This window comes from Burkholderia latens, from assembly GCF_902499045.1.
In the GTDB taxonomy this organism is placed as follows: Bacteria; Pseudomonadota; Gammaproteobacteria; order Burkholderiales; family Burkholderiaceae; genus Burkholderia; species Burkholderia latens.
On the sequence record NZ_CABVPL010000025.1, the window covers coordinates 1 to 88,747 of the forward strand.

The window sequence follows — 88,747 nt, forward strand, 5'->3', positions numbered from 1 at the left end:
CCCCCGGAAGTACCGCCCCCGGAAGTACCGCCCCCGGAAGTACCGCCCCCGGAAGTACCGCCCCCGGAAGTACCGCCACCGGAAGTGCCGCCCCCGGAAGTGCCGCCGCCGGAAGTACCGCCACCGGAAGTACCGCCACCGGAAGTACCGCCACCGGAAGTACCGCCCCCGGAAGTACCGCCACCGGAAGTACCGCCACCGGAAGTGCCGCCCCCGGAAGTACCGCCCCCGGAAGTACCACCGCCCGAAGTACCACCGCCCGAAGTGCCGCCGCCCGAAGTGCCGCCGCCCGAAGTACCACCCCCAGAACTACCCCCACCTGACCCCCCGTTGCCGGAGGCATTGCCGCCGCGGCCTGTCCCGCTGGAGCCACCGGAGCCGCTCGTTCCGCCGGTCGTTCCGCCGACGCCAGCGGGCCCAACGGCGCCGTTGCCGTTGTTACCTCCATTGCCGCTGCCGCTGCCGCTTCCGCCGGCACCGTTGCCGACACCCCTGCCGGCATACGCATGCACTGCACAAGCGGCCGGATTCGCTGCACACATCGCGGCGTTCTCGGCCAGCATCATTACGGCGTCCGCGCCGCTGTCCGCAGCGGCCGCGGCATCGGGCGCCTGGGTGGATGGGATAGTGGGACTGCTGTCACCCGGCAGTACAGCCACGGGAACGACGGCTGTCGTGTCCTGGGCGCTGGCATACGAGCAGCAGCACGCAATTGCGGCTGCGGCCAGCAGGGTCGTGCGGTAGCACCGTCCCGTCACGCGGGACAGTTGTTTCGTTCTGCTCATCATTGGCCTCCCGATACGCGCGATGCCTCGTCACGCGCGTCCATCAACGTGTGATGCAGGGGACCAGCAACGATGCGTTGTCGTTTCGGCAGCCGATGCGTGTCGGACCGGCGCAGAAGGCCAGCCGCGAACACGAGTCGGCACGCGGGCCCGCCGTGCGAATCCCTAACTGCGAGATCCGTGCCATCGGCCCGTTATGCCCGTGGCGCAAGGCGCGCCCGAAGGTGTGACAGCGTGTGAAACGCCGCCGTGCGGTTTTTGTTTCTGAAATGAAACGTCTGACTACGGTCAGCGTGCCGTCGCATCGGCAGCGCGCAGCCACCGGTGGCACAGGATCGACGCGATCCAGCCGACGAGAAACAGCGCGACGATGCCGTAGCCGATGGTGCCGAAATGTTCGCCGAGCGTGTCGAGTGCATCGCGGAGGGGGCCCGTCAGCGACAGCTTGTCCGCGAGCAGGCCGGCCGCCTCGATTCCGCCGACCGCGAGCGCGACCGCTGCGGACACGAGCGTGATGCTCGCGTTGTAGAGCAGCTTGCGTTGCGGATCGTCCATCGCCCAGCCGTATGCATGAATCATCAGCACGTTGTCGGTCGAGTCGATCAGCGTCATGCCGGCGGCGAACAGCGCCGGAAACAGCATGATCGTATAGACCGGCAGTGCGTGGCTCGCCTGAGCGGCCGCGATCGCGAGCAGCGTGATTTCGGTTGCAGTATCGAAACCAAGGCCGAAAAGCACGCCGACGGGATACATGTGCCAGCTCCTCGACACGAACCGGAACAGCGGACGCAGCAGCCGCGCCACCACGCCGGTCGCGCGATGCGCGTGCGCGTGCGCGGTGCCGTGCGCATGGTCCGGCCCGCCGCGATAGCGCCGCCACACGTCGCGCAGGATCGCGAGGTTCATGAACGCGAGCACCAGCAGGAAGGTCGCCGACACCACCGTGCCGATCGTGCCGCCGATCGCGCGGAACGCGTCGAAGCGCTCGCGCAGCGCGAACGCGGTCAGCGCGATGCCGAGCGTCGCGGCGATCACGATCGTCGAGTGGCCGAGCGAGAAGAACAGGCCGACGGTCACGGGGCGCTGGCCGTGCTGCATCAGCTTGCGCGTCGCGACGTCGATCGCGGCGATGTGATCGGCGTCGACCGCGTGACGCAGCCCGAGGCCGTACGCGATGGCCGCCGTGCCGAGCAGCAGCGGATGGTCGCGCAGCACCGCGAGCGCCCACAGCCAGACGGCGGCGTTCGCGGCGATCAGGCTGGCATACAGCATCAGCAGGCGGCGCAGGGCAGGGGTGGTCGGCATCGGGGCGTTTCCATCGGACGAATGTCGATGGATTGTGTCATGCGAAAAAAATTGCCGCCGTGCCGATCAAAAAGGCGCGACGTGCGCGATGTGCGGCGTGACGAAAAAAAGCCCGTCCGAATCGGACGGGCTTCGATGGGCAGCGGGCAGCAGGCACTGCCCGGCGCTTACTTGGCCTTCGCGTTGATCACGGCTTCCGATACGTTCGTCGGCGTTTCCGCGTAGTGCTTGAACTCCATCGTGTAAGTCGCGCGCCCCTGCGTCGCGGAGCGCAGCGACGTCGAATAGCCGAACATCTCGGCGAGCGGCACCTCGGCGCGCACCAGCTTGCCGCCGCCGCCGGCGATGTCGTCCATCCCCTGCACGATGCCGCGCCGGCTCGACAAGTCGCCCATCACGTTGCCCATGAAGTCCTCGGGCGTTTCGACCTCGACGGCCATCATCGGCTCGAGCAGCACCGGCTTCGCCTTGCGCATCGCTTCCTTGAACGCCATCGAGCCTGCCATCCGGAATGCGTTTTCGTTCGAGTCGACGTCGTGGTACGAACCGAACGTCAGGTGCACCTTCACGTCGACGACCGGGTAGCCCGCGAGCACGCCCGACTTCAGCGTGTCCTGGATACCCTTGTCGACCGCCGGGATGTATTCGCGCGGGATCACGCCGCCCTTGATCTCGTCGAGGAACTCATAGCCCTTGCCGGGGTTCGGCTCGAGCGTGATCACCGCGTGACCGTACTGGCCGCGACCGCCCGACTGCTTGACGAACTTGCCTTCGACGTCGGCGGCCGTCGTGCGCACCGTTTCGCGATACGCGACCTGCGGCTTGCCGACCGTCGCCTCGACGCCGAACTCGCGCTTCATCCGGTCGACCAGGATTTCGAGGTGCAGCTCGCCCATCCCCGAAATGATCGTCTGGCCGGATTCCTCGTCGGTCTGCACGCGGAACGACGGGTCTTCCTGCGCGAGGCGGTTCAGCGCGAGGCCCATCTTTTCCTGGTCGGCCTTCGTCTTCGGCTCGACGGCCTGCGAGATCACGGGCTCCGGGAATTCCATCTTCTCGAGGATGATCGGCTTCGCCGGATCGCACAGCGTGTCGCCCGTCGTCGCTTCCTTCAGGCCGACCGCCGCTGCGATGTCGCCCGCGCGCACTTCCTTGATTTCCTTGCGCTCGTTCGCGTGCATCTGCAGGATCCGGCCGAGCCGCTCCTTCTTGTCCTTCGTCGCGTTCAGCACCGTGTCGCCCGACTCGACGACGCCCGAATACACGCGGAAGAAGATCAGCTGGCCGACGAACGGGTCGGTCATGATCTTGAACGCGAGCGACGAGAACGGCTCGTCGTCGCTCGGATGACGTTCCGCCGGCTTCTCCGGGTCGGCGAAGTCGTGGCCCAGAATCGCGGGCACGTCGACCGGCGACGGCAGATAGTCGATCACCGCGTCGAGCATCGCCTGCACGCCCTTGTTCTTGAACGCGCTGCCGCACAGCATCGGCACGATCTCGTTGGCGATCGTGCGCTGGCGCAGCGCGGCCTTGATCTCGTCCTCGGTCAGCGATTCATGGTCGTGCAGATACTTCTCGAGCAGTTCCTCGCTCGCTTCGGCGGCCGCTTCGACCATCTTCTCGCGCCATTCGTGCGCGAGTTCGACGAGATTCGCCGGGATGTCTTCGTACGTGAACTTCACGCCCTGGCTTTCGTCGTCCCACACGATCGCCTTCATCTTCACGAGGTCGACTACGCCCTGGAAATGATCTTCCGCGCCGATCGGAATCTGGATCGGCACGGCGACGCCCTTCAGGCGCTCGCCGATCTGCTTCTGCACGCGGAAGAAGTCGGCGCCGACGCGGTCCATCTTGTTGACGAACGCGATGCGCGGCACCTTGTACTTGTTCGCCTGGCGCCACACGGTTTCGGACTGCGGCTGCACGCCGCCGACCGAGTCGTAGACCATGCACGCGCCGTCGAGCACGCGCATCGAGCGCTCGACCTCGATCGTGAAGTCGACGTGCCCGGGGGTGTCGATGATGTTGATCCGGTGTTCCGGATAGTTGCCGGCCATGCCCTTCCAGAAGGCCGTGGTCGCAGCCGACGTGATCGTGATGCCGCGTTCCTGCTCCTGCTCCATCCAGTCCATCGTGGCCGCGCCGTCGTGCACTTCACCGATCTTGTGGCTCACGCCGGTGTAAAACAGGATGCGCTCGGTCGTCGTGGTCTTGCCGGCATCGATGTGAGCGCTGATCCCGATGTTGCGATAGCGCTCGATGGGAGTTTTGCGGGGCACGTGAACCTCCTGGTGGTTCGGATCGTAAGCGGGCCGGCTGATTGGGTGCCGGCCCGGACTGGAACAAGCGAGATTTAAAGGATAGCGCTTGTCGGTGGCTTTTGCAGATGCGGGCGCCATCGGCCGAATCAAGGCGGCCGCCGCCGGCGGGCAAAAAAAAGCCGGCGCGCTGCAAGCGGCCGGCTCCGGTCGACGCGCGGGCGGGGCCGCCGCGCATTCGCCGTTACTGGGGCTTGGGCAGCCCTTCGAGCTTCATCCCCGGCTTGATGCCCTTCGCCGCGAACCAGCCCTTGCTCATTTCGAGCGCATAGACGCCGTTGTTGCGCGGGCAGTGGTTGTCGGTCGTCTCGGCCTTCATCTCGTCGATGTCGGTGATCGTGCCGTCCGCGCGAATGAACGCGATCGACAGCGGGATCAGCGTGTTCTTCATCCAGAAGCAGTGCACGGCGTTCTCGTTGAACACGAACAGCATGCCTTCGTTCGGCGCGAGCTGCGACCGGTACATCAGCCCCTGTTCGCGGTCGGCGTCGTTCGCGGCGACGGCCGCGTCGATCACGTACATGCCGGCACGCAGCTTCACGCGCGGGAACTCGCTCGGCTGCTTGGCGCCGGGCGGGATCTGCGCGTGCGCGGTCTGCATGCCGAGTGCGAGGACGGCGAGCGCGGCGGGAAACAGGGCGGCGCGCACAAGGCGGCCGAGCGACGAGCGCAGGGAGGATCGCACAGCAGGGCTCCTATCGGAAAAACGAGACCCGCATGGTACGCGAAGCGCGCCGGCGGGCACAAAAAAGAAAAAGGCAGATCGCCTTGCGGTGATCTGCCTTTCAACGCCGTAAGAACGGCAAGACTGCGTGTTCTTGACTGCGTTATTACAACCAGCTTGCTTAGTTCGAAGCAGCTGCCGGAGCTTCGGCTTCGCTAGCTGCCTTCTTGGCTGCGTGGTGCTTCTTTGCGTGGTGCTTCTTGGCAGCCTTGTGCTTTGCCGGTGCCGAAGCAGCTGCCGGAGCAGCAGCCGAAGCAGCTTCCGGAGCCGAAGCTTGTGCGAAAGCAGCCGTTGCGAAGAGACCAGCGACCAGAGCAGCGATCAGTTTGTTCATGTTGTGTTCCTCAGCTTTAGTTAATTAACCAAATGACCCGGCAATAGGAGTCATGTCGTCTAACGGTGCCATCCACCTTTCGGTTGACAGACGCTTCGAGAAATTTCTCTTTGCGCTGCGGGCGCCGAATCGTATTCGAAGAAAGCGTCGCTTTCGTGACGCAAACGCGCAAATACCGGTTCGGCTGCCAATGCCGGATAGCTAAGGGTGGCATCTGGCTGGTTTAACGCGCGATGTTCGCCGGCGGTTGACGAAAAAAATCACGAAAAAAGCGCCCGCCGCCGATGCGGTCATTCGGCGCGCGCGAAACCGTCCCACGGCGCGCGCGGCGGCAGTTGAATTGTTTCGCCTGGCGCAATGCCGAGCGCGAATATATCGAGGGCGCCGATGCCGACGCGCACGAGACGCAACGTCGGGAAGCCGACCGCAGCCGTCATCCGGCGCACCTGACGGTTCTTGCCTTCGGTGATCGCCAGCTCGATCCATGTGGTCGGGATCGCCGCGCGGTAGCGGATCGGCGGGTTGCGCGGCCACAGCGCGTCGGGCGGTTCGATGAATTCGGCGCGGCACGGACGCGTCACGTAGTCGCCGAGATCGACGCCGCGCGCGAGCGCTTTCAGGTCGGTCGGGCCCGGTGCGCCGTCGACCTGCGCCCAGTAGCGCTTCACGAGCTTGTGGCGCGGCTCCGCGATGCGTGCCTGCAGCGCGCCGTCGTCGGTGAGCAGCAGCAGGCCTTCGCTGTCCGCGTCGAGCCGGCCTGCCGGGTAGACGCCGGGCGTTTTTACCCAGTCGCCGAGAGAAGGCCGCGTCTCGTGCGCGGAAAACTGGCAAATCGTGCCGAACGGCTTGTTGAGGGCGATCAGGGTCATGGCGGGGCGCCGGCCCGCGAGCCCGGGAGGGCCGCGCGGACGGTCTATGGCAAATGGCGGAATCTTAATGCATAATACGGAACGGCAAGTCCTCTGTCTTATATAAGACATAAGGGAAGACTTGATACGCAGCGTCGCGCTTCGTGCCGCCGGGCCCGGTTGGGGCGCTAGAATAGCGGCTCGCTGTTGCCGTCACGAGGGGGGCAAGGCCACCCCGCCGCGCGCGCAGTTTCGACCAGCATCACCTGCTCAGCCACGTCACTGGAGTCGATCATGCCGTATCAGCACATCAAGGTTCCGGAGGGCGGTGACAAGATCACCGTCAACAAGGACTTCTCGCTCAACGTTTCCGATCAACCGATCATTCCCTATATCGAAGGCGACGGCACGGGCTTCGATATCACGCCGGTCATGATCAAGGTGGTCGACGCGGCGGTCGCGCACGCGTACAAGGGCAAGCGCAAGATCCACTGGATGGAGATCTTCGCGGGCGAGAAGGCGACGAAGGTGTACGGTCCGGACGTGTGGCTGCCGGACGAAACGCTGCAGGTGCTGAAGGAATACGTGGTGTCGATCAAGGGGCCGCTCACGACGCCGGTCGGCGGCGGCATCCGTTCGCTGAACGTCGCGCTGCGCCAGGAACTCGACCTGTACGTGTGCCTGCGCCCGGTCCAGTATTTCAAGGGCGTGCCGTCGCCGGTGCGCGAGCCGCAGAAGATCGACATGGTGATCTTCCGCGAGAACTCGGAAGACATCTACGCGGGCATCGAATGGGCCGCGGGCTCCGAGCAGGCGAAGAAGGTCATCAAGTTCCTGCAGGACGAGATGGGCGTGAAGAAGATCCGCTTCCCGGAAACCTCCGGGATCGGCGTGAAGCCCGTGTCGACCGAAGGCACCGAGCGTCTCGTGCGCAAGGCGATCCAGTACGCGATCGACAACGACCGCAAGTCGGTCACGCTGGTGCACAAGGGCAACATCATGAAGTTCACGGAAGGCCTGTTCCGTGACGCCGGCTACGCGCTCGCGCAGAAGGAATTCGGCGGCGAGCTGATCGACGGCGGCCCGTGGATGCGCGTGAAGAACCCGAAGACGGGCAGCGAAATCGTGATCAAGGATTCGATCGCCGACGCGTTCCTGCAGCAGATCCTGCTGCGTCCGGCCGAATACGACGTGATCGCGACGCTGAACCTGAACGGCGACTACATCTCCGACGCGCTGGCCGCGCAGGTCGGCGGCATCGGGATCGCGCCGGGCGCGAACCTGTCGGATTCGGTCGCGATGTTCGAGGCGACCCACGGCACGGCGCCGAAGTACGCGGGCAAGGATTACGTGAACCCCGGTTCCGAGATCCTGTCGGCGGAAATGATGCTGCGCCACCTCGGCTGGACGGAAGCGGCCGACACGATCATCGCCGCGATGGAAAAGTCGATCCTGCAGAAGCGTGTCACGTACGACTTCGCGCGCCTGATGGAAGGCGCGACGCAGGTGTCGTGCTCCGGCTTCGGCGAAGTGCTGATCGAGAACATGTAAGTCCCCTTCCGGGGTAGGCCGGCGCGGAGCCGGCCGCCCCGGCGCCTGCTGCCGGGCGCCGGGGCGTTTCGTGAACGGCAGGTTTGTTGGCGGGGCGGTCCGGCACGCGGGCCACGGCGCTGCGATGCGGCCCGGATGTCCTGCAAGGTAGAACATGACGGCCCTCGCAACACCACCGCCCGGCTGAGCCGGCGCGCCCCTTTCGCGACCGACCCGGTCGCTCCCCGCCGGTTATCGCCGGTGCTCTTCAGTCAAAAATTTTCACGTAGCAACGCATCGACCATGTCCACTTCGCCCAAGATCATCTACACCCTCACCGACGAAGCGCCCGCGCTCGCGACCTATTCGCTGCTGCCGATCGTCAAGGCCTTCACGCGCTCGTCGGGCGTCGCCGTCGAAACGCGCGACATCTCGCTTGCCGGCCGTATCATCGCGGCATTCGCCGACGTCCTGCCGCCGGAGCAGAAGGGTTCCGACGATCTCGCGGAACTGGGCCAGCTCACGCTGAAGCCGGAAGCGAACATCATCAAGCTGCCGAACATCAGCGCATCGGTGCCGCAGCTGAAGGCCGCGATCGCCGAACTGCAGGCGCAGGGCTACAAGCTGCCGGCGTATCCGGAAGAGCCGGCGACCGACGAAGAGAAGGCCATCAAGGCCCGCTACGACAAGATCAAGGGCAGCGCGGTGAACCCGGTGCTGCGCGAAGGCAACTCGGACCGCCGCGCGCCGCTGTCGGTCAAGAACTACGCGCGCAAGCACCCGCACAAGATGGGCGCATGGAAGCCGACGTCGAAGGCGCACGTCGCGCACATGAGCGAAGGCGACTTCTACGGCAGCGAGAAGTCGGCGCTGATCGCCGACGCCGGCAGCGTGAAGATCGAACTCACGACGGCCGACGGCGCGAAGAAGGTGCTGAAGGAAAAGACGGCCGTGAAGGCTGGTGAAATCATCGACGCGTCGGTGATGAGCCGCAAGGCGCTGCGCAGCTTCATCGAAGCGCAGATCGCCGACGCGAAGGCGCAGGACGTGCTGTTCTCGGTGCACCTGAAGGCGACCATGATGAAGGTCTCCGACCCGATCCTGTTCGGTCACTTCGTGTCGGTGTTCTACCGCGACGCGCTCGCCAAGCACGCTGACGTTCTCGCGCAGGCCGGCTTCAACCCGAACAACGGGATCGGCGATCTGTACGCGCGCCTGAAGGACCTGCCGGCCGATACGCGCGAAGCGATCGAAGCCGACGTGAAGGCCGAGTACGCGGTGCGTCCGCGCCTCGCGATGGTCAACTCGGACAAGGGCATCACGAACCTGCACGTGCCGAGCGACGTGATCGTCGACGCGTCGATGCCGGCGATGATCCGCGAGTCGGGCTGCATGTGGGGCCCGGACGGCGAACTGCACGACGCGAAGGCCGTGATTCCGGACCGCTGCTACGCGGGCGTCTACCAGGCCGTGATCGACGACTGCAAGCAGCATGGCGCATTCGACCCGGTCACGATGGGCAGCGTGCCGAACGTCGGCCTGATGGCGCAGGCGGCCGAGGAATACGGTTCGCACGACAAGACGTTCCTGATCCCCGCTGACGGCGTCGTGCGCGTCATCGACGAAGCCGGCAACGTGCTGCTCGAGCACGCGGTCGAGTCGGGCGATATCTGGCGCATGTGCCAGACCAAGGACGCACCGGTGCAGGACTGGGTGAAGCTCGCGGTGAACCGCGCGCGCGCGACCGGCGCGCCGGCCGTGTTCTGGCTCGATCCGGCACGTGCGCACGATGCGCAGATCATCGCGAAGGTCGAACGCTACCTGAAGGACCACGACACGAGCGGCCTCGACATCCGCATCATGACGCCGGTCGACGCGACGCGTTTCTCGCTCGAGCGGATCCGCGCGGGCAAGGACACGATCTCGGTCACGGGCAACGTGCTGCGCGACTACCTGACCGACCTGTTCCCGATCATGGAGCTCGGCACGAGCGCGAAGATGCTGTCGATCGTGCCGCTGATGGCTGGCGGCGGGATGTTCGAAACGGGTGCGGGCGGCTCGGCACCGAAGCATGTGCAGCAGTTCGTCGAGGAAGGCTTCCTGCGCTGGGATTCGCTCGGTGAATTCCTCGCGCTGGCCGCGTCGCTCGAACATCTCGGCCACGCTTACCAGAACCCGAAGGCGCTCGTGCTCGCGAAGACGCTCGATCAGGCAACCGGCAAGTTCCTGGACGAGAACAAGTCGCCCGCGCGCAAGGTCGGCGGTCTCGACAACCGCGGCAGCCACTTCTACCTGTGCCTGTACTGGGCGCAGGCGCTCGCCGAGCAGACCGAGGACACGGCGCTGAAGGCGCAGTTCGAAGGTGTTGCGAAAGCGCTGTCCGACAACGAAGCGCGCATTCTGGAAGAGCTGTCGGCCGCGCAGGGCAGCGCGCAGGCGATCGGCGGCTACTACCGTCCGAACGTCGAACTGACGAGCCGCGCGATGCGCCCGAGCGCCACGCTGAACGGCATCGTCGACGCCGTCGCCTGACGCCGGCTGCGCCACCGCGCGCGCCAAGTCGACGGTGTCACCCGACACGGCAGGCTTTCCGGCCTGCCGTTGCACCGAACACGAAAACGCCCCGGTCGTCCGGGGCGTTTTTTGTTGCAGGCGTGCCATTCAGACGTGAACGATTTCCCATTCGGCGATTTCGTCCGGCACTTCGAGCGTGGCCGTGTCCAGTTCGGACAGTTGCGCACAGTCGCCGCGGGAGATGCGGTCGGCCGCGACTTCCGGACACGAGAACGCGCCGAGCGAAGCATTGCCGAACGTCGCTTCCCAGCCGCCGTTTGCCGGCAGGATGTAGAACGACCCGAGCGCTGAACCAAAGCGAAATCCCTTCATTTCCGTTCTCCCTTTTCTGATCACAAGCGATTCTGGTGTGGCGCCCGCCGACTCGTCCGGCTGTGGCCCGACCGGTTGGCTGTGCCGCGTTCCGTATCGAACGTCGTGGCGAAGCGTCAGTGCATGGAACAAAGTCTACGTCCGGGGTCGCTGGCGATGGTGCGCGTAGAACGCTTTCTCGAAACAAAAATTGTCGTGTAAAAACAAGGATATATTTCGATCATTTTGTATTGCGGAACGTTTTTCGGCATCGCGAAACAGCGAATTTGTGCCGTGCACCACGAATTTTTATAAAGCAGAGACTTGTTCCGCATCATGAAAAATCGACGCTTTCACGTTCGAGTGGAGCGTGACGTGGAGATGGCGGTGTGAGGGGGCGCGAAAAATGGCATCGAGCGCGCACGGCCCAATCATCGGACTGCGCGGAGCGATCGCCGGTGCGGACGAACGCGGCGCTCGTCGCCGTCGCCCGATCGTCGAAAGCGCGGCGGCGCGGCGGTAACGGCGTGCGAGCCGTCGTGCCCGGCCAGCACTGCGACGAATCGACGCTCGTCCAGTGCCGCGGCGCTTCGCCCGGAGGCTGCGGTTATGATGACGCGGGCATTGGCCTTGGCGTCGCGCACGGGCGCCTGCCCGGTGCCGGCTGGCGCGGCTGTCGCGACGGCCGCGCGACGCAGCACGAATCACGAGGAACGATTGATGATACGGAGAACCTTCCTGTCGCGCGCCATCGGCGTCGCGGCCGCATCGCTGTTTGCGCGTACCGCGTGGGCGCAGCACGCCGGTCACGCGGGCATGGCCGGCATGGACCAGATGGACGACATGCCGGGCATGTCGGGAATGGCCGGTCGCAAGCAGCACGCGAAACCGGCGCCGGCCGCGCTCGCGGCCACGGATGCGCTGCCGGCCGGCGCGCCGCTCGCATCGCTGCGCACGCTCGTGAACGAAAGCCGCGAGCCCGGCACATTCCGGGCGACGCTGGTCGCGCAGCCGGTTGCGCGTCCGCTGCTTCACGGTGCGCGTCCGACGACGTTCTGGCAGTTCGGCACCGGCACGCAGGGGCCGGTCGTCGGCCCGCTGATCGACGTGCGCGAGGGCGATACGGTCGAGATCCGTTTCGTGAACAAGCTGCCGCAACCGTCGACGATCCACTGGCACGGCCTGCCGGTGCCGCCCGATCAGGACGGCAACCCGTCCGATCCGGTCGCGCCGGGCGCGTCGCGCGTGTACCGCTTCACACTGCCGAAGGGCAGTGCCGGCACCTACTGGTATCACCCGCATCCGCACATGATGACGGCCGAGCAGGTGTTCCGCGGGTTGGCCGGCCCGTTCGTCGTGCGTGCGGCCGACGATCCGCTCGCCGGCTGGCCGGAGCGCAACCTGTTCGTGTCCGACCTGAAGCTCGCACGCGACGGCACGATCCCGCCGAACGACATGATGGACTGGATGAACGGCCGCGAAGGGCAGTTCGTGCTGGTCAACGGCGCGCGCCGGCCGAGAATCGACGTCGCGGGCGACGAGCGCTGGCGCGTGTGGAACGCGTGCAGCGCACGCTACCTGCGCGTTGCATTCGACGACGGCCGGGCATTCGAGCACGCCGGCACCGACGGCGGCCTGTTCGATGTGCCGCGCCGCGTGACGTCGCTGCTGCTCGCGCCCGGCGAGCGCGCGGAACTGCTCGTGCGCGCCGGCGACCGTCCGTCACGCGCGGTGCTGCAAGCGGCCGAGTACGATCGCCGCAAGATGGCGATGTCGCACGACGACGGTCATGGCAGCCTGCCGCCCGATCCGGCAGTGCCGCTGGCCGACGTCGCGTTCGCGCCGGCCGCCGCGCGAGCGCTGCCCGCGGTCCTGCGTACGGTGCCCGAACTCGGCAAGCCGGTTGCGGACAAGACGGTGGCATTCGGCGAGGAAATGGACATGGACGCGATGATGGCCGGGCCCGCGCATGGTCGTCCGGCGGGAATGCGTTTCACGGTCAACGGCGACGTGTATGCCGCACATCGGGCGACATTGACGAGCCGCGCGGGCGACGTCGAGCGCTGGACGATCCGCAACGACACCGACATGGATCATCCGTTTCATCTGCACGGCACGCAATTCCAGGTGATCGAGCGCGCATCCGGCGCAACGCGCACGCCGGAGCCGTTCCGCGCATGGAGAGATACCGTGAACGTGCGCAGCGGCGAGCGTGTGACGATTCTCACGTCGCAGAGCGAGCCGGGCGAGCGCATGTTTCACTGCCACATTCTCGAGCATGAGGATCTTGGGATGATGGGGACGCTGAGGGTCGTCTGATTCGCGGGCGGCGCACGGATATCTCCTGTGCCGCCGACAGTCGAAACCGGGTCCAGCCGACAAGCCGCGCATCGTATTCGGTGCGCGGCTTTTTTGTATTCCGGCCAGCCCGACTGTGTGTTTTATAACGGCCATGCATACGAACCGGCGCGTGATTTAAAGGATCTCCTAGCGCCGGAACGCAAAATAGAACTTGTCCTATTTTCCGCGACGTCCGTGCTTCCTATACTGATCCGCGATCACCTCGGAAGGTGACACGCTCGAATTGCCGGCGCGATGGAAGGGCGATATTTCCGGGATACCGGATGCATCATCGCCCCCCGATGTTTCGGCAAAACGCGCAAGTGCGGCGCGAACAATATTGAGATTTGGTGGGTGAAGTTTCACGCCGGTATTTTTGATGTGGATTTAGTTAGGAATCTTATGAAAACAATTAGTGATCCGAATGGAATGCGGAAAATGAAGGGCGGGCGCTCTGCTTCGGATACCGCACGCGGGCTGGCCAAGCGTGCGATCGCGGCCGGTGTGACGGGCATGCTGGGATTGATGCTCGTGGATGCGAACGCGCAAACGATCAACGACCGCGTGGACTCGCTTGAAAGCAGCGTGTCGACGATCAACGGCAGGCTGTCGGGCCTGCAGAGCGATGTCTCGAATCTGAAGAATCGCATCGAAGGCTCGCTGCCGTCCCCCGGCACCGGCAAGGATAGTGTCGCGGTGGGGAAGAATTCGAATGCATCCGGGGCAGGGAGTACGGCAGTCGGCGTGAACGCGTCGGCGACGGGTGGTTCGAGCACGGCGAACGGCGCGCGCTCGAAGGCAACGGGCGATTCCAGCACGGCGACCGGAGCGGACTCCGAGGCGTCGGGTACGGACAGCACGGCCAACGGTGCGCGCTCGAAGGCAACCGGAGCGTCGAGCACGGCGACCGGTGCAGATTCGGAGGCGTCGGGTACGGATAGCACGGCCAACGGTGCGCGCTCGAAGGCAACCGGCGATTCGAGTACGGCGACGGGTGCGGATTCGGAGGCATCGGGCGAGGACAGCACGGCCAACGGTGCGCGCTCGAAGGCGACCGGCGATTCCAGTACGGCGAATGGTGCGGATTCGGAGGCATCGGGCACAGACAGCACGGCCAGCGGTGCGCGTTCGACGGCGACTGGCGATTCGAGTACGGCGAACGGGGCCGATTCGGAGGCATCGGGCAAGGACAGCACGGCCAACGGTGCGCGCTCGAAGGCAACGGGCGAATCGAGCACGGCGGCAGGTGCAGATTCGGCGGCGTCGGGTACGGACAGCACGGCCAACGGCGCGCGTTCGAAGGCGACGGGTGAATCGAGCACGGCGGCAGGTGCAGACTCGGCGGCGTCGGGTACGGACAGCACGGCCAACGGTGCGCGCTCGAAGGCAACGGGCGAATCGAGCACGGCGGCAGGTGCAGACTCGGCGGCGTCGGGTACGGACAGCACGGCCAACGGCGCACGTTCGAAGGCGATGGGTGAATCGAGCACGGCGGCAGGTGCAGATTCGGCGGCATCGGGTACGGACAGCACGGCCAACGGCGCGCGCTCGCAGGCGACCGGCGATTCGAGCACGGCGGCAGGTGCGGACTCGTCGGCGTCGGGTACGGACAGCACGGCCAACGGCGCGCGCTCGCACGCGACCGGCGAATCGAGCACGGCGGCAGGTGCAGACTCGGCGGCGTCCGGTACGGACAGCACGGCCAACGGCGCACGTTCGAAGGCGACGGGCGAATCGAGCACGGCGGCAGGTGCGGACTCGGCGGCGTCGGGTACGAACAGCACGGCCAACGGCGCGCGCTCGCAGGCAACCGGCGAATCGAGCACAGCCGCAGGCGCCGACTCGCAAGCATCCGGCAAGAACAGCACGGCAAACGGCGCGCGTGCGTGGGCGAGCGGCAGCGACTCGACGGCAATGGGCGTGAACGCGAAGGCGATCGGCGACGGCAGCTCGAGTTTCGGCGCCGGGGCATCCTCGTCAGGCACGAACAGTACGGCGCTCGGCGCGGACGCCGTCGCGACCGGCCGGAATTCGGTGGCGCTGGGCCACGGCTCGATTGCCGATCGTGACGACACCGTGTCGATCGGGACACCGGGCCATGAGCGCAAGCTCGCGAACGTCGCCGACGCAGTTCTGCCTTACGACGCGGTCAACCTGAAACAGTTGAACGCCGTAGCACGGCGCGCGTACAGCGGTGTGGCAGCGGCGACCGCATTGTCGATGATTCCGGATGTCGACCTCGGCAAGACGATCGCGGTGGGCGTCGGCATGGGCAGCTATCTCGGCTACCAGGCGGTCGCGCTGGGTGCGTCGGTGCGGATCGGCGAAAACCTGAAGGTGCGCGCCGGGGCCGGGATCAGTTCGGCTGCGACGACATGGGGTGCGGGCGCGTCGTACAGCTGGTAAGCCACGCGCGGGGCAGGCGCGGTTCGATGGCAGCGGCCAGCCGGCAAGCTTTCGATGACGCAGTTCACCGTGTGCAAGCGTTTACGATCTGTATTCCTGCCCCGACAATCGCGCCGCTTTTACCGTAATTGTGCGAATTAACACGCCAATCGAACAAGGAATCGATTCTCAATTACAAAACCAAACGCGCAAAAAAAGAAACCCGGCGCAGTGCCGGGTTTCTTCGTCTGATATCCGGTGCCTTTATGCGGCCTGGATGTTCGACGCTTGCTTGCCCTTCGGGCCTTGGACGACCTCGAAGCTCACCTTCTGGCCTTCCTTCAGGGTCTTGAAGCCCTGCATGTTGATGGCCGAGAAGTGCGCAAACAGATCTTCACCGCCCTCGTCGGGAGTGATGAAGCCGAAGCCCTTCGCGTCGTTGAACCACTTAACGATACCAGTTGCCATTTCCTACTTCCCCTGTCACACAGTCGCTGCTACTTACCACGAGCACGCTCGAAAAGCTAAACGACCGGAAAATACAGCCGTTCCCCCCTCACAAGCTCACCTTCGGCCTCTTTCATTTCGCCGTCAGACGAATTGAAAAAAGTGCCAGCTTGATTGTTGGCGCTCTTTATTTGAGTGTCAAGCGGAATTTTTAGACGGTTGCAGGGCCGTTGTAAAGAACCCATTTTCAGGGTTTTTCCGGCTTTGCTTTGCAGCATGCCGCCAAGCGCGCAGACTTGAAAAGTCGCATAATCGGCTCATATACCAGGCTCGAGTGACACGCGATCGAGTCGTCCCGGCTTGTGGGATACTGGATACGGATGCGACGGTCCGGTGCGGTTTCCCCCTGACGGTTCGTGTTCCGCGCCACGCGTGAAAGCCGGCACCGCAGCCGGCTTTCGTATGGCACGAAGACGATCGCGCATCGTCGGGAACCAGGGAGGGCGCCGGCCGGTCGGTCGGGTAACGGCAGGATTGCGGGCCTGTCCGAGTTGTTTAGAATGGGTGTATGGCGATTATCCCGGACAAGCAGGACAGTACCGTCCTGGAACGCAAGCAGCAGAAGCTCAAGCCGCCTTCGATGTACAAGGTGGTGCTGCTCAACGACGACTTCACGCCGATGGAGTTCGTCGTGATGGTCGTACAGGAGTATTTCAAGAAGGATCGCGAGACGGCCACGCAGATCATGCTGAAGGTCCATCGCGAAGGGCGAGGGGTATGTGGGGTCTATACGCGGGACATCGCGTCGACCAAGGTTGAGCAAGTCGTTACCCATGCGCGGCAGGCCGGGCATCCGCTGCAGTGCGTGATGGAGGAAGCATGATTGCCCAGGAATTGGAAGTCAGCCTGCACATGGCGTTCATGGAAGCACGTCAGGCGCGCCATGAGTTCATTACGGTCGAGCATCTGCTGCTGGCCCTGCTGGATAATCCGACGGCAGCCGAGGTGTTGCGCGCGTGCGCGGCAAACATCGAGGATCTGCGTCAGAACCTGCGCAATTTCATCCACGACAACACACCAACCGTCCCGGGCACCGACGATGTCGATACCCAGCCGACGCTCGGTTTCCAGCGCGTGATCCAGCGCGCGATCATGCACGTCCAGTCGACGTCGAACGGCAAGAAGGAAGTCACCGGCGCGAACGTGCTGGTCGCGATCTTCGGCGAGAAGGATTCGCACGCGGTGTACTACCTGCAGCAGCAGGGCGTCACGCGCCTCGACGTCGTGAACTTCATCTCGCACGGCATCGCGAAGACGAACGGCGGCGAAGCCGCGAAGTCGTCCGACGCGAACGCGGAAAGCGAAGACGCGAATGCGCAGAAGGAAACCCCGCTCGCGCAGTTCACGCAGAATCTGAACCAGATGGCGAAGGACGGCCGGATCGATCCGCTGATCGGGCGCGAGCCGGAAGTCGAGCGCGTCGTGCAGGTGCTGTGCCGCCGCCGCAAGAACAATCCGCTGCTCGTCGGCGAGGCCGGCGTCGGCAAGACCGCGATCGCGGAAGGGCTCGCCTATCGGATCACGCGCGGCGAAGTGCCCGACATCCTCGCGAACGCGCAGGTGTATTCGCTCGACATGGGCGCGCTGCTCGCGGGCACCAAGTATCGCGGCGACTTCGAGCAGCGTCTGAAGACGGTGCTGAAGGAGCTGAAGGAGCGTCCGCACGCGATCCTGTTCATCGACGAGATCCACACGCTGATCGGCGCCGGCGCCGCATCGGGCGGCACGCTCGACGCATCGAACCTGCTGAAGCCGGCGTTGTCGTCGGGCACGCTGAAGTGCATCGGCGCGACCACGTTCACCGAATATCGCGGCATCTTCGAAAAGGACGCGGCGCTGTCGCGGCGCTTCCAGAAGGTCGACGTGACGGAGCCGACCGTCGAGCAGACGGTTGCGATCCTGCGCGGGCTGAAGTCGCGCTTCGAGGAGCACCACGGCGTCAAGTATTCGTCGGGCGCGCTGTCGGCCGCGGCCGAGCTGTCGGCGCGCTTCATCACCGACCGGCACCTGCCGGACAAGGCGATCGACGTGATCGACGAGGCAGGCGCCGCGCAGCGCATCCTGCCGAAGTCGAAGCAGAAGAAGACGATCGGCAAGAGCGAGATCGAGGAAATCATCTCGAAGATCGCGCGCGTGCCGGCGCAAAGCGTGTCGCAGGACGACCGCAGCAAGCTGCAGACGCTCGATCGTGACCTGAAGAGCGTCGTGTTCGGTCAGGATCCGGCGATCGACGCGCTCGCCGCGTCGATCAAGATGGCGCGCGCCGGCCTCGGCAAGATGGACAAGCCGATCGGCGCGTTCCTGTTCTCCGGCCCGACCGGCGTCGGCAAGACCGAAGTGGCGCGCCAGCTCGCGTTCACGCTCGGCATCGAGCTGATCCGCTTCGACATGTCGGAATACATGGAGCGTCACGCGGTGAGCCGGCTGATCGGCGCGCCGCCGGGCTACGTCGGGTTCGACCAGGGCGGCCTCTTGACCGAAGCCGTCACGAAGAAGCCGCATTGCGTGCTGCTGCTCGACGAAATCGAGAAGGCGCATCCGGACATCTTCAACGTGCTGCTGCAGGTGATGGACCACGGCACGCTGACGGACAACAACGGCCGCAAGGCGGATTTCCGCAACGTCATCATCATCATGACGACGAACGCGGGCGCCGAGTCGATGCAGAAGGCGACGATCGGCTTCACGACGCGCCGCGAAACCGGCGACGAGATGACCGACATCAAGCGCCTGTTCACGCCGGAGTTCCGCAACCGTCTGGACGCGATCATCAGCTTCCGCTCGCTCGATGAGGAAATCATCATGCGCGTGGTCGACAAGTTCCTGATCCAGCTCGAGGAGCAGTTGCACGAGAAGAAGGTCGACGCGCTCTTCACCGACGCGTTGCGCAAGCATCTCGCGAAGCACGGCTTCGACCCGCTGATGGGTGCGCGGCCGATGCAGCGGCTGATCCAGGACACGATCCGCCGTGCGCTGGCCGACGAACTGCTGTTCGGCAAGCTGCTGAACGGCGGTCACGTGACGGTCGACGTCGACGAAAGCGACAAGGTGCAGTTGTCGTTCGACAAGCTGGCGAATCCGCCGCACAAGCCGAACGAAGAGACGGTCGAGGTCGAGTAAGCGATAATTCGTTGTTCATGCGAACGGCGCGGGAAGTTCTCCGCGCCGTTTCGTTTTATCTGGCGCCGGCGGCGCGATGGTGGTGCAGGGGAGTGGTAACGCAGTGACACGACAACAACGGTCGTTCGACAATATCGTCGAGCGCGAACAAGGGTTGCGCCATGCGCTGACGTCCGGGCAGATGGCGATGATCGCGATCGGCGGCGCGATCGGTACGGGGCTGTTCCTCGGCAGCGGGTTCGCGATCGGGCTCGCAGGCCCGAGCGTGCTCGTTTCGTATGCGATCGGCGCGCTGATCGCGCTGCTGCTGATGGGCTCGCTGGCCGAAATGACGGTCGCGCATCCGACGGCCGGCTCGTTCGGCGCGTATGCGGAGCACTACGTCGGTCCGCTCGCGGGCTTTCTGGTGCGTTATGCGTACTGGTTCGCGGTGGTGTTCGCGATCGGCACCGAGATCAGCGCGATCGCCGTATTCATGAAGTACTGGTTCCCGGCCGTGCCCGGCTGGTACTGGGTGATCGGCTTCTCGGCGCTGCTGATCGCGGTGAACCTCGCGAGCGTCACGCTGTACGGCATGGTCGAATATGCGTTCTCGCTGCTGAAGATCGCGGCGATCGTCGTGTTCATCGTGCTCGGCGCGTATCTCGTGTGGTCCGCGCCTGCGGATTCCGGCATCGGCTTCGCAAACTACACCGCGCACGACGGCTTCATGCCGAAAGGCCCGTGGGGCACGTGGGTCGCGGTGATCGTCGCGATTTTCAGCTACATGAGCATCGAGGCGGTCGCGATCGCGGCCGGCGAGGCGCGCGATCCGCAGCACGCGGTCACGCGCGCGTTCCGCTCGACGGTATTCCGGCTCGTGCTGTTCTACCTGCTGACGCTCGCACTGATGCTCGCGATCGTCCCGTGGACGCAGGCGGGCACCGACGAAAGCCCGTTCGTGAAGGTGATGGCTGCGACGCACGTGCCGTATGCGGCCGGCGTGATCAACTTCGTGCTGTTGATCGCGGCGCTGTCGGCGATGAACAGCCAGCTCTACGTGACGACGCGGATGATGTTCAGTCTGTCGCGCGCGCGGCTCGCGCCGGCGGTATTCGGCCGGCTCGGCAACAACGGTGTGCCGCGTGCGGCATTGTGGATCTCGACGAGCGGCGTCGCGGTCGCGGCCGTGCTGGTCGCGCTCGCGCCGGACACAGCGTTCACCGTGATGATGGCGATCGCGATGTTCGGCGCGCTGTTCACGTGGCTGATGATCTTCGTCACGCATCTGCGGTTCCGCGCGCGCTACAGCGGCCCGGCGCTCGCGTTCCGGATGTGGGGGCACCCGTTCGGCAGCGTGCTCGGCGCCGCGCTCGTCGCGTCGATCCTGCTCACCACCGCGTTCACGCGCGAATTCCGGATGACGATGGTGGTCGGCGTCGTATTCGTCGTGCTATTGACGCTCGCGTACGCGCTGCATTACAGGCACCAGCACGCGCGCTGATCGCCGGGTCCCGAAATCACGCTTGCGTTCCGGATCGTGAAGAGCCGAGCGGCGCGCCGGGCTGCTCGCGAGGTCGTTCATGCGAGCATCGCGCTGGCGCGGCGTCGCGAACCGGCGCCTGCGAGAGTTGCAACCGGACGGCAGGCGGCGCACAAACAAAAAAAGGGGCCGCGGCCCCTTTTTTTGTTCTGCGTGCCTCACTGACGGCCAGTGCTGCCGAAACCGCCTTCGCCGCGATCGCTCTGTGCGAAGTCATCGACGATGTTGAACTGCGCCTGCACGACCGGCACGATCACGAGTTGTGCGAGGCGCTCGAACGGGTTCAGCACGAACTCGGTCTGGCCGCGGTTCCACGTCGACACCATCAACTGCCCCTGGTAGTCGGAATCGATCAGGCCGACGAGGTTGCCGAGCACGATCCCGTGCTTGTGGCCGAGGCCGGAGCGCGGAAGGATCAGCGCCGCATAGCCGGGGTCGGCCAGGTGGATCGCGAGGCCCGTCGGCACCAGCGTCGTTTCACCAGGCCGGAGCGTGACGGGTGCGTCGAGGCATGCGCGCAGGTCGAGGCCGGCGCTGCCGGTGGTCGCGTAGGCAGGCAGGTAGTCGCGCATGCGCGCGTCGAGAATCTTCAGGTCGAGTTTCATGCGGGTCGTCGAATCGGTCGGGAAGGGCGCGGCGGCGCGGCCGCCGCGCAACGGATCAGATCAGGCGGTTGTCGGGCAGGCGCTTCGCGATTTCGGCCACGAGCGCATGCGCGAGTTCGTCCTTCGGCGCGCGCGGCAGGCGCGTGAGGCCGGCCGCTTCGAACAGCACGACTTCGTTGTCGTCGCGGCCGAACGTCAGCGGGCCGAGATTGCCGACGAGCAGCGGCACGTTCTTGCGCTTGCGCTTTTCGTCGCCGTGCACGTCGAGGTCGCCGCTTTCGGCCGCGAAGCCGACGCAGAACGGCGCGGCGGGCAGCGCCGCGACCGACGCGAGGATGTCCGGGTTCTCGACGAATGCGAGCGCCGGCATCTTGCGGTCGGCCGTCTTCTTCATCTTGTGCTCGGCCGGCTGCTCGACGCGCCAGTCGGCGACGGCGGCGACCGCGATGAAGATGTCCGCATCGGACACCGCTTGCATCACCGCGTCGTACATCTGCTGCGCGGTCTGCACGTCCTGGCGGTACACGCCCCACGGCGTGTCGAGCGCGACCGGGCCGGCCACGAGATGCACGTCGGCGCCGGCCTGTTGCGCGGCGCGCGCGAGCGCGAAGCCCATCTTGCCGCTCGAACGGTTCGTGAGGCCGCGCACCGGGTCGAGCGGCTCGAACGTCGGGCCGGCCGTGATCAGCACGCGGCGGTGCGCGAGCACCTTCGGCGCGAAGTGCGCGACGATCGCTTCATAGATCGCCTCGGGCTCGAGCATGCGGCCGTCGCCGACTTCGCCGCACGCCTGCGCGCCGGAGTCGGGCCCGAGCACCGACACGCCGTCCGCGCGCAATTGCGCGGCGTTGCGTTGCGTGGCCGGGTTCTGCCACATCTGACGGTTCATCGCCGGCACGACGAGCAGCGGGCAATCGCGTGCGACGCACAGCGTCGACAGCAGGTCGTCGGCGAACCCATGCGCGAGCTTCGCGAGGAAATCGGTCGACGCGGGTGCGATCACGATCGCGTCGGCTTCGCGCGACAGGTCGATGTGCGCCATGTTGTTGTCGACGCGTGCGTCCCACTGGCTCGTATAGACGGGCCGCCCGGACAGCGCCTGCATCGTGACGGGCGTGATGAACTGCGTGGCGGCGTCGGTCATCGCGACCTGCACGGTCGCGCCGGCCTTCACGAGCAGCCGCGTGAGTTCGGCGATCTTGTAGCAGGCGATGCCGCCCGTCAGGCCGAGAACGAGATGTTTTCCTGCGAGTTCTGCGTGTGCCAACTCAGGCCTCCTGGGGTCAAACGGAACGGCCGGCACGAAGCCGGCCGTCGACGCCGAGTATGCGCGCTCAGCGCGAGCCGCGCACGCGACGCAGTTCGTCGTAGATCAGCAGCACCGCGCCGATCGTGATCGCGGAATCGGCGAGGTTGAACGCCGGGAAGTGCCACGCGCCGAGGTGGAAATCGAGAAAGTCGATCACGTGGCCGTAGACGAGCCGGTCGATCACGTTGCCGAGCGCACCGCCGAGGATCAGCGCGAGCGACAGGCTGAACAGCCGCTGCTGGCCATGACGGCGCAGCAGGTAGCAGATCACGAGGGTCGCGCCGATGCCGAGCGCGGTGAACGCCCAACGCTGCCAGCCGCTCGCGGTCGACAGGAAGCCGAACGCGGCGCCCCGGTTGTACACCAGCACGAGGTTGAAGAACGACGTCAGCGCATGCTGCGCGCCGTACGCGAAGGTTTTGAGGATCGCGATCTTCGACAGCTGGTCGAACAGGATCACGATCAGCGAAATGCCGAGCCAGGGCGCGAGCGCGCCGCTGGCCGGTTTCGACAGGGTTTTCGCCATGGTCAAGCAGCGCTCCGGATTTCGCCGTTTTCAAACAGGTTCGAGAAGCAGCGGCCGCACAGCGTCGGGTGATCGGCATGCGCGCCGACATCCTCGCGGTAGTGCCAGCAGCGTTCGCACTTCTGGTACTTCGACGCGGCCACGTCGACGCTTTCGTGCGCTTCGTCGTCGACCTTCACGACGGTTGCCGCCGACGTGATCAGCACGAACTTCAGGTCGTCGCCCAGGCTCGCCAGCGCGTCGTAGCGCGCGCCGCTCGCATGCACGGCCACTTCGGCCTGCAGCGACGAACCGATGCGGTTCGCGGTGCGCGCTTCCTCGAGCGCCTTCGTCACGTTGCCGCGGACTTCGCGCAGCAGCGCCCACTTGTCGATCAGCGCGGCCGAGCCCGCGACTTCCGGATACGCGTAGTAGGTTTCCGTGAACACGGTGTCGCTGGCCGGCTGGAACACCTTCCACGCTTCTTCCGCGGTGAACGACAGGAACGGCGCGAGCACGCGCAGCAGCCCTTGCGTCAGGTGGTACAGCGCGGTTTGCGCGGAGCGGCGCGCGCGCGAATCGGGCGCGCTCGTGTACAGGCGGTCCTTCAGCACGTCGAGATAGAAGCCGCCGAGATCTTCCGAGCAGTACGTCTGCAGCTTCGCGACGACCGGGTGGAACTCGTACTTTTCGTAGTGGCCGAGCAGTTCCGTCTGCAGTTGCGCGGAGAACGCGACCGCGTAACGATCGATCTCGAGCCATTCGTCGACCGGCACCGCGTGCTGCGCGAAGTCGAAGTCCGACAGGTTCGCGAGCAGGAAGCGCAACGTGTTGCGGATGCGGCGATAGCCTTCCGTCACGCGCTTCAGGATTTCCTCGGAGATCGCGAGTTCGCCCGAATAGTCGGTCGACGCGATCCACAGGCGGATGATTTCCGCGCCGAGGCGGTTCGCGACTTCATGCGGGTCGATGCCGTTGCCGAGCGACTTGCTCATCTTGCGGCCTTCGCCGTCGACCGTGAAGCCGTGCGTGAGCAGGCCCTTGTACGGCGCGCGGCCGTCGAGCATCGATGCGGTGAGCAGCGACGAGTGGAACCACCCGCGGTGCTGGTCCGAGCCTTCGAGGTACAGGTCGGCCGGGAACTGCAGCTGATCCTTGTGCGAGCCGCGCAGCACGTGCCAGTGCGTCGTGCCCGAGTCGAACCACACGTCGAGCGTGTCGCGGTTCTTTTCGTACAGGTTCGCGTCGTCGCCGATCAGCTCACGCGGGTCGAGCGACTGCCACGCCTCGATGCCGGACTGCTCGACGCGCTTCGCGACTTCCTCGAGCAGCTCGAGCGTGCGCGGGTGCAGCTCGCCGGTTTCCTTGTGCACGAAGAACGCCATCGGCACGCCCCACTGGCGCTGGCGCGACAGCGTCCAGTCCGGACGGTTCGCGATCATGCTGAACAGGCGCTGCTTGCCCCACGACGGGTAGAACGCGGTTGCGTCGACGCCCTCGAGCGCCGTTTCGCGCAGCGTCTTGCCGCCGTCGCGCGGCGTCACGTCCATGCCGGCGAACCACTGCGACGTCGCGCGGTAGATGATCGGCGTCTTGTGGCGCCAGCAGTGCATGTAGCTGTGCGTGTACTTCTCGCTGCGCAGCAGCGAGCCGGCCGCGTCCAGCGCGTCGACGATCTTCGGGTTCGCATCCCAGATCGACAGGCCGCCGAACAGCGGCAGCGATTCGATGTAGCGGCCGTCGCCCATCACCGGATTGATGATGTCCGAGTCGGTCATCCCGTGCGCCTTGCAGGACATGAAGTCTTCGATACCGTACGCGGGCGACGAGTGCACGACGCCGGTACCGGTGTCGGTCGTCACGTAGTCGCCGAGATAGACGGGCGCGGTGCGCTGGAAGCCGGGGTGGGCCGATGCGAGCGGATGGTGGAAGCGCAGGTTCGCGAGCTTCACGCCCGGCGCGGTCGCGACGACGCGGCCGGTCAGCTTGAAGTCGGCCATGCACGCTTCGACGCGTTCTTCCGCGATGATCAGCAGCCCGCGCTCGGTGTCGACCAGCGCGTACACGATTTCCGGGTGGAGGTTCAGCGCCTGGTTGGCGGGAATCGTCCACGGCGTGGTGGTCCAGATCACGATGCCGCCGTCGGCGCGCGGCAGCGCCGGCAGGCCGAACGCCTGTGCGGTCTTTTCCGGCTCCGCGAACGCGAACATCACGTCGATCGTCGGGTCGGTGCGGTCCTTGTACTCGACTTCCGCCTCGGCCAGCGCCGAGCCGCAGTCGAAGCACCAGTTCACCGGCTTCAGCCCGCGATACACGTAGCCCTTCTCGATGATCTTGCCGAGCGCGCGGATCTCTTCCGCCTCGTTCACGAAGTTCATCGTCTTGTACGGGTTCGCCCAGTCGCCGAGCACGCCGAGGCGCTTGAAGCCGACCTTCTGCTTCTCGATCTGCTCGGTCGCGTACGCGCGCGCCTTGCTCATCACTTCGGCGGCCGGCAGCGACTTGCCGAACTGCTTCTCGATCTGGATCTCGATCGGCATCCCGTGGCAATCCCAGCCCGGCACGTACGGCGCGTCGAAGCCGGCCATGTTGCGCGACTTGACGACGATGTCCTTCAGGATCTTGTTGACCGCGTGACCGAGGTGGATGTCGCCGTTCGCATACGGCGGGCCGTCGTGCAGGATGAACTTCGGCCGGCCCTTGCTGGCCGCGCGGATCTTTTCGTAGATGCCGCGCTCTTCCCACTCCTTCACCCACTGCGGCTCGCGCTTGGGCAGGTCGCCGCGCATCGGGAACGGCGTGTCGAGCAGGTTGACCGGATACTTCGCCTGCGGTTTCGAATCGGCTTTCTTGTTGCTCATGATGGGATCGCTATCTAAATCGGGGGACGCTCGTGCGTCGTGAATCGGGGATGCGCGCGCGTCGGCGGCGCGAGGGGGCGGCGCGGCGCGGCGCCGGCCGGATCAGCTAATTCGGTCGGTTGCCGACGTCGCGAAGCCGGTCGCGCGGCTGCCCGGCGCGCGGTCGCGCTCGGCGAAGTACGCGCGCGCATTCGCGACGTCGAGCGCGATCGCGCGCGACAGCGCCTCGAGATCGTCGAACTTCGCCTCGTCGCGCAGCTTCTTCAGGAATTCGACGCGGATCAGCTTGCCGTATGCGTCGCCGTGCCAGTCGAGCAGGTGGACTTCGAGCAGCACACGGCCGGAATCGTCGACGGTCGGGCGCAGCCCGAGGCTTGCGACGCCGGGCAGCGGCGCGGGCCCGAGGCCGTGCACCTGCACGACGAAGATGCCCGCGAGCGCCGGCCGCTTGTGCGCGATCGGCAGGTTCAGCGTCGGAAAACCGAGGTCGCGGCCGAGCTTGAGCCCGTGCGCGACGTGGCCGCTGATCAGGTAGCCGTGGCCGAGCGCCTGCGCGGCCGCGTCGAGATCGCCCGCGGCGAGCGACGCGCGCACGCCGGAGCTCGAAATGCGCGTGCCGTCGCTGCCGGCGACCGTGCCCATCTGCTCGACTTCGAAGCCGTACTGTTCGCCGGCCGCCTTCAGCGTGTCGAACGTGCCCGCGCGCTTCGCGCCGTAGCAGAAATCGTCGCCGACCATCATCCAGCGCGTGTGCAGCCCGTTCACCAGCGTGCGTTCGACGAACGCCTGCGGCGACTGGCTCGCGAACGTGTGGTTGAAGTGCTCGACGACGACGCGATCGACGCCGTGGTCGCGCAGTGCCTCGAGCTTGTCGCGCAGCATCGCGATCCGCGGCGGTGCGCCGGCCGGGTTGAAGAATTCGCGCGGGTGCGGCTCGAACGTCATCACGCACACGGGCAGGCCGCGTGCGTCCGCTGCCGCGCGCACGCGCGCGAGCAGGGCCTGGTGGCCGCGATGGACACCGTCGAAGTTGCCGATCGTCAGCGCGCACGGCGCGCGGCTCTCGGCGTTGGGCAGGCCGCGGAAGACTTTCACGATAGCGGATGCAGCGTCGGGGGAATGGGCGGTGGGATGCCGCAAAGCAGAAGATTATAAACGTTCGGGCGGCCCGGCGGCCGAGAAGGCGGGAAACGCGGGGGCGAATGGTAAAATTCGCGGATGAAAAAACTCGTGATCCTGATTTCCGGTCGCGGCAGCAACATGGAGGCCATCGTCCGCGCGTGCGCGCAGGAACGCTGGCCGGCCGAGGTCGCCGCCGTGATCGCCAACCGGCCGGACGCGGCCGGCCTGGCTTTTGCCGCGTCGCACGGGGTGGCGACCGCGGTGGTCGACCATCGCGCGTTCGATGGCCGCGACAGCTTCGACGCGGCGCTCGCTGCCGAGATCGACCGCTTCGCGCCCGACCTCGTCGTGCTCGCCGGCTTCATGCGCATCCTCACGCCCGAATTCGTCAGACGATATGAGGGCCGGTTGCTGAACATCCACCCGTCGCTGCTGCCGAGCTTCAAGGGCATCCACACGCACCAGCAGGCGCTGGATGCCGGCGTCGCGCTGCATGGTGCGAGCGTGCATTTCGTGATCCCCGAACTCGACAGCGGCGCGATCGTCGCGCAGGGCGCGGTGCCCGTGTGCGCGGGCGACGACGCGGCCGCGCTCGCGCGGCGCGTGCTGACGGTCGAGCACGTGCTGTATCCGCGTGCGGTGCGCTGGTTCGTCGAAGGGCGTCTGCGCCTCGAGAACGGCCGCGCAGTGGTCGCGCCGGAAGAGGCGCGCTGGATTTTCGCGGATCAACCGCAAACCGAAACGAACGAGGGCGTATGAAGCTGCACGGATTCCTGATTGGCCAGACCGAAACCCTGCTCGCCGAGGTGCTGAAGTTCGCCGGCCCCGCCGACGCGACGACGAGCCGGTTCTTCCGCGCGCATCCGAAGCTGGGCCACGCGGAGCGCGGCGTGATCGCCGAGGCGGTGTTCGCGGTGCTGCGCAGGAAGATGGAGTTTTCGCACCTCGCGGAGAGCGGCACGGGCAGCCCCGCGCGGCGCCTGACGCTGCTCGGGCTGATGCAGACGGTCGGCCGCAACGCGCTGAAGCCGTTCGTCTCCGATACCGAAGCCGCGTGGCTCGAGCACGTGTCGAAGATCGATCCGGCGAGCCTGCCGGTGCGCGTGCGCACGAACCTGCCCGACTGGATCTACCAGGCGCTGTCGGCCCGGTTCGACGCCGAGGAGCTCGCGCAGCTCGCCGCCGCGCTGAACTATCCGGCGCCGCTCGATCTGCGCGCGAACGTGCAGAAGGCGACGCGCGACCAGGTGATCGACGCGCTGCGCGCCAACGGCATCGACGCGGGCGAGACGCCGTTCGCGCCGAACGGCGTGCGCGTGGTCGGCAAGCCGGCGCTCACGCGCCTGAAGCTGTTCGAGGAAGGCCAGATCGAGGTGCAGGACGAGGGCAGCCAGCTGCTGTGCTCGCTGGTCGCGCCGCGCCGCGGCGAGATGGTCGTCGATTTCTGCGCGGGCGCCGGCGGCAAGACGCTCGCGCTCGGCGCGATGATGCGCTCGACCGGGCGCCTGTACGCGTTCGACGTCTCCGAAAAGCGGCTCGCGAAGCTCAAGCCGCGCTTGGCGCGCAGCGGGCTGTCGAACGTGAACCCGGTGCTGATCGACAGCGAGCACGACGCGAAGATCAAGCGGCTCGCCGGCAAGATCGACCGCGTGCTGGTCGACGCGCCGTGCAGCGGCCTCGGCACGCTGCGCCGCAACCCCGACCTGAAGTGGCGCCAGACGCGCACGTCGATCGACGAGCTCGCGCCGAAGCAGGCGTCGATCCTCGCGAGCGCCGCGCGGCTCGTGAAGAAGGGCGGCCGGCTCGTGTACGCGACCTGCAGCGTGCTCGACGCGGAGAACGAGGCGATCGTCGCGCAGTTCCTCGCCGATCACCCGGACTTCGTGCTGGTGCCCGCGCAGAAAGTGCTGGCCGACCAGCGCATCGAACTCGAGACCGGCGACTACCTGTCGCTGTGGCCGCACCGTCACGCAACCGACGGCTTCTTCGCCGCGGTGCTCGAGCGGCGCGCGCAGTAACGGCAGTCGGGACGGACGATGGAGAATCTGCAGAGCCGCCTGCTGTCGCACCGGCTGGCATCGGTGATCCGCGATTTCCACCAGCCGGTGATGATCTGGCAGGCGGCGATCCTCGTCGGCGCGCTGGGCATCGCATGGGTGGTCGCGCGCTTCGTCCATGGCCGCATCGACGCGCGCCGCCGGGCGGCCGGCCGCGCGCCCGGCGCGGGTGCGCAAAGCCTGAAGCGCGCATTGTTTCCGCTGTTCGGCGGCGTCTTCGTCGGGATCGCGCAGCTCGCGTTCGAGCCGTTCATGTCGACGTCGCTGCTGCTGCTCGCGCTCGTGCCGTTGTTCGGCATCGGGCTGATCTACGTGCTGTTCTTCTTTGCGCGGCGCGTATTCGCGCGCGACGGGCACACGCACGCGTGGCTGTCGATCGTCGAGAAGATCGTGTCGACCGTCGTGTGGGTTGCGATGGTGCTGACCGTGCTCGGCATCCAGCGCGACGTGCTCGGCTGGCTCGACAGCGTGCAGTTTCGCGTCGCCAATGCGCACCTGACGCTGCTGTCGGTGATTTCCGGCGCATTGTGGGTGTGCGTGACGCTGATGGTCGCGATGTGGCTCGGCTCGGTGCTCGAAGAGCGCCTGACGCGCGCCACCACGCTCGACGCGAACCTGAAGGTCGTGCTGTCGCGCGTTGGCCGCGCGTTGCTGGTGTTCGCGGCGATCCTGATCGGACTGTCGCTCGTCGGCATCGACGTGACGGTGCTCGGCGTGTTCGGCGGCGCGGTAGGCGTCGGCCTCGGGTTCGGGCTGCAGAAGATCGCGAGCAACTACGTGTCGGGCTTCATCATCCTGCTCGACCGCTCGCTGCGGCTCGGCGACGCGATCAGCGTCGGCGGGCTGCAGGGCGTCGTCACGCAGATTCGCACGCGCTACACGGTCGTGCGCGGCCTCGACGGCAACGAGACGCTGATTCCGAACGAGAAGCTGATCACCGACGTCGTGCAGAACCAGTCGTCGTACCTGACGCGCGGCTACGCGAAGGCCGCGGTGCAGGTCGCCTATACCAGCGACGTCGAGCAGGCACTCGCATTGCTTGCGCAGGCTGCGAACGGCGTGCCGCGCGTGCTGGAGGACCCGGCGCCGACGCCGTACCTCGTCGGTTTCGGCGCGGACGGCATCGACCTCGAACTGGGTTTCTGGATCGAGGACGCGGCGAAGGGCACGTCGGGCGTGCGCTCGGCGGTGAACCGCAACATCTGGCGCCTTTTCAGCGAGCACGGGATCTCGATCCCGTTCCCGCAGCGCGAAGTGCGCGTGGTCGGCTTGCCGGAGGGTTTCGCCGCGACCGGCGTGGTGGCCGACGGCGTGCCGGTGGCCGGCGACGGCGGCGACGGCGGCGACGTGGCGGGTCGGGCATCGGCCGCGTAGCGGCGGCGGTGCCGGCGCGAGCGGTTCGGCGGGTCGAGCGGTCAAACTGTGCGGCATTGGGCGGGCACGCGCGGATCTGGAGCCTTTCCCGGTCCGCGGATGGACTCGCCGCGTTGCGTCAAGACAAGGAAATATTCATTTTTTACAAAGACTTGGAACGGTTGAAGTAAAATTGCGGTCTACACGCGGTATGCTTTCATTTTTATGACGTCGGCCTGCGCCGGCGTCGCTCTCACCACAGGTAACTGCCTTGTTGAATTCTCTGCTCGATTTTCTTTCCCACGGGCTTCTGCGTTTTTCGTGGTGGCAGGTCGCGCTGTTCGCGCTGGCCGTCACGCACGTCACGATCATCGGCGTGACGGTCTATCTGCACCGCTGCCAGGCGCACCGCGCGCTGGAGCTGCATCCGATCGCGAGCCACTTCTTCCGTGCATGGCTGTGGATGACGACCGGCATGCTCACCGGCCAGTGGGCCGCGATCCATCGCAAGCACCACGCGAAGTGCGAGACCGAGGAAGATCCGCACAGCCCGCAGACGCGCGGCATCTGGAAGGTGTTCCTCGAAGGCGCCGAGCTGTATCGCGCGGAAGCGAAAAACGAGGAAACGATGCGCAAGTTCAGCCACGGCACGCCGAATGACTGGATCGAGCGCAACGTGTACTCGAAGTACCCGATTCTCGGCGTCAGCCTGATGATGGTGATCGACGTCGCGCTGTTCGGCGTGCTCGGCCTCACCGTGTGGGCCGTGCAGATGGTCTGGATTCCGTTCTGGGCCGCGGGTGTCGTGAACGGTTTCGGCCACTTCTGGGGCTACCGCAACTTCAACTCGGCCGATGCGAGCACGAACCTGTTCCCGTGGGGCATCGTGATCGGCGGCGAAGAGCTGCACAACAATCACCACACGTTCGCGACGTCCGCGAAGCTGTCGAACAAGTGGTACGAGTTCGATATCGGCTGGATGTATATCCGCATCATGTCGGCGTTCGGCCTTGCGAAGGTGAAGAAGGTTGCACCGACGCCGCGTCTGAACAAGCCGAAGACGGTGCTCGACCAGGAAACGCTGCAGGCCGTGCTGTCGAACCGCTACGAAGTGATGGCGCGCTACGGCAAGGCCGTGAAGCGTGCGTACCGCCAGGAGCTCGCGCATCTGAAGGAGCTCGGTTCGAGCGAGAAGTACCAGCTGATGCGCAGCGCGCGCAAGTGGTTCCACAAGGATGCCGACGGCCTCGACGAGCCGCAGAAGAAGCTGCTGCCCGAGATCTTCGCGAACAGCCAGAAGCTCCATACGTACTTCCAGCTGCGCCAGGATCTGGCCGCGATCTGGGATCGTTCGACCGCGTCGCGCGAACAGCTGCTCGCGCAATTGCAGGATTGGTGCCATCGCGCGGAACAAAGCGGCATCAAGGCGTTGCAGGAATTTGCGATGCGCCTGCGCCGCTACGCCTGATTCGAAATCGATTAGAATCTGAGGACGTCAAAAACCCCGCGTTGGCGGGGTTTTTTTCATTTGGGCGACCGGTTTTTGCATGATGACTGGTGGCGCCGGAACTCGTATGAGGCTTGGGGCGGTGCGGACGTAGCGCGCTCCGGGCGAGCGATGGGGTGGGGCCGGAGTGAGGAGTAACGCACTCACACGGGGCCGACCGCGAAGCATGGGGCCCAAGTAAGCGCTAAAGCGCTAACTCGGGCCGACAGGAGATATGGAGATGCAATCGACGATCAAATCCGTCGAGTACGACCGGCCGCTTTCGGCAGGAACCGTCTGTGGCGTCGGGCAAGCATGGGCCAAGGTGCCCGATGCACCGTCCGCCGAAGAACGCGCCGCGCTGAAGGCGCGCATCAAGGCACTGCTCGCACGTGAGAAAGCCGTGCTCGTCGCCCACTACTACGTGGATGCCGAGCTGCAGGAACTCGCGGACGAAACCGGCGGCTGTGTCGCCGACTCGCTCGAGATGGCCCGCTTCGGCCGCGACCACGACGCGCAGACGCTCGTCGTCGCCGGCGTACGCTTCATGGGCGAAACCGCGAAGATCCTCAGCCCCGGCAAACGCGTGCTGATGCCCGATCTCGATGCAACCTGCTCGCTCGATCTCGGCTGCCCGGCCGACGAATTCTCCGCGTTCTGCGATGCGCATCCGGACCGTACCGTCGTCGTCTACGCGAACACCAGCGCCGCCGTGAAGGCGCGCGCGGACTGGATGGTCACGTCGTCGATCGGCCTCGAGATCGTCGCCGACCTGCACGCACGCGGCGAGAAGATCATCTGGGCACCCGATCGCCATCTCGGCAGCTATATCCAGAAGAAAACCGGCGCGGACATGCTGCTGTGGCAAGGCTCGTGTCTCGTCCACGACGAATTCAAGGGCATCGAGCTCGACCTGCTGCGCGCCGAATACCCGCACGCGAAGGTACTCGTGCACCCCGAGTCGCCGGAAAGCGTCGTCGCGCAGGCCGACGTCGTCGGCTCGACCACGCAGCTGATCGATGCGGCCGTGAAGTTCGACGCGACGCATTTCATCGTCGCGACCGACCTCGGCATCCTGCACAAGATGCAACTCGCGGCCCCCGGCAAGACCTTCATCGCCGCGCCGACCGCCGGCAACAGCGCGACCTGCAAGAGCTGCGCGCACTGCCCGTGGATGGCGATGAACGGCCTCGCGAATCTCGCGGACGTGCTCGAGCGCGGCCACAACGAGATCTTCGTCGATCCCGCGATCGGCGTGCGTGCGCGCGTGCCGATCGACCGGATGCTCGATTTCGCGGCGGCGCACAAGACGCGCGTGCAGGCGAGCGGCGACCTGCAGCGCGACCAGCAACTGTTCGCGAACGTGGGGGCTGCATGACCAGCGCGGTTTCTCCGCTGTTCGAAGCCGTTCGCGCACAATACGGCGACGCATTCGACGAAGCGATCGCACGCAACGTCGCCGACGCGATCGCCGAAGACGTCGGCACCGGCGACCAGACCGGGCGCCTCGTGCCGGCCGGCGAGCGGCGCCGTGCGCGCATCATCGTGCGCGAGGAAGCGGTGCTGTGCGGCGTGCCGTGGTTCGAAGCCGTGATTGCGCGGATCGATCCGTCGATCGTCGTGCAATGGCGCTATCGGGAAGGCGACCGGATGACGGCGAACTCGACCGTCTGCGAGCTCGAAGGGCCGGCGCGTGCATTGTTGACGGCCGAGCGCAACGGGCTGAATTTCCTGCAGCTGCTGTCCGGCGTCGCGAGCGCGACGCGCCGTTACGTTGACCGCGTCGAAGGCACGCGCGCGAAGATTCTCGATACGCGCAAGACGCTGCCGGGGCTGCGGCTCGCGCAGAAGTACGCGGTGCGCGTCGGCGGCGGCGAGAATCAGCGTCTCGCGCTGTACGACGGCATCCTGATCAAGGAAAACCACATCGCGGCAGCAGGCGGCGTCGGGGAAGCGCTCGATGCCGCATTCGCGCTCGAAGCGGGCGTGCCCGTACAGATCGAAGTCGAGACGCTCGCGCAGCTCGACACGGCGCTCGAACATGGCGCGCAGTCGGTGCTGCTCGACAACTTCACGCTGGACATGATGCGCGAAGCGGTGCGCATCGCGGCCGGCAAGGCCGTGCTCGAAGTGTCGGGCGGTGTCAATTTCGATACGGTGCGCACGTTCGCGGAGACGGGCGTCGACCGGATTTCCGTCGGCGCACTGACGAAGGACGTGCGCGCAACCGACTATTCGATGCGGATCGTCGACTGATCGTCCGCCGTATCGCGTATCGTCCGACGAAAAAAGCCGCTGGCGTGCAAACGCCAGCGGCTTTTTTCATGCGACGGCGGCGGGCGGCGCCGCGAACGGCAGGCCGATCAGCGGCGCGAGCGCGGCGTGAGCACGCTCGGCAGCGCCTTCGGGAGCGTGTGCGGCCAGTCGCGGCTGTAGTGCAGCCCGCGGCTTTCGCGGCGCGAGTACGCGCTCTTCACGATCAGCGTCGCGACGTCGACGAGATTGCGCAGTTCCAGCAGGTCGCGCGTCACGCGGAAGTTCGCGTAGTACTCGTGGATCTCGTCGCGCAACAGCGACAGCCGGTGCTTCGCGCGTTCGAGACGCTTGTCGGTGCGCACGATGCCGACGTAGTTCCACATCAGCCGGCGCAGCTCGTCCCAGTTGTGCGCGACGACGACTTCCTCGTCCGCATCCGACACGCGGCTTTCATCCCATGCAGGCAGCGCCGCCGGCGTTTCGGCGTCGAAGCCGGCCGCCTCGATCGCCTCGGCAGCCGCGCGGCCAATCACCAGACACTCGAGCAGCGAATTGCTCGCGAGCCGGTTCGCGCCATGCAGCCCGGTGTACGACGTTTCGCCGACCGCATACAGGCCCGCGAGGTCGGTGCGCCCGGCGAGATCGGTGACGACGCCGCCGCACGTGTAATGCGCGGCCGGCACGACCGGAATCGGCTGCTTCGCGATGTCGATGCCGAATTCGAGGCAGCGCGCGTGGATCGTCGGGAAGTGTTCGCGCAGGAACGCTTCCGGCTGATGGCTGATGTCGAGATACACGCAGTCGATCCCGCGCTTCTTGATCTCGAAGTCGATCGCGCGTGCGACGATGTCACGCGGCGCCAGTTCCGCGCGCGGGTCGTGCGCGGGCATGAAGCGCGTGCCGTCCGGCAGCTTCAGCAAACCGCCTTCGCCGCGCACGGCCTCCGAAATCAGGAACGATTTCGCATACGGATGGAACAGGCAGGTCGGGTGGAACTGGATGAATTCCATGTTCGACACACGGCAGCCCGCGCGCCACGCCATCGCGATGCCGTCGCCGGTCGCGGTGTCGGGGTTCGTCGTGTACAGGTACACCTTGCCGGCGCCGCCGGTCGCGAGCACCGTGTGCGGCGCCTCGATCGTGATCGTGCGATCGTTGTCGACGTCGAGCGCATACAGTCCGTGACAGCGGCGTCCGGGCAGCCCGAGCCGGTCCGACGTGATCAGGTCGATCGCATGGTGATTCTCGAAGAACGTGATGTTCGGATGCTGGCGCGCGCGATCGGACAGCGTCGCGAGCACGGCGTGGCCGGTCGCATCGGCCGCATGGATGATCCGGCGGTGGCTGTGGCCGCCTTCGCGCGTCAGATGGAAGCCGAGTTCGGCGGCATCGTCCTTCGTGAACGGCACGCCTTGCGAGATCAGCCATTCGATTGCTTCGCGGCCGTGTTCGACGATGTAGCGCGTCGCGCCTTCGTCGCACAGGCCGCCGCCGGCGACCAGCGTGTCGTCGACGTGGTTCTCGATGCTGTCCGCCGAGTCGAGGACGGCCGCGATGCCGCCCTGCGCGTTATCGCTCGCTCCCTCCATCATCGTACGTTTCGCGATCAGCGCGACACGTCGCGTGCTGGCCAGGTTGAGTGCGACCGACAGCCCTGCGAGGCCGCTGCCGACGATCGCCACGTCGAATTTCATGCTGCATCTCCATCGTTACGCTTTTTGATTTCGCGTTCCGTCGGCTGTCGCCGCGGAAAGGGGAGAGCATACCGCGTCGGGGGCGCGCGCGTGCGCGCAAAACAAAAAGCCCCGCATGTGCGGGGCTTTTCGGTCGCCGTCAGGCTCGCAGAAACCGGAGATTACTTGATCTTGGTTTCTTTGTATTCGACATGCTTGCGGACGACGGGATCGAACTTCTTGATCGCCATCTTTTCCGGCATGTTGCGCTTGTTCTTCGTGGTCGTGTAGAAGTGACCCGTACCAGCAGTCGACTCGAGCTTGATCTTGTCGCGTGCGCCTTTTGCCATGATTGTGCTCCTTGGGCTTAGGCTTCGCCGCGTGCGCGCAGGTCAGCGAGCACGGAATCGATGCCGTTCTTGTCGATCAGGCGCAGGCCGGCGTTCGAGACGCGCAGACGCACCCAGCGGTTTTCGCTCTCCACCCAGAACCGGCGGTTTTGCAGGTTCGGCAGGAAGCGGCGCTTCGTCTTGTTGTTGGCGTGGGAAACGTTGTTGCCGCTCATCGGCGCTTTCCCAGTTACTTGGCATACGCGTGCCATGAGAGCACTCCTAATACGCTAAATTCGGGGTTCGATCGCCGATGAAGGTTCCATCGTACCGCCACGTGATCCATGGCTGCACTCAGAACGCCGAAGCCTATACAGACAAGGCCCTTCGATGGCTAGAACTGGTTGGAAAAAAGACAGACGACGATTCTAGCAGAAAAAGCTCAGGAAAATCAAACCCAATTTCGCTTCGTCGTTGCGGCGCCCTTTGAGGCGCCGGGCCACAGTCTACAGCCACCCGGCGCGCGCGAACGAAAATGTATCGGCGGTACCGACGACGACGTGATCGAGCAGCTTCGCGTCGACGAGCGTGAGCGCCTCGCGCAGCACGCGCGTGAGCCGGCGGTCTTCCGCGCTCGGCTGCACGGCGCCCGACGGATGGTTGTGCGCGATGATCAGCGACGCGGCATTGAGCATCAGCGCCCGCCGCACGATCTCGCGCGGATACACGGCCATCCGCGTGAGCGAGCCGCGCGCGCTTTCCTCCACGTCGATCAGACCGTGGCGCGCGTCCAGGTACAGCGTGACGAACACTTCGTACGGACGCGTGCCGATCCGCAGCCGCAGATAGTCCTCCACCGCGCCCGGCGAATCGATCTGCATCCGTTCGCGCGCCTTCTCGACCAGCGCGCGCCGCACGATCTCGGTGACGGCGATCAGCACCGCCGAGCGCGCGGCGCCGATGCCGGGGTGCGTCGCGAAGACGCCGGGCTCCGCATCGAGCATGTCGCGCAGCGAGTCGCCGAAGCGTGCAAGCAGCGCGCGGGCGCTCGCGAACACGTCGCGGCCGCCGCCGCCGGTGCCGAGCAGCAGCGCGACGAGCTCGGCGTCGGTCAGTGCGGCCGGCCCGCGTTCCAGCAGCCGTTCGCGCGGCAGATGCGAATTCCAGTTCCGCGGGCGCCGCTTGTGCGGCCACGCGGCGCCGGCCCGGCGTGCGGGAGCGGCCGCGGTGTCGGCAACGTCGCGACATTCGGCCGCCGGTGCGGTGCAGATTGACAGCATGATCGAAACTCCATTGGCGGCGCGCCTGCGCGCGACGTCGTCGCACTTTCAGCCTTGCGCGCTCAGGTGACTTACAATATTGGCTTTGCGCCGGGCCTTTCGGCTCCTCGGGCGCCGACGAACACGAGTCATTCATGAGCATCATCGATCTATCCGAAGTGAAGCCCGGTTCCCATGTGACGCTGCATTACCGGCTTGCACTGGCCGACGGCGCCGACATCGTCAACACCTTCTCCGACAAGCCCGCCACGCTGCTGCTCGGCGCCGGGCAGCTGGCGCCGTCGCTGGAACAGATTCTGCTCGGGCTGCGGGTCGGCGACCATTCGACTTTTCAGCTAACGCCCGAACAGGGGTTCGGTCCCCGGAATCCCGACATGCTCCAGCGCGTGACGCTGTCGACGTTGCGCGAGAACGGGATGGTCGGCGACGACTTTACGCCCGGCGAGCTGATCGAGTTCAACGCGCCGGACGGCGGCCGCTATGCAGGCGTGCTGAAGGAAGTCGGCGAAACCTCGGCGCTGTTCGACTTCAATCATCCGCTCGCGGGCCAAGCGCTCACGTTCGAAGTGAAAATCATCGGAATCCTGTAATCATGAGCACCACCGATACGCTGTCCGGACAGACCGTCGCCGCCGATGCCGAAATCCTGCTGGCCCAGCCGCGCGGCTTCTGCGCGGGCGTCGATCGCGCGATCGAGATCGTCGAGCGCGCAATCGCGATGCACGGCGCGCCGATCTACGTCCGTCACGAGATCGTCCACAACAAGTACGTGGTCGAGGATCTGAAGAAGAAGGGCGCGATCTTCGTCGAAGAACTCGAGGAAGTGCCGGCCGGCAATACCGTGATCTTCAGCGCGCACGGCGTGTCGAAGGCCGTGCGCGACGAGGCCGACGTGCGCGGGCTGCGCATTTACGACGCGACCTGCCCGCTCGTCACGAAGGTGCACGTCGAAGTGGCGAAGATGCGCCAGGACGGCGTCGACATCGTGATGATCGGCCACAAGGGCCACCCGGAAGTCGAAGGCACGATGGGCCAGGTCGAGCGCGGCATGCATCTCGTCGAAAGCGTCGAGGACGTGCAGAAGCTCGAGCTCGCCGATCCGGAGCGCATCGCGCTCGTCACGCAGACGACGCTGTCCGTCGACGACGCGGCCGAGATCATCGGCGCGCTGAAGGCGAAATACCCGAAGATCCGCGAGCCGAAGAAGCAGGACATCTGCTACGCGACGCAGAACCGCCAGGACGCGGTGAAGTTCATGGCGCCGCAGTGCGACGTCGTGATCGTCGTCGGCAGCCCGAACAGCTCGAATTCGAGCCGGCTGCGCGAAGTGGCGGAGAAGCGCGGCGTGGCCGCGTACATGGTCGACGCGCCCGATCAGATCGATCCGGCATGGGTTGCCGGCAAGCGCCGTATCGGCGTGACGGCCGGCGCATCGGCGCCGGAAGTGCTCGCCCAGGCCGTGATCGCGCGGCTGCGCGAGCTCGGCGTGCGCAACGTCCGCGCGCTCGACGGCATCGAGGAAAACGTGTCGTTTCCGCTGCCGCGCGGGCTGAACCTGCCGCCCGCGGCCTGATCGCCGCGTCGCACCCGCGGTACCCCCGAAGCGCGCCTGCCGGCGCGCTTTTTTTTTGCGCTGCGAAAATACGGGCGCAACCATTGTTCGGATTAATGTTGCAACCCGGTTGCTATATCCGCGCCCAGCCGTTTCTCAAAATTGGTTGCAATGCAGGAAAACCCCATCGAATCAGGATTATTGGCGGCCTGTAAATGGAGTTACAATGCGCCCGTTTTCAGGCCGGAATGGCTTTGAAATCGGGTTCTGGCAAGGCGCGGGAGACCTATTCGATGCATGTGAAGTTGGCTTACGCCAGGTACGTCGCCGCACCGGTTGCAATGTTGGCCGGTGACGGGAAAACGAGCGACGACACGGCGGGCAGGGAGGCTGCGGCGCACGCGGTACCGGTTGCCAGCGACATGCGCGCTGCCGGAGCCGGGCGTGCGGCGCCGTCGGCGTGCCGCATTGCGCAATCGGACAGTGACAACGACAACGGGGCACGTTTGACGATCGACGCATTCAACGCGCAGGGCTCGAAGATCGGCATGCATTCGACACGGCACGCGGCGCGGGCCGGCGGTGTGGCGATCGACCGCGCGACGGGCACACTGGTTGCCCGACAACGAGCCGCTGGACGTCCGGCGGCGGCAGCGCGCGTCGAGCGACGGGCGCTCGGGTTTCGGGGCAACGCAGGCAACGTGCAGATGTCACCGATCCCTTCTCATTTCGATTCGACGAAACGGCATGTCGCCGCGGCTTGCCACAGCGCGGCAGGCGGTCTGCTTCGTTTCACGAATTCCGATGCAGTCCTGACGACGGTCGGGCGCCACCTTCGCGTTGCCCGTTCAGGCGCGGCGCGGGCGGCGGCGAACGGCATCGGAGCGCAAACCCTTGGCGGCAACGGCATGTGCGCCGTCAAGGTGGTCGAGCCCGCGGGCGACGCGGTGCAAAACCTGATCTGCCCGGTGGCGCGGTTCGCCGCGGCCCGGACGGAAAAAGGCTCGGAAGCCGGGAAACCGGACGCCGGCCGTTTCGGCACGCTGCCCTACGACTTCAAGGAGGCCAAGACCACCGTCCTCGATGTCGTGACGATTTAGCGACGGGACTCATGATGGCACCGGAACAGTGCGGTGCCGTTTTTGTATCCGCTCCGGCGGCAGGTCCGGCCGTACAGGCCGGGCGACGCGCGCCGGGACGATCCACCCTTACCGGTATCGACTAGTACCCGCAGTGTCGCCGAGAAGGCGCGATTCCTCGCTTACCCGCGGGGCGCAACGTCCTCCGGCAGCACGGGCCAAGGAGCTTTAAATGGATATTTTCATCCAGCAGATCCTCAACGGGCTGGTGCTCGGCAGTGTGTACGCCATCATCGCGTTGGGTTACACGATGGTGTACGGCATTCTCGGCATCATCAACTTCGCGCACGGCGACGTGCTGATGATCGGCGCGATGGTCGCCCTGTCGGCGATCACCGTGCTGCAGAACCACTTTCCGCAACTCGGCAACGTCGCGACGCTGACGATCGGTCTCGGCATCGCCGCGGTCGTCTGCGCGTTCGTCGGCTTCACGATCGAACGCGTCGCGTACCGGCCGCTGCGCCGCGCGCCGCGTCTCGCGCCGCTGATCACCGCGATCGGCGTGTCGATCCTGCTGCAGACGGCCGCGATGATCATCTGGTCGCGCAACCCGCTGCCGTTCCCGCAATTGCTGCCGACCGATCCGATCAACGTGATCAAGGCGACCGACACGACGCCCGGCGCCGTGATCTCGGTTACTGAAATCGTGATCATCGCGGTCGCGTTCATCGTGATGGGCGGCCTGCTGCTGCTCGTGCACAAGACCAAGCTCGGCCGCGCGATGCGCGCGATCGCCGAAAGCCCGAACACGGCGAGCCTGATGGGCGTGAACCCGAACTTCGTGATCTCCGCGACGTTCATGATCGGCTCCGCGCTCGCCGCGCTGGCCGGCGTGATGATCGCGTCCGAATACGGCAACGTGCACTTCTACATGGGCTTCATCCCCGGCATGAAGGCGTTCACGGCCGCGGTGCTCGGCGGGATCGGCAACCTCGGCGGCGCGATGGTCGGCGGCGTGCTGCTGGGCCTGATCGAGCAGCTCGGCGCGGGCTACATCGGCAACCTCACGGGTGGCGTATTCGGCAGTAACTACCAGGACGTGTTCGCATTCATCGTGCTGATCATCGTGCTGGTGTTCCGTCCGTCGGGCCTGCTGGGCGAACGTGTCGCGGACCGCGCGTAACGGAAGGGGAGCAAACAACATGACATCCATTCAACCGATCGAATCGTCGACGTCGCTCGTCGAAGAGCGCAACACCGCCAAGACCGTCATCATCGGCATCCTGACCGCAGCCTTCGTGATCGCCGCGCCGATCATCATCGGCTCGGCCGGCGGCAATTACTGGGTTCGCGTGCTCGACTTCGCGATGCTGTACGTGATGCTCGCGCTGGGGCTGAACGTCGTGGTCGGCTTCGCCGGCCTGCTCGACCTCGGCTACATCGCGTTCTACGCCGTGGGTGCGTACACGGCGGCGCTCTTGAGCTCGCCGCACCTGACGTCGCAGTTCGAGTGGATCGCGGCGCTCGCGCCGAACGGGCTGCACGTGCCGTTCCTGATCATCGTGCCGATCGCGATGGCGTTGGCGGCGACCTTCGGGATCCTGCTCGGCGCGCCGACGCTGCGCCTGCGCGGCGACTACCTGGCGATCGTCACGCTGGGCTTCGGTGAAATCGTCCGGATCTTCATGAACAACCTCGACCGCCCGGTGAACATCACCAACGGCCCGAAGGGGATCACGGGCATCGATCCGGTGCACGTCGGCGGCTTCAACCTGTCGCAGACGCACACGATCTTCGGCTTCCAGCTGCCGTCGGTCTACATGTACTACTACCTGTTCGTGCTGTGCGCGCTGCTGGTGATCTGGGTGTGTACGCGTCTGCAGCACTCGCGTATCGGCCGCGCATGGGCGGCAATCCGCGAAGACGAAATCGCCGCGAAGGCGATGGGCATCAACACCCGCAACGTGAAGCTGCTCGCGTTCGCGATGGGCGCGTCGTTCGGCGGCCTGTCGGGCGCGATGTTCGGTGCGTTCCAGGGCTTCGTGTCGCCCGAGTCGTTCACGTTCTGGGAATCGATCGTCGTGCTGGCCTGCGTGGTGCTCGGCGGCATGGGCCACATTCCGGGCGTGATCCTCGGCGCGGTGCTGCTCGCGATCTTCCCGGAATTCCTGCGCTCGACGATGAGCCCGCTGCAGCACGCGCTGTTCGGTCACGACATCGTCGACACCGAAGTGATCCGTCAGGCGCTGTACGGCCTCGCGATGGTCATCATCATGCTGTACCGCTCGGAAGGCCTGTGGCCCGCGCCGAAGCATGAGGACAAGATCGCGAAACTGGCGAAGCGCAACAGCAAGAAGCCGGTGCGCGCTTAACCAACGGACAAGGGGATAACCACATGAGCGACAAGCAAATCCGACTGTCCGTCACGGGCGTGAACAAGCGTTTCGGCGGGCTGCAGGCGCTGTCCGACGTCGGCCTGCAAATCAAGGAAGGCGAGATCTACGGGCTGATCGGCCCGAACGGCGCGGGCAAGACCACGTTCTTCAACGTGATCACCGGCCTCTACACGCCGGACTCCGGCGACTTCAAGCTGGACGGCCAGAACTACACGCCGACGGCCGTGCATCAGGTCGCGAAGGCCGGCATCGCGCGCACGTTCCAGAACATTCGCCTGTTCGGCGGGATGACGGCGCTCGAGAACGTGATGGTGGGCCGCCACGTGCGCACCAAGCACGGTCTGCTGGGCGCGGTGTTCCAGACGCCGGCCGAACGCCAGGAAGAGCGCGAGATCAAGGAGCGCGCGATCGAGCTGCTCGAATACGTCGGCGTGCTGCAGTACGCGGACTACACGTCGCGCAACCTGTCGTACGGCCACCAGCGCCGTCTCGAGATCGCGCGCGCGCTCGCGACCGACCCGAAGCTGCTCGCGCTCGACGAGCCGGCGGCCGGGATGAACGCGACCGAGAAGGTCGAACTCACGCGCCTGCTCGACAAGATCCGTTCGGACGGCCGCACGATTCTCCTGATCGAGCACGACGTGAAGCTCGTGATGGGATTGTGCAACCGGATGACGGTGCTCGATTACGGCAAGGTGATCGCCGAGGGTCTGCCGCAGGACGTGCAGAAGGATCCGAAGGTGATTGAGGCATATCTCGGCGCAGGGGTGCACTGATGGCAGCGGCAATGTTGAAAATCAAGGGCTTGCAGGTCAACTACGGCGGCATCCAGGCCGTCAAGGGCGTTGACATGGAAGTCCGTCAGGGCGAGCTGGTGACGCTGATCGGCGCGAACGGTGCAGGCAAGACCACGACGATGAAGGCGATCACGGGCCTGAAGCCGTACTCGGCCGGCGACATCGAATACGACGGCAAGTCGATCAAGGGCATCCCGCCGCACGAGCTGCTCAAGCGCGGCCTCGCGATGGTGCCGGAAGGGCGCGGGATCTTCGCGCGGATGTCGATCATCGAGAACATGCAGATGGGCGCGTACCTGCGCAACGACAACGAGCAGATCAAGAAGGACGTCGACCGCATGTTCGGCTTCTTCCCGCGCCTGAAGGAGCGGGCGACGCAGCTCGCGGGTACGCTGTCGGGCGGCGAGCAGCAGATGCTCGCGATGTCGCGCGCGATTCTGAGCAAGCCGAAGCTGTTGCTGCTCGACGAGCCGTCGATGGGGCTGTCGCCGATCATGGTCGAGAAGATCTTCGAAGTGGTGCGGGAAATCTCGAAGGAGGGCATCACGGTGCTGCTGGTCGAGCAGAACGCGCGCCTCGCGCTGCAGGCTGCGGACCGCGGCTATGTGATGGATTCGGGCACGGTCACGATGGAAGGCGACGCGAAGCAGATGCTCGACGATCCGAAGGTGCGCGCCGCGTATCTGGGCGAATGAACGAGCCCGGTGCGGCGCGGCGGCGGATGCCGGACGTGCCGCGCGGGTGCTTTCGAAAGGCTGTCACGGGGTGCCGTGGCAGCCTTTTTTGCATCTTGCGCGCCCGGCGGCGACGCCATTCGTTCGGCGTTGATGCGGCCGTGCGGCGCGCAGCGAGGTGGCGTGAACATCCGTGCGCGACCGCGCGTTCGCCAAACCGACACGCGGAGCGCGTACCATGAGCGATCCATCGTGACACGGAGCGCGCGCATGAGTCTCGACTACGGTTTCGTGAAGGCGAAGGTCACGTCGGTGGCGCGGCTGAAAGGTTCGCCGCACGGCAGTGAAACCCAGTATCACATCCACCTGACGCTCGCGTTGCCGACCGGCGACTGGGACGTCGCGATCAACGTCGGCACCAACGACGCGGACGATCTGCTGAACTACAAGCTCGTCTACGATTTCCATCACCCGGTCACGGCGACGCTCGCGGCCGCCGTCGAAGGCTATACCGACCTGACCGGGCACACTGCGCTGCCGGCGCTCGACTACCTGCGCAGCGACATCCTGAACGAGACGGGCACATGGCGCGCGAGCGCGGTGATGGACGGCACCGAGCACGCGGAGCCGATCCCGTCGCTGCTGCGGCTCGTCAACGCCGCGCAGTCGCACGGGCTCGACGTCGTCGTGTTCGGCCGCAGATATTCGGACGGCAGCGGCATCCACGACACGCACATGAACCAGGGCTCGACGGGCGCGCATTACCTGCATCGCGCCGGCGACGACCACAACGATCACAACGACGTGTGGCAGGACGGCGCGCTGATCGTGCGCGTGAGCGACACGCAGTGGGCCGCATATTTCGCGGCATTCGAGCAGCAGGCCGTGCCGACCGACGCGCTCGGCAATCCGCTGCCGGACGCGGGGCCGATCACGCGCTGACGGCGACGGCCGGCGCGGTCACGCGGCCGGCAGCGTCTTGCCGAACGAGATGCGCTCCTCGACGCGATAGCCGAGCGCCGCATAGAAGCGGCACGCATCGTCGTTGCCGGGCAGCACCTGCAGATTGACCTTCAGGCAGCCGCGCGCGGCGAGCGCGCGTTCCGCATGCGCGAGCAGCGCGCGGCCGATGCCGAGCCGACGGGCGTCGTTCGATACGCCGAACGAGTAGAGCCAGCCGCGATGTCCGTCGAAACCGGCCATCAGCGTGCCGACGACCCGCGCGCCGCAGGTTGCGACGAAGAACAATTCCGGCTGCGTCGCGAGCTTCAGCTCGATCGACCGCAGCGGATCGCGGTGCGGCGGCGCGCCGGCTTCGCCGTAATGCGGGAACGCGTCGCGCCAGACGGCCAGCACCGCATCGGTGTCGGCGCGCTCGAACGGGCGGATCACGACGGCATCGGCATCCATCGCGGCGCGCTCGTTACAGCGTGTCGAGGATCGACCGAAGCATCGCCATCATCTGGTCGATCTCGTCGGTCGTCACGTTCAGCGCCGGCATGAAGCGCAGCAGGTTCGGGCGTGCCGCGTTCAGCAGCAGGCCGTCGGGCTGCATGTCGCGCGCCTTCTCGACGATCTGCGGGCCGATGTCCTTGCCGAGCAGCAGCGCGCGCAGCAGGCCTTCGCCGCGTTCGCCGTCGAAGCCGCGCTCTTCCGACAGCTCGAGCAGCTTGCGCTTCAGGTACTCGCCGCGCGCCCGCACGCCTTCGAGGAAGCCGGGCGCGACGAGTTGCGAGATCACCGAATAGCCGACCGCCGTCATCAGCGGGTTGCCGTTGTACGTGCCGCCCTGGTCGCCGGCCTCGAACACCGCGACGTCGGCTTTCGACAGCAGCGCGCCGAGCGGTGCGCCGCCGCCGATGCCCTTCGCGAGCGTCATGACGTCCGGCTCGATGCCCGACAGCTCGTACGCGAACAGCGTGCCCGCGCGGCCGCAGCCGCTCTGCACTTCGTCGACGATCAGCAGCAGGTTGTGCTGCTTCGTCAGCGCGCGCAGCGCCTGCATGAATTCGCGCGTCGCCGGGATCACGCCGCCTTCGCCCTGGATCGGCTCGAGCATCACGGCGACGGTCTTGTCGGTGATCAGCTTCTCGACCGAGTTGATGTTGTTGAGTTCGGCCTTCGGGAAGCCCGGCACCTGCGGTGCGTAGATCGTGTCCCAGCCCGGCTTGCCGCTCGCCGACATCGTCGCGAGCGTGCGGCCGTGGAAGCTGTGGTCGAACGTGATGATCTCGTATGCGCCGTTCTTGAACTTGCGGCCCCACTTGCGCGCGAGCTTGATCGCGCCTTCGTTCGCTTCCGCGCCGCTGTTCGTGAAGAACACCTTGTCGAACACGCTGTGCTGCGTGAGCAGGCCCGCGAGTTTCGCCATCGGCTCGTTGTAGAACGCCGGCGACGGGTTCAGCAGCTTTTCGGCCTGCGTCTTCAGCGCTTCGACGATCCCGTCGTTGCAGTGGCCGAGGCTGTTGACGGCCCAGCCCTGGATGAAGTCGAGATAGCGCTTGCCCGTGTGATCGTAGAGCCACGAACCCTTGCCGTGCGTGAACACGATGTCGGGGCGGTTCGTGATGTACATCAGCGAGTCGATCGGGTAATCGTTCAGGGGCATGGCAGCAGACTCCAGCGGACGTTGAAAGGGGAACGGGCAATAAAAAAGCCACGGAAAGCCGTGGCTGGTGGATCGAACAGCTTGTGCGTAACCGGTGAAGCGGAGGAGGGTTACGCGCGAGTCCGTGACGAGCCGGCGGCATCCGGGCGGAGCGGCGAGCGGCGACGTCGGAGAGCGGACAGGAAGCGGTTCATGTGCGCAAGCATAAGGCATCCCGCGCCCCACTGTAAACCGCCGCGATGCCATGGATGTGACACGGCGGCGCGCAGCGGGGCGCGCTCATGCGCCCGGTGCTCAGACCGGATGCGCGAGATCGGCGGCGCTCGTGAACGAGTCCGCGTAGAACTCGTCGGCCGGCAGCGCATGGTGCTGCGTGAAGTCGCGCTGCGCGGATTCGACCATCACCGGCGCGCCGCACGCATACACCTGATGACCGGACAGATCGGGCAGGTCCTCGATCACCGCGCGGTGGACGAAGCCGGTGCGGCCGGTCCACTGATCGGCGTCGTCCGGCTCGGACAGCACCGGCACGTACTTGAAGTTCGGGATTTCGCGCACCCATTGCTCGGCGAGCTCGCCGAGGTAGATGTCCTTTTTGCGGCGGGCGCCCCAGTAGAGCGTCATCGGGCGCGTGATGCCCGTGTGCTTCACGTGCTCGATGATCGCCTTGATCGGCGCGAAGCCGGTGCCCGACGCGAGCAGCACGATTGGCTTGTCGGATTCCTCGCGCAGGAAGAACGTGCCCAGCGGGCCTTCGAAACGCAGGATGTCGCGCTCCTTCATCGCGCCGAACACGTGATCGGTGAACTTGCCGCCCGGCATGTGGCGGATGTGCAGCTCGATCGGGCCTTCCTCGTGCGGCGCGTTCGCCATCGAGTAGCTGCGGCGCGAGCCGTCCTTCAGGATGAATTCGACGTACTGGCCGGCGAGGTATTGCAGGCGTTCGTTGGCCGGCAGCTGCAGCTTCACGACCATCACGTCGTCCGCCTTGCGTTCGAGCGCGGCGATCCGGCACGGCAGCTTCTTCACCTGCACGCCGTCGACGCCGGCGATTTCACGCACGTCGATCTCGAGGTCGCATTGCGCCTTCGAGCAGCACAGCAGCGCGAGGCCGCGCGTGCGTTCGTCGTTGGACAGTGCCGATGCGGCATGCGGGCCCTGTTCGATCTGGCCCGACACGATCTGGCCCTTGCAGGAGCCGCACGCGCCGTTCTTGCACCCGTACGGCAGATGGACGTTCTGGCGCAGCGCGGCCGCCAGCACGGTTTCGTCCGACTCGACCTGGAACTGCCGGCCGCTTTGCTTGAGAGTAACGTTGAATGCCATAGAACCAAATAGAACAAAATGTGGGGACCGTGCATCTCACGCACGGCGGCTACAATGCAAGCCCGTTGCGCGCCGCGCAACATGGCAACTGATTTCGCAACCAACATGATCGCGACTCGAATCCTGCGCCGGCCGCGCGCATTGATCGTCGGCTGCGGCGACGTCGGCCTGCGCTGCGTCGCGCAATGGCGCGAAGCGCGCCCCGACCTGCGCATCGTCGCGCTGACGAGCCATGCGGACCGCCGCGACGAATTGCGCGCGGCCGGCGCCGCGCCGATCGTCGGCAACCTCGATCGCCGCGCGACGCTGCGGCGGATCGCCGGGCTCGCCCGCACGATCCTGCATCTCGCGCCCCCGCAATCCGAGGGCCGCGACGACCGTCGCACGCGTGCGCTGATCGCCGCATTGTCCGTGCCCGCACGGCGCGCTTCCGCACCGGCCGTCGCGGCGGCCGGGCGGCTGCGCACGCTGCGCGCCGCGACGCGGCAAGCCGGCGGCCCGGCGCGGCGAGCGCGTATTGTACCCGACGCCTTTCGCGCGCCCACGCTCGTCTACGCGAGCACGACCGGCGTTTACGGCGATTGCGGCGGTGCGCGAATCGACGAAACGCAGCCGCTGCGCCCCGCGAATCCGCGCGCGTTCCGGCGCGTGTCGGCCGAGCGTCAGCTGCGGGCGGCGACGGTGCGCGGCGTGCTGTCCGCGCGCATCGTGCGGATTCCCGGCATCTATGCGGAGAACCGGCTGCCGCTCGCGCGGCTCGAGCGCGGCACACCCGCGCTCGACGCGGCCGACGACGTCTACACGAACCACATTCACGCGGACGATCTCGCGGCGATCCTGCGCCGCGCGGCCGTGCGCGGCAAACCGGCGCGCGCCGTCCACGCGTCGGACGACAGCGAACTGCGGATGGGAGAGTATTTCGACCGGGTCGCGCGGGCGTTCGGCCTGCCGCCGCCGCCGCGCATCAGCCGCGTGGACGCTGAGCGCCAGCTCGAGCCGACGCTGCTGTCGTTCATGCGCGAGTCGCGGCGCCTGTCGAATGCGCGGCTCAAGGCCGAATTGTGCGTGACGCTGCGCTACCCGACCGTAGACGAATTCCTTCAAACGCTCGCGCCGGGCGGCACGTCAGGTCAGCGCCGGTAGCGCCTCGATCAGCAGGAAGCACAACAGCGCGCCGATCATCGCGCCGATCAGATTCGGATGATATTTGTGCTTCATGTGCATCGCGGCGAGCAGCGCGCCGATCAGGATGGCGCCCACGACCGCGAACGCGATCATCACGTACGACAGTTCGAAAGAATGGTTGATGTTCATGATGTCTCCCCTGCATCGCTGCTCGTACAGCTTGTGATTTCAGTATAGCGGGGGAACGTGCGGCCGCGATGCGGCCGGGCACCGAACGATCGTGCGGATTTTCCCTTACAGGGTTTCGACGGGATTGCGCAGCGCGGAAAGTTCGCTGTCGTCGAGCCAGCGCCACGCGCCGGGCGCGAGATCGTCCGGCAGCGTGAAGCCGCCGATGCTTTCGCGGTGCAGCGCGTCGACGCGGTTGCTGGCGGCGGCCACCATGCGTTTCACTTGATGATATTTGCCTTCGAGAACGGTCAGCACGAGCGTGTGCGGGCCGCGCGCGCCGGCGGCGACCGCCGCGATCGGCTTCGGCTCGCCGTGCAGCTGCACGCCCGTGCGCAGCGCGTTCAGCTGCGCATCGTCGAGCGGGTGGCGCACGGTCGCGACGTACGTCTTCGGCACCTTGCGCTTCGGCGACGTGTACGCGTGCACGAACTGGCCGTCGTCGGACAGCAGCAGCAGCCCGGTCGTGTCCTGGTCGAGGCGGCCGACGCACTGCACGCCGCGCGCAACGAGCGGCGCCGGTAGCAGGCTGAACACGCTCGCGTGGTGTTGCGGCTCGCGCGAACATTCGTAGCCGGCCGGCTTGTTCAGCGCGAGATACGCACGCGGGTGGAACGGCCACGCGACGCCGTCGACCGTGAACACGAGGCCGTCGGTGTCGAAGATCGCGTCGGGGTCGGTTGCGTGTGCGCCCGCGACGGTGACGCGGCCCGTTTCGATCAGGCCGCGGCACTGGCGGCGCGAGCCGAAGCCCTGCGTGTAGAGAATGCTTTCGAGATCCATAGCGCGCGCATTCTATCAAGCGGCGTGCCGGCATCGGCACGAACCCGGCCGCGCTGGTAAGCTGCCGAAGCGCCGCGCGCGACGCGGCACACCAACCGCAAGCGGATCAACGTGCCGCTGACCGCGCCCGCCGCGGGCGTCGATGCGGTCAGATGGGGGCCGTCGCGGCCGACGGATGTCGCGCGCAACGCGCGTACGGCTTCAGCGTGAAGTGACGGCAACACAGCGACGGCGGCGGGCCCGGGCCAGGGCCGCCACATTTTCATTCGACATGGAGCAAGCCGCATGAACCCGACGACGCTCGACGCACTCGCCGATTTTCCCCGCCAGCTCGAAGCCCATTTCGCGGCCGTGCCCGATGGCTATGCACGCTGGACGCCCGACGACTGGAGCGGGATTCCGAGCGAGCACTTCTCGCCGCTCGGGCAGCTCTGTCACGTGCGCGACATCGAGATCGACGGCTACCACGTGCGGCTACGGCGGATGCTCGACGAGGATCACCCGCTGCTCGTGTCGGTCGACGGCGATGCGCTCGCGCTCGAGCGCCGCTACGACGCCGCGTATGCGTCCGACGTGCTCGCGGCCATTCGGGACGCGCGGCGCGAAACACTCGAGCTCGTGTCGCGCCTGACGCCGGAGCAGTTCGCGCGCACCGGCGAATTCGACGGCTACGGCGTGCTCACCGTGCGCGGCCTGCTTCATTACCTGTGCAGCCACGACCAGCAGCATCTGGCCGGCATGCAGTGGCTGCTCGGCAAGATCGACGCGGCGCTGCACGCACGGTGAGCCGCACGGCCCATGAGCACGGGCCGCGCGGATTTCGGTGTGAGCGTCGGTGCGGCATCCCACCATTCCTGCCCGCCGATTGGCTCGCTTTTCTGGATAATCCATCCAGCCGCACCCGGCTGACCGGCACGGCGCGCGTGCCTACACTCCTAGCTCCATTCAACGCAAAAAGGAGTCAACCGTGGCCACTCACACGCTCGCAGACAAGGTCGTCCTGATCGCAGGCGGCGCCAAGAATCTCGGCGGCCTGATCGCCCGGGACCTGGCCGGCCACGGCGCGAAGGCGGTGGCGATTCACTACAACAGCGCGGCGTCGCAGGCGCAGGCCGAGGAGACGGCCGCCGCCGTGCGTGCCGCCGGCGCCGAAGCCGCGACGTTCCAGGGCGACCTGACGACCGCCGCCGCGGTCGAGCAGCTGTTCGGCGACGCGAAGCAGCGCTTCGGCAAGATCGACATCGCGATCAACACCGTCGGCAAGGTGCTGAAGAAGCCGATTACCGAAATTTCGGAGGCCGAATACGACGAGATGTTCGCGGTCAACAGCAAGTCGGCGTTCTTCTTCATCAAGGAAGCGGGGCGGCACCTCGAGGATCACGGCAAGCTCGTCACGTTGGTGACGTCGCTGCTCGGCGCGTTCACGCCGTTTTATGCGGCGTACGAAGGATCGAAGGCGCCGGTCGAGCACTTCACGCGCGCCGCGTCGAAGGAGTACGGCGCGCGCGGGATCTCGGTGACGGCGGTCGGCCCGGGCCCGATGGACACGCCGTTCTTCTATCCGGCCGAAGGCGCCGACGCGGTCGCGTATCACAAGACGGCGGCCGCGCTGTCGCCGTTCAGCAAGACTGGCCTCACGGACATCGAGGATGTCGTGCCGTTCATCCGCCATCTGGTGACGGACGGCTGGTGGATCACCGGCCAGACGATCCTGATCAACGGCGGCTATACGACCAAGTAACGGGGCGCGCCGGCGGCCGCGGCGCGCCGCAATGGACCATTTGCATGGACAATGGACGGGCGCGCGGACACCCGACCGCGCGCCCGTTTCTTTTGTGTCGCCGCAGCGGCCCGCATGGGCTGCAACACGCGGCGCTTGCCGGTGACGGCCGTCCGAACCTACGTTTTCCGCTGCCGATGGACAAGCTGGACCAGGTCAGAATCTTCCTGCAGGTTGCCGAATTGGGCAGCTTCATCAAGGCCGCGGGTGCGCTCGACGTGCCGCGCGCAACCGTGTCCGCGGCTGTCCAGCAGCTCGAGTCGGCGCTCGGCACGCGCCTGCTGCACCGCACGACGCGGCAGGTCCAGCTGACGGCCGACGGCGCGCTGCTGCTCGAGCGCGGCCGGCGGCTGCTCGCGGAAGCCGACGAACTCGACCGGCTGTTCCGGCGCCGCGATCGCGACGTGATCGGGCGGCTGAACGTCGACGCGCCGAGCCGGATCGCGCGTCGCGTGATCGCGCCCGCGCTGCCGTCGCTGTTTTGCCGCTACCCGAAGCTGCAGCTGTCGCTCGGCTCGACGGACCGCTCGATCGATCTCGTGCAGGAGGGCGTCGATTGCGCGATCCGCGTCGGGCGGCTCGCGGACAGCAGCCTCGTGGTGCGGCCGCTCGGCCAGTTCGCGCTGATCAATTGCGCGAGCCCCGGCTATCTGCGCGAATGCGGCGTGCCCGAGCGCCCGGATGCGCTCGCGCACGGACACTGGGCGATCGGTTATGCGTCGCCGACGACCGGCCGCGAGCTTGAATGGGAATACTGCGCGGACGGCGGCCGGCATGCGCTGACGCTGCCGAGCCGCGTGATCGTCAACAATGCCGAAACTTATATCGCGAGCTGCATCGCCGGAATGGGGCTGATCCAGATTCCGCGCTTCGACGTCGTGCATCTGCTCGACAGCGGCGCGCTCGTCGAGGTGATGCCCGGCCATCGCGCCGCGCCGATGGACGTGTCGGCTGTCTATCCGCATCGGCGGCATCGGTCGAGGCGGCTCAATGCGTTCGTCGAGTGGTTCGGCGAGTTGATGAAGGATGCATTGAACGACACGGGCGCGGCCGGCAGCGGCGACTGACAGCGGCGTCGTGCCCGCGCCGGCAAGCCTTCGCCGTTCGTCAGCCGGCGACGCCGATCGCTCGGCGTCGGCGCGAGGCGGCATGTACGGTACGTTCGGTAACGCAGTACGTGCGGCCATCGCGCTGCGTCTACTCAAGCGGCGAACTGCCGCGTGCGTCCGGTCCGCTGCACCGCGTCGATCAGCGCGGCGCAGGCGCCGTCGGGTTTCGACGCGAATGCGTAGAAGCGCGCGGCCGGCAGCGCCGGCAGGCCGTCGTGCACCGCGCATTCGCGCAGGCCGTCGCGCAACTGGCTGCGTGCGAGCGCCGTGACCGCGAAGCCGGCAAGCGCGGCCGACACGCAGCCGGCCATGCTCGCGCTTTCGAACAAAACCCGAAACGGCCGCAGCGCGGCCGCGAGCGCGGACACCGCGGCTTCCCGATACACGCACGGCTCCGGAAACAGCGCGAGCGGCACGCCGTCGTCGGCGTCGAGCGCCGTATCCGCCGCGAACGCCCATACGAGCGGTTCGTCCCACAGCAGTTCGCCGGGCGTGTCGACCTGCCGGCATTGCTTGCCGAACACGACGTCCAGCCGGCCCAGCGATTGCTCGCGCAGCAGCGACGCGGTGATGCCGACCTTCAGCTCGATCGACGTGCGCGGATGGCTGTCGCGGAACGTGCGCAGCACCTGCGGCAGCCACGTGCCGGCGAAGTCCTCCGACGCGCCGACGCGCAGCGGGCCGTGCGCCGGCGCGCCGCGCAGCCGGGCGCGCACTTCGCGCTCCATGTCGACGATGTTGCGCGCGTACGCATACAGCGTGTCGCCGGCCGGCGTGAGCGCGACGCGGCGCGTGGTGCGCGCGAGCAGCACCGTGCCGGCGGCCTGTTCGAGCCGCTTGATGTGGCCGCTGACCGCCGACGGCGTCAGCGCGAGACGTTCGGCGGCCGGCGCGAAGCCGTGGCGATCGACGACTTCGAGGAAGGTGCGCAGCAGCGTGATGTCGAGCGCGCTCGACGCAGGATCGGTCAGCGGTTCCATTGATTTATTCAACGTGATACTCGAAGAATGGATCATGATACTCCGCGAATCATGATGAGATGCGGATCTACCATCGATGTCCGGACTGAACACAGGAGGGCACGATGACTGCTTATCGACATGTAACGACGGCGTCGCTCGACATCGCCTATCTCGAATGGAATCCGCGCGGCGAGCGCGTGGCCGTGCTGCTGCACGGCTGGCCCGACAGCCCGGCCGGCTGGGAAGCGGTGGCGCAAATGCTGAGCCTGCACGGCTTTCGTGTGCTCGCGCCGGCATTGCGCGGCTTTGCGCCGACCCGCTTTCGCGATCCGGCGACGCCGCGCAGCGGCCGCCTCGCGGCGCTCGGCCGCGACCTGCTCGAGTTCGTCGACGCGCTCGGCATCGAGCGGCCGGTCCTCGCCGGGCACGACTGGGGCGCCCGCGCGGTGGCGAACGCGTGCGGGTTGCGCGACGGCGCCGCGTCGCATCTGGTGATGCTGTCGGTCGGATACGGCACGAACGACCCGGCCCAGCCGCTGTCGCTGCAGCAGGCGCGCAACTACTGGTACCACTGGTATATGGCGACGCCGCGCGGCGAGCAGGCGCTGCGCGACGATCGCCGCGCGTTCGCGCGCCTGATGTGGGATACATGGTCGCCGGCCGGCTGGTACGACGAACGCGACTTCGATGCGGCAGCCGCCGCGTTCGACGGGCCGGACTGGATCGACGTGGTGCTGCACTCGTACCGTTATCGCTGGGGGTTCGTCGACGGCGGAGCGGCGTACGCGCACGACGACGCGCAACTGACGCCCGCGCCGGTGCTGTCGGTGCCGACGCTCGTGTTGCACGGCGCCGCGGACGCGTGCAACGGGCCGGAGACGTCCGCCGGACGCGAGGGGTTCTTCACCGGCCGCTACGTGCGCACCGTGCTCGACGGCGTCGGCCACTTTCCGCAGCGCGAGGCGCCTTCGGTCGTCGCGGACGCGATTCTGCGGTTCTGCGAGCGCGGTTGACGCGCCGGCCGGCGCCGCGCGTGGCGGCGATCGACCTTGCACGACTGGCGACGCACGGTGCGAACAGGCCGGCGCGCCCGGTGTTCCTGCACGTTTCGCAGCGGCTGCGATTGCCGACGCGGAACGCTTCGTCGGCGCCGTCCTGCGGCGGGGCGACGAATGCGCGGTACGGGCGCTTGCCGGCCGGGCGCGGCGACGCGCTCGACAATCGCCGTCACGACCGCGCCGGCTCCGCTGGTTCGGGCGCGGCGACGCCGCTCACCGCCCGATCTCGTGCCGCAAGGTGCGCCAACTGCGAGCGCTCCGTCAGCACATGCCGCCGTTCGCGCGCAGGATCTGACCGTTGATCCACGCGCCGTCCGGCCCGGCGAGGAATGCGACGACGCGCGCGATGTCGTCGGGCTGGCCGAGCCGCTCGAGCGGGTTCAGCTTCGCGAGCCGATCAATCAGTTCGGGGCTCTTGCCCTGCAGGAACAACTCGGTCGCGACCGGTCCCGGCGCAACGGCGTTCACGCGGACGCCGCGCCCGCGCATTTCCTGCGCGAGCACCTGCGTGAGGCTTTCGACCGCCGCCTTGCTTGCGACGTACACGCCGTAAGTCGGCATGCGCATGCCGATCACGCTGGTCGACAGGTTGATGATGCGTCCACCGTCGCGCACTCGCTTTGCCGCTTCGCGGCATACGTTGAACGTGCCTTTCACGTTGATGGCGATCGTTTCGTCGAAGAGCGCATCGTCGCAGCCGGCGATCGTCGCCAGCTTCATCACGCCCGCGGAATTGACCACCACGTCGAGGCCGCCGAATGCATCGCGGGCAGCGTCGAACAGCGCGGCGACGGCCGCCGGGTCGGCGACGTTCGCCTGCACCGCGACGGCGCGACCGCCGTCGGCGACGATCGCATCGACCACTTCGCGAGCGGGGCCCGCGCTGCCCGCATAGTTGACGACGACCCGGAAGCCGTCCCGGGCGAGTTGGCGCGCGATTTCCGCGCCGATACCGCGCGACGAACCCGTGACGAGGGCGACCTGTTCCGCTGTGCTCATGTCCTGCTCCTATTGAGGTTGAATGCCGTTCGAGGCGGCGACAGGACTACTGTAGGCTTCCTCGCAGAATAAAAATAATGAATAATGATCAGTAAATAAATGACTGAAAGTATGTCTTATGGCGTTCGACAGCAGATTGCTCAGCGGTATCGGCGTGCTTTCCGCGGTGATCGAGGCCGGCACCTTCGCGCGGGCGGGCGAGGCGATGGGGCTGACTCAACCGGCGGTCAGCCGTGCCGTCGCGCGGCTGGAAGAGCGGGTCGGCATCCGGATCTTCAACCGGACGGCGCGCGCGATCACGTTGACCGACGAAGGACGGCGCTTCTACGAGGCGGTCGCGCCGCTGCTGGCCGGCATCGAGGAGGCGGCGCTCGACGCCGGCCAGTCGAAGGCGCGCGTGAGGGGGCGGCTGCGGGTCAACGTGGACGGCACGTTCGGTCACTACGTGCTCGCGCCGCGGATGGCGGAGTTCCTCGATCGCTTTCCCGATCTGTCGGTCGAGGTCAGCGTGCGGGACCGGATGGGCGACCTCGTCGCGGACGGCTTCGACGTGGCGGTGCGCTTCGGCATCCCGGAGCCGTCGTCATATCGCGCGCGGCTGCTGGTCGAGACGCGCGTGCTGACCTGCGCATCGGCCGCGTACGTCGCGCGTCATGGCGAACCGCGCCACCCTCGGGATCTTGCGCACGGTCATCGGTGCGTGCTGATGCGCGACCCGGTGACGGGACGACCGTACCAATGGGAGTTTCATCGCGGCAAGGAAGTTGTGCCGGTGGACGCCACCGGCAGGCTGACGGTCAACGATACGGGCGGGCTGCTCGGCGCGTGCCTGGGCGGTGTCGGCATTGCGCAACTGCTCGAGCTCTATGCGCAGGACGTGCTGGCCGACGGGCGGTTGGTGCAGTTGTTGCCCGAGTGGGCGGACGAGACGTTCCCGCTGTATGCGTACCATCACGCGTCGAATCTCGTTTCGGCGAAGGTCCGCGTGTTTCTGGACTTCGTGCGTGAATTGACTGGCTGAGCCGAGGTGGCGCAATGCGGTGGGCGTGCGGGGAGACGCGTTCGGCGACAACCAGGCCACGCGATCTGGCCAGGCTCGATTATCGGGACGGAGGACCGAAGCGGGGCAGCGAGTGGCGTCGATTGCATTGACGCCGCTCGCCCCGCTTCCGTTTCCCGCTGCGTCAATAGGCGAGATCGCGGAGAACGATGTTTTGCTGGTTCTGGTAGGCAGGGCCGACTTGATTGAATGCGACCAGGACGGGCGCGCCCGTCGTGCGGGCCGCGCATAAAATCGCCACGATGCCGGCGTCGATGCTGGCATTCGTCACTTGATACGCGACGCCATCGGATACGTCGGTCAACGTTGCGCCGAACTTGTCGACGAAGTTCACGCCAGTGACCGTGACGAAGGCCAACGAAGCCGAACTGTCGCGAGACGCGAGTGCCTGGAATCGCGCATCGTTCTTGAATGATTCTCTGTTCATTGCGTTTTCCTTGGACAAGAGTGCCGAGCAAATTTTCTTGAAGCGAAGTGGCGATCGGCGGAAGCAGCTCGCGCGGCCTGAGCGGGCGGCACGAGACGCCGCTTCCCGATCGCTAAATCGGGGTCACGATGAAACCCTGCGATCCGTCGCTTCCGACGATGACATCGTTTTCGCCGGTGCGATTCAGGAAGGCATTCGTCAGGCCGTTGACAATGACCGGAAATCCGTCGATGTTCGGGCCAACCTGAGAAAGCCGCGCGGCGTCATTTGCGTCCGGAAGCATCAAAAAGGGATTGCCGGACGCCGGAATGGGAGGGCAGCTGAGATACCGTTTGTCGAAGGTATTCCCGGGGGAATCCAGCTGCAGCGTCACATTCTCGAATTCGTCGCTTGTGACGGGTTTGTCGGTGTTCCATATCGACGGATTGTCGCTGAACGCCAACCGTCCCTTGCTGTCGACGGACAAATATAGTGAACGATTCGCTGAATATTTGAGCGTAATGGCCGTCATTTTCGTGTCCTGGAGGGTTGTCTATTTGAACGGACCAGGGCGCCGCCGAAGTGACGCCCTGATTTCTCCGGGCTGGCATCGGGAGTGATGCGCGCCGGTGAAGTAATGCCGTACTTCGGGTTTCAGCCTTGCGTGAACATGCCGGTTCCGGCTCCCGTGAACTCGCCGTTGATACTTCCCCAGGGTCCCGATACCAAAACGGCCAGCACGCGCGTTCCTTCCAATAGGGTCATCGAAACGGCGCCGGCATTAATCGACAGCTCCAATGTAAGCAGAACGCCGATCAGATTCTCCGTGTCGGGAACCGTGCCCTGCATGTAGATATTGGAAAGGTCGATATTCGTTCCCGTCCCGGTCGCTTGCCCGACGAACTTCACCCGAGTGCCTTGATTGGGTTGCGGCCCAATGACGGCCAGTGATGAACTGATATAAACCGTTTCGTTATGCGGCCCGCAGCCGCAGCCGCAGCCTTCGAAGCCGAAATATCCGCAGATATATTGCTGGCATCCGCAGCCGCACAGGGATTGCGGTTGAACACTCTGGTCGAAAGCGGCCTTCAGGTCGGGCTTCTTGGCGACCAGCACTTCCCTGCTCTTGATCGCCGCGTCATAGGCCGCCCGGGATTTCTTGTCGAGTTCGGCGGTTTGCTCCGGCGTCACATCTTTAAGCGATTCACTCATTTTAAGGCCCTCTATGATTTTCGTGTCGTGATGAAGGTATTGCGCCTCGCTCGGTCGGCGGTATTTTTTCGTTGATGGCGCAATGTCTCCAAGCTGGGTGGAAATTGCCGACCTGGCGAACTCGTATGTAAGTGTTCTGCAAGAGTGCATCGCTTTGCCCGAAAGGTGCCTCGACCACCTTCGAGAGGGTTCGAATGGAATCCGATGCGAAAAATAAATGTATCCGGTTCTATTTGTTTCTATGTGACGTGCCGAATAAGTAGCGTGATTTGAGTTTATGGCTTGGCATCAATTCGGCCAACTGACAAATCCTACAGGATCGTGGTGAATATTCTTAAAATGATGCGCTGACGGATATTTGATATTTTTTATTTGGATGCTCTATAAAACAAGATATACGGTGCATCAAACATCCGGGTTGTGTGTTTGTGGTAATTGCGGGCCGGGTGGAGGTGGTCGGTCGGCGAAATTGTTCGTATCCGATTGCGGCGCTATAAATCCATTGTTTTATATTGCGGCGCAATTATATATCTGGAATAGATATTTGCAATTATGCGAAGTATGCTCGGTGCGGTTCATCGGCGCTGCTGCACGCCGCCCGTCCATTCTTCCAGGCGAGTATGCAGGTGCGACGCTCGGGCAGTCGGTGCGCGGCACGTACCGGGGTAGTCCAACACGAACGAGAGCCGGCCCGCCGGGCCCGCTGTCGGCGACGGGGAGAGGCGCGAAAGAAAAAGCCCCGGTCATCGCTGACACGGGGCTCTGTTCCGGCACACTCTTCGGCGCGTCGTGTCGCTCGGAAGGTGTTCGCCGCTTCGGTCTTCTACCGCCTTCCTCGGAAGGCGCTGCGCAAGGTCACTTGGATGCTCTTGCGTTTGTCTATTGGTGCCCAGGGCCGGAATCGAACCGGCACGCCTTGCGGCGGGGGATTTTGAGTCCCCTGCGTCTACCAATTTCACCACCTGGGCTTGAACCTGGCCGCAACCGATGACGCAGATCGTGCGCGGCGAAACGCGGATTATGGCGGAAAACGGGGCACCGGGCAAGCAGTCCGGCGACCGGCCTCGTACTACTGGCTCAGGTACACGAACTGGCCATGCTTGACGATCCCCATCACGCTCGCGCGCTGGTCGAGCCCCACGTGATCCGTGTCGCTCGTATTGACGACGCCGTTCGGCACGACGAGCTCGTGCGCGCGCTCGAGTTCGCGCCGCAACGCAGCCCGGAAGGCCGGCGTGCCGGGCTGCGCGGCCTTCAGCGCACGGCCGACCGCGTCCGCGAGGCGCGGATACACGCCCGCCGCATCGCCCGCGAACTGCGTGACCGTACCGGCGCCATACTTGGCCTCGTACGCATCGACGAACGCGAGCGCGGCCTTGCGCGCCGGATGGTCGGCAGGCAGCGTGCGCGCGACGACGACCGGCTGGGTCGGGAACAGCGTCCCGTCGACGTCCTTGCCGCCGAGCTTGATGAATTCCGGCGTCGCGATCCCGTGCGTCTGGTAGATCGCGCCCTTGTAGCCGCGCTCGATCAGCGTGCGCTGCGGCAGCACGGCCGGCGTGCCCGAGCCCGCGATCAGGATCGCGTCGGGGTTCGCCGCGATCAGCTTCAGCGCCTGGCCCGTGACACTCGCGTCGGTGCGGTTGAAGCGCTCGGTCGCGATCACGCGGATCTTGCGCAGTTGCGCGAAGCGCGTGAACTCGTTCAGCCAGCTGTCGCCGTAGCTGTCCGCGAACCCGATGAAACCGACCGTCTTCACGCCGTGGTTGGCCATGTAGCGCGTCATCACGTCGGCCATCGCGCGGTCGCTCTGCGCCATCTTGAACGCCCAGGTCCGCGCGCCTTCCTGCGGCTCGACGATCGCGCCCGACCCGACCAGCGTGATCATCGGCGTCTGCGCGGCCGCCACCGCGTCGAGCGCCGCGAGCGCGGCCGGCGTGATGTTGGGCCCGACCACGACGTCGACGCGGTCCTCGTCGACCAGCTTCCGGATGTTGCGCACGGCGGTGCCCGGATCGGACGCGTCGTCGAGCACCGTCACCTGCACCGGCTGCCCGGCGATCGTCTTCGGCCACATCAGGATCGCGTTCTTGCTGGTGATGCCGATCGCGGCGGCCGGGCCGGTCGACGACAGGTCGACGCCGACCTTCAGGTCGGCATGTGCGGCCGCGCAGGCAAGCACGAGGGCGGCACCGGCGGCGCGGCGCAACAGGGCGGGAAAGCGCAACGGGGCGGGAAGCGTCATGCGGGAATCTCCATCTGCGTCGGGCCACAAAAAGGGGCGCGATGTGCGCCCCTGCGTTTATACCTGTCCGTCAAAGCTCGTACGATTCGGATTCGCCCTTGAGCGCCTGCTCGATCAGCTTGCGGTTCAGCGTCGGCGACAGCAGCTCGACGAGCGTATACACATAGCTGCGCAGGTAGGCGCCCTGCTTGAGCGCGACGCGCGTCACGTTGCTGCCGAACAGATGGCCGACCGGAATCAGCCGCAGGCTGCGGTCGCGCTCGGGGTTGAACGCGATGTCGGCCATGATCCCGACCCCGAGACCGAGCTCGACATAGGTCTTGATCACGTCGGCGTCGATCGCCTCGAGCACGATGTCCGGCGACAGCCCGCGCAGCGCGAACGCGTGGTTGATCTTCTTGCGGCCGGCGAACGCGTCGTCGTACGTGATCAGCGGGTACTGCGCGAGATCGTCGAGCGTGACCGGCTTGCGCTCGAGCAGCGGGTGATCGGCCGGCACGACGGCCGCGTGATGCCACTGGAAGCAGGGCAGCGACACAAGTTCCTTGTAGTCGGCGATCGCCTCGGTCGCGATCGCGAGATCGGCCTGATCGTGGATCACCATCTCGGCGACCTGCGTCGGGCTGCCTTGCAGGATCGACAGGTGCACCTTCGGAAAGCGCTTCTTGAACTCGGCGATCGCGGCAGGCAGCGAGTAGCGCGCCTGCGTGTGCGTCGCGGCGATCGTCAGGTTGCCCTGATCCTGTGCCGCATAGTCTTTTCCGACCCTTTTCAGGCTTTCGACCTCCTGCAGGATCCGCTCGACCGACGCGAGGATGATCCTGCCCGGCTCGGTCAGCGAGCGCACGCGCTTGCCGTGCCGCGTGAAGATCTCCACGCCGAGTTCGTCCTCGAGTTCGATGATCGCCTTCGACACCCCCGGCTGCGACGTATACAGCGCCTTGGCGGCCTCGGTGAGGTTGAAATTCTGCCGGACGGCCTCGCGCACGAAGCGAAATTGGTGCAGGTTCATTTATAACCCTTCCGCATATCAACAGAATTTTTTAGTCGTTTGAAATATAAGGCGAGTTTATTACGATTCACCCGAGTTTTTCAAATATGGATATCTGTTTTCGTCATTAGCAATCCAGCCGGGCAGCGGAAGGCCGGCTAGGGCGGCGGAACGGAGATTCGGGCGCGACGTGGCTAGGACGTCGCGCAGTCACCACGAAAACCCTGGGGTCCCCGAATGTATCAGTACGACCAGTACGACCAGACGATCGTCGACGAGCGAGTCGCGCAGTACCGCGATCAGGTGCGCCGCCGCCTGTCGGGCGAGTTGAGCGAAGACGAGTTCCGTCCGCTGCGCCTGCAGAACGGCCTGTACATGCAGCGCCACGCGTACATGCACCGCATCGCGATTCCGTACGGCAACCTGCGCAGCGAGCAGCTGCGGATGCTGGCGCGCATCGCGCGCGAGCACGACCGCGGCTACGGGCACTTCTCGACGCGCTCCAACATCCAGTTCAACTGGGTCCAGCTCGAAGAAACGCCGGAGATCCTCGCGAAGCTCGCGTCGGTGCAGATGCACGCGATCCAGACGTCGGGCAACTGCATCCGCAACATCACGGCCGACCAGTTCGCCGGCGTCGCGCAGGACGAAGAGATCGATCCGCGCCCGTGGGCCGAGATCCTGCGCCAGTGGTCGACGTTCCATCCGGAATTCGCGTGGCTGCCGCGCAAGTTCAAGATCGCGGTGTCGGGCTCGAAGCATGACCGCGCGGCCGTGCAGATCCACGACCTCGGTGTGTACCTGAAGAAGAACGCGCAGGGCGAGGTGGTCGCGAGCATCCTCGCGGGCGGCGGCCTCGGCCGTACGCCGATCGTCGGCGCGGTGATCAAGGAAGATCTGCCGTGGCAGCACCTGCTCACGTACTGCGAAGCCGTGCTGCGCGTGTACAACCGCTACGGCCGCCGCGACAACCTGTACAAGGCGCGGATCAAGATCCTCGTGAAGGCGCTGTCGCCGGCGAAGTTCGCGCAGCAGGTCGACGAAGAATGGCAGCACCTGAAGGACGGCCCGTCGACGCTCACGCAAGCCGAAATCGACCGCGTGTCGCAGTACTTCAAGCCGCCCGTCTACGAGAAGCTCGCGGACACCGACGCGTCGTTCGAGCAGCACCTGCTCGAGAACAAGGCGTTCGCGCGCTGGGTCGAACGCAACGTCGCGCCGCACAAGGTGCCCGGCTATGCAGCCGTCACGCTGTCGCTGAAGGACCACCGCGTGGCCCCCGGCGATGCGACGGCCGAGCAGATGGAGCAGGTGGCGGACTGGGCCGACGCGTACTCGCTCGGCGAACTGCGCGTGTCGCACGAGCAGAACCTGATTCTCGCGAACGTGAAGAAGCGCGACCTGTTCGCGCTGTGGGAAAAGGCGAAGGCGGCCGGTTTCGCGACGCCGAACATCGGCCTCCTGACCGACATCATCGCGTGCCCGGGCGGCGACTTCTGCTCGCTCGCGAACGCGAAGTCGATCCCGATCGCGCTCGCGATCCAGCAGCGTTTCGACGATCTGGACTACGTGTACGACCTCGGCGACCTGTCGCTGAACATCTCCGGTTGCATGAACTCGTGCGGTCATCACCACGTCGGCAACATCGGCATCCTGGGCGTCGACAAGGACGGCGCCGAGTGGTACCAGGTGTCGCTCGGCGGCGAGCAGGGCACGGGCCGCAACGGCGCACGCCTCGGCCGCGTGATCGGGCCGTCGTTCTCCGCGGAAGAAGTGCCGGACGTGATCGCGAAGCTGATCGACACGTTCGTCGAAGCGCGCATCGACGGCGAGCGCTTCATCGACACGTACGACCGCATCGGCATCGCGCCGTTCAAGGAGCGCGTGTATGCGGCGCGCCAGGCAGTGAACGCGTAACCAACCGGGTACAAGGAATTTGCAGATGGCTTCGATTATCAAGAACCGCGCAGTGATCGACGACGCATGGCAGGTCGTGCGCGCGGCGGAAGACGGCGCGCTGCCCGCGGTCGACGCGTTGCCGGCCGGCAAGGTGCTGGTGCCGTTCGCGCTGTGGCAGGCCGAGCGCGCGGCGCTCGTCGCTGCGAAGACGAAGGACGAACTCGGCGTGTGGCTCGCGCCGGACAACGAGCCGGCCGATCTCGTGGCCGATTTCGGCGCGATTTCGCTGATCGCCGTCGATTTCCCGCGCTTCGCGGACGGCCGCGGCTACAGCATCGCGCGGCTGCTGCGCGAGCGCCACGGCTGGACGGGCGAACTGCGCGCGATCGGCGACGTGCTGCGCGACCAGCTGCTGTACATGTCGCGTTGCGGCTTCGACGCGTTCGCGGTGCGTGCCGACAAGGACATCCACGACGCGTTGAACGCGTTCACCGAATTCACGCAGCGTTACCAGGGCGCGTTCGACGAGCCGGCACCGCTGTTCCGCCGCCGCGAGGCTGCGCCCGACGCCAAGGTGAGCGCATGAGCACCGCGACCGCCACCGCGCTGACGCCGGAACTCGCCGCGAAGATCGAGCGCCTCGACGCGCTGCTCGCGCAGATCGGCGCGAGCCACGACAAGGTGAAGCTCGCGAGCAGCCTTGCGGCGGAAGACATGCTGCTCACGCACGCGATCCTGTCGAAGCGCGTGCCGATCGGTATCTTCTCGCTGAACACCGGCCGTCTGCACGCGGAAACGCTCGGCATGATCGACCGCGTGCGCGAACGCTACGGCTACGAAATCGAGCAGTTCCACCCGCGGCAGGACGCGGTCGACCAGTACGTCGCCGAGCACGGCCTGAATGCTTTCTACGAAAGCGTCGAGCTGCGCAAATCGTGCTGCCACATCCGCAAGGTCGAGCCGCTGAACCGCGCGCTGGCCGACGTCGGCGCGTGGGTCACGGGCCAGCGCCGCGAGCAGTCGGTCACGCGTGCGGAGCTGCACGAGGAAGAACAGGACGACGCGCGCGGGATCGCGAAGTACAACCCGCTCGCCGACTGGACGGAAGCCGACGTGTGGGCATACCTCGAGGCATTCGACGTCCCGGTGAACCCGCTGCACGCGCGCGGCTATCCGAGCATCGGCTGCGAGCCTTGCACGCGCGCGATCCGCCCCGGCGAGGACAGCCGCGCGGGCCGCTGGTGGTGGGAGTCGCGCGACACGAAGGAATGCGGGCTGCACATCACGACGATCACGCCGATTCCCGCGAACGCCGAGGCCGGCGCCGCGCGCTGAACGCCGACAAGAAACCGAATATTGCGCCGCCTGCGACAGCGGGCGGCACGAACCCAGAAGAGAAGGACTGAAATCATGAGCACGACGCTCGAGCAATCCGCCTTTGCCCCGCCCACCGGTGCCGACAACCGCATGGGCCACCTCGACTGGCTCGAAGCCGAGTCGATCCACATCCTGCGCGAACTCGTTGCCGAATGCAGCAAGCCGGCGCTGTTGTTCTCGGGCGGCAAGGACTCGGTCGTCGTGCTGCACCTCGCACTGAAGGCGTTCGGCCTCGGCGCGAACCGCAAGACGACGCTGCCGTTCCCGCTCGTGCACATCGATACGGGCCACAACTACGAGGAAGTGATCGACTTCCGCGATCGCCGTGCGAAAGAGCTCGGCGCCGAGCTGGTGGTCGGCCACGTCGAGGATTCGATCAAGCGCGGCACGGTCGTGCTGCGCCGCGAAACCGATTCGCGCAACGCCGCGCAGGCCGTCACGCTGCTCGAGACGATCGAACAGCACGGCTACACCGCGCTGATCGGCGGCGCGCGCCGCGACGAAGAGAAGGCGCGTGCGAAGGAGCGGATCTTCTCGTTCCGCGACGAATTCGGCCAGTGGGATCCGAAGGCGCAGCGCCCGGAACTGTGGAGCCTGTACAACGCGCGCCTGCACAACGGCGAGCACCTGCGCGTGTTCCCGATCTCGAACTGGACCGAACTGGACGTGTGGCAGTACATCGCGCGCGAGAACCTCGAACTGCCGTCGATCTACTACGCGCACCAGCGCGAGATCGTGCGCCGCAATGGGCTGCTCGTGCCGGTCACGCCGCTCACGCCGATGCGTGAAGGCGAGACGAGCGAGATCGCGCAGGTCCGCTTCCGCACGGTCGGCGACATCAGCTGCACGTGCCCGGTCGCGAGCGACGCGGACAACGTCGAGAAGATCATCGCCGAGACGGCCGTGACCGAGATCACCGAGCGCGGCGCGACCCGGATGGACGACCAGGCGTCCGAAGCCGCGATGGAACAGCGCAAGAAGCAAGGTTATTTCTGAAGCACACGAGGACATTCACATCATGAGCATCATCGAGAACACCGAAGACCTCGGCGTGCTGCGTTTCATCACCGCGGGCAGCGTCGACGACGGCAAGAGCACGCTGATCGGCCGCCTGCTGTACGACAGCAAGGCCGTGCTGTCCGACCAGCTGTCCGCGCTGTCGCGCGCGAAGAACAAGCGCACCGTCGGCGACGAGATCGACCTCGCGCTGCTGACGGACGGGCTCGAGGCCGAGCGCGAGCAGGGCATCACGATCGACGTCGCGTACCGCTATTTCGCAACCGCGAAGCGCAAATTCATCATCGCCGACACGCCGGGCCACGAGCAGTACACGCGCAACATGGTCACGGGCGCATCGACCGCGCACGCTGCAATCATCCTCGTCGACGCGACGCGTGTGACGATCGAGAACGGCGTCGCGCAACTGCTGCCGCAGACGAAGCGCCACAGCGCGATCGTGAAGCTGCTCGCGCTGCAGCACGTGATCGTCGCGATCAACAAGATGGACCTCGTCGACTACAGCGAAGCGCGCTTCAACGAGATCCGCGACGCGTACGTCGCGCTCGCGAAGCAGCTCGGGCTGAACGACGTGCGCTTCGTGCCGGTGTCGGCGCTGAAGGGCGACAACATCGTCGGCGCGAGCGAGCGCATGCCGTGGTACGCGGGCGAGCCGCTGCTCGACGTGCTCGAATCGCTGCCGGTCGAGACGCAGGCGCATGACGCGTTGCGCTTTCCGGTGCAGTGGGTCGCGCGCCAGGACGGCAGCTCGGCCGATGATTTCCGCGGCTACATGGGCCGGATCGAGTCGGGCGAAGTGAAGGTCGGCGACACGATCGTCGTGCTGCCGTCGAACCGCTCGGCGACGGTCGCCGAGATCATCGCGCCGGTGCCGGGCGGCACCGCGGCCGTGCCGCACGCGTTCGCGGGACAAACGGTGACGATTCGCGTCGAGGAAGACGTCGACGTGTCGCGCGGCGACATGTTCGTGACGACCGCCGAGCCGGTCGAGCCGGCGAAGAAGCTCGAGGCGGACCTGTGCTGGTTCGACGAGACGCCGCTGTCGCCGCAGCGCAAGTATCTGCTGAAGCAGACCACCAGCACGGTGTTCGCGAAGATCGGCGCGGTCAAGGAGGTGCTCGACGTGCATACGCTGTCGCACGCGACCGACCGTCAGGAACTGAAGATGAACGACATCGGCCGCGTGGCGCTGACGCTGCAGAAGCCGATCGTCTGCGACACGTACGATGCGCATCCGGGCACCGGCGCGTTCGTGCTGATCGACGAGGCGACGCATCACACGGTCGCCGCGGGGATGATCCGGGCATTTTCGGCATAACGGGCATAAACGGCATGACCGGCGCGCAGCGCAGCCGTTGCGGCGGCGCGCGCCGGACGCCGCCCGCACGAGCACGACTAGCGAAGCGACAAACATGGGCAAGGTATATCTGATCGGAGCAGGGCCGGGCGCGGCGGACCTCATCACCGTGCGCGGAATGCGGCTGCTCGAGCAGGCCGACGTGGTGCTGCACGACGCGCTCGTCGAGGCGGCGATGCTCGACTACGCCCCGAACGCGCGCAAGATCGCGGTCGGCAAGCGCTGCGGGCAGCGTTCGACCGCGCAGCACTTCATCAACAAGCAGATCGTCGACGCGGCGCGCGAGCATGCATGCGTCGTGCGGCTGAAGGGCGGCGATCCGATGTTGTTCGGCCGCGCGGAAGAGGAAATGCGTGCGCTCGAGGCGGCCGGCATCGACTACGAGGTCGTGCCGGGTATCACCGCGGCGCTGGCCGGCGCGGCGGCGCTCAAGCGCTCGCTCACGCTGCGCGGCGTGTCGCGCAGCGTCGCGTTCGCGACGCACAGTCGCGCACCGGGCAGCGATGAAATCCGCGAAGCCGCGCGCGCCGATTCGATCGTCTACTACATGGGCCGCGACAGCGCGCCCGGCATCGCGCAGGAGTTGATCGACGCGGGCCGGGCGCCGGCGACGCCGGTCGCGATCGTCGAGGCGTGCAGCACCGCGCGCGAACGCACGCTGACGCTGACGCTCGCGCAGATGGCCGCGGGCGACGCGCAGGCGTGGCTCGACCCGGCCGAACCGAGCCTGCTGATGATCGGCGATGCGTTCGCCGAGCGCGCGCGGCCCGCGAAAGCGGGCGATGCGTTGCGCAACGCCGCTTGACGCGGAGGAGCGGGCCGCGCGGCAGCTGATGCGGCGATTGCGCCCGATAGACGAAAGAAAAGCGCTGGCTTCCGAAGCCAGCGCTTTTTTGTTTGGGCCCGCCGCTACGGCTCGCCGCTTCGCTTACGCGCCGCGTCCGATCTGCTCGATGCAGTAGCGTGCGATCGCGTCGAGCACGCCGTCGTCCTCGCCGACGGCCGTCGCGCAACGGATGTCGACGCCCGGATGCGCGGCGCGGCACGCGTCGACGAGCTGCGGCAGGTCGCGGCGGACGTGGCCGCCCTGGCCGAAGAACACCGGCACGACGGTGATTTGCGTGCACCCGGCCGCGACCTGCGCGGCGACGGCCGTGTCGAGCGACGGCGTCATCAGTTCGAGGAACGCGAGCGACACGTGCGGCGCGGGCGCGCCGGCGCCGCGCAGCCGCGCGGCCAGCCGCTCGAACGGCTCGGCCCAGCGCGCGTCGCGTGCGCCGTGGCCGAACAGGACGATGCCTTGCGAACTCATGTCGATGCCTCCGTCGTGACGGCGCTCAGTGCCGGTCGACCCACTTGAGCGCGAACAGGCCGAGCGCCAGATAGATGAGGCCCGGCGTGGCCGCGGTCAGCGGCGCCGGCCATGTGTTGAGCGTGCCGATGTGCGAGAACAGCGTGTTGAGCAGCTGGAAGCTCATCCCGAGCATGATGCCGCCGAACACTTTCACGCCCACCACGCCGGCGCGCGTATGCAGATACGCGAACGGCAGCGACAGCACGAGCATCACGAACACAGCGAACGGGTAGAGCAGCTTGCGCCACAGCGCGATGTCGTAGCGCTGCGTGTCCTGCTGGTTTTCGCGCAAGTGCTGGATGTAGCGGAACAGGTTGACGATCGACATGCGCTCCGGCGACACGAGCAGCACCGACAGGATCTGCGGCGTCAGGTCCGAGCGCAGCCGGTATTCGGGCAGCGTGACCTGCTGCGACCGGTACACGGGGTTCAGCGCGTCGGCCGGCTCGCCGCTGATCGGCTTGATCGGCGTCAGCTCGGTTTCCGTCACGCCCTTGAGCAGCCAGTGGCCCGGCGGCTCGTAGCGGCCCGTCTGCGCGATTCGCACGTTCTGCAGCTGGAATTTGGAGTCGAACTCGTAGATGCGCACGTTGCTGATCGTCGAATCGGGCGACAGGCTCCCGACGTTGACGAAGCGCGTGACCTGCTCGCCGTTCTCGCGGGCCGCGAGCGTGTCCTTCACCCACACGCCCGACTGGAAGTTCGACGACACCGATGCGCCGAGCGCCTGCAGCCGCACGCGTTCGGACAACTGATCGGCGTACGGGCCGACGAATTCGCCGATCAGGTACGTGACGATCACGAGCGGAATGCCGATCTTCAGCAGCGAGCGCAGCGCCTGGTTGGTCGCGAGACCCGACACGCGGAAGATCGTGAATTCCGAGTTCGCGGCCATCTGCGCGAACACGTAGATCGCGCTGATCAGCGCGGCGACCGGGATGATCTCGTAGAAGCGCGAAGGGGTCTGCAGCGCGACGCGCAGCACCGCATAGCCGAACTTGTAGTTGCCGTGCCCGACGGAGTTCAGTTCGCTGATCAGGTCGAAGAAGAAGAACAGGCCCGAGAACGCGAACAGGATGAAGATGAACGTGACGTAGATCTGCCGCGCGAAGTATTTTTCATAGAGCCGCATCGATCATGCTCCCGAGCGGCCGAACAGCGCGCGTGTCAACAGCGGACGATTGCGCACGCGCAACCAGAAGATGAACGCGACGATCGCCGCGACGATCACGTGCAGGCCGACGAGACCGACGCCGAACGACATCTTGCCCTGTTCGATCTGCGCCTGCACGACGTTCAGCAGGTTCGAATACGTGAGGTAGATCAGCACGGCCATCACGAGGTTGATCGTGCGGCTGCGGCGCGGGTTCTGGTACGACAGCGGAATCCCGAGCACCATCAGGTTGATCGCGATCAGCGGCAGCCCCGCGCGCCATGCGAACTCCGCGAGATTGTCGCGCGTCGGATTGCGCAGCAGGTCGGGCGTCGGCGTGCTGTTGGTGGTCGGCACGTTGGTGACGGGCGTGCTCGTGATCTTCACGCCGTAGCGCTGGAACTCCATGATCTTGAAGTTCGGCTGGCCGGGCGTGCCGTCGTAGCGGCGGCCGTCTTCCAGCACGACGAAACGGTCGCCGTCGCGGGTCTCGGTATGGCCCGTATGGGACACGACGACGTTGACCTTGCCGTTCTCGGTCGACGTGACGAACACGTTCTGGACCTTGCTCTGGTCCGGCGACATCTTTTCGATGAAGAACACGCGATGGTTCGACGCCGATTCGCGGAACTGGCCCGGCGCGAGCAGCGAGATTTCGTCGCGCTGCTGGAAGCGCGCCTTGATCATCTTGCTCTGCTGGTTCGACCACGGCCAGCCGACGAACGCGAAGAACGCGATCAGCAGGACGATCGGCGTCGCGAACACGCCGATCGGCTTGATCAGGCGCGTGAGGCTCACGCCCGACGCGAGCCACACCACCATTTCGGAGTCCCGGTACCACCGGGTCAGCACGAACAGGATCGACACGAACAGCGTGACGACGAGCATCACGGCGAGATAGCCGATCACGGTCAGGCCGATCAGCACGAGCACGTCGCGCGGATCGATTTCGCCGGACGCGGCATAGCCGACGATGCGGATCATCATCGTCGTGAGCATGATCGTGAGCAGCACCATGAACACGGCGCCAGCCGTATACGCAAGCTCGCGCTGGAGGGAGCGTTCGAAGATCATTCTTGATGAGAAGAGGGCGGGAGGCTGCGCACGCGTGGTGGAGCGCTCGCGCCGCCACGGGAAAAATAGCGGATAATTGCGGCTTTCATCCTTAGCCCAGATTTTATCCGAGGACAAGCGCGATGGACTTTAGCATAAAAGGCTGTGATTGGAGCAAAGGCGAGGCCAAGGGGTTCCTGACCGGGAAGTCCGACTGCATCGTGCTCGGCATCTTCGAGGCGCAGACCCTCTCCGGTGCGGCGCTCGACATCGACACGGCCACCAAGGGGCTCATCTCGCGCGTAGTGAAGGCCGGGGACATGGACGGCAAGCGCGGCAAGACGCTGTTCCTGCACGAGGTGTCGGGCATCGGCGCGTCGCGCGTGCTGCTGGTCGGCCTCGGCAAGCAGGATGCTTTCAATCAGAAAGCCTATAACGACGCGGTGACGGCCGCGTGGCGCGCACTGCTCGCGACCAAGGTCGTCCAGGTCACGTTCTCGCTCGCGCAATTGCCGGTCGACGAGCGCGGCTCCGACTGGGGCGTTCGCGCGGCGATCCTCGCGCTGCGCAACGAGACGTACCGCTTCACGCAGATGAAGAGCAAGCCGGAACCGGCGTCGCACACGCTCAAGCGCGTCGTGTTCAGTGTCGACCCGGCCGACGAAAAGGCGGCGAAGCTGGCGGTCAAGCAGGCCGTCGCGCTGGCGAACGGGATGGACCTCACGCGCGACCTCGGCAACCTGCCGGGCAACGTGTGCACGCCGACCTATCTCGGCAACACCGCGAAGAAGATCGCGAAGGATTGGGGTCTGAAGGCCGAGGTGCTCGGGCTGAAGCAGATCCAGGCGCTGAAGATGGGTTCGTTCCTGTCGGTCGCGCGCGCGTCCGTCGAGCCGCCGCAGTTCATCGTGCTGCATTACCAGGGCGCCGGCGCGAAGGCCGCGCCGATCGTGCTGGTCGGCAAGGGCATCACGTTCGACACGGGCGGCATCTCGCTGAAGCCGGGCGAGGGCATGGACGAGATGAAGTACGACATGTGCGGCGCCGGTTCGGTGCTCGGCACGATGCGTGCGGTCGCCGAAATGGGCCTGAAGATCAACGTCGTCGCGATCGTGCCGACCTGCGAGAACATGCCGGGCGGCAACGCGACGAAACCGGGCGACATCGTCACCAGCATGAAGGGGCTGACGATCGAGGTGCTGAACACCGACGCCGAGGGCCGCCTGATCCTGTGCGACGCGCTCACGTATGCGGAACGCTTCAAGCCGGCTGCCGTGATCGACGTCGCGACGCTGACGGGCGCGTGCGTGATCGCGCTCGGCGCGCACAACAGCGGCCTGTTCTCGAAGGACGATGCGCTCGCGGGCGAACTGCTCGATGCATCGCGCGAGGCGAACGATCCGGCGTGGCGCATGCCGCTCGACGACGAGTATCAGGATCAGCTGAAGTCGAATTTCGCGGACATCGCGAACATCGGCGGGCGTCCGGCCGGAGCGGTGACGGCCGCGTGCTTCCTGTCGCGCTTCACCGAGAGCTACCCGTGGGCGCACCTGGACATCGCCGGCACCGCATGGAAGAGCGGCGCGGCGAAGGGCGCGACCGGCCGTCCGGTGCCGCTGCTCGCGCAGTTCCTGATCGACCGCGCCGGCCAGTGATGGCAGGACTCACGACGATGCGGGCGAGCGGGCGATGACGCGAATCGATTTCCATTCGAACGTCGGCGATTCGCTCACGTACGCATGCCGGCTGCTGCGCAAGGCCTATCAGGCCGGGCAGCCGGTCGTCGTGCTCGCCGAGCCCGCGCGCCTGCGCGCGCTCGACGAGCGGCTCTGGACGTTCTCGCCGCTCGATTTCATCCCGCACTGCGGCGCCGACAGCGCGCATGCGGCAAACACGCCGATCGTGCTGACCACGAATCTCGACCAGGCGCCGCACCATCAGATCCTGCTGAACCTCGGCGCGACGGTGCCCGCGCAGTTCGCCCGCTTCGAGCGCCTGCTCGAAGTGGTCGGCAACGCGCCGGACGAGCTCGCCGCGGGCCGCGACCGCTACCGCTTCTACCGCGATCGCGGATACGCGCTGAACAATTACAAGCAGGGCAGCTAGCCGAACCGTCGACGGAGCGTTCCCGTGACACAACCCGAATCCCCTTCGATCCCGACGCTGACCGACGTACTGGTGCCGGGCAAGCCGGCGCCGTCGCGCTCGTCCGCGGCCGATGCGCCGTCGCGCGACGATCCCGCGATTCCGGTGCTGACCGACGTGGTCGTACCGGGCCGCGCTGCCGCTGCGGCATCGGCTGCTTCCGGGCACGCGGGAGCGGACCCCGAATCCGTCGTGGTCGAGCCGGTGCCGACGCCCGACGTGCCCGTCGTCGAACTGCCGGGCGACAGCGACGCGCCGGCGCAACCCGGCGCGGCCGGACACGTCGTCGCGGAAGAGTCGCCGGCCGCGCTGGCGCCGCTGCCGTCCGCACTGGGCGCCGAGGAGGCGCAGCAGCACGGTACCGCCGCGGCACCGGCCGATGACGACGCGATGCTGCGCCAGGAAACCGTATCGGCTGCCGGCGCGCTGCTCACCGATCATCTTGCCGGCGGTGCGTCGCAGCCGGCTGCGCCCGCGGCCGCGGGGCTGACGCCGGAGGATGCGCAGCATATCGCCGAGCGCTTGCGCAATCGGCTCACCAGCTATCTGACCGGGGCAGGGCGCGAGGCCATCGAAGCCCGCTGCCGCGACGCGCTGCACGACCATACGGCCTGGCTCGTCGGTCAGATCACGCGCGAAGTCGCGCTGGCGCTCGAAACGGAAGTGATGGAGTGGGTTCGCGACGCGGTCGACGAGGAGATCGCCCGCCGCCGGACCGGTCATTCCGGCTAGGTTCGACAGCCGCGGGATGCGCAGGCGTTGCCGGCATCGACCATGACGATCGCCGACGTAGCGGCAATCACGCGGATGCGCCGAACGCTGCGTCGGCGCGTCACCAACGCGTGCCTGTGCGCCGTGCGTTGCCGGTTCAATGCAGCGACAGCACCCATTGCGCGAGCGTATGCGCTTCGGCGCTCGTCAGCTGCGTGTTCGCGGGCATCGGCACGCCGCCCCACACGCCGACACTGCCCTTGACGATCGACTGCGCGAGGTAGTCGGCAGCATCCGCGCGCGACGCGTACTTGCCGGCGATGTCATGAAACGACGGACCCATCAACGGCTTGCCGATCGCATGGCACGCCATGCAGTTCTTGCGCTGCGCGAGCGCGCCCCCGTCGCCGGCCAGGTCGGCATGCGCGGCCGCCGCGCTGCCGGTCAGCAGCGCGGCGAGCAGCGCGCGCAATATCGTCTGTTTCATGCGGTTCTCCGCCGGCGCAGGCGGCCGGCTCCACGGTCCGCGCATTATAAGAGCAAAGGGAGCGCACGTTTGGCGCGTTTCCCCGGCGTCCGTCCGCAATGGGGTCGTATGCTGCGCGTTTCCCCGTCAGCCCGTCACCGCGCCCTTGTTCGCCGGACGCGCGAGCGCCGCGTACTTCGCGAGCACGCCGCGCGTGTAGCGCGGCGCCGGCTGCTTCCACGCGGCGCGGCGGCGCGCGAGCTCCGCGTCGTCGACGTTCAACTGCAGTACGAGCCGGTGCGCATCGATCGTGATCGAATCGCCTTCCTGCACGAGCGCGATCGTGCCGCCGACGAACGCTTCGGGCGCGACGTGGCCGACCACCATGCCCCACGTGCCGCCCGAGAAGCGGCCGTCCGTGATGAACCCGACCGACTCGCCGAGCCCCTTGCCGATGATCGCCGACGTCGGCGCCAGCATTTCCGGCATCCCGGGGCCGCCCTGCGGGCCGAGATAGCGCAGCACCAGCACGTCGCCCGCGCGGATTTTGTCGCCGAGGATCGCGTCCATCGCGCTTTGCTCGTCGTCGAATACGCGCGCCGGGCCCGTGATCACCGGGTTCTTCAGGCCGGTGATCTTCGCGACCGCGCCGTCTTCGGCGAGGTTGCCCTTCAGGATCGCGAGATGGCCTTCCTTGTACAGCGCGCGATCGATCGGGAAGATCACGTTCTGGTCCGCGCGCGGCACGCTCGGCACGTCCTTCAGTTCATCGGCGAGGGTGCGGCCGGTGATCGTGATGCAGTCGCCGTGCAGCAGCCCCGCGTCGAGCAGGATCCGCAGCACCTGCGGGATGCCGCCGGCCCGATGCAGGTCGGTCGCGACGTACTGGCCCGACGGCTTCAGGTCGCAGATCACCGGCACGCGCTTGCGGATGCGCTCGAAGTCGTCGATCGTCCAGTCGACCTCCGCCGCGTGCGCGATCGCGAGATAGTGCAGCACCGCGTTGGTCGAGCCGCCGGTCGCCATGATCAGCGACACCGCGTTCTCGATCGACGCCTTCGTGATGATGTCGCGCGGCTTCAGATCGCGCTTCACGGCTTCGACCAGCACGCGCGCCGATGCGGCGGCCGAATCGACCTTCTCCTGATCGGGGTTCGCCATCGTCGACGAATACAGCAGCGACATGCCGAGCGCCTCGAATGACGAGCTCATCGTGTTCGCGGTGTACATGCCGCCGCACGACCCCGACGTCGGGCACGCGTTCTTCTCGACCCCTTCGAAATCCTCCTCGGACATCCGGCCCGCGGTGAACTCGCCGACCGCCTCGAACGACGACACGATCGTCAGGTCGCGGCCCTTCCAGTTGCCAGGGCGAATCGTGCCGCCGTACACGTAGATGCCGGGCACGTTCAGGCGCGCGAGCGCGATCATCCCGCCCGGCATGTTCTTGTCGCAGCCGCCGACCACCACCACGCCGTCCATCCACTGACCCTGCACGCAGGTCTCGATGCAGTCGGCGATCACTTCGCGCGAAACCAGCGAGTACTTCATTCCTTCCGTGCCCATCGACATGCCGTCCGAGATCGTCGGCGTGCCGAAGATCTGCGGGTTCGCGCCGGCCGCCTTCACGGCCGCGACGGCCGCGTCCGACAGCCGCTGCAGGCCCGAATTGCACGGCGTGATCGTCGAGTGGCCGTTCGCGATGCCGATCATCGGCTTGTCGAAATCTTCCTTCTGGTAGCCGAGCGCGTAATACATCGAGCGGTTCGGCGAACGGGCCACGCCTTGCGTGATGTTCCTAGAGCGGCGGTTGTACGACATGGGGAGCTCCATCGTTGTTTTGGCGACGCCGGCGCGAACGGCGCGCCGGGGATCAGTCAAGAATGGAGTGTCCGTTCTGGGATGTCCAATATATTATTTGTCGATTATTAAGTCGATTTTCGAATGAGTTCCGTATGCCCGAACCGACGCCCGACCTGCGCCAGTGGCGCTATTTCGTGACCGTTGCCGACGAGCGCCATTTCGGCCGCGCGGCCGAGCGGCTGTCGATGACCCAGCCGCCGCTGTCGCAGGCGATCCGTGCGCTGGAGGACGCGCTCGGCGTCGCGCTGTTCGCGCGCACCAAGCGCTCGGTCGCGCTGACGGCGGCCGGTGCAGCGTTGCTGCCCGACGTGCGCCGGCTGCTCGCGTCGGCCGACGCGCTGCCGCCGCTCGCGCGGCGGCTCGCGCGCGGCGAGGCGGGTTCGCTGTCGCTCGCTTTCGTGTCGACCGCCGACTACGGGCTGCTGCCGTCGCTGCTGCGTGCGTTCGCCGCGCGCTATCCGCAGGTGCGGCTGCAACTCGCGGAGGCGACGAGCGACGTGCAGATCGACGAGCTCGTCGCGGGCCGCATCGACGCGGGGCTCGTGATTCCGCCGGTGCCGCCGCGCCATGCGGCCGGGCTGTCGTACCTGCCGGTCGTGCGCGAGCCGCTGGTGGTCGCGATGCCGGCGGCCGCGGCGCCCGACGTGCCCGAAACGGAACCCGTGCATCTGGCCGATCTGGCCGCGCTGCCGCTCGTGATCTTCCCGCGCCGTTTGGCGCCCGGCTTTTATGACATCATTACGGGCTGCTACGGCGCGGCGGGGGAAACCCCGCGCATCGGCCAGGAGGCGATCCAGATGCAGACGATCGTCAGCCTCGTATCGGCCGGCATGGGTGTCGCACTGGTGCCGCAGTCGCTGCGTAACCTGCGGCGCACCGGCGTGGTCTACCGGCCGCTCGCGGGCGACGCGCCGCTCGTCGAGACGGGGCTCGTGTGGCGCACCGGCGACGTGAGCCCCGTGCTCGCCGGCTTCATCGACGTCGTGCGTGCGCACGGCGCCGCCGCGTGATGCGGACAGCGGGCGACGGTGCGAACGATGGCGCGCCGGCGCCGTCCAATGCGCGGTGCGGCGTGGTGCGCGCGTCGTACCGCATTCGAAAACTTCATCGCTAATCCATGATCATTCACCCGAATTTCGACCCCGTAGCGATCCATCTCGGGCCGCTGGCCGTGCGCTGGTATGGCCTCATGTATCTCGTCGGCTTCATCGCGGCGATCGTCGTCGGCCGGATCCGGCTGAAGCTGCCGCATGTCGCGGCGCAGGGCTGGACCGTGAAGGACATCGACGACATGATGTTCTACGGCGTGCTCGGCACCGTGCTCGGCGGCCGGCTCGGCTACGTGCTGTTCTACAAGGCCGACTTCTACTTCTCGCATCCGCTCGACGTGTTCAAGGTGTGGGAGGGCGGGATGTCGTTTCACGGCGGCTTCCTCGGCGTCACGCTCGCGATGATGCTGTTCGCGTGGCAGCGCAAGCGCCACTGGCTGCAGGTCACCGATTTCGTCGCGCCGATGGTGCCGACGGGCCTCGCGGCCGGGCGGCTCGGCAACTTCATCAACGGCGAGCTGTGGGGCCGCGTGACCGATCCGGGCGCGCCGTGGGCGATGCTGTTCCCGGGCGCGATGCGCGACGACGCGGCGTGGCTGCCGAAGCATCCGGCGCTCGTCGAGAAGTGGCATCTCGCCGACGTGTTCATGCAGTACCAGATGCTGCCGCGCCATCCTTCGCAGCTCTACGAAATCGCGCTCGAAGGCATTGCGCTGTTCTTCGTGCTGTTCTTCTTCTCGCGCAAGCCGCGGCCGATGGGCGCGGTGTCCGCGTTGTTCCTGATCGGCTACGGGCTCGCGCGCTTCACGGTCGAATTCGCGCGCGAACCGGACGACTTCCTCGGCCTGCTCGCGCTCGGCCTGTCGATGGGGCAGTGGCTGTCGCTGCCGATGATCCTCGCGGGCATCGCGCTGCTCGTGTGGGCGTACCGCCGCCGCGCGGTGAATGCGGTGGCGTGATGCCGTTGCATGACGCGCGGCTCGTGTGCGTCGCCGCATGAGGGATGAAGCGATGCCGATGCCCGCATGCGGCGTGCGCATCGAGCGCTGAATCGCAAACGAAAAACGCCGGCCCTCGGGCCGGCGTTTTCGCATCTGCCGCGTGACGGCGCGATGCGCGTTACTTCATCTGCACCGAACCGTTGACCGTGACGGACACGGTGGCCTTGCCGCCTTCGACCGCGATCGGCGCGCTCATCTTCGCGCTGTCCATCGGCGCGGCGGCCATCGCCATCATCCGCGGGTACGGCTGCACGTTGCGGCCGCCGCCGACGTTCACGTCGCGGATCGAGTAGCTGCTGTAGCCGAACGCCTTCGCGGCTTCGTCAGCGCGTGCGCGGAACGACTTGATCGCCTCCGTCGTGAGCTTCTGCTCGGCCGCGCGCTGCGCTTCGGGCGACAGCGAGAACTCGACGTTCGCGATCTGCATCTGGTTCGACAACTGGCCCGCGAGCTTCGACGCCGCCGAGAAATCGCGCGATTCGAGCACGACTTCGGTCCGGCCGCGCCACGCGGAGATCTTTCCGTCGCGATCGGTGCTCGGATACACGGAGAACGCACCGGTGTGCGCGGTGACGCCCGACACGCCCTTCGCCTGCGCGAGCGCCGCGTCGGCGCGCTGGTTCAGCGCGGCCGTCAGGCTGCCCGGATCCTTCGCCTGCTGCTCGTAGAACAGCGTGATGTGGATGATGTCCTGCGGCACGTCGGCGCTCGCCTGCGACGACAGCGACAGCACGCCGGCCGGCTCCGGGAAGTGCGGGTTCGCGGCCTGTGCGCGCGCGGCCGGCGACGCGAGCGTCAGCGCGACGGGCACGGCGGCGGCGAGGGCGAGCGACAGCGCGAGTGCGGATTTCTTGGTCATTGTTGGACTCCTTGTGCGAGGGCGCGCACGCGGATCGCGCGTGCGCGACGCGGGCGTGCCGCGCGACGAAAAAAAACGGCCGCCGGCCCGAGCGGGCGACAGCGGTTGCTTAGGCTGCGCGAACGCGCTGCGAGTTCCGTGACCGCGGCGGATGTTGACCGGATTTGACGTTTGGCGTTGCGCGTGCCCCGCGCGTCTGATGCGTGCGCTTCGCGTGCGCCTACTTCATCAGCTTTTCGGTGATGAAGCGCCATTCGGCACGCGTGACCGGCGTGATCGACAGCCGGTTGCCGCGCGCGAGCACGCGCATGTCCGCGAGTTCATCGTGCTCGCGCAGCGCCGCGAGCGGCACAAGCGGCGACTTTTTCACGAAGCGCACGTCGACGAGCACCCAGCGCGGTGCTTCCTGCGTCGACTTCGGATCGTAGTACGGGCTTTTCGGATCGAACTGGGTAGGATCGGGGTACGGCGTCGACGAGACTTCGGCGATGCCCGCGATGCCTGGTTCGGGGCAGCTCGAGTGATAGAACAGCACGCCGTCGCCGATCTTCATCGTGTCGCGCATGAAATTGCGCGCCTGATAATTGCGCACGCCAGTCCATGGCAGCGATTGCTGCGGCGCATGCGCGAGATCGTCGATGCTTGCTTCGTCCGGTTCGGACTTCATCAGCCAGTATTGCATGGATCGTAATCGACGCAGAAAGGGCTGTTGCAAAAGGAAACGGCATCGGGAGTACCCGATGCCGTTGGATAGGCCCCCGCCTTGGCCGCTAGGCCGGCATCCTGAACCTGAGGTTCAGAATTGGTCGCAGTTAGCAGCACTTCGGGTACATCAGACAGAGTGACGCGCGCGCCCGTGCTACAAATTTCCGCAACCGTGCACATGGCATTGGTTCAAGGAATATATGACCTTGGCGAACCAGGCAGGGAAGCTGACTGAACTGTGTTTCGTTGCGCCAATTTGACCACCGTTGATCGCCGAGATCAAGGGGAATCGACGCATCGATCAAACGTTACTGCGCCTCGTGCTGTGCGAGCACCGCGCCGAGCTGTTCGTTCATCTGGTGCATTGTACGACGGATTTCTTCGGCCGGAAATGCTTCACCGTGCCGCACGCTCGTTTGCAGCCGCAGCAATTCGGACGCGAGCGACAGCGCGGCCATCACCGCGATGCGATCGGTGCCGCGCACCGAGCTGTTCGCGCGGATCTTCGACATTTCGGCATCGACGCGCGCGACGGCCTCGAGCAGCGCCGCTTCGGTTTCGGCCGAACAGGCGAGCCGATACGGCTGACCGAGAATCGAGACTTCGATCTGCTTGGTGCTCATGCATGTTCTCCGTGGCTGGCCGCGTCGTCGCTATCCGTGCGCGCCTGCGCATCCAGCAGGTCGAGCTGGTTGTCGGCTTGCTCCGCGCTCTTCGTGCGCGGCAGCTTTTCGAGAATCGCGTTCAGCTTGACCTGCGCGTCGTCGATCTTCGCCGACAGCGTATCGCGCTCCGCCGCGAGCGCATTGCGTTCGTCGCGCAGCTGCTCGAGCTCCGCGCGGACCGTGTCTGCTTCCGCGCGCATCTGCGCGACCTGCTCCTCGAGCGCGAGCCGTTCCGAGTGATAGCGCTTGTTCAGCGAGATCAAACGGCCAATATTTTGAGATAAGGTTTCGAGTTCGTTGAGCATCTGCTGCGTCCTCTAAAGACCCAGCATTTTAGCGCGGAATAACGCGCATTCCGACATCTGTAACGTTTCCAGTCGTAACACCCCGGCTTCTTGCCGCGAATAAGCGCGTCCGAGGATGCGCGGCGCATGCGTTTCGTCGCTTTCTTGACGCTCGCGCGGCACGCTCCTAAACTGGCGCCGCCTCGGTGCTCGCGCGCGTGTCGCGCGGTTAAACGGGAAGCAGGGCGCGTGCTCCGCCCGGAGATCGCCAACCTGCGCTGCCCCCGCAACGGTAAGCGGCCGCGTCGTCCAACGCAGGCCGGCTCGGGCGCGTTTCGCGTGCAGGTTCGCACGGCAAACGCGGGCCACTGCGCGTACACGCGCGGGAAGGCGAGCCGGTACGCCGCCAGCCCGGATACCGGCCGAGGCGGGGAGCCTCCACGGGCTTCATGACGCGCGGCCCGCGGGGAAGCGGGGCGCGTAGTGCTTCACAGGATCCGTCTTCGATGCCGACCCCAATCGTGCGCATCGCCCGGTGCACGCCGCCGCGTGTCGCCCGTTGCCGCCGCGCGGACTGCCGCGACGGCCGGTTCGTGCGGGCCGGCGCCGACGCATGCCGTCGGCGCGCGCGGATTTGCTGCAGTGCGCAGTGGGCGCCGGCGCGCATTCGGCAGCGAATGGCGCGTTTGCGGCGCCGATCGTGCCGGACGATCGCGCACGCGCGGCGCCGATCGACCCGATGCGGCGGCTTCCACTATATTGCGCAGAACGCCGGCCGCCCGACGTTGCATCCGTCCGAAACGGGATCGTCGAACTTGCCTCGCGACGACATCGCCGCGTCGCGGTCCGCCCGTGCGCCATCAACAATCCGCTCAACGAGGATCACGAGCTTGCGTATGCCTACCACACGCCGTCGCGCGGCGCCCGTGCCGCACCGGACCGGCGACGCGCCGAAGCGTCGCGCGTCATGCACGACGCGGCGCACCGCATGAGCGCCGCGCGCGCCGCGGCGATCTGGGCCGTGCTCGCGGCCGCGGCCGCGTTGCTGTTCGTCGCGTCCTTGTCGCTCGGCAGCGTGCCGATCTCGCCGTGGCAGGCGCTCGCGTCGCTCGTGCCGCACGGCGGCGGCGATGCGCTGTTCGCCGACATCGTGCGCACGCTGCGGTTGCCGCGTGCGCTCGCGGGCTTTGCATGCGGCGCGCTGCTCGCGCTGGCCGGCGCGCTGCTGCAGGTGCTGCTGCGCAATCCGCTCGCGGAGCCGTACGTGCTCGGCGTGTCGGGCGGCGCGGCCGGCTTCGCGCTCGTCGCGATGATCGCGGGCGCCGCGTGGTGGCTCGTCGACGCATCCGCGTTCGCCGGCGCGCTCGTGTCGGTCGCGCTCGTGCTCGGGCTCGCGCGCCGCGAGCTGTGGCGCGGCGATTCGCGCGACGCATCGCCGCGGCTGCTGCTGACGGGCGTCGTGATCGCGGCCGGGTGGGGCGCGCTCGTCACGCTGCTGCTGTCGCTCGCGCCCGATGCACGGCTGCGCGGCATCATCTTCTGGCTGACGGGCGACCTGAACGGCGTGACGGCGCCTTGGTTCGCGTGGGGCGCGCTGTTGCTGGCCGCGTGCGTCGCGCTGCCGGCGGCGCCGCAACTGAACGTGCTGCTGCGCGGCGACGCGACCGCGCTTGCGCTCGGCGTGCCGGTCGCGCGCTTGCGCGTGCGGATCTACCTCGTCGCGTCGCTCGCGGCCGCGGCCGCGGTGACGACGGCCGGCACGATCGGCTTCGTCGGCCTCGTCGTTCCGCACGCGCTGCGGCTGGCATTCGGCAACGATCAGCGGATGCTGCTGCCGGCCGCGATGCTCGCGGGCGGCGGCGGCGTGATGGCGGCCGACCTGCTCGCGCGCACCGCGATCGCGCCCGCGCAATTGCCGGTCGGCGTGATGACCGCGCTCGTCGGCGTGCCGGTGTTCCTGTGGATGTTGCTGAGGAGACCGATGCGATGACGCACGCCGCACCGCACACCGCCGGCGACATCCGTTATGCGGCGGTCGCGCTGGCGCTGAAGGCCGGCGAACGTACGTTGCTCGACGGCTTCACGCACGCGTTCCGGCCCGGCGAGATCTGGTGTGTCGCGGGGCCGAACGGCGCGGGCAAGACGACGCTGCTCGCGACGCTCGCGGGCCTGCAGGGGCCGGCCGGCGGCCACGTCGAAATCGACGGCCGGCCGCTTGCCGACTGGCCGGCCGACGCGCTCGCGCGGCGTCGTGCGCTGATGCCGCAGCAATTGCACGACGCGTTCAGCGCGAGCGTCTTCGACACGGTGCTGCTCAACCGCTTTCCGTATCTCGGCGGGTGGGGCTGGGAGCGCGACGGCGATCGCGCGGCCGCGCGCGACGCGCTCGCGACGTTCGGACTGGGCGCGCTCGCGTCGCGCGACGTGCTGTCGCTGTCGGGCGGCGAGCGGCAGCGTGTCGCGCTGGCCGCGACGCTGTGCCAGGACGCGCCGCTGCTGCTGCTCGACGAGCCGCTCGCCCATCTCGACCTGCATCACCAGATCGACGCACTCACTGCACTGGCTGCGTGGGTCGATGCGGGCCCGCGCACGGTGCTGTTCTCGTGCCACGACCTGAACCTCGCGCGGCGTTTCGCGACGCATGCGCTGCTGCTCGACGGCCGCGGCCATGCATGGGCTGGCCGCGTGCACGACGTGCTGACGCCGGCGCGCGCGAGCGACGCGTTCGGCTATCCGCTCGTGCTGATCCGCGAGAACGGCCGCGACGCGCTGCTGCCCGCGTGGCCGGAGCGGCGATGAACCTTCTTCTTCTTTCGATGCGCGGCGCCGGCCGTGCCAACGAGGCAACCTTCCGATGACGAACCCGTCCGCCCAGACTGACTTCCCGCCCGCGATCGCACCGCTCGACGACGCGCTGCGCAAGCGCCTGCAGCATGTGATCGATCACAAGACCAAGCCGCCCGGCAGTCTCGGCCAGCTCGAGGCGCTCGCGCTGCAGCTCGGGCTGATCCAGCACACCGAGCGGCCGTGCGTGCAGCGTCCCGTGACGATCGTGTTCGCCGGCGACCACGGGATCGCCGCCGAGGGCGTTAGCCCGTATCCGCAGTCGGTTACTGCACAGATGGTCGCGAACTTCCTCGCCGGCGGGGCGGCGATCAATGCGTTCTCCGGCGTCGCGCAGAGCGTGCTCGAGATCGTCGATGCGGGCGTCGCGTCGCCGCTGCCGGTGTCCGACCGGCTCGTGTCGCTGCCGGTCGCGCGCGGCACGCGCAACTTCGCGGTCGAGCCCGCGATGACGCGCGACGAAGCGCAGACGGCGCTCGCCGCCGGCGCGACGCGCGTGCGCGTGCACGCGTCGCTCGGCACGAACGTGATCGGCTTCGGTGAAATGGGGATCGCGAACACGTCGTCGGCCGCGTGCGTGATGAGCCGGCTGCTCGACGTGCCGATCGACGCGTGCGTCGGCCGCGGCACGGGCCTCGACGATCAGGGGCTCGCGCACAAGCGCGCGGTGCTCGGCCGCGCGCTGGTCCGGCATTCGCACGCGATCGCGCCGCTCGATGTGCTCGCGACGTTCGGCGGCTTCGAGATCGCGATGATGACGGGCGCGTATCTCGCGGCAGCAAGCGAGCGGATGACGATTCTCGTCGACGGTTTCATCGCGACGGCCGCGCTGCTCGTCGCCGAGCGCATCGCGCCCGGCGTGCGCGACTACTGCGTGTTCTCGCATACGTCGCACGAGGCCGGGCACCGGCGCATGCTCGAGCATTTCGGTGCGAGGCCGCTGCTCGCGCTCGACCTGCGGCTCGGCGAAGGCACGGGTGCCGCGCTCGCGCTGCCGCTGGTGCGCGCGGCAGCCGCATTCGTCACCGAGATGGCGAGCTTCGAGTCCGCGGGCGTCGACAATCGTGACGCCTGAACGCGCGCGCGGCGCACGCGCGGAACTGCGCTACTTCTTCGTCGCGCTCGGCTATTTCACGCGCGTGCCGGTGCCGCGCTCGATCGGTCACGAGGCCGGCGATCTCGACCAGGCCGCGCGCTACTTCCCGCTCGTCGGCGCATGCGCCGGCGCGTGGGGCGCGCTCGTCTATCTGGTCGCGCTGCGCGTGCTGCCGGCCTCGATCGCGGTCGGGCTGTCGATGGCCGCGACGCTGCTCGCGACCGGCGCGTTTCACGAGGACGGCCTCGCCGACAGCTGCGATGCGTTCGGCGGCGGCTATACGCGCGAAGACGTGCTGCGCATCATGCACGACTCGCGGATCGGCACGTTCGGCGCGGTCGCGCTCGTGGTGACGCTCGGTCTGAAGTGGCAGGCACTCGCGTCGATGCTGCCGCTGCGCGCCGCGTGGACGATGATCGCCGCGCATGCGGCGAGCCGCGCGATGGCGGTGAGCCTGCTGATGTCGCTCGACTACGTGCGTCCCGAGGGCAAGGCGAAGCCGGTCGCGCAGCGCATGGGCGCGCGTTCGGCCTGCGTCGCGGCGATCTTCGGGCTGCCGTGGCTGTTCTGGCCGGACTGGCGCGCGGGGCTCGCGGCCTTCGTCGCGCTCGCGCTCGTACGTGCATGGGCGGCCCGCTATTTCGCGAAGCGGATCGGCGGCTATACCGGCGACTGTCTCGGCTTCGCGCAGCAGCTCGGCGAGCTGGCGATCTATCTCGTGGTGCTCGGATGGATCTCGTCCTGATTCGTCATCCGGCCGTCGCTGTCGAGCCCGGCATCTGTTACGGCCGCAGCGACGTGCCGCTCGCCGCATCGGCCGACATGGGCGCGCGGGACGTGCGCGAGCATCTCGCGACGCTCGCGGCGCCGCTGCCCGAGCAGATCTGGACGAGCCCGCTGGCGCGCTGCGCGTCAGTCGCCGAACGGCTCGCGCGCGCGTTCGACGTGCCGCTGCGGCGTGATGCCGATTGGCAGGAAATGGACTTCGGCGCGTGGGAGCTGCAGCGCTGGGACGATATCGATCGCGCCGCGCTCGATGCGTGGGCCGCCGATCTGATGCATGCATGCGCGCACGGTGGCGAGAGCGTTGCGCGATTTGCCGCGCGAGTGGCGCGCGCGGCCGATGCGGTCGTGCTGACCGGCACGCCGCAATGGGTGCTCACGCATGCAGGGGTGATTCGCGCGTTCGCATCGCATGCGTTGCGCGTGCCGCTCGAGACGCTGCTGTCGCGACCGGTGCCGGCGGGCGGCATCGTGTGGTTGCGGATGATGGGCGCCACCGCGCGCACGTGGAAAGTCGTGCACTGGGACGAGTAGGCGATCGCCTGCGCGTCCCGCGTGCAACAGCGTAGAGGAACCGGCAATCAGCGCGCCGGCCGTTTCGCTCGCGCGGCGTCCAGGTCTTCGCACAGCGCGGCCGCGCCTTGCGCGATCCGCGGCGACGGCCGCGTCAGCAGGTCGCCGTCGATCGCGAACAGGTTGTTGCGCGCGACGGCCGTCAGCGCGGGCCATGTACGCCAGCGTGCGAGGCTCGGCAGCGGCGCGTCCGAGTGCGTTGCGCCGGCGCTCGTCGTGACGATCGCTTCCGGATTCGCCGCGAGCACGGCTTCGTCGGTGACGGTCGGCGCGAGCGGCTTCAGCGCCGCGAACACGTTGCGGCCGCCGCACAGCGCAATGACGTCGTTGAACAGATGCGCGCCGTTGAGCGTCGTCAGCGGCCGATCCCATACCTGGAAGAACATCGTGACGGGCGGCCGCGCGGAATAGCGCGCGCGCAGCGCCGCAACGTCGCGCGAGAACGCTGCTGCCGCCGCATCGGCCGCCGGTTCCGTGCCGAGCAGCGTGCCGAGCCGGCGCAGCGACGTCGCGACGTCGTCGAGATGCTTCGGTTCGCTGAAGAACAGCGGGATGTGCAGCGCGCGCAGCGCGTCGGTTTGCCGCTCCGCATTGCCGTGCCGCCACACGATGATCAGGTCGGGCTTCAGCGCGGCGATGCGTTCGAGGTCGAGCGCCTTGTTGTCGCCGACGCGCGGCACTGCCTGCGCCGCACGCGGATAGTCGCTGTACGTGACCGTGCCGACCAGTTTCGCGCCGCCGCCGGCTGCGTAGATCAGTTCGGTCGCATGCGGCGCGAGGCTGATCACGCGTTGCGCAGGCGCGGCGAGCGTGACGGTATTGCCGGCATCGTCGCGGGTCGTCACGTCGGCGTGCACGCACGGCGCATGCGCGAGGAGTGCGGCCAGCATCGCGAGCGGCGGCAGACGGTGGAGCGGGGCGCGGCTCATGCGGATGCCGGTTGCAGCGTCGTCATGCACTGCGCGAGCGCGTCGGCGAGGCGCCGCCATTCGCCTTCGTTGCCCGGCAGACCGACGCGGACGCTCGATGGCCGCGCGAAGTGCCGCGTCCAGATGCCGTGCGCGGCAAGCGCCGCATGCAGCGCGGCGGCACGCGGGTCGTCGGTCCAGCTGAACAGCGGCGTCGCGTGCACCGCGAAGCCGTGCGCGCGCAGCAGCGCGGCGAGGCGTTCGCCGTCGGCCGCGAGCCGTTCGCGCGCGGCGGCCTGCCATGCGCGATCCGCGAACGCGGCGGCGACCGCGTGGCGCGCGGGGCCGCTGACGGTCCACGCGCCGAGCATGTCGCGCAGCGTCGCGATCCGCTCGGGATGCGCGAGCACGAAGCCCGCACGGATGCCGGCCAGCCCGAAGAACTTGCCGACCGAGCGCAGCACGACGAGACCCGGGCGATCGGCATGTTGCACGAGCGATGGCGTCGCACCGGTATCCGCGAATGCTTCGTCGACGATCAGCGTGCCGCCGCGTGCGGACAACTGCGCATGCCAGCCGAGCAGTCGTTCGACCGGCACGACTTCGGCGGTCGGATTGTTCGGGTTCCCGACGATGGCGTGACGCAGCGTCGCGGGCAACGCGTCCGCGCCGATATCGAGCGGGACGACGCGATGGCCGTGACGCGCGAATGCCGGCGCGTATTCGCCATACGCGAGCGGCGCGACGCCGGCGTCGCCGGCTGGCAGCAGCGCGGGCAGCGCGCGGATCGCGGCCTGGCTACCGGCGACCGGCAGCACATGCGCGGCATCCCGCGCGCCGTAGTAGCCGGCCGCGCACGCGGCGAGCGCGTCGCCGTCGTCGGGCAGCCGGCGCCAAGCGTCGGCCGGGACCGGCGGCACCGGATAGCCGACCGGATTGATGCCAGTCGACAGGTCGAGCCACGCGTCGTACGGAATGCCGTGGCGGCGTGCGGCTTCGTGCAGGTTGCCGCCGTGCGCAATGCGTGCGTCAGACATGATGGGTAGCCAGGATGAGCGCGCCGCTCGCAACGAGCAGCGCGAGCCACAGCGCGAGCGTGCGCGTGACGAGCGACAGCGCGGCGGCGACGTGCACGGCGCTCGCGGGTGCGCCGGTGCCGAGTGCGGGACGATCTTCGATCTCGCCGTGATAGACCGCCGGGCCGCCGAGCTGCACGTTCAGGCTGCCGGCGCCGGCGGCCATCACGGGGCCTGCGTTCGGGCTGTCCCAGTGGCGCGCCTGCGTGCGCCAGCAGCGCCACGCGGCGGCCGTGTCGCCGAGCAGTGCATAGCTCGCGGCGGTGAGGCGCGCGGGAATCCAGTTCAGTGCGTCGTCGATGCGCGCGGCCGCCCAGCCGAACGCCAGGAAGCGCGGCGTGCGGTAGCCCCACATCGCGTCGAGCGTGTTCGCGAGCCGGAACAGCAGCGCGCCCGGGCCGCCGGCGACGACGAACCAGAACAGCGCGCCGAAGATCGCGTCGTTGCCGTTCTCGAGCGCCGATTCGACGGCCGCGCGCGATAGCGCGCCTTCGTCGGCTTGGGTCGTGTCGCGCGACACGATCCGCGCGGTGAGCGCGCGGGCGGCGTCGAGATCGTGCCGCAGCAGCGCGGCGGCGATCGGCGCGACATGATCGGCGAGGCTTTTCGCGCCGAGCGCGAACCACAGCAGCGCGACGTGCAGCGCGGCCGCGAGCGGCCACGGCAGCACGGCCGCGAGCCACGCGGCGACGGCCACCGG

The 88,747-nt window shown here is 66.8% G+C and carries 83 protein-coding genes, 1 tRNA gene, 1 other RNA gene, 1 pseudogene and 1 riboswitch; of the genes and pseudogenes, 43 read left to right on the top strand and 43 right to left on the bottom strand.

Going from position 1 to position 88,747, the window contains the following annotated elements:
* The 6 genes and pseudogenes from BSE24067_RS32570 to BSE24067_RS17850 form a co-directional block, all read right to left on the bottom strand.
* Positions 1-785, bottom strand: a pseudogene (locus BSE24067_RS32570) (hypothetical protein); the annotation flags it as partial.
* A 288-nt stretch (positions 786-1,073) separates the two neighbouring features.
* Positions 1,074-2,090, bottom strand: coding sequence for a HoxN/HupN/NixA family nickel/cobalt transporter (locus BSE24067_RS17830; RefSeq protein ID WP_151065537.1), 1,017 nt, complete (start codon positions 2,088-2,090; stop codon positions 1,074-1,076).
* 167 nt (positions 2,091-2,257) lie between these two features.
* Positions 2,258-4,369: an elongation factor G gene (gene fusA, locus BSE24067_RS17835; RefSeq protein WP_151065538.1), complete on the bottom strand. Its 2,112-nt coding sequence runs from the start codon at positions 4,367-4,369 to the stop codon at positions 2,258-2,260.
* Between the two features lie 223 nt (positions 4,370-4,592).
* On the bottom strand, positions 4,593-5,093 hold the full coding sequence (locus tag BSE24067_RS17840; protein ID WP_151065539.1) for a DUF192 domain-containing protein: 501 nt from the start codon (positions 5,091-5,093) through the stop codon (positions 4,593-4,595).
* A gap of 160 nt (positions 5,094-5,253) precedes the next feature.
* Entirely contained in the window at positions 5,254-5,466 is a 213-nt protein-coding gene (locus BSE24067_RS17845; RefSeq protein WP_006398520.1) for a hypothetical protein, read from the bottom strand.
* 290 nt (positions 5,467-5,756) lie between these two features.
* Positions 5,757-6,335 (bottom strand): pseudouridine synthase, encoded by a 579-nt coding sequence (locus BSE24067_RS17850; RefSeq protein ID WP_170297499.1) that lies wholly within the window; start codon positions 6,333-6,335, stop codon positions 5,757-5,759.
* Positions 6,336-6,608: 273 nt separating this feature from the next.
* On the opposite strand from BSE24067_RS17850, the gene icd reads away from it, so the two are divergent.
* Both icd and BSE24067_RS17860 read left to right on the top strand, forming a co-directional pair.
* Positions 6,609-7,865: an NADP-dependent isocitrate dehydrogenase gene (gene icd / locus BSE24067_RS17855; RefSeq protein WP_040141560.1), complete on the top strand. Its 1,257-nt coding sequence runs from the start codon at positions 6,609-6,611 to the stop codon at positions 7,863-7,865.
* Positions 7,866-8,147: 282 nt separating this feature from the next.
* Positions 8,148-10,376: an NADP-dependent isocitrate dehydrogenase gene (locus BSE24067_RS17860; RefSeq protein WP_151065541.1), complete on the top strand. Its 2,229-nt coding sequence runs from the start codon at positions 8,148-8,150 to the stop codon at positions 10,374-10,376.
* Between the two features lie 129 nt (positions 10,377-10,505).
* Here the strand turns inward: BSE24067_RS17860 and BSE24067_RS17865 are convergent, their stop codons facing one another.
* Entirely contained in the window at positions 10,506-10,730 is a 225-nt protein-coding gene (locus BSE24067_RS17865; RefSeq protein WP_126362980.1) for a hypothetical protein, read from the bottom strand.
* A 699-nt stretch (positions 10,731-11,429) separates the two neighbouring features.
* On the opposite strand from BSE24067_RS17865, the gene BSE24067_RS17870 reads away from it, so the two are divergent.
* Entirely contained in the window at positions 11,430-13,028 is a 1,599-nt protein-coding gene (locus BSE24067_RS17870) for a multicopper oxidase family protein (RefSeq protein ID WP_151065542.1), read from the top strand.
* A gap of 423 nt (positions 13,029-13,451) precedes the next feature.
* A complete protein-coding gene (locus tag BSE24067_RS17875) occupies positions 13,452-15,455 on the top strand; it encodes a YadA family autotransporter adhesin (RefSeq protein ID WP_151065543.1) in 2,004 nt (667 codons plus the stop codon).
* Between the two features lie 243 nt (positions 15,456-15,698).
* Here the strand turns inward: BSE24067_RS17875 and BSE24067_RS17880 are convergent, their stop codons facing one another.
* Entirely contained in the window at positions 15,699-15,902 is a 204-nt protein-coding gene (locus BSE24067_RS17880) for a cold-shock protein (protein WP_004196460.1), read from the bottom strand.
* 547 nt (positions 15,903-16,449) lie between these two features.
* Here BSE24067_RS17880 and clpS point away from each other — a divergent pair.
* From clpS to BSE24067_RS17895, 3 genes are all read left to right on the top strand, one after another.
* Positions 16,450-16,764, top strand: a complete 315-nt coding sequence (gene clpS / locus BSE24067_RS17885; RefSeq protein WP_006398529.1) for an ATP-dependent Clp protease adapter ClpS — start codon at positions 16,450-16,452, stop codon at positions 16,762-16,764.
* Positions 16,761-19,061, top strand: a complete 2,301-nt coding sequence (gene clpA, locus BSE24067_RS17890; protein ID WP_151065544.1) for an ATP-dependent Clp protease ATP-binding subunit ClpA — start codon at positions 16,761-16,763, stop codon at positions 19,059-19,061. Before clpS ends, clpA begins: the two co-directional genes overlap by 4 nt.
* A 103-nt stretch (positions 19,062-19,164) precedes the next feature.
* Positions 19,165-20,544 (top strand): amino acid permease, encoded by a 1,380-nt coding sequence (locus tag BSE24067_RS17895; protein ID WP_151065545.1) that lies wholly within the window; start codon positions 19,165-19,167, stop codon positions 20,542-20,544.
* 197 nt (positions 20,545-20,741) lie between these two features.
* On the opposite strand, the gene dut is transcribed toward BSE24067_RS17895, so the two are convergent.
* From dut to BSE24067_RS17920, 5 genes are all read right to left on the bottom strand, one after another.
* On the bottom strand, positions 20,742-21,188 hold the full coding sequence (gene dut / locus BSE24067_RS17900) for a dUTP diphosphatase (protein WP_151065546.1): 447 nt from the start codon (positions 21,186-21,188) through the stop codon (positions 20,742-20,744).
* A gap of 55 nt (positions 21,189-21,243) precedes the next feature.
* Positions 21,244-22,455, bottom strand: a complete 1,212-nt coding sequence (gene coaBC / locus BSE24067_RS17905) for a bifunctional phosphopantothenoylcysteine decarboxylase/phosphopantothenate--cysteine ligase CoaBC (RefSeq protein WP_151065547.1) — start codon at positions 22,453-22,455, stop codon at positions 21,244-21,246.
* Between the two features lie 67 nt (positions 22,456-22,522).
* Complete coding sequence (gene lspA / locus BSE24067_RS17910; protein WP_151065548.1) at positions 22,523-23,023, bottom strand: signal peptidase II; 501 nt, start codon at positions 23,021-23,023, stop codon at positions 22,523-22,525.
* A gap of 2 nt (positions 23,024-23,025) precedes the next feature.
* Positions 23,026-25,863, bottom strand: a complete 2,838-nt coding sequence (gene ileS / locus BSE24067_RS17915; RefSeq protein ID WP_151065549.1) for an isoleucine--tRNA ligase — start codon at positions 25,861-25,863, stop codon at positions 23,026-23,028.
* A gap of 102 nt (positions 25,864-25,965) precedes the next feature.
* Positions 25,966-26,958, bottom strand: a complete 993-nt coding sequence (locus BSE24067_RS17920; RefSeq protein ID WP_151065550.1) for a bifunctional riboflavin kinase/FAD synthetase — start codon at positions 26,956-26,958, stop codon at positions 25,966-25,968.
* A gap of 123 nt (positions 26,959-27,081) precedes the next feature.
* Here BSE24067_RS17920 and purN point away from each other — a divergent pair, with 123 nt between their 5' ends.
* From purN to nadC, 6 genes are all read left to right on the top strand, one after another.
* On the top strand, positions 27,082-27,744 hold the full coding sequence (gene purN, locus BSE24067_RS17925; RefSeq protein ID WP_151065551.1) for a phosphoribosylglycinamide formyltransferase: 663 nt from the start codon (positions 27,082-27,084) through the stop codon (positions 27,742-27,744).
* Positions 27,741-29,003, top strand: coding sequence for an RsmB/NOP family class I SAM-dependent RNA methyltransferase (locus BSE24067_RS17930; RefSeq protein ID WP_151065552.1), 1,263 nt, complete (start codon positions 27,741-27,743; stop codon positions 29,001-29,003). The genes purN and BSE24067_RS17930 overlap by 4 nt, the downstream gene beginning before the upstream one ends.
* 18 nt (positions 29,004-29,021) lie before the next feature.
* A complete protein-coding gene (locus BSE24067_RS17935; protein WP_151065553.1) occupies positions 29,022-30,416 on the top strand; it encodes a mechanosensitive ion channel family protein in 1,395 nt (464 codons plus the stop codon).
* A gap of 250 nt (positions 30,417-30,666) precedes the next feature.
* Positions 30,667-31,863: a DesA family fatty acid desaturase gene (locus BSE24067_RS17940; protein WP_151065554.1), complete on the top strand. Its 1,197-nt coding sequence runs from the start codon at positions 30,667-30,669 to the stop codon at positions 31,861-31,863.
* 259 nt (positions 31,864-32,122) lie between these two features.
* On the top strand, positions 32,123-33,259 hold the full coding sequence (gene nadA / locus BSE24067_RS17945) for a quinolinate synthase NadA (protein WP_151065555.1): 1,137 nt from the start codon (positions 32,123-32,125) through the stop codon (positions 33,257-33,259).
* Entirely contained in the window at positions 33,256-34,137 is an 882-nt protein-coding gene (gene nadC, locus BSE24067_RS17950; RefSeq protein ID WP_151065556.1) for a carboxylating nicotinate-nucleotide diphosphorylase, read from the top strand. The genes nadA and nadC overlap by 4 nt, the downstream gene beginning before the upstream one ends.
* Before the next feature lie 107 nt (positions 34,138-34,244).
* Here nadC and nadB read toward each other — a convergent pair whose 3' ends face one another.
* The 4 genes from nadB to radC form a co-directional block, all read right to left on the bottom strand.
* Positions 34,245-35,831 carry an L-aspartate oxidase gene (gene nadB / locus BSE24067_RS17955; protein WP_151065557.1) on the bottom strand — a complete coding sequence of 529 codons (1,587 nt, stop codon included), beginning with the start codon at positions 35,829-35,831 and terminating at the stop codon, positions 34,245-34,247.
* A 161-nt stretch (positions 35,832-35,992) separates the two neighbouring features.
* Positions 35,993-36,160 (bottom strand): 50S ribosomal protein L33, encoded by a 168-nt coding sequence (rpmG, locus tag BSE24067_RS17960; RefSeq protein WP_006478046.1) that lies wholly within the window; start codon positions 36,158-36,160, stop codon positions 35,993-35,995.
* A 17-nt stretch (positions 36,161-36,177) separates the two neighbouring features.
* A complete protein-coding gene (gene rpmB / locus BSE24067_RS17965) occupies positions 36,178-36,411 on the bottom strand; it encodes a 50S ribosomal protein L28 (protein WP_004186391.1) in 234 nt (77 codons plus the stop codon).
* A 234-nt stretch (positions 36,412-36,645) separates the two neighbouring features.
* The gene (gene radC, locus BSE24067_RS17970; RefSeq protein WP_151065558.1) at positions 36,646-37,419 is read right to left on the bottom strand and encodes a RadC family protein; all 774 of its coding nucleotides are present in this window, start codon (positions 37,417-37,419) and stop codon (positions 36,646-36,648) included.
* A gap of 134 nt (positions 37,420-37,553) precedes the next feature.
* Here radC and BSE24067_RS17975 point away from each other — a divergent pair, with 134 nt between their 5' ends.
* From BSE24067_RS17975 to BSE24067_RS18010, 8 genes are all read left to right on the top strand, one after another.
* Positions 37,554-38,009, top strand: a complete 456-nt coding sequence (locus tag BSE24067_RS17975) for an FKBP-type peptidyl-prolyl cis-trans isomerase (RefSeq protein WP_151065559.1) — start codon at positions 37,554-37,556, stop codon at positions 38,007-38,009.
* Between the two features lie 2 nt (positions 38,010-38,011).
* Positions 38,012-38,992, top strand: coding sequence for a 4-hydroxy-3-methylbut-2-enyl diphosphate reductase (ispH, locus tag BSE24067_RS17980; RefSeq protein ID WP_006488968.1), 981 nt, complete (start codon positions 38,012-38,014; stop codon positions 38,990-38,992).
* Between the two features lie 272 nt (positions 38,993-39,264).
* Positions 39,265-40,071 (top strand): branched-chain amino acid ABC transporter, encoded by an 807-nt coding sequence (locus BSE24067_RS17985; RefSeq protein ID WP_151065567.1) that lies wholly within the window; start codon positions 39,265-39,267, stop codon positions 40,069-40,071.
* Between the two features lie 211 nt (positions 40,072-40,282).
* On the top strand, positions 40,283-41,233 hold the full coding sequence (locus tag BSE24067_RS17990) for a branched-chain amino acid ABC transporter permease (RefSeq protein WP_151065560.1): 951 nt from the start codon (positions 40,283-40,285) through the stop codon (positions 41,231-41,233).
* Positions 41,234-41,252: 19 nt separating this feature from the next.
* The gene (locus BSE24067_RS17995) at positions 41,253-42,422 is read left to right on the top strand and encodes an ABC transporter permease subunit (RefSeq protein ID WP_151065561.1); all 1,170 of its coding nucleotides are present in this window, start codon (positions 41,253-41,255) and stop codon (positions 42,420-42,422) included.
* Between the two features lie 23 nt (positions 42,423-42,445).
* Positions 42,446-43,222, top strand: a complete 777-nt coding sequence (locus tag BSE24067_RS18000; protein WP_151065562.1) for an ABC transporter ATP-binding protein — start codon at positions 42,446-42,448, stop codon at positions 43,220-43,222.
* The gene (locus BSE24067_RS18005) at positions 43,222-43,938 is read left to right on the top strand and encodes an ABC transporter ATP-binding protein (protein WP_012492822.1); all 717 of its coding nucleotides are present in this window, start codon (positions 43,222-43,224) and stop codon (positions 43,936-43,938) included. The genes BSE24067_RS18000 and BSE24067_RS18005 overlap by 1 nt, the downstream gene beginning before the upstream one ends.
* A 249-nt stretch (positions 43,939-44,187) precedes the next feature.
* Entirely contained in the window at positions 44,188-44,859 is a 672-nt protein-coding gene (locus tag BSE24067_RS18010; RefSeq protein WP_151065563.1) for a DUF2278 family protein, read from the top strand.
* Positions 44,860-44,877: 18 nt separating this feature from the next.
* Here BSE24067_RS18010 and BSE24067_RS18015 read toward each other — a convergent pair whose 3' ends face one another.
* The 3 genes from BSE24067_RS18015 to BSE24067_RS18025 all read right to left on the bottom strand — a co-directional run bounded on the left by BSE24067_RS18015 (position 44,878) and on the right by BSE24067_RS18025 (position 47,851).
* Complete coding sequence (locus tag BSE24067_RS18015) at positions 44,878-45,327, bottom strand: GNAT family acetyltransferase (RefSeq protein ID WP_151065564.1); 450 nt, start codon at positions 45,325-45,327, stop codon at positions 44,878-44,880.
* A 13-nt stretch (positions 45,328-45,340) separates the two neighbouring features.
* Positions 45,341-46,525 carry an acetylornithine transaminase gene (locus tag BSE24067_RS18020; protein ID WP_151065565.1) on the bottom strand — a complete coding sequence of 395 codons (1,185 nt, stop codon included), beginning with the start codon at positions 46,523-46,525 and terminating at the stop codon, positions 45,341-45,343.
* A 294-nt stretch (positions 46,526-46,819) separates the two neighbouring features.
* Entirely contained in the window at positions 46,820-47,851 is a 1,032-nt protein-coding gene (locus tag BSE24067_RS18025) for a CDP-6-deoxy-delta-3,4-glucoseen reductase (protein WP_151065566.1), read from the bottom strand.
* Positions 47,852-47,956: 105 nt separating this feature from the next.
* Between BSE24067_RS18025 and BSE24067_RS18030 the strand changes: the two genes are divergently transcribed.
* On the top strand, positions 47,957-48,994 hold the full coding sequence (locus BSE24067_RS18030; RefSeq protein ID WP_174904813.1) for an NAD-dependent epimerase/dehydratase family protein: 1,038 nt from the start codon (positions 47,957-47,959) through the stop codon (positions 48,992-48,994).
* Here BSE24067_RS18030 and BSE24067_RS18035 read toward each other — a convergent pair.
* Entirely contained in the window at positions 48,977-49,165 is a 189-nt protein-coding gene (locus tag BSE24067_RS18035) for a hypothetical protein (protein WP_151066113.1), read from the bottom strand. The two genes, BSE24067_RS18030 and BSE24067_RS18035, sit on opposite strands and share 18 nt — an antisense overlap.
* 105 nt (positions 49,166-49,270) lie before the next feature.
* A complete protein-coding gene (locus tag BSE24067_RS18040; protein WP_151066114.1) occupies positions 49,271-49,987 on the bottom strand; it encodes a pseudouridine synthase in 717 nt (238 codons plus the stop codon).
* A 285-nt stretch (positions 49,988-50,272) separates the two neighbouring features.
* Here BSE24067_RS18040 and BSE24067_RS18045 point away from each other — a divergent pair, with 285 nt between their 5' ends.
* The 3 genes from BSE24067_RS18045 (at position 50,273) to BSE24067_RS18055 (ending at position 52,834) form a co-directional block, all read left to right on the top strand.
* On the top strand, positions 50,273-50,773 hold the full coding sequence (locus BSE24067_RS18045) for a DinB family protein (protein ID WP_151066115.1): 501 nt from the start codon (positions 50,273-50,275) through the stop codon (positions 50,771-50,773).
* Between the two features lie 181 nt (positions 50,774-50,954).
* The gene (locus BSE24067_RS18050; RefSeq protein WP_151066116.1) at positions 50,955-51,728 is read left to right on the top strand and encodes an SDR family oxidoreductase; all 774 of its coding nucleotides are present in this window, start codon (positions 50,955-50,957) and stop codon (positions 51,726-51,728) included.
* 176 nt (positions 51,729-51,904) lie between these two features.
* Positions 51,905-52,834, top strand: a complete 930-nt coding sequence (locus BSE24067_RS18055) for a LysR family transcriptional regulator (protein ID WP_151066117.1) — start codon at positions 51,905-51,907, stop codon at positions 52,832-52,834.
* A 134-nt stretch (positions 52,835-52,968) separates the two neighbouring features.
* Here the strand turns inward: BSE24067_RS18055 and BSE24067_RS18060 are convergent, their stop codons facing one another.
* On the bottom strand, positions 52,969-53,856 hold the full coding sequence (locus tag BSE24067_RS18060) for a LysR family transcriptional regulator (RefSeq protein ID WP_151066118.1): 888 nt from the start codon (positions 53,854-53,856) through the stop codon (positions 52,969-52,971).
* Between the two features lie 104 nt (positions 53,857-53,960).
* Between BSE24067_RS18060 and BSE24067_RS18065 the strand changes: the two genes are divergently transcribed.
* Positions 53,961-54,851: an alpha/beta fold hydrolase gene (locus tag BSE24067_RS18065; RefSeq protein WP_151066119.1), complete on the top strand. Its 891-nt coding sequence runs from the start codon at positions 53,961-53,963 to the stop codon at positions 54,849-54,851.
* 306 nt (positions 54,852-55,157) lie between these two features.
* Here BSE24067_RS18065 and BSE24067_RS18070 read toward each other — a convergent pair whose 3' ends face one another.
* Positions 55,158-55,895 (bottom strand): SDR family oxidoreductase, encoded by a 738-nt coding sequence (locus tag BSE24067_RS18070; RefSeq protein WP_151066120.1) that lies wholly within the window; start codon positions 55,893-55,895, stop codon positions 55,158-55,160.
* Positions 55,896-56,013: 118 nt separating this feature from the next.
* Here BSE24067_RS18070 and BSE24067_RS18075 point away from each other — a divergent pair, with 118 nt between their 5' ends.
* On the top strand, positions 56,014-56,916 hold the full coding sequence (locus BSE24067_RS18075) for a LysR family transcriptional regulator (RefSeq protein WP_151066121.1): 903 nt from the start codon (positions 56,014-56,016) through the stop codon (positions 56,914-56,916).
* 163 nt (positions 56,917-57,079) lie between these two features.
* On the opposite strand, the gene BSE24067_RS18080 is transcribed toward BSE24067_RS18075, so the two are convergent.
* The 6 genes from BSE24067_RS18080 to BSE24067_RS18105 form a co-directional block, all read right to left on the bottom strand.
* On the bottom strand, positions 57,080-57,400 hold the full coding sequence (locus tag BSE24067_RS18080; RefSeq protein WP_174904814.1) for a hypothetical protein: 321 nt from the start codon (positions 57,398-57,400) through the stop codon (positions 57,080-57,082).
* A 94-nt stretch (positions 57,401-57,494) separates the two neighbouring features.
* Positions 57,495-57,893, bottom strand: coding sequence for a hypothetical protein (locus tag BSE24067_RS18085; RefSeq protein WP_151066123.1), 399 nt, complete (start codon positions 57,891-57,893; stop codon positions 57,495-57,497).
* 122 nt (positions 57,894-58,015) lie between these two features.
* Positions 58,016-58,573: a hypothetical protein gene (locus BSE24067_RS18090; RefSeq protein WP_151066124.1), complete on the bottom strand. Its 558-nt coding sequence runs from the start codon at positions 58,571-58,573 to the stop codon at positions 58,016-58,018.
* A gap of 883 nt (positions 58,574-59,456) precedes the next feature.
* Positions 59,457-59,541: transfer RNA gene (locus BSE24067_RS18095), tRNA-Leu, on the bottom strand.
* Between the two features lie 101 nt (positions 59,542-59,642).
* Positions 59,643-60,800: an ABC transporter substrate-binding protein gene (locus BSE24067_RS18100; RefSeq protein ID WP_151066150.1), complete on the bottom strand. Its 1,158-nt coding sequence runs from the start codon at positions 60,798-60,800 to the stop codon at positions 59,643-59,645.
* A gap of 88 nt (positions 60,801-60,888) precedes the next feature.
* Positions 60,889-61,830, bottom strand: a complete 942-nt coding sequence (locus BSE24067_RS18105; protein WP_124827311.1) for a CysB family HTH-type transcriptional regulator — start codon at positions 61,828-61,830, stop codon at positions 60,889-60,891.
* A 216-nt stretch (positions 61,831-62,046) separates the two neighbouring features.
* On the opposite strand from BSE24067_RS18105, the gene BSE24067_RS18110 reads away from it, so the two are divergent.
* The 6 genes from BSE24067_RS18110 (at position 62,047) to cobA (ending at position 68,264) form a co-directional block, all read left to right on the top strand.
* Entirely contained in the window at positions 62,047-63,726 is a 1,680-nt protein-coding gene (locus tag BSE24067_RS18110; protein ID WP_151066125.1) for a nitrite/sulfite reductase, read from the top strand.
* A 25-nt stretch (positions 63,727-63,751) separates the two neighbouring features.
* Positions 63,752-64,294: a DUF934 domain-containing protein gene (locus tag BSE24067_RS18115; RefSeq protein ID WP_151066126.1), complete on the top strand. Its 543-nt coding sequence runs from the start codon at positions 63,752-63,754 to the stop codon at positions 64,292-64,294.
* Positions 64,291-65,043: a phosphoadenylyl-sulfate reductase gene (locus tag BSE24067_RS18120; protein ID WP_151066127.1), complete on the top strand. Its 753-nt coding sequence runs from the start codon at positions 64,291-64,293 to the stop codon at positions 65,041-65,043. Before BSE24067_RS18115 ends, BSE24067_RS18120 begins: the two co-directional genes overlap by 4 nt.
* Before the next feature lie 75 nt (positions 65,044-65,118).
* Complete coding sequence (gene cysD / locus BSE24067_RS18125) at positions 65,119-66,081, top strand: sulfate adenylyltransferase subunit CysD (RefSeq protein WP_151066128.1); 963 nt, start codon at positions 65,119-65,121, stop codon at positions 66,079-66,081.
* A gap of 22 nt (positions 66,082-66,103) precedes the next feature.
* Positions 66,104-67,420 carry a sulfate adenylyltransferase subunit 1 gene (locus BSE24067_RS18130; protein WP_151066129.1) on the top strand — a complete coding sequence of 439 codons (1,317 nt, stop codon included), beginning with the start codon at positions 66,104-66,106 and terminating at the stop codon, positions 67,418-67,420.
* A 94-nt stretch (positions 67,421-67,514) separates the two neighbouring features.
* Positions 67,515-68,264 carry a uroporphyrinogen-III C-methyltransferase gene (gene cobA / locus BSE24067_RS18135; RefSeq protein WP_151066130.1) on the top strand — a complete coding sequence of 250 codons (750 nt, stop codon included), beginning with the start codon at positions 67,515-67,517 and terminating at the stop codon, positions 68,262-68,264.
* Positions 68,265-68,387: 123 nt separating this feature from the next.
* Here cobA and BSE24067_RS18140 read toward each other — a convergent pair whose 3' ends face one another.
* The 3 genes from BSE24067_RS18140 to lptF are packed head-to-tail and all read right to left on the bottom strand — an operon-like array spanning position 68,388 to position 71,040.
* On the bottom strand, positions 68,388-68,771 hold the full coding sequence (locus BSE24067_RS18140; protein ID WP_151066131.1) for a sirohydrochlorin chelatase: 384 nt from the start codon (positions 68,769-68,771) through the stop codon (positions 68,388-68,390).
* Positions 68,772-68,796: 25 nt separating this feature from the next.
* Positions 68,797-69,945, bottom strand: coding sequence for an LPS export ABC transporter permease LptG (lptG, locus tag BSE24067_RS18145; RefSeq protein ID WP_151066132.1), 1,149 nt, complete (start codon positions 69,943-69,945; stop codon positions 68,797-68,799).
* Between the two features lie 3 nt (positions 69,946-69,948).
* Complete coding sequence (gene lptF, locus BSE24067_RS18150; protein WP_151066133.1) at positions 69,949-71,040, bottom strand: LPS export ABC transporter permease LptF; 1,092 nt, start codon at positions 71,038-71,040, stop codon at positions 69,949-69,951.
* A gap of 122 nt (positions 71,041-71,162) precedes the next feature.
* Here lptF and BSE24067_RS18155 point away from each other — a divergent pair, with 122 nt between their 5' ends.
* The 3 genes from BSE24067_RS18155 to BSE24067_RS18165 are packed head-to-tail and all read left to right on the top strand — an operon-like array spanning position 71,163 to position 73,896.
* Positions 71,163-72,674 (top strand): leucyl aminopeptidase, encoded by a 1,512-nt coding sequence (locus BSE24067_RS18155; protein WP_151066134.1) that lies wholly within the window; start codon positions 71,163-71,165, stop codon positions 72,672-72,674.
* A gap of 34 nt (positions 72,675-72,708) precedes the next feature.
* Positions 72,709-73,125, top strand: a complete 417-nt coding sequence (locus BSE24067_RS18160) for a DNA polymerase III subunit chi (protein WP_151066135.1) — start codon at positions 72,709-72,711, stop codon at positions 73,123-73,125.
* Between the two features lie 24 nt (positions 73,126-73,149).
* Complete coding sequence (locus BSE24067_RS18165) at positions 73,150-73,896, top strand: DUF2486 family protein (RefSeq protein WP_151066136.1); 747 nt, start codon at positions 73,150-73,152, stop codon at positions 73,894-73,896.
* A 136-nt stretch (positions 73,897-74,032) separates the two neighbouring features.
* On the opposite strand, the gene BSE24067_RS18170 is transcribed toward BSE24067_RS18165, so the two are convergent.
* Both BSE24067_RS18170 and ilvD read right to left on the bottom strand, forming a co-directional pair.
* Positions 74,033-74,362, bottom strand: a complete 330-nt coding sequence (locus tag BSE24067_RS18170; RefSeq protein ID WP_151066137.1) for a c-type cytochrome — start codon at positions 74,360-74,362, stop codon at positions 74,033-74,035.
* A 126-nt stretch (positions 74,363-74,488) separates the two neighbouring features.
* Positions 74,489-76,162 (bottom strand): dihydroxy-acid dehydratase, encoded by a 1,674-nt coding sequence (gene ilvD / locus BSE24067_RS18175; protein WP_151066138.1) that lies wholly within the window; start codon positions 76,160-76,162, stop codon positions 74,489-74,491.
* Between the two features lie 134 nt (positions 76,163-76,296).
* Between ilvD and BSE24067_RS18180 the strand changes: the two genes are divergently transcribed.
* Together BSE24067_RS18180 and lgt are read left to right on the top strand one after the other, a co-directional pair.
* Positions 76,297-77,214, top strand: coding sequence for a LysR family transcriptional regulator (locus tag BSE24067_RS18180; protein ID WP_151066139.1), 918 nt, complete (start codon positions 76,297-76,299; stop codon positions 77,212-77,214).
* A 107-nt stretch (positions 77,215-77,321) separates the two neighbouring features.
* The gene (gene lgt, locus BSE24067_RS18185; protein WP_151066140.1) at positions 77,322-78,212 is read left to right on the top strand and encodes a prolipoprotein diacylglyceryl transferase; all 891 of its coding nucleotides are present in this window, start codon (positions 77,322-77,324) and stop codon (positions 78,210-78,212) included.
* A gap of 160 nt (positions 78,213-78,372) precedes the next feature.
* On the opposite strand, the gene BSE24067_RS18190 is transcribed toward lgt, so the two are convergent.
* The 5 genes from BSE24067_RS18190 to BSE24067_RS18210 all read right to left on the bottom strand — a co-directional run bounded on the left by BSE24067_RS18190 (position 78,373) and on the right by BSE24067_RS18210 (position 80,788).
* Complete coding sequence (locus tag BSE24067_RS18190) at positions 78,373-79,113, bottom strand: SIMPL domain-containing protein (protein WP_151066141.1); 741 nt, start codon at positions 79,111-79,113, stop codon at positions 78,373-78,375.
* Between the two features lie 220 nt (positions 79,114-79,333).
* A complete protein-coding gene (locus tag BSE24067_RS18195; RefSeq protein WP_151066142.1) occupies positions 79,334-79,795 on the bottom strand; it encodes an EVE domain-containing protein in 462 nt (153 codons plus the stop codon).
* Between the two features lie 69 nt (positions 79,796-79,864).
* A non-coding RNA gene (ssrS, locus tag BSE24067_RS18200) (6S RNA) lies at positions 79,865-80,046 on the bottom strand.
* An 80-nt stretch (positions 80,047-80,126) separates the two neighbouring features.
* Positions 80,127-80,441: a cell division protein ZapA gene (locus BSE24067_RS18205; RefSeq protein WP_040141458.1), complete on the bottom strand. Its 315-nt coding sequence runs from the start codon at positions 80,439-80,441 to the stop codon at positions 80,127-80,129.
* Positions 80,438-80,788, bottom strand: a complete 351-nt coding sequence (locus BSE24067_RS18210; protein ID WP_151066143.1) for an ATPase — start codon at positions 80,786-80,788, stop codon at positions 80,438-80,440. The genes BSE24067_RS18205 and BSE24067_RS18210 overlap by 4 nt, the downstream gene beginning before the upstream one ends.
* Before the next feature lie 166 nt (positions 80,789-80,954).
* A riboswitch (cobalamin riboswitch) is annotated at positions 80,955-81,208 on the top strand.
* Between the two features lie 526 nt (positions 81,209-81,734).
* Between BSE24067_RS18210 and BSE24067_RS18215 the strand changes: the two genes are divergently transcribed.
* From BSE24067_RS18215 to cobC, 5 genes are read left to right on the top strand one after another with little or no spacing between them, the layout of a single operon-like run.
* On the top strand, positions 81,735-82,757 hold the full coding sequence (locus tag BSE24067_RS18215; protein ID WP_244130573.1) for a FecCD family ABC transporter permease: 1,023 nt from the start codon (positions 81,735-81,737) through the stop codon (positions 82,755-82,757).
* Complete coding sequence (locus BSE24067_RS18220) at positions 82,754-83,566, top strand: ABC transporter ATP-binding protein (RefSeq protein WP_151066145.1); 813 nt, start codon at positions 82,754-82,756, stop codon at positions 83,564-83,566. The genes BSE24067_RS18215 and BSE24067_RS18220 overlap by 4 nt, the downstream gene beginning before the upstream one ends.
* Positions 83,567-83,621: 55 nt before the next feature.
* On the top strand, positions 83,622-84,686 hold the full coding sequence (cobT, locus tag BSE24067_RS18225; RefSeq protein ID WP_151066146.1) for a nicotinate-nucleotide--dimethylbenzimidazole phosphoribosyltransferase: 1,065 nt from the start codon (positions 83,622-83,624) through the stop codon (positions 84,684-84,686).
* Positions 84,676-85,452 (top strand): adenosylcobinamide-GDP ribazoletransferase, encoded by a 777-nt coding sequence (locus tag BSE24067_RS18230; protein WP_151066147.1) that lies wholly within the window; start codon positions 84,676-84,678, stop codon positions 85,450-85,452. Before cobT ends, BSE24067_RS18230 begins: the two co-directional genes overlap by 11 nt.
* The gene (gene cobC / locus BSE24067_RS18235) at positions 85,437-86,024 is read left to right on the top strand and encodes an alpha-ribazole phosphatase (RefSeq protein ID WP_151066148.1); all 588 of its coding nucleotides are present in this window, start codon (positions 85,437-85,439) and stop codon (positions 86,022-86,024) included. The genes BSE24067_RS18230 and cobC overlap by 16 nt, the downstream gene beginning before the upstream one ends.
* Positions 86,025-86,071: 47 nt before the next feature.
* On the opposite strand, the gene BSE24067_RS18240 is transcribed toward cobC, so the two are convergent.
* From BSE24067_RS18240 to BSE24067_RS18250, 3 genes are all read right to left on the bottom strand, one after another.
* Entirely contained in the window at positions 86,072-86,992 is a 921-nt protein-coding gene (locus BSE24067_RS18240; RefSeq protein WP_151066149.1) for a cobalamin-binding protein, read from the bottom strand.
* Complete coding sequence (gene cobD, locus BSE24067_RS18245; protein WP_174904815.1) at positions 86,989-88,008, bottom strand: threonine-phosphate decarboxylase CobD; 1,020 nt, start codon at positions 88,006-88,008, stop codon at positions 86,989-86,991. Before cobD ends, BSE24067_RS18240 begins: the two co-directional genes overlap by 4 nt.
* Positions 88,001-88,747 (bottom strand): CobD/CbiB family cobalamin biosynthesis protein (locus tag BSE24067_RS18250; RefSeq protein WP_174904816.1); only part of this gene is annotated, 747 nt, incomplete at its 5' end. The genes BSE24067_RS18250 and cobD, both read right to left, overlap by 8 nt.

Bases quoted from the DNA above. Each gene is read 5' to 3' on its own strand.
- BSE24067_RS18180 (WP_151066139.1), top strand. From the start codon at position 76,297: ATGCCCGAACCGACGCCCGACCTGCGCCAGTGGCGCTATTTCGTGACC.
- BSE24067_RS18015 (WP_151065564.1), bottom strand. From the start codon at position 45,327: ATGGATGCCGATGCCGTCGTGATCCGCCCGTTCGAGCGCGCCGACACC.
- BSE24067_RS18155 (WP_151066134.1), top strand. From the start codon at position 71,163: ATGGACTTTAGCATAAAAGGCTGTGATTGGAGCAAAGGCGAGGCCAAG.
- BSE24067_RS18040 (WP_151066114.1), bottom strand. From the start codon at position 49,987: ATGGATCTCGAAAGCATTCTCTACACGCAGGGCTTCGGCTCGCGCCGC.
- BSE24067_RS17930 (WP_151065552.1), top strand. From the start codon at position 27,741: ATGAAGCTGCACGGATTCCTGATTGGCCAGACCGAAACCCTGCTCGCC.
- BSE24067_RS17850 (WP_170297499.1), bottom strand. From the start codon at position 6,335: ATGACCCTGATCGCCCTCAACAAGCCGTTCGGCACGATTTGCCAGTTT.
- BSE24067_RS17845 (WP_006398520.1), bottom strand. From the start codon at position 5,466: ATGAACAAACTGATCGCTGCTCTGGTCGCTGGTCTCTTCGCAACGGCT.
- BSE24067_RS18085 (WP_151066123.1), bottom strand. From the start codon at position 57,893: ATGACGGCCATTACGCTCAAATATTCAGCGAATCGTTCACTATATTTG.
- BSE24067_RS18000 (WP_151065562.1), top strand. From the start codon at position 42,446: ATGAGCGACAAGCAAATCCGACTGTCCGTCACGGGCGTGAACAAGCGT.
- BSE24067_RS18025 (WP_151065566.1), bottom strand. From the start codon at position 47,851: ATGGCATTCAACGTTACTCTCAAGCAAAGCGGCCGGCAGTTCCAGGTC.
- clpA (WP_151065544.1), top strand. From the start codon at position 16,761: ATGATTGCCCAGGAATTGGAAGTCAGCCTGCACATGGCGTTCATGGAA.
- BSE24067_RS18075 (WP_151066121.1), top strand. From the start codon at position 56,014: ATGGCGTTCGACAGCAGATTGCTCAGCGGTATCGGCGTGCTTTCCGCG.
- BSE24067_RS18060 (WP_151066118.1), bottom strand. From the start codon at position 53,856: ATGGAACCGCTGACCGATCCTGCGTCGAGCGCGCTCGACATCACGCTG.
- radC (WP_151065558.1), bottom strand. From the start codon at position 37,419: ATGCTGTCAATCTGCACCGCACCGGCGGCCGAATGTCGCGACGTTGCC.
- BSE24067_RS18120 (WP_151066127.1), top strand. From the start codon at position 64,291: ATGAGCACCGCGACCGCCACCGCGCTGACGCCGGAACTCGCCGCGAAG.
- BSE24067_RS17865 (WP_126362980.1), bottom strand. From the start codon at position 10,730: ATGAAGGGATTTCGCTTTGGTTCAGCGCTCGGGTCGTTCTACATCCTG.
- lptF (WP_151066133.1), bottom strand. From the start codon at position 71,040: ATGATCTTCGAACGCTCCCTCCAGCGCGAGCTTGCGTATACGGCTGGC.
- BSE24067_RS18065 (WP_151066119.1), top strand. From the start codon at position 53,961: ATGACTGCTTATCGACATGTAACGACGGCGTCGCTCGACATCGCCTAT.
- BSE24067_RS17990 (WP_151065560.1), top strand. From the start codon at position 40,283: ATGGATATTTTCATCCAGCAGATCCTCAACGGGCTGGTGCTCGGCAGT.
- BSE24067_RS17880 (WP_004196460.1), bottom strand. From the start codon at position 15,902: ATGGCAACTGGTATCGTTAAGTGGTTCAACGACGCGAAGGGCTTCGGC.
- BSE24067_RS17975 (WP_151065559.1), top strand. From the start codon at position 37,554: ATGAGCATCATCGATCTATCCGAAGTGAAGCCCGGTTCCCATGTGACG.
- BSE24067_RS18215 (WP_244130573.1), top strand. From the start codon at position 81,735: ATGCACGACGCGGCGCACCGCATGAGCGCCGCGCGCGCCGCGGCGATC.
- nadB (WP_151065557.1), bottom strand. From the start codon at position 35,831: ATGAAATTCGACGTGGCGATCGTCGGCAGCGGCCTCGCAGGGCTGTCG.
- BSE24067_RS17830 (WP_151065537.1), bottom strand. From the start codon at position 2,090: ATGCCGACCACCCCTGCCCTGCGCCGCCTGCTGATGCTGTATGCCAGC.
- ispH (WP_006488968.1), top strand. From the start codon at position 38,012: ATGAGCACCACCGATACGCTGTCCGGACAGACCGTCGCCGCCGATGCC.
- cysD (WP_151066128.1), top strand. From the start codon at position 65,119: ATGAGCACGACGCTCGAGCAATCCGCCTTTGCCCCGCCCACCGGTGCC.
- BSE24067_RS18220 (WP_151066145.1), top strand. From the start codon at position 82,754: ATGACGCACGCCGCACCGCACACCGCCGGCGACATCCGTTATGCGGCG.
- BSE24067_RS18130 (WP_151066129.1), top strand. From the start codon at position 66,104: ATGAGCATCATCGAGAACACCGAAGACCTCGGCGTGCTGCGTTTCATC.
- BSE24067_RS18055 (WP_151066117.1), top strand. From the start codon at position 51,905: ATGGACAAGCTGGACCAGGTCAGAATCTTCCTGCAGGTTGCCGAATTG.
- BSE24067_RS18070 (WP_151066120.1), bottom strand. From the start codon at position 55,895: ATGAGCACAGCGGAACAGGTCGCCCTCGTCACGGGTTCGTCGCGCGGT.
- BSE24067_RS18195 (WP_151066142.1), bottom strand. From the start codon at position 79,795: ATGCAATACTGGCTGATGAAGTCCGAACCGGACGAAGCAAGCATCGAC.
- cobT (WP_151066146.1), top strand. From the start codon at position 83,622: ATGACGAACCCGTCCGCCCAGACTGACTTCCCGCCCGCGATCGCACCG.
- BSE24067_RS18110 (WP_151066125.1), top strand. From the start codon at position 62,047: ATGTATCAGTACGACCAGTACGACCAGACGATCGTCGACGAGCGAGTC.
- clpS (WP_006398529.1), top strand. From the start codon at position 16,450: ATGGCGATTATCCCGGACAAGCAGGACAGTACCGTCCTGGAACGCAAG.
- BSE24067_RS18010 (WP_151065563.1), top strand. From the start codon at position 44,188: ATGAGTCTCGACTACGGTTTCGTGAAGGCGAAGGTCACGTCGGTGGCG.
- cobD (WP_174904815.1), bottom strand. From the start codon at position 88,008: ATGTCTGACGCACGCATTGCGCACGGCGGCAACCTGCACGAAGCCGCA.
- BSE24067_RS18105 (WP_124827311.1), bottom strand. From the start codon at position 61,830: ATGAACCTGCACCAATTTCGCTTCGTGCGCGAGGCCGTCCGGCAGAAT.
- cobC (WP_151066148.1), top strand. From the start codon at position 85,437: ATGGATCTCGTCCTGATTCGTCATCCGGCCGTCGCTGTCGAGCCCGGC.
- BSE24067_RS17875 (WP_151065543.1), top strand. From the start codon at position 13,452: ATGAAAACAATTAGTGATCCGAATGGAATGCGGAAAATGAAGGGCGGG.
- dut (WP_151065546.1), bottom strand. From the start codon at position 21,188: ATGAAACTCGACCTGAAGATTCTCGACGCGCGCATGCGCGACTACCTG.
- BSE24067_RS18240 (WP_151066149.1), bottom strand. From the start codon at position 86,992: ATGAGCCGCGCCCCGCTCCACCGTCTGCCGCCGCTCGCGATGCTGGCC.
- BSE24067_RS17870 (WP_151065542.1), top strand. From the start codon at position 11,430: ATGATACGGAGAACCTTCCTGTCGCGCGCCATCGGCGTCGCGGCCGCA.
- BSE24067_RS18160 (WP_151066135.1), top strand. From the start codon at position 72,709: ATGACGCGAATCGATTTCCATTCGAACGTCGGCGATTCGCTCACGTAC.
- lspA (WP_151065548.1), bottom strand. From the start codon at position 23,023: ATGGCGAAAACCCTGTCGAAACCGGCCAGCGGCGCGCTCGCGCCCTGG.
- BSE24067_RS18205 (WP_040141458.1), bottom strand. From the start codon at position 80,441: ATGAGCACCAAGCAGATCGAAGTCTCGATTCTCGGTCAGCCGTATCGG.
- ilvD (WP_151066138.1), bottom strand. From the start codon at position 76,162: ATGTCGTACAACCGCCGCTCTAGGAACATCACGCAAGGCGTGGCCCGT.
- BSE24067_RS17995 (WP_151065561.1), top strand. From the start codon at position 41,253: ATGACATCCATTCAACCGATCGAATCGTCGACGTCGCTCGTCGAAGAG.
- BSE24067_RS18140 (WP_151066131.1), bottom strand. From the start codon at position 68,771: ATGAGTTCGCAAGGCATCGTCCTGTTCGGCCACGGCGCACGCGACGCG.
- BSE24067_RS18005 (WP_012492822.1), top strand. From the start codon at position 43,222: ATGGCAGCGGCAATGTTGAAAATCAAGGGCTTGCAGGTCAACTACGGC.
- BSE24067_RS17985 (WP_151065567.1), top strand. From the start codon at position 39,265: ATGCATGTGAAGTTGGCTTACGCCAGGTACGTCGCCGCACCGGTTGCA.
- nadC (WP_151065556.1), top strand. From the start codon at position 33,256: ATGACCAGCGCGGTTTCTCCGCTGTTCGAAGCCGTTCGCGCACAATAC.
- rpmG (WP_006478046.1), bottom strand. From the start codon at position 36,160: ATGGCAAAAGGCGCACGCGACAAGATCAAGCTCGAGTCGACTGCTGGT.
- BSE24067_RS18115 (WP_151066126.1), top strand. From the start codon at position 63,752: ATGGCTTCGATTATCAAGAACCGCGCAGTGATCGACGACGCATGGCAG.
- lptG (WP_151066132.1), bottom strand. From the start codon at position 69,945: ATGCGGCTCTATGAAAAATACTTCGCGCGGCAGATCTACGTCACGTTC.
- BSE24067_RS18090 (WP_151066124.1), bottom strand. From the start codon at position 58,573: ATGAGTGAATCGCTTAAAGATGTGACGCCGGAGCAAACCGCCGAACTC.
- ileS (WP_151065549.1), bottom strand. From the start codon at position 25,863: ATGAGCAACAAGAAAGCCGATTCGAAACCGCAGGCGAAGTATCCGGTC.
- BSE24067_RS18210 (WP_151066143.1), bottom strand. From the start codon at position 80,788: ATGCTCAACGAACTCGAAACCTTATCTCAAAATATTGGCCGTTTGATC.
- lgt (WP_151066140.1), top strand. From the start codon at position 77,322: ATGATCATTCACCCGAATTTCGACCCCGTAGCGATCCATCTCGGGCCG.
- BSE24067_RS18035 (WP_151066113.1), bottom strand. From the start codon at position 49,165: ATGAACATCAACCATTCTTTCGAACTGTCGTACGTGATGATCGCGTTC.
- rpmB (WP_004186391.1), bottom strand. From the start codon at position 36,411: ATGGCACGCGTATGCCAAGTAACTGGGAAAGCGCCGATGAGCGGCAAC.
- BSE24067_RS18045 (WP_151066115.1), top strand. From the start codon at position 50,273: ATGAACCCGACGACGCTCGACGCACTCGCCGATTTTCCCCGCCAGCTC.
- icd (WP_040141560.1), top strand. From the start codon at position 6,609: ATGCCGTATCAGCACATCAAGGTTCCGGAGGGCGGTGACAAGATCACC.
- BSE24067_RS17935 (WP_151065553.1), top strand. From the start codon at position 29,022: ATGGAGAATCTGCAGAGCCGCCTGCTGTCGCACCGGCTGGCATCGGTG.
- BSE24067_RS18170 (WP_151066137.1), bottom strand. From the start codon at position 74,362: ATGAAACAGACGATATTGCGCGCGCTGCTCGCCGCGCTGCTGACCGGC.
- BSE24067_RS17860 (WP_151065541.1), top strand. From the start codon at position 8,148: ATGTCCACTTCGCCCAAGATCATCTACACCCTCACCGACGAAGCGCCC.
- BSE24067_RS18190 (WP_151066141.1), bottom strand. From the start codon at position 79,113: ATGACCAAGAAATCCGCACTCGCGCTGTCGCTCGCCCTCGCCGCCGCC.
- BSE24067_RS18030 (WP_174904813.1), top strand. From the start codon at position 47,957: ATGATCGCGACTCGAATCCTGCGCCGGCCGCGCGCATTGATCGTCGGC.
- BSE24067_RS18020 (WP_151065565.1), bottom strand. From the start codon at position 46,525: ATGCCCCTGAACGATTACCCGATCGACTCGCTGATGTACATCACGAAC.
- cobA (WP_151066130.1), top strand. From the start codon at position 67,515: ATGGGCAAGGTATATCTGATCGGAGCAGGGCCGGGCGCGGCGGACCTC.
- nadA (WP_151065555.1), top strand. From the start codon at position 32,123: ATGCAATCGACGATCAAATCCGTCGAGTACGACCGGCCGCTTTCGGCA.
- purN (WP_151065551.1), top strand. From the start codon at position 27,082: ATGAAAAAACTCGTGATCCTGATTTCCGGTCGCGGCAGCAACATGGAG.